The 114,165-nt window shown below is 65.0% G+C and carries 103 protein-coding genes and 1 pseudogene (2 of these 104 only partly in view); 69 read left to right on the forward strand and 35 right to left on the reverse strand.

Annotation, left to right across the window (positions count from 1 at the left end; translation table 11 throughout):
• Positions 1-1,879 carry the 3' portion of an EAL domain-containing protein gene (locus N0B28_RS20050; protein WP_275728298.1) on the forward strand. It extends 374 nt beyond the left edge of the window, so only the last 1,879 of its 2,253 coding nucleotides appear in the window; its start codon lies off the left edge, out of view; it ends in the stop codon at positions 1,877-1,879.
• Here N0B28_RS20050 and N0B28_RS20055 read toward each other — a convergent pair.
• Entirely contained in the window at positions 1,779-2,666 is an 888-nt protein-coding gene (locus N0B28_RS20055; RefSeq protein ID WP_043862605.1) for an NAD(P)-dependent oxidoreductase, read from the reverse strand. The genes N0B28_RS20050 and N0B28_RS20055 overlap by 101 nt on opposite strands.
• Positions 2,667-2,864: 198 nt before the next feature.
• Here N0B28_RS20055 and N0B28_RS20060 point away from each other — a divergent pair, with 198 nt between their 5' ends.
• Positions 2,865-5,051, forward strand: a complete 2,187-nt coding sequence (locus N0B28_RS20060; protein ID WP_054914724.1) for a hypothetical protein — start codon at positions 2,865-2,867, stop codon at positions 5,049-5,051.
• A gap of 204 nt (positions 5,052-5,255) precedes the next feature.
• On the opposite strand, the gene N0B28_RS20065 is transcribed toward N0B28_RS20060, so the two are convergent.
• Positions 5,256-5,561 (reverse strand): DUF2288 domain-containing protein, encoded by a 306-nt coding sequence (locus N0B28_RS20065; protein WP_275728301.1) that lies wholly within the window; start codon positions 5,559-5,561, stop codon positions 5,256-5,258.
• Positions 5,562-5,916: 355 nt separating this feature from the next.
• Here N0B28_RS20065 and N0B28_RS20070 point away from each other — a divergent pair, with 355 nt between their 5' ends.
• The 5 genes from N0B28_RS20070 (at position 5,917) to N0B28_RS20090 (ending at position 10,901) form a co-directional block, all read left to right on the forward strand.
• A complete protein-coding gene (locus tag N0B28_RS20070) occupies positions 5,917-7,035 on the forward strand; it encodes a branched-chain amino acid ABC transporter substrate-binding protein (RefSeq protein ID WP_043862608.1) in 1,119 nt (372 codons plus the stop codon).
• 223 nt (positions 7,036-7,258) lie between these two features.
• Positions 7,259-8,182 carry a high-affinity branched-chain amino acid ABC transporter permease LivH gene (gene livH / locus N0B28_RS20075; RefSeq protein WP_043862609.1) on the forward strand — a complete coding sequence of 308 codons (924 nt, stop codon included), beginning with the start codon at positions 7,259-7,261 and terminating at the stop codon, positions 8,180-8,182.
• Entirely contained in the window at positions 8,179-9,435 is a 1,257-nt protein-coding gene (locus tag N0B28_RS20080) for a high-affinity branched-chain amino acid ABC transporter permease LivM (RefSeq protein ID WP_043862610.1), read from the forward strand. Before livH ends, N0B28_RS20080 begins: the two co-directional genes overlap by 4 nt.
• Positions 9,432-10,199 (forward strand): high-affinity branched-chain amino acid ABC transporter ATP-binding protein LivG, encoded by a 768-nt coding sequence (livG, locus tag N0B28_RS20085; RefSeq protein ID WP_054914726.1) that lies wholly within the window; start codon positions 9,432-9,434, stop codon positions 10,197-10,199. Before N0B28_RS20080 ends, livG begins: the two co-directional genes overlap by 4 nt.
• The gene (locus N0B28_RS20090; RefSeq protein WP_043862612.1) at positions 10,200-10,901 is read left to right on the forward strand and encodes an ABC transporter ATP-binding protein; all 702 of its coding nucleotides are present in this window, start codon (positions 10,200-10,202) and stop codon (positions 10,899-10,901) included.
• A 33-nt stretch (positions 10,902-10,934) separates the two neighbouring features.
• Here N0B28_RS20090 and N0B28_RS20095 read toward each other — a convergent pair whose 3' ends face one another.
• The gene (locus N0B28_RS20095; RefSeq protein WP_275728307.1) at positions 10,935-11,885 is read right to left on the reverse strand and encodes a LysR family transcriptional regulator; all 951 of its coding nucleotides are present in this window, start codon (positions 11,883-11,885) and stop codon (positions 10,935-10,937) included.
• Positions 11,886-11,988: 103 nt separating this feature from the next.
• On the opposite strand from N0B28_RS20095, the gene N0B28_RS20100 reads away from it, so the two are divergent.
• From N0B28_RS20100 to nhaA, 4 genes are all read left to right on the forward strand, one after another.
• Positions 11,989-12,588, forward strand: coding sequence for a short chain dehydrogenase (locus N0B28_RS20100; RefSeq protein ID WP_275728310.1), 600 nt, complete (start codon positions 11,989-11,991; stop codon positions 12,586-12,588).
• Positions 12,589-12,658: 70 nt separating this feature from the next.
• On the forward strand, positions 12,659-13,333 hold the full coding sequence (locus tag N0B28_RS20105; RefSeq protein WP_043862615.1) for a membrane protein: 675 nt from the start codon (positions 12,659-12,661) through the stop codon (positions 13,331-13,333).
• A 105-nt stretch (positions 13,334-13,438) separates the two neighbouring features.
• Positions 13,439-15,058: an NAD(P)/FAD-dependent oxidoreductase gene (locus tag N0B28_RS20110; RefSeq protein WP_043862616.1), complete on the forward strand. Its 1,620-nt coding sequence runs from the start codon at positions 13,439-13,441 to the stop codon at positions 15,056-15,058.
• Positions 15,059-15,227: 169 nt separating this feature from the next.
• On the forward strand, positions 15,228-16,409 hold the full coding sequence (gene nhaA / locus N0B28_RS20115; protein WP_078480555.1) for a Na+/H+ antiporter NhaA: 1,182 nt from the start codon (positions 15,228-15,230) through the stop codon (positions 16,407-16,409).
• A 91-nt stretch (positions 16,410-16,500) separates the two neighbouring features.
• Here the strand turns inward: nhaA and N0B28_RS20120 are convergent, their stop codons facing one another.
• Positions 16,501-16,965 carry a glycine zipper 2TM domain-containing protein gene (locus tag N0B28_RS20120; protein ID WP_043862618.1) on the reverse strand — a complete coding sequence of 155 codons (465 nt, stop codon included), beginning with the start codon at positions 16,963-16,965 and terminating at the stop codon, positions 16,501-16,503.
• A gap of 147 nt (positions 16,966-17,112) precedes the next feature.
• Here N0B28_RS20120 and N0B28_RS20125 point away from each other — a divergent pair, with 147 nt between their 5' ends.
• On the forward strand, positions 17,113-17,349 hold the full coding sequence (locus tag N0B28_RS20125) for a hypothetical protein (protein ID WP_043862619.1): 237 nt from the start codon (positions 17,113-17,115) through the stop codon (positions 17,347-17,349).
• On the opposite strand, the gene pdxH is transcribed toward N0B28_RS20125, so the two are convergent.
• From pdxH to dinG, 5 genes are all read right to left on the reverse strand, one after another.
• Complete coding sequence (gene pdxH, locus N0B28_RS20130; protein WP_043862620.1) at positions 17,346-17,993, reverse strand: pyridoxamine 5'-phosphate oxidase; 648 nt, start codon at positions 17,991-17,993, stop codon at positions 17,346-17,348. The genes N0B28_RS20125 and pdxH overlap by 4 nt on opposite strands.
• 18 nt (positions 17,994-18,011) lie before the next feature.
• The gene (locus tag N0B28_RS20135; RefSeq protein ID WP_054914729.1) at positions 18,012-18,989 is read right to left on the reverse strand and encodes an OmpA family protein; all 978 of its coding nucleotides are present in this window, start codon (positions 18,987-18,989) and stop codon (positions 18,012-18,014) included.
• A gap of 98 nt (positions 18,990-19,087) precedes the next feature.
• A complete protein-coding gene (locus N0B28_RS20140) occupies positions 19,088-20,233 on the reverse strand; it encodes a serine hydrolase domain-containing protein (RefSeq protein WP_054914730.1) in 1,146 nt (381 codons plus the stop codon).
• 108 nt (positions 20,234-20,341) lie between these two features.
• Entirely contained in the window at positions 20,342-22,528 is a 2,187-nt protein-coding gene (locus N0B28_RS20145) for a beta-galactosidase (protein WP_213606164.1), read from the reverse strand.
• An 81-nt stretch (positions 22,529-22,609) separates the two neighbouring features.
• Positions 22,610-24,754 (reverse strand): ATP-dependent DNA helicase DinG, encoded by a 2,145-nt coding sequence (dinG, locus tag N0B28_RS20150; RefSeq protein WP_043862624.1) that lies wholly within the window; start codon positions 24,752-24,754, stop codon positions 22,610-22,612.
• Positions 24,755-24,851: 97 nt separating this feature from the next.
• Here dinG and N0B28_RS20155 point away from each other — a divergent pair, with 97 nt between their 5' ends.
• Entirely contained in the window at positions 24,852-25,316 is a 465-nt protein-coding gene (locus N0B28_RS20155) for a CopD family protein (protein WP_043862625.1), read from the forward strand.
• Between the two features lie 87 nt (positions 25,317-25,403).
• Here the strand turns inward: N0B28_RS20155 and N0B28_RS20160 are convergent, their stop codons facing one another.
• The 4 genes from N0B28_RS20160 to N0B28_RS20175 all read right to left on the reverse strand — a co-directional run bounded on the left by N0B28_RS20160 (position 25,404) and on the right by N0B28_RS20175 (position 28,038).
• The gene (locus N0B28_RS20160; RefSeq protein ID WP_043862626.1) at positions 25,404-26,162 is read right to left on the reverse strand and encodes a hypothetical protein; all 759 of its coding nucleotides are present in this window, start codon (positions 26,160-26,162) and stop codon (positions 25,404-25,406) included.
• On the reverse strand, positions 26,155-26,430 hold the full coding sequence (locus tag N0B28_RS20165; RefSeq protein ID WP_043862627.1) for a DUF1145 domain-containing protein: 276 nt from the start codon (positions 26,428-26,430) through the stop codon (positions 26,155-26,157). Before N0B28_RS20165 ends, N0B28_RS20160 begins: the two co-directional genes overlap by 8 nt.
• A gap of 111 nt (positions 26,431-26,541) precedes the next feature.
• A complete protein-coding gene (locus tag N0B28_RS20170) occupies positions 26,542-27,255 on the reverse strand; it encodes an OmpA family protein (RefSeq protein ID WP_054914734.1) in 714 nt (237 codons plus the stop codon).
• A 90-nt stretch (positions 27,256-27,345) separates the two neighbouring features.
• A complete protein-coding gene (locus N0B28_RS20175) occupies positions 27,346-28,038 on the reverse strand; it encodes an OmpA family protein (RefSeq protein WP_043862629.1) in 693 nt (230 codons plus the stop codon).
• Between the two features lie 159 nt (positions 28,039-28,197).
• Here N0B28_RS20175 and N0B28_RS20180 point away from each other — a divergent pair, with 159 nt between their 5' ends.
• The 16 genes from N0B28_RS20180 (at position 28,198) to pdeM (ending at position 45,661) form a co-directional block, all read left to right on the forward strand.
• A complete protein-coding gene (locus N0B28_RS20180; RefSeq protein WP_043862630.1) occupies positions 28,198-28,692 on the forward strand; it encodes a DUF6231 family protein in 495 nt (164 codons plus the stop codon).
• 4 nt (positions 28,693-28,696) lie between these two features.
• Positions 28,697-29,173, forward strand: coding sequence for a YchJ family protein (locus tag N0B28_RS20185; protein WP_043862631.1), 477 nt, complete (start codon positions 28,697-28,699; stop codon positions 29,171-29,173).
• Positions 29,174-29,175: 2 nt separating this feature from the next.
• Positions 29,176-29,655: an LEA type 2 family protein gene (locus N0B28_RS20190; protein WP_275728335.1), complete on the forward strand. Its 480-nt coding sequence runs from the start codon at positions 29,176-29,178 to the stop codon at positions 29,653-29,655.
• Positions 29,656-29,661: 6 nt separating this feature from the next.
• The gene (locus N0B28_RS20195; protein WP_078480560.1) at positions 29,662-29,868 is read left to right on the forward strand and encodes an SEC-C metal-binding domain-containing protein; all 207 of its coding nucleotides are present in this window, start codon (positions 29,662-29,664) and stop codon (positions 29,866-29,868) included.
• Between the two features lie 98 nt (positions 29,869-29,966).
• Positions 29,967-30,608 carry a glutathione binding-like protein gene (locus tag N0B28_RS20200; protein WP_043862633.1) on the forward strand — a complete coding sequence of 214 codons (642 nt, stop codon included), beginning with the start codon at positions 29,967-29,969 and terminating at the stop codon, positions 30,606-30,608.
• A 116-nt stretch (positions 30,609-30,724) separates the two neighbouring features.
• Complete coding sequence (locus tag N0B28_RS20205) at positions 30,725-33,163, forward strand: penicillin acylase family protein (RefSeq protein ID WP_275728341.1); 2,439 nt, start codon at positions 30,725-30,727, stop codon at positions 33,161-33,163.
• Between the two features lie 176 nt (positions 33,164-33,339).
• On the forward strand, positions 33,340-35,367 hold the full coding sequence (locus N0B28_RS20210) for a c-type cytochrome (protein WP_213606169.1): 2,028 nt from the start codon (positions 33,340-33,342) through the stop codon (positions 35,365-35,367).
• 108 nt (positions 35,368-35,475) lie between these two features.
• Complete coding sequence (locus N0B28_RS20215) at positions 35,476-36,492, forward strand: ligase-associated DNA damage response exonuclease (protein ID WP_275728345.1); 1,017 nt, start codon at positions 35,476-35,478, stop codon at positions 36,490-36,492.
• The gene (locus N0B28_RS20220; RefSeq protein WP_254996555.1) at positions 36,489-38,126 is read left to right on the forward strand and encodes an ATP-dependent DNA ligase; all 1,638 of its coding nucleotides are present in this window, start codon (positions 36,489-36,491) and stop codon (positions 38,124-38,126) included. The genes N0B28_RS20215 and N0B28_RS20220 overlap by 4 nt, the downstream gene beginning before the upstream one ends.
• A gap of 111 nt (positions 38,127-38,237) precedes the next feature.
• The gene (locus N0B28_RS20225; RefSeq protein WP_043861953.1) at positions 38,238-39,020 is read left to right on the forward strand and encodes a transporter substrate-binding domain-containing protein; all 783 of its coding nucleotides are present in this window, start codon (positions 38,238-38,240) and stop codon (positions 39,018-39,020) included.
• 103 nt (positions 39,021-39,123) lie between these two features.
• Complete coding sequence (locus tag N0B28_RS20230; protein ID WP_043861954.1) at positions 39,124-39,852, forward strand: ABC transporter permease; 729 nt, start codon at positions 39,124-39,126, stop codon at positions 39,850-39,852.
• Positions 39,849-40,559, forward strand: a complete 711-nt coding sequence (locus N0B28_RS20235; protein ID WP_043861955.1) for an ABC transporter permease — start codon at positions 39,849-39,851, stop codon at positions 40,557-40,559. The genes N0B28_RS20230 and N0B28_RS20235 overlap by 4 nt, the downstream gene beginning before the upstream one ends.
• An 8-nt stretch (positions 40,560-40,567) precedes the next feature.
• Positions 40,568-41,683, forward strand: a complete 1,116-nt coding sequence (locus N0B28_RS20240) for a succinylglutamate desuccinylase/aspartoacylase family protein (protein WP_054914742.1) — start codon at positions 40,568-40,570, stop codon at positions 41,681-41,683.
• A gap of 10 nt (positions 41,684-41,693) precedes the next feature.
• On the forward strand, positions 41,694-42,458 hold the full coding sequence (locus N0B28_RS20245) for an ATP-binding cassette domain-containing protein (RefSeq protein ID WP_275728355.1): 765 nt from the start codon (positions 41,694-41,696) through the stop codon (positions 42,456-42,458).
• Between the two features lie 83 nt (positions 42,459-42,541).
• Positions 42,542-45,001 carry a ligase-associated DNA damage response DEXH box helicase gene (locus N0B28_RS20250; protein ID WP_054914744.1) on the forward strand — a complete coding sequence of 820 codons (2,460 nt, stop codon included), beginning with the start codon at positions 42,542-42,544 and terminating at the stop codon, positions 44,999-45,001.
• On the forward strand, positions 45,002-45,661 hold the full coding sequence (gene pdeM, locus N0B28_RS20255) for a ligase-associated DNA damage response endonuclease PdeM (protein ID WP_123752796.1): 660 nt from the start codon (positions 45,002-45,004) through the stop codon (positions 45,659-45,661).
• A 2-nt stretch (positions 45,662-45,663) separates the two neighbouring features.
• Here the strand turns inward: pdeM and N0B28_RS20260 are convergent, their stop codons facing one another.
• Complete coding sequence (locus N0B28_RS20260; RefSeq protein ID WP_058540970.1) at positions 45,664-45,891, reverse strand: hypothetical protein; 228 nt, start codon at positions 45,889-45,891, stop codon at positions 45,664-45,666.
• Positions 45,892-45,991: 100 nt separating this feature from the next.
• Entirely contained in the window at positions 45,992-46,558 is a 567-nt protein-coding gene (dcd, locus tag N0B28_RS20265) for a dCTP deaminase (protein ID WP_028943496.1), read from the reverse strand.
• Between the two features lie 350 nt (positions 46,559-46,908).
• Here dcd and N0B28_RS20270 point away from each other — a divergent pair, with 350 nt between their 5' ends.
• Positions 46,909-47,118 carry a cold-shock protein gene (locus N0B28_RS20270; RefSeq protein WP_008365925.1) on the forward strand — a complete coding sequence of 70 codons (210 nt, stop codon included), beginning with the start codon at positions 46,909-46,911 and terminating at the stop codon, positions 47,116-47,118.
• Between the two features lie 180 nt (positions 47,119-47,298).
• Here N0B28_RS20270 and apbC read toward each other — a convergent pair whose 3' ends face one another.
• Positions 47,299-48,393 carry an iron-sulfur cluster carrier protein ApbC gene (gene apbC / locus N0B28_RS20275; RefSeq protein ID WP_058540969.1) on the reverse strand — a complete coding sequence of 365 codons (1,095 nt, stop codon included), beginning with the start codon at positions 48,391-48,393 and terminating at the stop codon, positions 47,299-47,301.
• Positions 48,394-48,544: 151 nt separating this feature from the next.
• On the opposite strand from apbC, the gene metG reads away from it, so the two are divergent.
• The 8 genes and pseudogenes from metG (at position 48,545) to N0B28_RS20315 (ending at position 55,115) form a co-directional block, all read left to right on the forward strand.
• Complete coding sequence (gene metG, locus N0B28_RS20280; RefSeq protein WP_078480568.1) at positions 48,545-50,584, forward strand: methionine--tRNA ligase; 2,040 nt, start codon at positions 48,545-48,547, stop codon at positions 50,582-50,584.
• A 91-nt stretch (positions 50,585-50,675) separates the two neighbouring features.
• Positions 50,676-51,251, forward strand: a complete 576-nt coding sequence (locus N0B28_RS20285; protein WP_043861962.1) for an Rnf-Nqr domain containing protein — start codon at positions 50,676-50,678, stop codon at positions 51,249-51,251.
• Positions 51,248-52,063 (forward strand): annotated as a pseudogene (locus N0B28_RS20290) (RnfABCDGE type electron transport complex subunit B); the annotation flags it as partial. The gene N0B28_RS20285 and the pseudogene N0B28_RS20290, both read left to right, overlap by 4 nt.
• 16 nt (positions 52,064-52,079) lie before the next feature.
• The gene (locus N0B28_RS20295; RefSeq protein WP_054914748.1) at positions 52,080-53,063 is read left to right on the forward strand and encodes an RnfABCDGE type electron transport complex subunit D; all 984 of its coding nucleotides are present in this window, start codon (positions 52,080-52,082) and stop codon (positions 53,061-53,063) included.
• Entirely contained in the window at positions 53,060-53,674 is a 615-nt protein-coding gene (locus tag N0B28_RS20300; protein ID WP_275728363.1) for an RnfABCDGE type electron transport complex subunit G, read from the forward strand. The genes N0B28_RS20295 and N0B28_RS20300 overlap by 4 nt, the downstream gene beginning before the upstream one ends.
• A complete protein-coding gene (locus N0B28_RS20305) occupies positions 53,667-54,188 on the forward strand; it encodes an Rnf-Nqr domain containing protein (RefSeq protein WP_088515473.1) in 522 nt (173 codons plus the stop codon). The genes N0B28_RS20300 and N0B28_RS20305 overlap by 8 nt, the downstream gene beginning before the upstream one ends.
• A 4-nt stretch (positions 54,189-54,192) precedes the next feature.
• A complete protein-coding gene (nth, locus tag N0B28_RS20310) occupies positions 54,193-54,831 on the forward strand; it encodes an endonuclease III (RefSeq protein WP_043861967.1) in 639 nt (212 codons plus the stop codon).
• Positions 54,832-54,935: 104 nt separating this feature from the next.
• A complete protein-coding gene (locus N0B28_RS20315; protein WP_043861968.1) occupies positions 54,936-55,115 on the forward strand; it encodes a hypothetical protein in 180 nt (59 codons plus the stop codon).
• Between the two features lie 75 nt (positions 55,116-55,190).
• Here the strand turns inward: N0B28_RS20315 and N0B28_RS20320 are convergent, their stop codons facing one another.
• On the reverse strand, positions 55,191-55,817 hold the full coding sequence (locus N0B28_RS20320) for a response regulator transcription factor (RefSeq protein WP_043861969.1): 627 nt from the start codon (positions 55,815-55,817) through the stop codon (positions 55,191-55,193).
• Positions 55,818-56,284: 467 nt separating this feature from the next.
• On the opposite strand from N0B28_RS20320, the gene N0B28_RS20325 reads away from it, so the two are divergent.
• A complete protein-coding gene (locus N0B28_RS20325) occupies positions 56,285-56,812 on the forward strand; it encodes a hypothetical protein (RefSeq protein WP_275728370.1) in 528 nt (175 codons plus the stop codon).
• A 51-nt stretch (positions 56,813-56,863) separates the two neighbouring features.
• Here the strand turns inward: N0B28_RS20325 and N0B28_RS20330 are convergent, their stop codons facing one another.
• A complete protein-coding gene (locus N0B28_RS20330; protein WP_043861971.1) occupies positions 56,864-58,081 on the reverse strand; it encodes an argininosuccinate synthase in 1,218 nt (405 codons plus the stop codon).
• 134 nt (positions 58,082-58,215) lie between these two features.
• Entirely contained in the window at positions 58,216-59,184 is a 969-nt protein-coding gene (locus N0B28_RS20335) for an OmpA family protein (RefSeq protein WP_043861972.1), read from the reverse strand.
• A gap of 131 nt (positions 59,185-59,315) precedes the next feature.
• Between N0B28_RS20335 and pyrC the strand changes: the two genes are divergently transcribed.
• Together pyrC and rnt are read left to right on the forward strand one after the other, a co-directional pair.
• Complete coding sequence (gene pyrC / locus N0B28_RS20340) at positions 59,316-60,362, forward strand: dihydroorotase (RefSeq protein ID WP_043861973.1); 1,047 nt, start codon at positions 59,316-59,318, stop codon at positions 60,360-60,362.
• 53 nt (positions 60,363-60,415) lie between these two features.
• A complete protein-coding gene (gene rnt, locus N0B28_RS20345; protein WP_173925077.1) occupies positions 60,416-61,027 on the forward strand; it encodes a ribonuclease T in 612 nt (203 codons plus the stop codon).
• A 110-nt stretch (positions 61,028-61,137) separates the two neighbouring features.
• Here rnt and N0B28_RS20350 read toward each other — a convergent pair whose 3' ends face one another.
• The gene (locus N0B28_RS20350) at positions 61,138-61,740 is read right to left on the reverse strand and encodes a peroxiredoxin C (RefSeq protein ID WP_043861975.1); all 603 of its coding nucleotides are present in this window, start codon (positions 61,738-61,740) and stop codon (positions 61,138-61,140) included.
• A 236-nt stretch (positions 61,741-61,976) separates the two neighbouring features.
• Between N0B28_RS20350 and N0B28_RS20355 the strand changes: the two genes are divergently transcribed.
• Positions 61,977-62,195 carry a bacterioferritin-associated ferredoxin gene (locus N0B28_RS20355; RefSeq protein WP_043861976.1) on the forward strand — a complete coding sequence of 73 codons (219 nt, stop codon included), beginning with the start codon at positions 61,977-61,979 and terminating at the stop codon, positions 62,193-62,195.
• 201 nt (positions 62,196-62,396) lie between these two features.
• Positions 62,397-62,867, forward strand: a complete 471-nt coding sequence (gene bfr, locus N0B28_RS20360; RefSeq protein WP_043861977.1) for a bacterioferritin — start codon at positions 62,397-62,399, stop codon at positions 62,865-62,867.
• Positions 62,868-63,007: 140 nt separating this feature from the next.
• Here the strand turns inward: bfr and grxD are convergent, their stop codons facing one another.
• Together grxD and N0B28_RS20370 are read right to left on the reverse strand one after the other, a co-directional pair.
• A complete protein-coding gene (grxD, locus tag N0B28_RS20365) occupies positions 63,008-63,343 on the reverse strand; it encodes a Grx4 family monothiol glutaredoxin (RefSeq protein ID WP_038999109.1) in 336 nt (111 codons plus the stop codon).
• Positions 63,344-63,435: 92 nt separating this feature from the next.
• Entirely contained in the window at positions 63,436-65,544 is a 2,109-nt protein-coding gene (locus N0B28_RS20370; RefSeq protein ID WP_275728375.1) for a molybdopterin oxidoreductase family protein, read from the reverse strand.
• Positions 65,545-65,933: 389 nt separating this feature from the next.
• On the opposite strand from N0B28_RS20370, the gene argF reads away from it, so the two are divergent.
• On the forward strand, positions 65,934-66,854 hold the full coding sequence (gene argF / locus N0B28_RS20375) for an ornithine carbamoyltransferase (RefSeq protein ID WP_043861979.1): 921 nt from the start codon (positions 65,934-65,936) through the stop codon (positions 66,852-66,854).
• Positions 66,851-67,960 (forward strand): ABC transporter ATP-binding protein, encoded by a 1,110-nt coding sequence (locus N0B28_RS20380; RefSeq protein ID WP_043861980.1) that lies wholly within the window; start codon positions 66,851-66,853, stop codon positions 67,958-67,960. The genes argF and N0B28_RS20380 overlap by 4 nt, the downstream gene beginning before the upstream one ends.
• 82 nt (positions 67,961-68,042) lie before the next feature.
• Here N0B28_RS20380 and N0B28_RS20385 read toward each other — a convergent pair whose 3' ends face one another.
• Both N0B28_RS20385 and ybaK read right to left on the reverse strand, forming a co-directional pair.
• On the reverse strand, positions 68,043-68,822 hold the full coding sequence (locus N0B28_RS20385; protein ID WP_058540964.1) for a PhzF family phenazine biosynthesis protein: 780 nt from the start codon (positions 68,820-68,822) through the stop codon (positions 68,043-68,045).
• Between the two features lie 92 nt (positions 68,823-68,914).
• Positions 68,915-69,385, reverse strand: a complete 471-nt coding sequence (ybaK, locus tag N0B28_RS20390) for a Cys-tRNA(Pro) deacylase (protein WP_043861982.1) — start codon at positions 69,383-69,385, stop codon at positions 68,915-68,917.
• A gap of 302 nt (positions 69,386-69,687) precedes the next feature.
• On the opposite strand from ybaK, the gene N0B28_RS20395 reads away from it, so the two are divergent.
• The 11 genes from N0B28_RS20395 (at position 69,688) to N0B28_RS20445 (ending at position 81,875) form a co-directional block, all read left to right on the forward strand.
• Complete coding sequence (locus N0B28_RS20395; RefSeq protein WP_275728379.1) at positions 69,688-70,539, forward strand: MIP/aquaporin family protein; 852 nt, start codon at positions 69,688-69,690, stop codon at positions 70,537-70,539.
• A gap of 66 nt (positions 70,540-70,605) precedes the next feature.
• Positions 70,606-72,105, forward strand: coding sequence for a glycerol kinase GlpK (glpK, locus tag N0B28_RS20400; RefSeq protein WP_043861984.1), 1,500 nt, complete (start codon positions 70,606-70,608; stop codon positions 72,103-72,105).
• Between the two features lie 162 nt (positions 72,106-72,267).
• Positions 72,268-73,023 carry a DeoR/GlpR family transcriptional regulator gene (locus N0B28_RS20405; RefSeq protein ID WP_043861985.1) on the forward strand — a complete coding sequence of 252 codons (756 nt, stop codon included), beginning with the start codon at positions 72,268-72,270 and terminating at the stop codon, positions 73,021-73,023.
• A 172-nt stretch (positions 73,024-73,195) separates the two neighbouring features.
• Positions 73,196-74,734 carry a glycerol-3-phosphate dehydrogenase gene (glpD, locus tag N0B28_RS20410; protein ID WP_043861986.1) on the forward strand — a complete coding sequence of 513 codons (1,539 nt, stop codon included), beginning with the start codon at positions 73,196-73,198 and terminating at the stop codon, positions 74,732-74,734.
• 334 nt (positions 74,735-75,068) lie between these two features.
• Positions 75,069-75,983 (forward strand): glutamate/aspartate ABC transporter substrate-binding protein, encoded by a 915-nt coding sequence (locus tag N0B28_RS20415; protein ID WP_043861987.1) that lies wholly within the window; start codon positions 75,069-75,071, stop codon positions 75,981-75,983.
• 99 nt (positions 75,984-76,082) lie between these two features.
• A complete protein-coding gene (locus N0B28_RS20420) occupies positions 76,083-76,829 on the forward strand; it encodes an amino acid ABC transporter permease (protein WP_043861988.1) in 747 nt (248 codons plus the stop codon).
• Positions 76,829-77,500 (forward strand): ABC transporter permease subunit, encoded by a 672-nt coding sequence (locus N0B28_RS20425; protein ID WP_043861989.1) that lies wholly within the window; start codon positions 76,829-76,831, stop codon positions 77,498-77,500. Before N0B28_RS20420 ends, N0B28_RS20425 begins: the two co-directional genes overlap by 1 nt.
• Positions 77,497-78,231: an amino acid ABC transporter ATP-binding protein gene (locus tag N0B28_RS20430; RefSeq protein WP_043861990.1), complete on the forward strand. Its 735-nt coding sequence runs from the start codon at positions 77,497-77,499 to the stop codon at positions 78,229-78,231. Before N0B28_RS20425 ends, N0B28_RS20430 begins: the two co-directional genes overlap by 4 nt.
• 66 nt (positions 78,232-78,297) lie before the next feature.
• The gene (locus N0B28_RS20435; RefSeq protein ID WP_254996563.1) at positions 78,298-80,205 is read left to right on the forward strand and encodes an ATP-binding protein; all 1,908 of its coding nucleotides are present in this window, start codon (positions 78,298-78,300) and stop codon (positions 80,203-80,205) included.
• Positions 80,202-81,527 carry a sigma-54 dependent transcriptional regulator gene (locus tag N0B28_RS20440; protein ID WP_043861992.1) on the forward strand — a complete coding sequence of 442 codons (1,326 nt, stop codon included), beginning with the start codon at positions 80,202-80,204 and terminating at the stop codon, positions 81,525-81,527. The genes N0B28_RS20435 and N0B28_RS20440 overlap by 4 nt, the downstream gene beginning before the upstream one ends.
• A gap of 21 nt (positions 81,528-81,548) precedes the next feature.
• Positions 81,549-81,875, forward strand: coding sequence for a GlpM family protein (locus N0B28_RS20445; protein WP_173925076.1), 327 nt, complete (start codon positions 81,549-81,551; stop codon positions 81,873-81,875).
• Here N0B28_RS20445 and N0B28_RS20450 read toward each other — a convergent pair.
• Positions 81,872-82,864: an alpha/beta hydrolase gene (locus N0B28_RS20450; protein WP_275728385.1), complete on the reverse strand. Its 993-nt coding sequence runs from the start codon at positions 82,862-82,864 to the stop codon at positions 81,872-81,874. The two genes, N0B28_RS20445 and N0B28_RS20450, sit on opposite strands and share 4 nt — an antisense overlap.
• Before the next feature lie 180 nt (positions 82,865-83,044).
• On the opposite strand from N0B28_RS20450, the gene metR reads away from it, so the two are divergent.
• Positions 83,045-83,962, forward strand: a complete 918-nt coding sequence (metR, locus tag N0B28_RS20455) for a transcriptional regulator MetR (RefSeq protein WP_043861995.1) — start codon at positions 83,045-83,047, stop codon at positions 83,960-83,962.
• Positions 83,963-83,980: 18 nt separating this feature from the next.
• Here the strand turns inward: metR and N0B28_RS20460 are convergent, their stop codons facing one another.
• Positions 83,981-84,619, reverse strand: a complete 639-nt coding sequence (locus N0B28_RS20460; RefSeq protein ID WP_043861996.1) for a LysE family translocator — start codon at positions 84,617-84,619, stop codon at positions 83,981-83,983.
• Positions 84,616-85,023, reverse strand: a complete 408-nt coding sequence (locus tag N0B28_RS20465) for an NUDIX domain-containing protein (protein ID WP_043861997.1) — start codon at positions 85,021-85,023, stop codon at positions 84,616-84,618. The genes N0B28_RS20460 and N0B28_RS20465 overlap by 4 nt, the downstream gene beginning before the upstream one ends.
• 202 nt (positions 85,024-85,225) lie before the next feature.
• Here N0B28_RS20465 and N0B28_RS20470 point away from each other — a divergent pair, with 202 nt between their 5' ends.
• Positions 85,226-89,494, forward strand: coding sequence for a DEAD/DEAH box helicase (locus N0B28_RS20470; RefSeq protein WP_275728390.1), 4,269 nt, complete (start codon positions 85,226-85,228; stop codon positions 89,492-89,494).
• 130 nt (positions 89,495-89,624) lie between these two features.
• On the forward strand, positions 89,625-91,241 hold the full coding sequence (locus tag N0B28_RS20475) for an FMN-binding glutamate synthase family protein (RefSeq protein WP_054914757.1): 1,617 nt from the start codon (positions 89,625-89,627) through the stop codon (positions 91,239-91,241).
• A gap of 96 nt (positions 91,242-91,337) precedes the next feature.
• Here the strand turns inward: N0B28_RS20475 and N0B28_RS20480 are convergent, their stop codons facing one another.
• A complete protein-coding gene (locus N0B28_RS20480; protein ID WP_043862000.1) occupies positions 91,338-92,762 on the reverse strand; it encodes an amino acid permease in 1,425 nt (474 codons plus the stop codon).
• 439 nt (positions 92,763-93,201) lie between these two features.
• Between N0B28_RS20480 and N0B28_RS20485 the strand changes: the two genes are divergently transcribed.
• The 3 genes from N0B28_RS20485 to N0B28_RS20495 all read left to right on the forward strand — a co-directional run bounded on the left by N0B28_RS20485 (position 93,202) and on the right by N0B28_RS20495 (position 97,848).
• The gene (locus N0B28_RS20485; RefSeq protein ID WP_275728395.1) at positions 93,202-96,348 is read left to right on the forward strand and encodes a transglycosylase domain-containing protein; all 3,147 of its coding nucleotides are present in this window, start codon (positions 93,202-93,204) and stop codon (positions 96,346-96,348) included.
• Between the two features lie 166 nt (positions 96,349-96,514).
• The gene (locus N0B28_RS20490) at positions 96,515-97,087 is read left to right on the forward strand and encodes a PadR family transcriptional regulator (RefSeq protein WP_054914759.1); all 573 of its coding nucleotides are present in this window, start codon (positions 96,515-96,517) and stop codon (positions 97,085-97,087) included.
• Entirely contained in the window at positions 97,084-97,848 is a 765-nt protein-coding gene (locus tag N0B28_RS20495) for a siderophore-interacting protein (protein ID WP_078480591.1), read from the forward strand. The genes N0B28_RS20490 and N0B28_RS20495 overlap by 4 nt, the downstream gene beginning before the upstream one ends.
• Before the next feature lie 10 nt (positions 97,849-97,858).
• Here N0B28_RS20495 and N0B28_RS20500 read toward each other — a convergent pair whose 3' ends face one another.
• The gene (locus N0B28_RS20500) at positions 97,859-98,518 is read right to left on the reverse strand and encodes a Pr6Pr family membrane protein (RefSeq protein WP_058540957.1); all 660 of its coding nucleotides are present in this window, start codon (positions 98,516-98,518) and stop codon (positions 97,859-97,861) included.
• Positions 98,519-98,522: 4 nt separating this feature from the next.
• Positions 98,523-98,744, reverse strand: a complete 222-nt coding sequence (locus N0B28_RS20505) for a VF530 family protein (protein ID WP_043862005.1) — start codon at positions 98,742-98,744, stop codon at positions 98,523-98,525.
• A 198-nt stretch (positions 98,745-98,942) separates the two neighbouring features.
• Here N0B28_RS20505 and N0B28_RS20510 point away from each other — a divergent pair, with 198 nt between their 5' ends.
• The 5 genes from N0B28_RS20510 to N0B28_RS20530 all read left to right on the forward strand — a co-directional run bounded on the left by N0B28_RS20510 (position 98,943) and on the right by N0B28_RS20530 (position 108,151).
• The gene (locus N0B28_RS20510; RefSeq protein WP_058540956.1) at positions 98,943-100,991 is read left to right on the forward strand and encodes a TonB-dependent receptor; all 2,049 of its coding nucleotides are present in this window, start codon (positions 98,943-98,945) and stop codon (positions 100,989-100,991) included.
• A gap of 200 nt (positions 100,992-101,191) precedes the next feature.
• Positions 101,192-102,544, forward strand: a complete 1,353-nt coding sequence (locus N0B28_RS20515; RefSeq protein WP_275728400.1) for a carbohydrate porin — start codon at positions 101,192-101,194, stop codon at positions 102,542-102,544.
• 46 nt (positions 102,545-102,590) lie between these two features.
• The gene (locus N0B28_RS20520) at positions 102,591-104,999 is read left to right on the forward strand and encodes a glucose/quinate/shikimate family membrane-bound PQQ-dependent dehydrogenase (protein ID WP_043862008.1); all 2,409 of its coding nucleotides are present in this window, start codon (positions 102,591-102,593) and stop codon (positions 104,997-104,999) included.
• Positions 105,000-105,196: 197 nt separating this feature from the next.
• Positions 105,197-107,617: an endopeptidase La gene (gene lon, locus N0B28_RS20525; RefSeq protein WP_043862009.1), complete on the forward strand. Its 2,421-nt coding sequence runs from the start codon at positions 105,197-105,199 to the stop codon at positions 107,615-107,617.
• Positions 107,618-107,752: 135 nt separating this feature from the next.
• Positions 107,753-108,151 carry a protease inhibitor I42 family protein gene (locus tag N0B28_RS20530; RefSeq protein WP_275728404.1) on the forward strand — a complete coding sequence of 133 codons (399 nt, stop codon included), beginning with the start codon at positions 107,753-107,755 and terminating at the stop codon, positions 108,149-108,151.
• 18 nt (positions 108,152-108,169) lie between these two features.
• Here N0B28_RS20530 and N0B28_RS20535 read toward each other — a convergent pair whose 3' ends face one another.
• The 3 genes from N0B28_RS20535 to N0B28_RS20545 all read right to left on the reverse strand — a co-directional run bounded on the left by N0B28_RS20535 (position 108,170) and on the right by N0B28_RS20545 (position 111,354).
• Complete coding sequence (locus tag N0B28_RS20535; RefSeq protein ID WP_275728407.1) at positions 108,170-109,084, reverse strand: hypothetical protein; 915 nt, start codon at positions 109,082-109,084, stop codon at positions 108,170-108,172.
• A 79-nt stretch (positions 109,085-109,163) separates the two neighbouring features.
• On the reverse strand, positions 109,164-110,168 hold the full coding sequence (locus N0B28_RS20540) for an alpha-xenorhabdolysin family binary toxin subunit B (RefSeq protein WP_104572015.1): 1,005 nt from the start codon (positions 110,166-110,168) through the stop codon (positions 109,164-109,166).
• 10 nt (positions 110,169-110,178) lie between these two features.
• Entirely contained in the window at positions 110,179-111,354 is a 1,176-nt protein-coding gene (locus N0B28_RS20545; protein ID WP_054914767.1) for an alpha-xenorhabdolysin family binary toxin subunit A, read from the reverse strand.
• 162 nt (positions 111,355-111,516) lie between these two features.
• Here N0B28_RS20545 and cmoA point away from each other — a divergent pair, with 162 nt between their 5' ends.
• Both cmoA and cmoB read left to right on the forward strand, forming a co-directional pair.
• Positions 111,517-112,296, forward strand: coding sequence for a carboxy-S-adenosyl-L-methionine synthase CmoA (gene cmoA / locus N0B28_RS20550; RefSeq protein ID WP_173925038.1), 780 nt, complete (start codon positions 111,517-111,519; stop codon positions 112,294-112,296).
• A complete protein-coding gene (gene cmoB, locus N0B28_RS20555) occupies positions 112,293-113,249 on the forward strand; it encodes a tRNA 5-methoxyuridine(34)/uridine 5-oxyacetic acid(34) synthase CmoB (protein WP_275728411.1) in 957 nt (318 codons plus the stop codon). Before cmoA ends, cmoB begins: the two co-directional genes overlap by 4 nt.
• A 71-nt stretch (positions 113,250-113,320) precedes the next feature.
• Here the strand turns inward: cmoB and N0B28_RS20560 are convergent, their stop codons facing one another.
• Together N0B28_RS20560 and N0B28_RS20565 are read right to left on the reverse strand one after the other, a co-directional pair.
• Positions 113,321-113,515 carry a co-regulatory protein PtrA N-terminal domain-containing protein gene (locus N0B28_RS20560; RefSeq protein WP_275728413.1) on the reverse strand — a complete coding sequence of 65 codons (195 nt, stop codon included), beginning with the start codon at positions 113,513-113,515 and terminating at the stop codon, positions 113,321-113,323.
• Between the two features lie 70 nt (positions 113,516-113,585).
• On the reverse strand, positions 113,586-114,165 hold the 3' end of the coding sequence (locus N0B28_RS20565; RefSeq protein WP_100633589.1) for a CusA/CzcA family heavy metal efflux RND transporter. 2,573 nt of this gene lie beyond the right edge of the window; only the last 580 of its 3,153 coding nucleotides appear in the window; the start codon falls outside the window, past its right edge; the stop codon is at positions 113,586-113,588.

The following is a 114,165-nucleotide window of genomic DNA, read 5'->3' on the forward strand; positions in this document are numbered from 1 at the left end:
GCATGTGCTGGCGGCCATCGCCATCGGCCTGGGCATCGGCGCCATGCATTACACCGGCATGGCAGCCATGCGCTCCAACGCCTCGCAGTTCTACCGCGCCGACCTGCTGGCAAGTTCGGTGGTGGTCGCCTTCGGCGTCAGCCTGCTGGCGTTGCTGCTGACCCGCTACCGCCCGGCCCAGAGCAACTGGCCCAGGTACGTCGCCAGCCTGGTGATGGCCACCGGCATCATTGCTACCCATTTCACCGGCATGTGGGCCTTGACCCTGGTACTGCCCGTGGACGCGCCGCTGCAGTTGCCGATCACCGACAACAGCCTGCACCTGAGCCTGGCCATCGCCTTCGTCGCCCTGCTGATCAGCGCCAGTTGCATCAGCGCCGCCCTGTCGGACAAGAAGCTGCAGAGCAAGGAGCACGACCTGCGCCGGGTCAACATGCTGCTCAGCCAGCTGGACCAGGCACGGGTCTCGCTGCAACAGGCGGCGCACTACGATGCACTGACCAACCTGGTCAACCGTCGCGGTTTCAACCAGCTGTTCGCCGAGCGCCTGGCCGAACAGGCGGCCAGCGGCGGCATGCTGGCGGTGATGTTCCTGGACATCGACCACTTCAAGCGCATCAACGACAGCCTGGGCCATGACGCGGGGGACCAGTTGCTGCAGGTGATCGCCGCGCAGATCAAGAGCGCCACCCGCACCCACGACGTGGTGGCCAGCTTCGGCGGCGACGAGTTCTGCATTCTGATCGGCCTGCACAACCGCGACGAGGCCCGCCACCTGGCGCAGCGCATCATGCACAAGGTCAAGGAACCGATCGACCTGAGCGGCCGGCGCATGGTGATGACCACCAGCATCGGCATCAGCGTGTTCCCCGACGACGGCGAAAGCTGCGACGAGCTGCTCAAGCACGCGGACCTGGCCCTGTACCAGTCCAAGGGCTGCGGGCGCAACAACCTTAACTTCTTCAGCAGCAACCTGAAAACCCGCGCCACCCTGGAGCTGCAACTGGAGGAGGAGCTGCGCGTGGCCCTGCTCGAAGAGCGCGGGCTGCGCATCCACTACCAGCCGATCTTCGACCTGGCCAGCGGCCAGGTGGCCAAGCTCGAAGCGCTGATCCGCTGGCAGCACCCGCAGCACGGCCTGCTCAGCCCCGACCGCTTCATCGGCATTGCCGAAGCCAACGGCCTGATCGGCGAGCTCGACCTGTGGGTGTTGCGCCGCGCCTGCCAGGACCTGGCGCAGTTGAGCCGCCATGGCTTCGACCAACTCAAGGTCACCGTCAACTGCTCGGCGCTGACCCTGGGCCGCGAAGAACTCGTCAGCGAAGTGGAAGATGCGCTGTTCAGCGCGGGGCTGCCGGCCTGGCGCCTGGAAATGGAGGTGACCGAAAACGCGCTGATGGGCAACATCCACAACACCATCGCCCTGCTCAAGCGTATCCGGGCCAAGGGCGTTTCACTCTCGATCGACGACTTCGGCACCGGCTACTCATCGCTGGCCTACCTCAAGCGCCTGCCGCTGGACACGCTGAAGATCGACCGCTCGTTCATCCAGGACATCCCCCACTCCGAGCAGGACATGGACATCGTGCAGGCCATCATCATCATGGCCCACACCCTGCACCTGAAGGTGGTGACCGAGGGAGTGGAAACCGTCGAGCAGTACCAGTTCCTGCGCCAGCAGGGCTGCGACTTTCTGCAGGGCTACCTGTTCAGCCGCCCGGTACCGATGGGCGAGCTGCACGCGGTGCTCGGCAGCCTCAACCAGTGCAGCGACCTGCCTATGGCTTGCGGCGAAACAGCTCGACCAGGGTTGCGGGATCCTTTTCCAGGTAACCCTGGCTGCCGTGCAAGCGCATCAGCTGCGCCGCCAGGCCGCTGATCGGGGTGGCCGAGCCCTGCTCGCGGGAAAACTTGACCGCCGTATCCAGGTCCTTGAGCAAGGTGCGCACGTGCCACTTCACCGGCTCGTAACGCTGCTCGGCCATTTGCGGGGCCAGGATCTGCAGCGGCCTGGAATCGGCGAAACCGCCCGCCAGGGCTTCGGCGATCAGGCTGGCATCCACCCCTGACTGTTCGGCCAGGGCCACCACCTCGGCAATCACCAGTGCGTTACAGGCCACGATCATCTGGTTGCAGGCCTTGGTCACCTGCCCTGCCCCCACCGCACCCATGTGTGTGACCCGCTGCCCCAGCACCTGGAGCACCGGGCGCACCCGCTCAAGATCGGCCGCCTCGCCGCCGACCATGATCGCCAGGCTGCCGGCCTCGGCGCCCGGGGTGCCGCCCGACACCGGTGCATCCAGCCAGTGCATGCCGCAGGCCTGCCTCAGCTGTGCGGCCATTTGCCGCGTGGCGCCGGGCTCCAGGCTGGAAAAATCCACCAGCAGCTGCCCGGCCGCGCCGCCTGCGGCGATACCGTCGTCACCGAATACCACCTCGTGCACCACCTGGGTGTCGGCCAGGCACAGCATCACCACGTCCGCCGCCGCGCAGAGCTCTGCCGGGCTGTTCGCCTGGCTCGCCCCGGCGGCCACCAGTGGTGCGCACTTGTCCGATGAACGGTTCCATACGGTCAACGGAAAACCGGCCGCCAGCAGGCGCCGACACATGGGCAATCCCATCAGACCGATACCGGCGAACCCCAGCGAAGGTAGTGCAATGCTCATGACAGCTCCTGGCAAATTAAAGAAGTTGGCGATGCGGACGATTCAGTTCTCAGACGTGACAGGAAAACCCTTAGAGGGTTATAGGGCAGGACCCTATCGCTCACGCCAAAGGCGCACTGATACAGTCGCGAAACTTATCCCGTGATGGCTCGATGATATCGACTTTTACCAGCCGTCCACCCAGGCAAATGGCGCAAAATGACCTCAAAGAATACTTCTGCCACCGCGGTTTCCGAGCTGATGTCATCCTCCACCGCGCTCACCGCCCCGGCGCCTCGAGAATACTACAGCCCGCGCGCGGCTACGCCGCAGCAGTACCTGTATTACACCGAGACCGATATCCAGCGCATCCTGGACAACCTCGACGGCCTGCGCGACCTGGTGTTCCCGCCCAGTGTGCATGTCGAAGATGACACCCAGTTGCGCCTGGACCAGCAGTTCCCTTCGGTGTGCCTGATCGGCCTGGGTCGTTGCGGTTCGAACATTGCCCTGGATGTGGCGGAGCTGGTGTACAACGCCCGCACCTTCTACCTCAACGAATTCAACAACGAAGACCGCCACGCCGGCGAGCAGCCCTACAGCCCGGGCCGCTGGATCCGCAACAACCTGCGCCTGGTGCAGAACAAGGGCGCCAAGCCGGTGTTCCTGGTGGAACCGCTGGTGATGCTGGGCGACCTGGACAAGGACATCGCCGGGCGCATCCGTTTTTCGCGCAAGGGCGAGAAGAGCGGCTTTCTGCGCGACTACAGCAAGATGAAGATCATGGACCTGTCCGAGGTGCATGCGGGCGGCGCCGGCAACGCGCCGATCCTGGGCCAGTACCTGGCCAAGATCATCCTCAACAAGGAAACCCAGCGCTTCTCCAGTGCCGACTGGAAGCTGATCCACTCGTACCTGATCGACTCGTGCGGCATCAAGGCCAACCAGTCGCGCCTGTACTTCTACATCTTCAGCGCCGGTGGCGGTACCGGCTCGGGCATGGCTTCGGAGTTCGGCCTGGCCCAGCAGTTCTCGTACATGAACAAGACGTTCGACACCAAGCCGGCCGACGAGAACGACACCAAGAGCGGGCACTCCTTCGTCTTCGAGCCGATCTTCACCAGCGGCATCTGCGTGCTGCCGAACATCTCCGACCACCGCAGCGAGATGTCCGAGGCACTGCACATCAACGCCGGCCGCCTGCTGTGCAAGTACCTGTCGGAGGAATGGGACTTCTCGTACAACTTCGACAACGAGGACAGCAGCGAAGCCAGCGTGATGGGGCGTATCCGTCCGTGGAACGCGATGATGCTGATCTCCAACGACATCATGCGCTATGCCGAGGAGAACGATGACGGCAACATCCAGGACATTGACGTCAATGCCATGGAGAAGCACGCCAACCAGTACATCTCGCAGCAGATCTTCAACATCCTCACCGCCCAGGCGGTGACCACCGACTACGACCAGAACTACTTCCGGCGCGCGGGCATCGACATCGGCGAGACCATCCGCCTGGATGCCAACGACCTGTTCATGAGCCTGGCCGGCCCGGTGGCCATCGCCTACGCCGAATCGGTAGTGCCCGAGCAGCCGACACCAGGCAACGACAAGTTCAAGGTGTTCGAGAAAGAGAAGCCGCAGCTCAACATCGACGACCTGTTCTTCCGCTCCATCGACCTGCCGCACTTCAACAAGGTGACCCAGGCGATCGAGGGCATCAGCCTGCTGCCGATCGAGTCCAAGCGCTATCGCGCGGCCCTGGAGCAGTACAAGACCTCCGGCTACGACGCCGCGGCGCTGCATGACCTGCACTTCTTCAAGAACTGCTCGTCGGTGGTGTCGATCGTGTCCCTGCCCAAGGACTACAAGCTCTCGTACATGGACCTGAACCGGCTCAAGACCCACCTCAACAGCCTGTTCCCCAACACCACGCTCAAGCGCTACGCGCTGGTGATCGGCGCCTCGGCCAACCTGTCGCTGACCACCCTGATCGCCAAGAGCCCGTGCCTTTCGGACGACTTCCTGACCCTGATCGTGGCGTTCATCAAGCGCTGTTTCGCGCGCACCCCGTACCGTTTCGACGACACGCTGGACAACGCCATCCTCGACTTCATCACCCGTGAGGAGTTCGACGAGGACCGTATCGACGACCTGCTCAACGAGTTCGAGAACCCGGCCAAGATCCTCGATACCAACTGGTACGCGATCAAGCCGATGTACGAGAAGAAGTACCGCGAGCTGATCAACGACAAGAGCAAGTTCGTGTCGATCAACGATATCCGCCTGTCACGCGAGTGCGTGAAGAAGGCGGTGAAGTACCTGCGCGAGATCTACCGTCACCGCATCGGCAAGACGCGGGTGATTTCGCTCAACAGCCATACGGGCAAGACAGACTACGAGTAATCTGCGCGGCGCCTTTGCGGCCATCGCGGGTCAAGCCCGCTCCCACCAAGGTCTCCACCAACCTGTGGGAGCGGGCTTGACCCGCGATGAGGCAAGAACTGTTACCGCGTTTTTTGAACCCCTGCCCCACTGTTACCAACAACCACCCCGCCTGAACGCCCTCGCGCACCAAAATCTTCCGGCTGTTCGTTTTTGCGCACCAGATCAGGGCGCGGACTTTTTCTGAATCACGATAAACGGCGAAACCACCACTGCCCAGATCGGCGCAATCGTGTGCGAAAGGTCTAGCGCCTGCTCGGCAGTCACCGGCACGACCGTGCCATCATTTCGCCATTTTTCCACGGTTTCACTGCGGTTTTTGGCCATTGCCGACGCCACCTCGATCAGGTCCAGCGACGGGTCGACCCAAATCAGGTCACCCTTGGCCCAAAAACGCTCCAGCGCTTTCCACTCGATGATTGCAGTCTCGCCGAGCAATTTGGCATAGAGGGTGCTTGGTTGATCTGTCATGGGTTCCTACCAGAAATAATTCGACCACTGAAAGGTCGCTATTTTTGCAGAAAAACCCAGTTTCAAATAAGTAATTGATCGACAAGGCCATGAAGATCACGCCCCGCCGCAGCATGCTGGCAAATTGGCGGCGCCTTTATGTAACTTTCTGTCGATTAGGCGACACCCCCGGATTTTGCCCCGAAAAGCCCGCTTTTCAATCGATCAAGCGGCGCTCTACACTGTACCGGTACAGTTGCCAGGGCATTTTGCGGGGGAACACGGGAGAGGCGGGACGGCGTGGCCGTCACGGTATCCCGGTCCGTAGCCCTGGGCACCAGGACTATAAAAATTACAACAGAATGAGTGGAGCACTATGAGTAAGCAGATTTCCAAGCTGTTCGCCGCAATGGTTCTGGCCGGGGTTGCCAGCCATGCAGTTGCCGCCGATACCATCAAGATCGGCATCGCCGGCCCGAAGACCGGTCCGGTTACTCAATACGGTGACATGCAGTTCATCGGTGCAAAACAGGCCATCAAGGACATCAACGCCAAGGGCGGCGTTGACGGCAAGATGCTCGAAGCCAAGGAATACGACGACGCCTGCGATCCTAAACAGGCCGTGGCAGTCGCCAACAAAGTGGTCAACGATGGCGTCAAGTTCGTGGTCGGCCACCTGTGCTCCAGCTCCACTCAACCAGCGTCCGACATCTATGAAGATGAAGGCGTGATCATGATCACCCCGGCTGCCACCAGCCCGGAAATCACCTCCCGCGGCTACAAGCTGATCTTCCGTACCATCGGCCTGGACAGCGCCCAGGGCCCGGCCGCCGGCAACTACATCGCCGACCACGTCAAGCCCAAGGTGGTTGCGGTACTGCACGACAAGCAGCAGTACGGTGAAGGCATCGCCACCGCGGTCAAGCAGACCCTGGAAGGCAAAGGCACCAAGGTTGCCGTGTTCGAAGGCCTGAACGCCGGCGACAAGGACTTCTCCTCGATCATCCAGAAGCTCAAGCAAGCCAACGTCGACTTCGTGTACTACGGCGGCTACCACCCAGAGCTGGGCCTGATCCTGCGCCAGGCTCAGGAAAAAGGCCTGAAGGCCAAGTTCATGGGCCCAGAGGGCGTGGGCAACGACTCGATCTCGCAGATCGCCCAGGGCGCTTCCGAAGGCCTGCTGGTAACCCTGCCCAAGTCGTTCGACGCCGACCCTGCGAACAAGGCCATCGTCGACGCCATCAAGGCTGACGGCAAGGACCCGAGCGGTCCGTTCGTGTTCCCGGCCTACTCGGCGGTGGAACTGATCGCCGAAGGCATCAAGGCGGCCAAGAGCGAAGACACCGACAAGGTCGCACAGGCCCTGCACACCGGCACCTTCAAGACCCCTACCGGCGACTTGTCCTATGACAAGAACGGCGACCTGAAGGACTTCAAGTTCGTCGTCTACGAATGGCATTTCGGCAAACCTAAAACCGAAGTTTCCCCTCAGTAATCCCGTCACTCCATGACTACAAGCCCACTGTGCGAGCAGTGGGCTTTGTTTTACGAGGTTCATGGGCCTGATTCCCGCGATCCGGGAGCAGGTTCACCTGAAAATCTTAAAACCGTCACCAGCGGTTCGCTGGCAGTGCCCGTGCGAAGTGGCCTCAGACCACAAGCCGGGACGGGCGCAAGCCCACCAGTGAAATGCGTATCGGGTTTTTAGGAGCGCTGTAATGCCTGAGATCTATCACTTCTTCCAACAGCTGGTTAATGGCCTGACCATTGGCAGCACCTATGCCTTGATAGCCATTGGCTACACAATGGTTTACGGCATCATTGGAATGATCAACTTCGCCCACGGCGAGGTGTACATGATCGGTTCCTACGTGGCCTTCATCGCCCTTGCCGGGCTGGCCATGATGGGCATCGACTCACTGCCGATACTGATGACCGCCGCGTTCATCGCGACCATCGTGGTCACCAGCGCCTATGGCTACAGCATCGAACGGGTCGCCTACCGCCCCTTGCGCAACAGCAACCGGCTGATCCCGCTGATCTCTGCCATCGGCATGTCGATTTTCCTGCAGAACACTGTCTTGCTTGCCCAGGATTCCAAGGACAAGTCGATCCCCAACCTGATTCCGGGGAGCATCTCCTTCGGGCCGGGCGGCGCCGAGGAAGTCCTGATTTCCTACATGCAGATCCTGGTCTTCGTCGTCACCCTGGTGGCCATGACCGGGCTGACCCTGTTCATCTCGCGTTCACGCCTGGGCCGCGCCTGTCGCGCCTGTGCCGAAGACATCAAGATGGCAAACCTGCTGGGTATCAACACCAACAACATCATCGCCCTGACCTTCGTGATCGGTGCGGCCCTGGCGGCCGTGGCAGCGGTACTGCTGAGCATGCAGTACGGCGTGATCAACCCCAACGCCGGCTTCCTGGTGGGCCTGAAGGCCTTTACCGCGGCGGTACTGGGCGGCATCGGCAGCATTCCGGGCGCCATGCTCGGCGGGCTGGTGCTGGGCGTGGCCGAGGCCTTTGGCGCCGATATCTTCGGTGACCAGTACAAGGACGTGGTGGCATTCGGTCTTCTGGTTCTGGTGTTGTTGTTCCGTCCGACCGGCATCCTGGGCCGTCCGGAGGTCGAGAAAGTATGAGCAGAAATCTCAAATCGGCGTTTTTCAGCGCCTTGCTGGTCTGGGCCGTGGCATTCCCGGTACTTGGCCTGAAACTCAGCATCGTCGGTATCAGCCTGCAGGTGCATGGCCAGGGGCCCCTGGCCCTTAGCGTGATTGTGGTGTGCTCGGTGCTGATGTTCCTGCGCGTGCTGTTCGACAAGCAATGGAGCGCAATGATGCGGTCCGCCCCCCGGGGTGCACTGATATCGCCCAAGGTCAGCAACTTCCTGACCCTGCCGCGTACCCAGCGCTACATCATCCTGGGCCTGATCGCGGTTGCCCTGGTGTGGCCGTTCTTCGGTTCGCGCGGTGCGGTCGACATCGCCACGCTCATCCTGATCTACGTGATGCTGGGCCTTGGCCTGAACATCGTGGTCGGCCTGGCGGGCCTGCTCGACCTGGGCTACGTGGGCTTCTACGCCGTGGGCGCCTACAGCTATGCGCTGCTGTCGCACTACTTCGGCCTGAGCTTCTGGGTGTGCCTGCCCATCGCGGGGATGATGGCGGCCACGTTCGGCTTCCTGCTGGGCTTCCCGGTGCTGCGCCTGCGCGGTGACTACCTGGCCATCGTGACCCTGGGTTTCGGCGAGATCATCCGGCTGTTCCTGCGTAACCTGACCGACCTCACCGGCGGCCCGAACGGCATCAGCAACATTCCCAAGCCGTCGTTCTTCGGCCTGAGCTTCGAGCGCAGGGCGGCTGAAGGCATGCAGACCTTCCACGAGTTCTTCGGGGTGGAATACAACTCGATCAACAAGGTGATCTTCCTGTACCTGGTGGCATTGCTGCTGGCCCTGCTCGCGTTGTTCGTGATCAACCGCCTGCTGCGCATGCCGATCGGGCGCGCCTGGGAAGCGCTGCGCGAAGACGAGATCGCCTGCCGTGCGCTGGGCCTGAACCCGACCATCATCAAGCTCTCGGCCTTCACCCTCGGTGCCTGCTTCGCCGGTTTTGCCGGCAGCTTCTTCGCCGCGCGCCAGGGCCTGGTGACGCCGGAGTCGTTCACCTTCATCGAGTCGGCGATCATCCTCGCCATTGTCGTGCTCGGCGGCATGGGCTCTCAGCTGGGCGTGATCCTCGCGGCCATCGTGATGATCCTGTTGCCCGAACTGATGCGCGACTTCAGTGAATACCGGATGCTGATGTTCGGTGCCCTGATGGTATTGATGATGATCTGGCGTCCGCAGGGCCTGCTGCCTATGCAACGTCCACACATGGAGCTGCGTCGATGAGCCGCGAAATTCTGCAAGTGAGCGGCCTGAGCATGCGCTTCGGCGGCCTGTTGGCGGTCAACGGCGTGGCCCTGTCCGTCAAGGAAAAACAAGTGGTGGCACTGATCGGCCCCAACGGCGCCGGCAAGACCACCGTGTTCAACTGCCTGACCGGCTTCTACAAGCCCAGTGGCGGCAGCATCCTGCTCGACGGCCAGCCCATCCAGGGCCTGGCCGGCCACGAGATCGCCCGCAAGGGCGTGGTGCGTACCTTCCAGAACGTGCGCCTGTTCAAGGAAATGACCGCGCTGGAAAACCTGCTGATCGCCCAGCACCGTCACCTGAACACCAACTTCTTCGCCGGCCTGTTCAAGACCCCGGGCTTTCGTCGCAGCGAGCACGAGGCGATGGAGTACGCGCAGTACTGGCTGGAAAAGGTCGACCTGGTCGAGTTCGCCAACCGTAACGCCGGCACCCTGGCCTATGGTCAGCAACGCCGGCTGGAAATCGCCCGCTGCATGATGACCCGCCCGCGGATCCTCATGCTCGACGAGCCGGCGGCAGGCCTGAACCCGAAAGAGACCGAAGACCTCAAGGCGCTGATCGGCACCTTGCGTGAGGAACACGGGGTGACCGTGCTGCTGATCGAGCACGACATGAAGCTGGTCATGAGCATTTCCGACCATATCGTGGTGATCAACCAGGGCACGCCGCTGGCCGATGGCACCCCGCAACAGATCCGGGACAACCCCGAAGTGATCAAAGCCTACCTGGGGGAAGCGTAAATGCTGCAGTTCGAAAACGTTTCCACCTTCTACGGCAAGATCCAGGCGCTGCACAGCGTCAACGTGGAGATTCGCCAGGGCGAGATCGTCACCCTGATCGGCGCCAACGGCGCGGGCAAGTCGACCCTGCTGATGACCCTGTGCGGGTCGCCCCAGGCCCACAGCGGCAGCATCCGCTACATGGGCGAGGAGCTGGTGGGGCAAAGTTCGGCGCAGATCATGCGCAAGAGCATTGCCGTGGTGCCCGAGGGTCGGCGCGTGTTCGCACGCCTGACCGTGGAGGAGAACCTGGCCATGGGCGGGTTCTTCACCGACAAGGGCGACTACCAAGAGCAGATGGACAAGGTGCTGCACCTGTTCCCGCGGCTCAAGGAGCGCTTCAGCCAGCGTGGCGGCACCATGTCCGGGGGCGAGCAGCAGATGCTCGCCATCGGCCGTGCGCTGATGAGCAAGCCCAAGCTGTTGCTGCTCGACGAACCGTCACTGGGGCTGGCGCCGATCATCATCCAGCAGATCTTCGACATCATCGAACAGCTGCGCAAGGATGGTGTAACGGTGTTCCTGGTGGAGCAGAACGCCAACCAGGCCCTGAAGATCGCCGACCGTGCCTATGTGCTGGAGAACGGCCGGGTGGTGATGCAGGGCACCGGTGAAGCGCTGCTGACCGACCCGAAAGTACGCGACGCGTACCTGGGGGGCTGAACCAGACGGCCCCTTCGGCGGCAACGCCGGCTCCTACAGTGCAGGAGCCGGCGTTGTCGGTGAAGGGGCCGGTACCGGCAACGCACCCAGCGCCTGGCTGCCACGCTTGAACCAGCGCACCAGGTAATCGGCCACCACCTGCACGCGTTTGGGCATCCCGCCCTGATACGGGTGCACCAGGAACAACGGCGTACTGCGTGTCTGGTAATCGCGCAGCAACCGGCACAAGCGCCCGTCCGCCAGCTCGGCATGCAACATGTAGGACGGCAGCCGCGCCACCCCCGCCCCCACCAGCACCGCCTTCTTCAACAGGCTGTAGTGATTGCTGGCAAAATTCCCCGCCACCTGCACCCGCAGCAATTCATGCTGCTGGTGGTACAGCCATTCCTCGCGTCCGCTGTAATGACTGTTGAGCAGGCAGCGATGCTCGGCCAGCGCCTGCGGCGTGGTCGGCGTGCCGTGGCGCTCCAGGTACGCCGGGCTGGCGCAGGTCAGCTCCTGCATGGCCAGCAGCGGCCGCGCCACCAGGCGCTCGTCATTGCCCGGGATCTGTCGGATGGCCAGGTCGAAGCCGTCGCGCAGCAGGTCGCGGTAGGCATTGTCCAGTTCCAGTTCGATCTGCAACTGCGGGTACTGGTTGCCCAGCTCCAGCAGCAGGCCTTCGAAGAAGGTTTCACCCAGCGACACCGGCACCGTCACCCGCACCGGGCCCGACAGGTCATCCTTGAGCCGCGACAGCGCCTGGCGCGCCTGGGTCACCTGGCGCACCAGCGCCTGGGCCTGGGGCAGCAGCGCTGCGCCCGCGGCAGTCAGGCTCAGGCGCCGCGTGGTGCGGTGCAGCAGCTTGACCGAATGGCTGCTCTCCAGCTGGCTGATGCGCTTGGACAACTGCCCCTTGCTCCAGCCCAGCTGCTCCGCGGCCAGGGTAAAACTGCCCGCATCCATCAACACCGCAAAGGCCGCCAGATCGTCCAGCTCGCTCATGGATTGTTTCCGCATGAAAACCAAAGGTTGCCTATTAGCAGGCTTATTCACGCAAAAATCCACCCTAGACTGAAACCTCACCCCACACGCGAGGAACAGCCCCATGAAAATCATTCTGATCGGCGCCGGCGGTACCATCGGTTCGGCCGTGGCCCGTGAACTGGAACAGCGCCACGAGGTGATCCGGGTCGGTCGCAACAGCGGCGACCTGCAGGCCGATATCAGCGACAGTGCCTCGATTCGCCGCCTGTTCGAGCAGACCGGGCGCTTCGATGCCCTGGTGTGCGCCGCCGGCAACGTGGTGTTCGCGCCCCTGGACGAACTGGACGAACAGGGGTTTGCCCTGGGCCTGAACGACAAGCTGATGGGCCAGGTCAACCTGCTGCTGATCGGTCGCGAGTTCATCAATGACGGCGGCTCGTTCACCTTCACCACCGGCGTCACCAGCCACGACCCGATCCGTACCGGCGCCTCGGCCAGCCTGGTCAACGGTGCCATCGACGCCTTCGTGCGCGCCGCCGCCATCGAGCTGCCACGCGGGCTGCGGGTCAACGCCATCAGTCCGACCGTGCTGCTCGAGGCCATGCCCGACTATGCCCCCTACTTTCGCGGCTTCAAGCCGGTACCGGCGGCCGACGTGGCGCTGGCCTACGCCAAGAGCGTGGAGGGGCTGCAGACCGGGCAAACCTATCACGTGGGCTAGGGCCTTGTGATTGCGCCCCAGGCTGCGTAACGTGACGGCACTTTTCTGGACCCGATGCTGGAGCCCCCCGATGCGTGCCGCCCCTTCGCTGCTGTTAGCCGCCCTGCTGCCCCTGTTCGCCGGTTGCCAGATGCTGGCAGACAAACCCGAGACGGTGTCCACCGTCGGCATGACTCGCCTGCAGGGCGAGCTGTCCGCCGCTGGCGGCCAGTTGCTGTTCAAGCCGTGCGAGGAGAGCCGCCGCTTCGTGGTCCGCGACACCGGCAACACCGGCCTGCTGCAGGAAGCTTCGGCACTGGCGGCAACCCCCGGCACCCTGTTCGCCGACGTGCGCGGCAAGCTGGCCGGCAGCCAGCAGGCCGGTAATGATGGCCAGCTCGACGTGCAACAGCTGTACCGCGTCGAGCACTCCTCCAGCGCCTGCAGCGACCCGAACTTCAAGCGCCTGATCCTGCGCGCCAGCGGCCATGAGCCGGACTGGAACATCAAGGCCAGCGGCCAGGGCATGGTGCTCGACCGCCCAGGCCAGCCCTCGTTGGCGGTGCCGTACCTGGAAGAACAGATGCCCGACGGGCGCCTGTCACTGAGCACCGAAGCCAACGGCCAGCGCATCGACCTGTGGGTCGCCCCGCAGCGCTGCGTGGACATCGCCACCGGCGCGGTCAGCCACCTGAGCGCCGAACTGCGCATCGACGGCCAGACCCTGCGTGGCTGCGGCTACTACGGCGGCTCGCGCAACGACTGACCGGCCGCACGCGTTTAAGCTGCCTTAAGCGCCTGCGAACAGCTTATACTTGGCGGTTTGTGCAAAGCCGCCGGCCCTTTGATGGCCGGGATACTGGACCCTGTCATGCTACGAATCACTGAACTGAAGTTGCCGCTGGATCACCCGGACGAAGCCCTGCGCGAAGCCATCGTGCAGCGCCTGGGGATCAGCGACGACCAGCTGCTGGACTTCACGCTGTTCAAGCGCAGCTACGATGCGCGCAAGAAGAACACCGAACTGCTGTTCATCTACACCATCGACCTGACAGCCAGCAACGAAGCTGAGCTGCTGCAGAAGTTCGCCGACGATCACAACATCACCCCGGCCCCGGACGTCAGCTACAAGCCGGTCGGCCAGGCACCGGCCGAGCTTGCCGAACGCCCGATCGTGGTCGGCTTCGGCCCGTGCGGGATCTTCGCCGGCCTGCTGCTGGCACAGATGGGCTTCAAGCCGATCATCCTCGAACGCGGCAAGGAGGTGCGCCAACGCACCAAGGACACCTGGGGCCTGTGGCGCAAGAGCGTACTCAACCCCGAGTCCAACGTGCAGTTTGGCGAAGGCGGTGCCGGCACCTTCTCCGACGGCAAGCTGTACAGCCAGATCAAGGACCCGAAGCATCACGGCCGCAAGGTGCTGCACGAGTTCGTCAAGGCCGGTGCGCCGGACGAGATCCTGTACGTCAACAAGCCGCACATCGGTACCTTCCGCCTGACCGGCATGGTCGAGAACATGCGCCAGCAGATCGAAGCCATGGGCGGCGAGGTGCGTTTCGAGCAGAAGGTCACCGACCTGATCAGCGAGGGCGAGCAACTGACCGGCGTGGTACTCGAAAGTGGCGAACAGCTGCATTCGCGCCACGTGATCCTGGCCCTGGGGCACAGCGCCCGCGACACCTTCCGCATGCTGCATGCGCGGGGCGTGTTCATGGAAGCCAAGCCGTTCTCCATCGGCTTTCGCATCGAGCACCCGCAGACCCTGATCGACAAGGCCCGCCTGGGCAAGTATGCCGGACACCCGAAACTCGGCGCGGCCGACTACAAGCTGGTGTACCACGCCAAGAACGGACGTTCGGTGTACAGCTTCTGCATGTGCCCGGGCGGCACGGTGGTAGCTGCCACCAGCGAACCGGGCCGCGTGGTGACCAACGGCATGAGCCAGTACTCGCGCAACGAGCGCAATGCCAACTCTGGCATCGTGGTCGGCATCACCCCCGAGCAGGACTACCCGGGCGGCCCGCTGGCCGGCATCGAACTGCAGGAACGCCTGGAGAGCCTGGCCTATGAGCTGGGTGGCAGCAACTACCAGGCACCGGCGCAACTGGTGGGCGACTTTGTCGCCGGCAAGCCATCCACCGCCCTGGGCAGCGTGGAACCCTCGTACAAGCCGGGCGTGAGCCTGGGCGACCTGGCGCTGAGCCTGCCGGCCTTCGCCATCGAGGCGATCCGTGAGGCACTGCCGGCGTTCGACCGCCAGATCAAGGGTTACAACCTGCCCGATGCGGTGTTGACCGGCATCGAGACGCGTACCTCCTCGCCGCTGCGCATCACCCGTGATGCCAGCCTGCAGAGCCTGAACCTGAAGGGGCTGTTCCCCGCCGGTGAGGGGGCTGGGTATGCAGGCGGGATTCTGTCGGCGGGCGTGGACGGAATTCGCGTGGCCGAGGCAGTGGCGCGCAGCATGCTGGGGCTGGACCTGGAAGCTTGAGGTAGGGCTTGCGGGCCGTTTCGCCGGCAAGATCGGCCCCTGCAGGGGTTGGCCTTGCTGGCGGAAAAGCCGCAATAGCATATAACAAAAAAGAATATAGTTTTTGTTCTAAAGCATATCCCCACAGGGTAGGGTGTTCCTCTTCGAATTTCAGGATGGAGGAGCACCCTTGCCTCTACGCAGCACATTCACGCGTTTCTTCCAGCTCGAATCAGCCAGCGGCCTGCTGCTGATTGCCGCGGCTGCCCTTGCGCTGATCATAAACAACTCCCCCCTCTCCTACCTCTACAACGGCCTGCTCGACGTGCCCGTGGTGGCCCAGGTGGGCGCGCTGCAAATCGCCAAGCCCCTGCTGCTGTGGATCAACGACGGCCTGATGGCACTGTTCTTTCTGCTCATCGGCCTGGAGGTCAAGCGCGAGATCATCGACGGCCACCTGTCCAGGCCCTCGCAGATCGTGCTGCCCGGCGCAGCCGCCATCGGCGGCATGGTGGTTCCGGCACTGATCTACTACTTCCTCAACAAGGACAACCCCGCCGCCGTGGCCGGCTGGGCGATCCCCACCGCCACCGACATCGCCTTCGCCCTCGGCGTGCTGGCCCTGCTCGGCAAGCGTGTACCGGTGTCGCTCAAGCTGTTCCTGATGACCCTGGCGATCATCGACGACCTGGGCGCGATCATCGTCATCGCCCTGTTCTACTCCGGCGCCCTGTCCAGCCTGTCGCTGATGCTGGCCGCCGCCTGCCTGGTAGCACTGGTGGCGATGAACCGGATGGGTGTGGTCAAGCTGGGGCCGTACATGGTGATCGGGTTGATCCTGTGGGTGTGCGTACTCAAGAGCGGCGTGCATGCCACGCTGGCCGGTGTCACCCTGGCGCTGACCATCCCGCTGCGCACTCGCAACGCCGAGCCGTCGCCCCTGCTGGCGCTGGAGCACGCCCTTCACCCCTGGGTGGCGTTCGGTATCCTGCCTCTGTTCGCCTTCGCCAATGCCGGCGTGTCGCTGGCCGGCGTCACCGCCGAGAGCTTTACCCACCATGTGCCGATGGGCATCGCGGTCGGCCTGCTGCTGGGCAAGACCGTCGGGGTGTTCGGCCTGACGTGGCTGGCGATCAAGCTGGGCCTGGCCGCCCTGCCCAGTGGCGCCAACTGGGGCCAGGTGCTGGGGGTGGCGATCCTGTGCGGCATCGGCTTCACCATGAGCCTGTTCGTCGGCTCGCTGGCCTTCGTGCCGGGCAGCAGCGAGTACGCCGGCATGGACCGCATGGGCATTCTCACCGGTTCCATCCTGGCAGCGGTGATCGGCTACGCGGTAACCGCCATGGCCAGCCGCAAGGCCGTCGGCAGTTGATGCCGAACCGGCAATGAAAAACCCCGACCGGCGGTGCCGAGTCGGGGTTTTGTTTGCACGCCCTCATAGCCAGAGGGCTGCAGGACAAGGTTCAGTGAGAAACCCGGCTGGTGCCATCCACGGTCATGATGCGAACGCGCTCGCCCACCCGGAAGATTTCGTTCTGCTGAACCTGCTGGACATAGGCGCGCATGCTGCCATCGTCTTCACGCACGGTGATTTCCACACCCTGGGTGCGGGTCAGGCCTTCCTCGGCTGCAGAACCTGCCAGGCCGCCGGCTACCGCACCGATGACTGCCGCGACGATACTGCCACGACCGCCGCCTACCGCGCTGCCGGCCACGCCACCCACGATGGCACCGGCGCCGCCGCCGATCGGGGTCTTGGTGCCTTCGATCTTGACCGGACGCAGCGACTCGATGGTACCCATGCGCACTTGTTGCACGCGACGGGCTTCATCGCGGGAATAGGAATCGCCGGTCAGGTTGGAGGTACAGCCGCCAAGCAGCAGCGACATCGTGGTGAACGACGCCACCAACAAAACTGATTTACGCATAGGATCATCTCCAGAAGACAGGTAGTCATTAGACTCCGCGCGTTGACCACTGTCACGACACACGGTGTATAAAATTGCTTCCATTCAGCGTCGGTACAGGCACTTGATCCCCGCCATGACCCCAACACTCAACAGGCAAGGATAGACATGGATTACTTCATCATCGCCGTAACCACCCTGGCGGGTCTGTATTTTCACGGGTGGCTGTATGTACGCATCAAGCGCTGGATGGACCGCGACCTGGCCCTGTCGCTGGCCGGGGACGACGAGCACAAACGCGTCTTCATGCTACAACGTCTGGACAGCGCCAGGGCGCAAAAGGTCAAACGCAAGGAATTGGCGGCCTGGCTGGAACGCGCGGCCGCCGAATACCGCGCCGGTTAAGGGGCCAGGCGCTCGCGCAGCCACAGACCCTGTTTGAGCCGGTAGTTGAGACGATCATGCAGGCGGCTCGGGCGGCCCTGCCAGAACTCGATGCGTTCCGGCAGCAGGCGGTAGCCACCCCAGTGCTCGGGGCAGTGCGGCTGGGTATCGCTGAAGCGCTGCTCGGTGGCCTTGACCAGATCCTGCAGCTCTTCACGGTTGGCGATCACCCGGCTCTGCGGCGATGCCCAAGCGCCCAGGCGGCTACCCAGCGGGCGTACCTGGTAATACGCATCGGATTCCTGCGCCGTGACCTTCACCACCTTGCCTTCGATGCGCACCTGGCGTTCCAGGGTGGGCCAGAAGAAGGTCATGGCGGCGAACGGGTTGGCGCGCAGGTGATGGCCCTTGGCACTTTCGTAGTTGGTGAAGAAGGTGAAGCCCTGCTCATCCAGCCCCTTGAGCAGCAGGATACGGCAATGCGGACGCCCCTCGCCGTCCACCGTTGCCAACGTCATGGCGTTGGCTTCGACGGGCGGCTGCTCGGTCTTGACGGCATCCTCGAACCATTGGTGAAACAACGCGAACGGCTCTGCCGGCGCCTGGGTTTCGGTCAGGCCGTCGCGAGTGTAGTCGCGGCGCATATCGGCCAGGGTCTGGGTCATGCTGCGTTTCCTTGACGATCAGTTGGTCTTCGCAGGGCTGGTGCTGCTGGCAACGACTTTCTTCGCGGCCGGGGCGGCTTTCTTGGCGGCCGGCTTGGCAGCGGCTGCAGCCGGCTTCTTCTTGGCCACCGGCTTGGCGGCCGGGGCTTTTTTCGCAGTGGCTTTCGCCGCTGGTTTGGTGGCGGGCTTGGCAGCGGCCTTGACCGGCGCCTTGACGTCCTGCACGGCAACCAGTTCGGCCGGGCTAGGGGTCGGCTGCTGGTACTTGGCCACCAGCGCCAGCATGGTGTTCTGTGGCGTCAACAGCAGCTCGACGCGGCGGTTCAGGGCGCGGCCCTGCACACTGTCGTTGGCGGCGCGCGGCGCCACCGACCCCATGCCACGCAGCATCAGGCGATCACGCTGCAGGCCGCTGAGGCGGAAAATCGCCGATACCGACTGGGCGCGCTCCTGGCTCAGCTTCTGGTTTGCAGCAGCTGCGCCGCTGCTGTCGGCATGGCCGAGTACCAGCACGGCGGTCTTGGAGTCGGTCTCGATCACCTTGGCCACGCGCGTGATCGGGCCGAGGGTGGCCGGCAACAGCATGGCGGGGCGGTCAGGGTTGTACGAAGAGTCGACCGGCACGGTCACCACCAGCACGTCTTCGCGGCGCTCGAGCTCGAACTTGCTGTCCTTGATCGCTTCGCGCAGCTTGGGCTCGTAGTCGTCGAGCCAGGCCTGGGTGGCCTTGACGTCGATCTTGGGTACCGCCTGGGCCTGGCTCTGGGCCTTGTCGCTGTTTCCGAACGGCCACCACCAGCGGCTGCTGCTTTCGGACTTGGCATCAGCCTGGGCGACCTTCTCGGTGACCACATCCTTCACGTCCTTTTCGGCCACCTTGTCGGAGCCGAAGGGCCACCAGCCATGGCCGCCATCGGCCGAGCCGTTCTGAGGGTGCTGTGCGCAACCGGTCACGGCCAGGCACAGGGCGAGAGCTAAGGTTTTATGTGAAGACATCAGCGATACACCATGAAAATGAAAGAAATTTGACCCGACAGCGCAGGCTGTTGGAATCCAGAATAGACAATGGGTTCCGGTTGCAGGGACTTACCCGATCAAAGGCAGCCGGCCAGCACCCGAACCAGTTTCTGTGCCCGCGGGTCCATCAGGACATACGGGCCCAGGGTATTGGTGACAAAGCCAAAGGCCACGTCGTGTTCCGGATCGGCAAAACCGACCGAGCCGCCGGCCCCCGGGTGTCCGAAAGCCTTGGCGCCCAGCCCGAACGTGGCGTTGGGCACCTGTGGCTGATCAAGCATGCAGCCCAGGCCGAAGCGGGTCTGGGTCAGCAGGGTCATGTCCTGGCCTAGGCTGTGTTCGCGGGTCAGTTCGTCGAGCAGTTCCGATTCCAGCAGGCTGCCGTCCAGCAGCCCGGCATAGAACCCGGCCAGGCTGCGTGCGTTGCCGTGGCCGTTGGCCGCCGGTTGCTGCATGCGTCGCCACTCAGGCTTGTTGGTACTGGTCAGGATGGCTGGCGGGTTGGTGAAGGCGCGGGTGGACAACGCCTCGGGCTCACGCATCGTCACCTGCAGCAGCCGCTTGGCTGCCTCGTCACCCGGGTTGCCTTTGCCCCGGGCGATGTGCGCGACACGGTAGAACTCTTCATCGTCCAGTCCCACATGGAAATCCAGCCCCAGGGGCCTGGCGGTGCGCGCCACGATCGACTCGCCCGGGCCGCGGCCGTCGGCGCGGCGAATCAGCTCGCCCAGCAGCCAGCCGTAGGTGATCGCGGCGTAGCCGTGGGCGGTGCCGGGGGTCCACCAGGGGGCTTCGGCGGCCAGGGTGTCGACCATGGTCTGCCAGTCGTACAGGGCTTCGGCGGGCAGCAACTGGCGGATCGCCGGCAGGCCGGCCTGGTGGCACAGCAGTTGGCGCAGGGTTACCGAGCTCTTGCCGGCCTGGGCAAATTCTGGCCAGTAGCGAGCGACCGGTGCATCCAGCGCCAGCTTGCCTTCGGCCACCAGTTGCAGGGCGGTGACGGCGGTGAAGGTTTTTGTGCAGGAGAACAGGTTGGCGATGGTATCGCTGTGCCAGGCTTGCTGGCCGTCCTTGTCGGCGGTGCCGGCCCAGAGGTCGAGGACCGTTTCGCCACCGACCTGGATGCACAGTGCGGCGCCGCGTTCCTGGGGATCATCGAAAAGTGCTGCGAAGGCTTCGCGTACCGCCTCGAACTGGAGTTCGTAATGACCTTGAATCTGCACCCGTAATTACCCCGCCGTACTGCGCCACAAAATGGCTGGCATTGTTCCAGCACTGGAGGTTTTTGGGAACACCGCAAAGCCAGGCGGTCCCCTTGCGCTCTCAGGCGCCTACCGTGCCGGCATTACCAGCGGCTTGTTCAGTTGCTCCACCACCCCAAGATTGCTCTTGCGCACACTCTCCACAAACCCCTGAAACGGCACGTCGGTAATCCCCACCAAGCCGAAATGCCCATTCTCGCCATCGAGCAAACGCCCGCTGGCCGGCTGATCCAGGTACTGGAACCAGTGCACTCCCACAATCGAAGGCTCCTTCAAGGCCGCCTTGACGAAGTTCGCATAGGCCGGCCCACGGTCCTCCTCACGCGCCACTTCCATCGGCCCCGGCCCGAACGGCCCACGATCACGCGAGCCAAACTGGAACTCCGACACCAGCACCGGCTTGTCCAGCGCATTGAGCTGGGCAAAGTCGTAGCCATCCTGCGGCGTGGGTGCATACACATTGAAGCTCACCACATCACAGTACTTGGCACACGCCGCCACCGCTTCAGGCGTACTCACCGCAAACCGCCCACCCAGCAGCAGGTGATTGGGCGCATGCCATTTCAGCGAGTCGGAGATGGTCTTGAAGTAGGTCTCGGCAAACACCCGCTGGAAATACTTGAAGTCGGCCTCGATTTCCGGGTGCGCGGGGTCGGGCAGCGGCGGCTCGAAACCCGGGTCCTCCATCAGTTCCCACGCCGTCAGTTCGATGCCCCACGCCTTGGACAGGCCTTCCTGGTTGCGGTACTTGTCGCGCAGCTGCTTGAGAAAGGCACGCTTGGCCGGCGAGTCGGTGGTCAGGCGCAAGGTGCCGTAGGCCAGCGCATAACGCTGCTTCGGTTCATTACCCGGCACCGCCCAGGCCAGCTCGTTGTCGGCGAAATAGCCAATCAGCCACGGATCGTCGCGATGGTCGCGCGCGGCAATCGCCACAGCACGTTCGGTGGCCATGGCAAAGCGCGGGTCGAACGGGTCGGGCATCGCACCCCACCAGTCCACCCCCGTGCTGATGCTGGTGTAGTCGCCGCCGATGGACAACGGCAGGGTGTAGGGCAGGCGTTCGCTCTGCAGGCCGTTGTCGCTCCAGTTGCCCAGGGTGTTGAAACCCCAGGCCTGCAGGCGATCCAGGCTCTGGCCCTGCCAGCGCGCCTGGTCGAACGTCGGCGTGGCGTGGCCACGGCCCAGGTTGGCGGCGTAGAAGTCGAACCAGCGCCCCTTGCCGAAACCGCGCCCCTGGGAAGAACCGTTGCCGTCCAGGTTGTCGCCCTGGCCGTAGTACTGCGCCAGCGGGGTCTGCGCCTCGGGCAAGGCGGTGAACATCGACTCGCGCCCTTCCACGTAGGTGCGACCGCCATCGGCCGCCACGGCATTGACCCCCAGCGAGTAGAACGGATGCCCCAGCGGCGTGACCAGAAACCAGCGACCCTCACGCTTTTCGGTGCGAAAGAACCCCTTGGCCTCGAATGCCTCAGCGCCAAGCAGGCCGCCGAACGTGTCCAGCTTGAGCTTGCTGCGCTCGTCCAGCCAGCCCTTGAGCTGCTGCTGCTCGCGCTGGGCAGCCGCCTTGAGCTGGTCGTCACTGCTGATCTTTTCGGGCCAGCGACCACGGGTGGACTGCCCATAACCGTCGATGAGGCCGGCATAGGCGGCCTTTTGCAGCACGTCGTCGTCCTGCACGCCAAAGCGCTCGATCAGCAGACTCTGCGCCACCTTGGGCCTGGGCATCGACAGCGTGACCGATACCACCTGCTTGAGGTCGGCCTTGCCCTCGCTGCTAGTCAGCAGCACCCGCTGGCCCTGATGACGGAACGGCATCGGCGGACCGACGCGCATGCCCTGGGTGAGCGGCGAGCTGGCGGTCAGCGGTACCATTACGGTCTGTGCCGGGCCGGCCGGCAGGTCGATGCGGCTGGTGAGGGTACTGCCGTCGCTGCTGAGCACCGTCACGTCGACGCTCAGCGCCCAGTCCATGGCGCTCTGCATGCGCAAGGTCAGCGCGGTAGCGCCCGTCCAGTCCCACACCCCGGTCTGCGGGCTAAGGCGCAGGCTCGGGCGCTCCACGGGGTTGAACACCACGCGCCGCAGTACCTCGCCCTCGGCTGTCTGCTCCGCATTGTACTGCGGCAGGCTGGCATCTTCGGTCACCACATTGACCACCGCGGCCGGGCGAACGAAGTTGAACAGCGTCTGTTGCCCGGCCAGCAGCGGCGAGCTGAACAACAGTGCAATCACGGCAGGCAGGGTACGGCGCAACATAGGGCTGGAGTTCTCCTTGATGGCCCTTGCGGGCCTTGATCTGTGCAATAGACAACGGGGCACTGCAAAGCGCTGTGCCGCTCAGGAAATTTCCCGGCGAAACGGCGGCAGCGCATTGAGGATAGCCTTGCCGTAGCGCTGGGTGACCACGCGCCGGTCAAGCAGGGTGATGGTGCCGCGGTCCTGTTCGGTACGCAGCAGGCGCCCGCAGGCCTGGATCAGGCGCAGCGAGGCATCCGGCACGGCGATCTCCATGAACGGGTTGCCGCCACGGGCCTCGATCCACTCGGCCAGGGCCGCCTCGACCGGGTCGTCCGGCACCGCGAAGGGAATCTTGGCGATGACCACGTGCTCGCAGTAAGCACCCGGCAGGTCGACCCCTTCGGCAAAGCTGGCCAGGCCGAACAGCACGCTGGAGTCACCGCCGTCGACGCGCGCCTTGTGCTTGTTGAGGGTTTCCTGCTTGGACAGGTTGCCCTGGATGAACACCTGCTTGCGCCAGTCGCGGTCCAGGCCGTCGAACACGTCCTGCATCTGCTTGCGCGACGAGAACAGCACCAGCGAGCCACGCGAGCCTTCCACCAGCTCGGGCAGGTCGCGGATGATCGCGGCGGTATGCGCCGGAGCATCGCGCGGGTCGGCACGCAGGTCCGGCACGCGCAGCACGCCCGCATCCACGTGGTGGAACGGGCTGGGCACCACCGCCGTGACGGCCAGCTTGGGCAGCCCGGCGCGCATGCGAAAGCGATCGAACTTGCCCAGCGCGGTCAGGGTGGCCGAGGTCACCAGGGCGCCATGGGCGACGTTCCACAGGTTGCGGCGCAGCATCTCGGCCGCCAGGATCGGGCTGGCGTTGACCTCGATATCGAACAGCGCACCGCTTTCGGCCAGGGTCAGCCAGCGCGCCATCGGCGGGCTGTCTTCCGGGTCTTCGGCGGTAAAGGCGGTCCACAGCTCCCAGTTGCCCTGGGCACGGGTCTGCAGGCTGCCGAACAACGGGTACCACTCCTCGGCCTGGTGGCTGGGGATGCCGATGCTGACTTCGGCGTCCATGCCTTCCTTGAGCAGGTCGGTGAGTCGGGTGAACAGGTCGGTCAGGCGCGAAAAGCCCTTTTTCAGTTCGATGCCCATCTCGCGCATGTGCTCGGGCACCACGCCGCCGACGAAGCGATAGCGCGGGCGTTCGCGACCTTCCATGTCTTCGCCCGGGCGAAACTCCGCCACCTGCTCGCAGGCGCTGAACATGAACTGCTGCTGGGCCTTGATCTCGCGGGCCAGTTCCGGCACCTGCTCGATGTACTTGCCCAGGTCGCCCGGCAACGGGTTCTGCGCCAGCAGCTTGGCCAGGTTCTTGGCGGTCTGCTCGAGCCAGTCGGCGGTCGAGCGCAGGCGGGTGTAATGGGCAAAATGGCCGATGGCCTTGTCGGGCAGGTGATGGCCTTCGTCGAACACATAGATGGTGTCGCGCGGGTCGGGCAGCACGGCGCCGCCGCCCAGGGCCAGGTCGGCCAGCACCATGTCGTGGTTGGTGACGATCACGTCGACCTTGCCCATGCCCTCGCGGGCCTTGTAGAAGGTGCACTGCCCGAAGTTGGGGCAGTGGCGGCCGGTGCACTGGCTGTGGTCGGTGGTCAGGCGCGACCAGTCCTGGTCTTCCAGGGCCTGTGGCCAGCTGTCGCGGTCGCCGTCCCATTTGTTGCCGGCCAGCTTCTCGATCATGCTGGTGAACAGCTTCTGACTGGCCTCGTCCACCTCGATGCGAAAGCCCTCCTCCTCGAACAGCTGCGCGGTGGCGGTCTGGGCGTGGCCTTCCTGCAGCAGCAGGTCGAGCTTGGACAGGCACAGGTAGCGACCACGCCCCTTGGCCAGGGCGAAGCTGAAGTTCAGGCCACTGTTGCGCATCAGGTCCGGCAGGTCCTTGAACACGATCTGTTCCTGCAGGGCCACGGTGGCGGTGGCGATCACCAGGCGCTTGCCAGCAGCCTTGGCCGCGGGAATCGAGGCGAGGCTGTAGGCCACCGTCTTGCCGGTACCGGTGCCGGCCTCGACCGCGACCACGGCGGGCTCGCCGCTGCGGCGGCCTTCGTCGTCCACGGCGATGTCGCCCAGCACCTTGGCCACTTCGGCGATCATCAGACGCTGGCCGTAGCGGGGCTTGAGGCTCTTGGCTTCGAGAAAACGCGAATAGGCGCCCTGAATCTGGGATTTGAGTTCGTTGCTGATCATGGTGTCGGGGCGCCCGGAGGGCTGGATAAATTTTCAGTGTTTCGAATGGGTCGCTATCATACCCCGCTATTGCCCCTTGCGCCGAATGGAGTTCCCGATGACCGCCTTTGCCATCCCCTACAGCCTGCATTTGCTGGCCGCCCTGATCTGGGTGGGCGGCATGTTCTTCGCCTGGCTGATCCTGCGCCCGGCCATGGTGGCCGCGCTTGACGGCCCTTCACGGCTGACGCTGTGGGTAGAAGTGTTTCAACGTTTTTTCGTGTGGGTCTGGGTTGCGGTCGCGGTGCTGGCGATCACCGGCGTTGGCATGATGCACATGCGCTTCTCGGGGTTCGAGACTGCGCCACGTTATGTGCAGGTGATGATTGGCGCAGGGATTGCGATGTTTGCGCTGTTTCTGAGAATCCAGGCGCTGCTGCTGCCAGAGTTGCGCAAGGCGGTGAAGGCGCAGGACTGGCCCGCCGGGGCCGCAGTGCTCGGGCGCATTCGGCGCCTGGTGGGGATCAATCTGCTGCTGGGTATTGCGGTGGTGCTGGTGGCGTCGAGCCGGCTGCTGGTGTGAGGTGATCGCTTCGCCAGCAAGGCGGGCTCCTGCAAAGGCCACGTTTGCCTGCAGGAGCCGACCTGGCCGGCGAAGCGGCCCTGAAGATCAGAGGCGCTGAAGAATCAGCTCCCCGTCAGCCCCGGCTGCCCCCGGTTGCCCGGGCTGCCCGGGTCTTCCCGTCGCCCCTGCATCGGTGCGGTACACCAGGCAACCCTTGCTGGCCCCGCCTGCGCCCGGCTTGCCCGGCGCACCTGCCAGCCCCGGCGCACCGCCGTCGAGCCTGACCTTGATCTGCTCGGCCGGGAAGCTGGCAGGCAGTGCCAGGCGCACCCGGCCTCCGGGCGCCCCGTCATGGCCATCGCCACCGTTGTCGCCATTGGCGCCACGGCTGGCCTGGCCCCAGGTGCAACCACCCGCCTTGCCGTTACCGCCATCGAGCCCCACATACCCCGGTGCCCCCGCGCCGCCACGGGCGTCGATGGCCAGTTCTGAAGCCTCCAGCGCCTGAATGCGCAAGCTCAGGTCACGTCCGGGCCTGGCGACCCGCTCATAGGTACCCGGCGCACCGTGGGCAGCAATCTCACTGCCCTGGCCCAACTGCGCCTGGGCCACTTCCATGCTCAGCGCATGCTCGGCCGGCACGATGGCAATGCGCGCCTGGTTGCCCAGGTGCAGCTCATCCACCTTCAATTCCACCAGGCTCGCCGGCAACACCAGGGTGGCCGAATCCGCCACCTCCAGGCGCTGCAGGTGCACCACGCTGGCCTTGTTCGGCAGGCGCAGCACCGAGTGCGCCGCCACGCTGATCGCATCGGCCAGGGCCAACGGGCTGAACAGTGCTGCCAACAACACGACCTTACGCATGACCAGCCTCCTGGCGCGGGGCCGGTATCGATTGGATATGAAAGATGCCGACCAGCAGAATCTGCAAACGGTCGAACCAGCGATGGCTGCGCTCACGCAACCGTCCGTTGAACATCAGCACCTCGAGCACGTGCAGCACCAGCAGCATGGCCCCCGCGAGGTTGATCAGCTGGTGGAACGGCTTGTCTGCCGGCATCAGCAGATTCACCAGTACCACCCACCAGAACACTACCGTCAGGGCCTTGCCCAGCCCCCACAACGCCTTCATACCCGCGCCCCTTGTTGTTGCGTTTTCTTGTTTGGCGGCCCGCTTACGCGACACAGGCACTGCACGCCACATTACCGGCTGGCACCCTCCGGATGCCAGCCCCGCTGTCGATCAATTGAGGTGCAATTCGACCCGGCGATTCTGCGCGCGGCCCGCATCGGTTTCGTTGTCGGCAATCGGCTCGCGCTCGCCACGCCCCTGGCTGGTGATTTTCTGCGGTGCCAGGCCTTGGCTGATCAGGTACTCGGCCACGCTGCTGGCACGCCGCTCGGACAACGCCTGGTTGTAGGCATCGCTGCCACGGCTGTCGGTGTGTCCGATCACCTTGATGCTGGCCACGCTCGGGTCATTGAGCTTGCCGGTCAGGGTACGCAACTGCTGCTGGGCGGCCGGGGTGAGTTCGGCCGAGTCGTAGGCGAACATCACGCTGCCCTGGTCGTTGAGGGTGATCACCTCGGGCTCAGGCGCCGGGGCCTTCTCGCTCGGCGGGTATTGGGGCAACGGGCAACCGTTGTGGCTCACCGGGGTGTTGGGCGGGGTATCGGGGCAGCGGTCGCGGCGGTCGAACACGCCATCGCCGTCTTCGTCACCGTCCTGGGCAAAGCAGATCAGGCCACCGGCGATGGCACCCAGCGCCGCGCCGCCACCGGCCCAGGCAGAGCTTTCGATGGCGCCCAGGCCGCCACCCACGGCGCCGCCCAGCAGGCTGCATAGGGGCCAGGTTCTTTGGTTCAACGGGGCGCTGCCATCGCTGTGGGTGGCGCAACCGGACAGCAGGCTGGCGACCACGAGCACGGGCAGCGCAGCCTTGGTGATTACATTCATGGGGAATGCTCCTGTGTCACCGGCCAGTACCGGTCACACAGGAGTAAAGACGCGCCCGCGACACTTCACAAGCCGCGGGGCGCAAGGGCTTCAGCGATCGATGCGAATTTCCACGCGGCGGTTCATCGCGCGTCCGTCGGCGGTGTTGTTGTCTGCCACCGGCTGGGTTTCACCGGCGCCCTGCACCGAAACGAAACTGCTGCGCGCAATGCCGCTCTCGACCAGGTAGTCGGTCACCGAATGGGCGCGGCGCTCCGAGAGTTTCTGGTTGTAGGCATCGCTGCCGCGGCTGTCGGTGTGCCCGGTGACGCTCAGGCGTGCGCTCGGGGCTTCGGCCTTGAGGCGCGTGGCGATCTTGTCCAGGCGCAGTTTGTCGGCCGTGGTGAGCCTGGCCGAGTCGAACTCGAACAGCACATCGCGGATCACGATGACCTCTTCCTTGACCACCACGACTTCCTCGACCACCGCGACCGGCTCCGGCGGGCAGCCGTTGGCATCGACCTGAACGCCACGCGGGGTGCCCGGGCACTTGTCACGGCTGTCCGGTACGCCATCACCGTCTTCGTCGCCGTCGCCATGGGCCCAGCAGTAACCGGCCGCCAGACCGCCGCCGAGCAGCGCGCCCCAGCCGGCCCAGCTGGAGCTTTCGATGGCGCCCAGGGCGGCACCGCCAACGCCCCCGACGGCGGCACACTTCGGCCAGTCGGTTTTTTGCAAACCTGCACAACCAGTCAATACGCTGGTTAGCAGAACCAGAGGCAATGCTGTGCGAACTATGCTCATTTTGTCGCGTCTCCTAGGGGGAATCGGTGCAAAACCGATGCTCTGGGAGTAAAGACCGGTGATTCCATCTGCGCCAGCAATAAGCCATGGCGCTTTGCGCGTGCCTCTATGCCTTGCGTCGCGGGCCGGCTAGTCTTGACGCATTAACGAGGAGCTTCGATGACTGACCGTTTTTCTTCGCGCACGCCCCAGCAGGCCCTCGCCGCCCTGCTGGAGCACCATGCCCCGCAACGCCTGTTGCTGGTGGGCACGTCGTTTCCGGCACTGGAGGCCTTCGCCGCCGCGCACCCGCAGGCGCAGATCGCCGTGGCCCGCCCCGGCGCGCTGCCGGCCGAGCTTGCCGCGCAGCGTTTCGACCTGGCGGTGCTGGTGGACTGCCTGGAACACCTGAGCAACCAGCAGGGCCTGCAACTGCTCGGCGGCATTCGTAACCTCAACGCCAGCCGCGTGGCGGTGCTGGTCGACCTTGCGGCCAGCGGCTGGCGCGACACCGACTTCTACGCACTGGCGCTGCAGGACAGCGAGCGTTTTCAACGTGACGAGCAGGTATTGAACCTGTTCACCTATGATCTACGTGACTACAAACAGGTACCCGACTGGCTCAACGCCAAGTTCTGGGCCAACCCGCAAAATTTTGGAAAGTACTGGTGGTGATGCAATGAGTGTCTCGGTTTGCCCGTGCGGCAGCGGTAACCTGCTCGATGCCTGCTGCGGGCATTATCATGCCGGCCACCCGGCGCCCGATGCACAGACGCTGATGCGCTCGCGCTACAGCGCCTATGTGCTGGGGCTGGTGGATTACCTGATCAAGACCACCCTGCCGGTGCAGCAGGCCGGGCTGGATCGCGCCGGCATTGCCGCCTGGAGCGCGCAAAGCACCTGGCTGGGCCTGGAGGTCGAGAGCGCCGAGGTGTTCGGCGGCCAGCCCGATCACGCGTTCGTCACCTTCACGGCGCGCTGGCACGACAACGACGGCGAGCACAGCCACCGCGAGCGCTCGGCCTTCGTGCACAACGGCGGGCACTGGTACTTCATCGACCCCACGGTGGGCCTCAAGGCCGGGCGCAACGACGCCTGCCCATGCGCCAGCGGGCAGAAGTTCAAGAAGTGCTGCGCCAGCTACATGAGCCATTAGTCATGACCACCTGCGCCCGTCGGCTGCTCATCGGCCTGCTGCTGATGAATCTGGCGGGCTGCGCCAGCTGGTGGGGCGACAGCTACCAGGACCCCGGCGTGCACCTGGTGCGGGTCGAGACAGTAAAGGCGCGGCTGATGCAGCAGGAGTTCATCCTGCACTTTCGCATCGACAATCCCAACGACAGCACCCTGCAGGTGCGCAACCTGCATTACGCGGTGTACCTGGCCGACCTGTTGCTGGTCGAAGGCGACCACGGCCAGTGGTTTCGGGTGGACGCGCACAGTCGGCGCACCATCCAGGTACCGGTGCGTACCAACCTGTGGCGCCAGCTCAAGCCCATCGCCAAGCTGCTCAAGCGCCCCGATCAGGCCATCCCCTATCGCCTGGAGGGTGAGCTGAGCACCGGATTATTCTTTGCCCACGACCTGCACTTGTTGCGCAAGGGTGAGATAATTCCCGCCGATCTCATTCCGGAGTAACCCTCGATGACCCAGCAACCCCACGTTCATGGCCCCGACTGCAATCACGATCATGACCATCACGCGCATGATCATGACCACGGCCATGTGCATGGCCCGCACTGCAACCATGCCCCTCAGGAACCTGCGCGCAATGCCCTGAAGGACGTTGGCCGCAACGACCCTTGCCCATGCGGCAACGGCAAGAAGTTCAAGAAGTGCCACGGGGCCTGATGCCTCCCCTGTGGGAGCGGGCCTGACCCGCTCCCACACACGTTGCGCCTCGACATCAAGCACAGTTCCAGCAGACGACCATCAAACGGAGCGTGACCATGATCGACCTGTATTACTGGACCACCCCCAACGGCCACAAGATCACCCTGTTTCTCGAAGAGACCGGCCTGCCCTACACCCTTCACCCGATCAACATCGGCAAGGGCGAGCAATTTGCCGAAGACTTTCTGAAAATCGCCCCCAACAACCGCATCCCGGCCATCGTCGACCACGACACCGCCGACGGCCAGCCGCTGTCGCTGTTCGAGTCCGGGGCCATCCTGCTCTACCTCGCCGAAAAAACCGGGCAGTTCATTCCCAAGGACCTGCGCGGCCGCCAGGAGGCCCTGCAATGGCTGTTCTGGCAAATGGGCGGCCTGGGCCCGATGGCCGGGCAGAACCACCACTTCAACCGCTTCGCCCCCGAGAAGATCCCCTACGCCATCAAGCGCTACGTGGACGAAACCGCGCGCCTGTACGGGGTACTGAACAAGCGCCTGGCCGACCGACCATTCGTCGCCGGCAACGACTACAGCATCGCCGACATGGCGATCTACCCGTGGATCGTTTCGCACACCTGGCAGCAGCAGAACCTGGACGACTTCCCGGCCCTCAAAGGCTGGTTCCAGCGCATCCAGGCACGCCCCGCCACACAGCGCGCCTACGCCCTGGTCGAGCAGATCAACCCGCCGCCAGCCTGAACCACGACAAGGCCGCGCGGTACTTTGAAAATAAAGCCCGCGCCCCCGCTTGCATGGCGTGATCGCGCTCACTAACGTAGCGCCTTTTAGCGCCATCCCCTGCAGGAGCCTTGCCCATGGCCTCGCCAGCCCTTTCCCCCGTTCTACCCCGGTTCGGCGTCGCCGCGACCCTGCTCGGGCTGCTCAGCCTGGGCGGTTGCCAACTGGGCAACCATCAGGACAGCGTCATCCCCACCAGCGGCGTGCAACCGCTCAAGGGGCTGGCACAGAACGTCTCGGTGCGGCGCAACGCCCTGGGCATGCCGCTGATCGAGAGCAGCAGCTTCCACGATGCGCTGTTCACCCTGGGCTATGTGCACGCCGGCGATCGCATCGGGCAGATGGTCGGCATGCGCCTGCTGGCCCAGGGGCGCCTGGCCGAGATGGCCGGCCCGGATGCGCTGGAGGTCGACCGCTTCATGCGCGCGGTCAACCTGAAAAAGAACGCCAGCGACCTCTACGCCGACGCCTCGCCGCGCCTCAAGCGCTTCTTCGAGGTGTACGCACGCGGGGTCAACGCCTACCTGTTCCGCTACCGCGACCGCCTGCCGGCCCCGTTGGCCCAGAGCGGCTACCGCCCCGAGTACTGGAAGCCTGAAGATTCGGCGCTGATCTTCAGCCTGTACAGCTTCAGCCAGTCGGTGAACCTGCAGGAAGAAATCGCCGCACTGACCCTGGCGCAGAAAGTCGGTGCCGACACACTGCCGTGGCTGCTGCCCAGCTACCCGGACGAACCGCTGGCCATGGCCGAAGCCGACAAGCTCAAGGGTTTGAACCCGGGCAGCCAGCTGCCGGGCCTGGCCACACTGAACAAGGTCAGCGAGCAACTGGCCGCGCTCAACCTGCTGGGCACCCCGGCGTCGAGCAACTGGGCCATCGCCCCGCAGCGCAGCCGCAGCGGCCGCAGCCTGCTGGCCAGCGACAGCCAGGGCGCCTGGGTCTTGAGCCCGGTGCAGGTACGTACCACCAAATACCAGGCCGCCGGCTTCAGCCTGGCCGGCCTGCCGTTCGTGCTGTCCGGCTTCAACGGCAAGCTGGCCTGGAGCAGCAGCGCGGCAATGGGCGACAACCAGGACCTGTACCTGGAAAAACTCAAGCGCGAAGGCAACCGCGTGCTCTATGAAGTCGACGGCCGCTGGCAGCCGGTGCAGGCGCGCAACGAGACCTACTTCGTCAAGGGCCAGCGCCCGCAACGCGAAACCCTTTACGAAACCCGCCACGGCGCCCTGCTGACCGGCACCCAGGGCAGCCTCGGCCTGGCCCTGAAGATGCCCGAACTCAAGGGCGACAAGAGCCTTGATGCGTTCTTCGACCTGTCGCGGGCACAGAGCGTCGAACGTGCCTTCGACGCCAGCCGCGAAATCGGCGCCGCCGCGCTGAACCTGGTGTTCGCCGACGCCGCCAACGTGGGCTGGCAGGTTACCGGCCGCTACCCCAACCGCCGCGAAGGCCAGGGCCTGCTGCCCTCCCCAGGTGCCGACGGGCGCTATGACTGGGATGGCTACGCCGACGCCATGCTCCACCCCTACGACCAGGACCCGCCGCAAGGCTGGCTGGGCAATGCCAACCAGCGCAGCATTCCCAAGGGCTATGGCCTGCAACTGTCCAACAGCTGGTACTACCCCGAGCGTGCCGAACGCCTGGCGCAGCTGGCCGGCAACGGCAAGCACGACAGCCGCAGCCTGATCGCCATGCAGTACGACCAGACCACCCTGTTCGCCGCCAAGCTCAAGGCCATGTTCGAAGCACCCGGCATGGCCCAGCCGCTCAAGCAGGCCATCGACGCCCTGCCCGCCGAGCAGAAGGCCCGCGCCCGCGAGGCCTACACCCGGCTGATGGCGTTCGACGGGCGCCTGAGCCCGCAATCGGCGGATGCCGCGGTGTACGAACTGTTCCTGCAGCAAAGCGCCCGGCAGATCTTCCTCGATGAACTGGGGCCTGAAACCAGCCCGAGCTGGCAAGCCTTCGTCGCCAATGCGCGGCTGTCGTACTCGGCCCAGGCCGATCACCTGCTGGGCCGCGACGACAGCCCGTTCTGGGACGACCGCAACAGCCCGGGCAAGCAGGACAAGCCGACGATCCTGGCCCGCAGCCTGGCCGCGGCCATCAGCGCCGGCGAAGCGCAGATGGGCACCGACCGCCGGGCCTGGCAATGGGGCAAGCTGCACCAGTACCACTGGCCCGTCAGCGCACCCTATGGCCTGGGCGACACGCTCAAGCGCGGCCCGCTGGCCACCGGCGGCGACCACACCACACTCAACGCCTCGGCCTATGCCTGGGGCCAGGACTTCGATGCCCGCCTGGTGCCGTCGATGCGCATGGTAGTCGACTTCGGCCTGGCCGAGCCGTTGCAGGGGGTGAGCAGCAGCGGGCAGTCGGGCAACCCGGCCAGCGCGCATTTCGCCGACGGCCTGGATGCCTGGTTCAAGGGCAGCTACGTGACCTTCCCGATGCAGCCGCAGAACTTCGAACGCGCCTACGGCAGCAAGCGCCTGACCCTGGTGCCCGGCAAGTAACCCCTTCGGCTCGCCGTCGCCCTGGCGGCGAGCCCCCTTCTCACCCCGCGCTGATCCATATCAAAGTGCCACCCTCGTCCATCGGCTATAACCGGGTTTGTCTGATGACCCTATAAAAACGATTGCGGATACGTGCCTACAGGACCCCCTGCGGCCGCATCCAAAGGACGATTGCGATGGCTTCTCTTGTATCGCGTCTGGCCATGCTTGGCTCGACGCTGCTGTTTGCGTACCCCGCGTCTGCCAGTGAGCCGCCCCCGGCAACGGCAGCCGAACGCGGCGCCTACATTGCCCGTCTGGGCGACTGCGTGGCCTGCCACACTGCCAAGGGCGGCGAGTTGATGGCCGGCGGCCTCGAACTGACCACGCCGATGGGCACCATCTACTCCAGCAACATCACCCCCGACAAGGTCACCGGCATCGGCCGCTATACCTTCGAGCAGTTCGACCGCGCCATGCGCGAAGGGGTGAACGCGGCCGGCACCAACCTGTACCCGGCCATGCCCTACCCCTCCTACGCGAAAATGACCGAAGGCGACATGCGCGACCTGTACGCCTACCTGATGGAGGACGTGAAGCCGGTCAACCAGCCCAACCTGGAAGCGGACATGAAGTTTCCGTTCAGCCAGCGCTGGGGCCTGTCGCTGTGGAACCTGGTGTTTCTCGACAAGCAACCCTTCGTGGCCGACCCGGCCCGCAGCGACGAGCTCAACCGCGGCGCCTACCTGGTACAGGGCCTGGGCCACTGCGGCGCCTGCCATACCCCGCGCGGCGTGGCCTTCCAGGAAAAGGCCATGGACGACGCCGGCAGCGGCGGCCAGCACTTCCTGGCCGGCGAGACCGTGGAGCACTGGCGCGCCCTGAGCCTGCGCAACCTGTGGACGGTGGACGACACCGTGCAGTTGCTCAAGACCGGGCAGAACCGCTTTGCCACGGTGTCGGGCAACATGGCCGAGGTGATCTCCCACAGTACCCAGCACTTCACCGACGCCGACCTCACCGCCATCGCGCGCTACCTCAAGTCGTTGCCACCGGGCAAGGACGACCTGCCGATGCCGATGGTGGAACGAACCCCTGCCCCAGCGCCGGACAACCTGTTCACCAGCCGCGGCGGGCTGGGCTACACGCAGTTCTGCAGCGACTGCCACCGCCCGGACGGCGCCGGCGTGGCGGGCATGTTCCCGCCACTGGCGCACAACCCCAGCGTGGCCTCGGCCAACCCGACCTCGCTGCTGCACATCACCCTGACCGGCTGGCAGACCGCCGAAACCGTCGCCCACCCACGGGTGTACACCATGCCCGGGTTCTCGCGCCTGACCGACACCGAGATCGCCGAGATCCTCACGTTCGTGCGCAGCAGCTGGGGCAACGACGGCTCGGCGATCAGCGCAGCGCAGGTGGCCAAGCTGCGCCAGCAGCTCAAGCCCCAGGACCGCGACGCCTCGACCTTCGAGACCCCGCGCCTGGCCGACCTGCTGGCGGCCAGCAATGCCGATGAGGTGGTGCGCGGCATGCGCCTGCACCTGCAGACCCGTGACCTGCTGCCCGACAACGTCGGCAACGCGCTCAACTGCACCAGTTGCCACCTGAACGCCGGCACCGTGGCCGACGGTTCGCCGTTCGTCGGGGTATCGGCCTTCTTCCCCGGCTATGCGCCACGGGCGGGCAAGGTGATCACCCTGGAGGAGCGCATCAACGGCTGCTTCCGGCGCTCGATGAGCGGCTCGCCGCTGCCACCGCAAGGGGCCGACATGCAGGCGATGGTGGCGTACTTCGAGTGGATGAAGAACAACACCAAGCCCGAGGACAAGGTGCCAGGGCGCGGCGTAGGCAAGGTCGACCCGTCGATCAAGCCCGACCTGGACAACGGCAAGCAGGTGTATGCCCAGCAGTGCGCGGTGTGCCATGGCAACGACGGCGAAGGCCTGACCCGCGCCGACGGCACCTGGATCTTCCCGCCGCTGTGGGGCGAGCAGTCGTTCAACATCGGTGCCGGCATGGCGCGCACCTACACTGCGGCCGCCTTCGTCAAACGCAACATGCCGATCGGCATGCACGAGAAGTTCCCGCTCGGCCAGGGCGGCCTGTCCGACCAGGACGCGGTGGACGTGGCGGCCTGGTTCTCCAGCCAGCCACGCCCGGACTTCCCCGACAAGGTCAAGGACTGGCCCAACGGCGGGCGCCCGGTAGACGCGCGCTACTGAAGCAGCCCCCCTGCAGCGTCGCCGGCAGTACGCCGGCGACGCTTTCGGATCGAACTTCACCGGCCCGGCCGCGCTCCTAGGTTAAACCCCCAGCGCAGCGGCCTTGGCATGGACCTGGTGATTGCACGACCCGAAGGATTGTATTGCCCACCCGGGGATTTCTACATCGACCCGTGGCGCCCCGTTGAACGTGCGGTGATCACCCACGGCCATGGCGACCACGCCCGCAACGGCAACCGCCACTACCTCACCGCCAGCCCCGGCGCGGGCATCCTGCGCAGCCGCCTGGGCGCCGACATCAACCTGCAGACCCTCGACTACGGCCAGCGCCTGGACCACGGCGGGGTGACCCTGAGCTTGCACCCGGCCGGCCATGTGCTGGGCTCGGCCCAGGTGCGCCTGGAGTATCGCGGCGAGGTGTGGGTGGCGTCCGGCGACTACAAGGTCGAACCCGATGGCACCTGCGCACCGTTCGAACCGGTGCGCTGCCACACCTTCATCACCGAGTCGACCTTCGGCCTGCCGATCTACCGCTGGGAGCCCCAGCAGCAGATCTTCGACCAGATCAATGCGTGGTGGCGCGAGAACATCGCACTGGGCAAGGCCAGCGTGCTGTTCTGCTATTCGTTCGGCAAGGCGCAGCGCATCCTGCATGGCCTGGACCCGAACCTGGGGCCGATCCTGGTGCATGGCGCGGTCGAGCCGCTGAACCGGGTATACCGCGAAGCGGGTGTCGCCCTGCCCGCCACGCTGCATGCCAGCGAGATGGACAAGTACGACCCACGCATGCGCCAGGCGCTGATCCTGGCCCCGCCCTCGGCGGCCGGCAGCAGCTGGATGCGCCGCTTCGGCGACTACAGCGACGCCTTCGCCAGCGGCTGGATGCGCCTGCGCGGCACCCGGCGCCGGCGCGGGGTGGACCGCGGCTTCGTGCTCTCCGACCACGCCGACTGGCCCGGCCTGCTATGGGCCATCGAACAGACCGGGGCGCAGCGGGTGATGGTGACCCACGGCTCGGTGGCCGTGCTGGTGCGCTACCTGTGCGAGCGCGGGCTGGATGCCCAGGCGTTCGTCACCGAATACGGTGACGAGGATGAAGGCGCCCCGACCGAGGCCAGCGCATGAAGGCCTTCGCCGAACTCTACGGCCAGCTCGACGCCACCACCTCGAGCAACGCCAAGCGCGATGCACTGGTGCGCTACTTCGCCAGCGCCAGCCCCGAGGACGCCGCCTGGGCGGTGTACTTCCTGGCCGGCGGGCGGCCGCGCCAGCTGGTACCCACACGGCTGCTGCGCGAGCTGGCAATCAGCCTGTCGGGTTTGCCCGACTGGTTGTTCGAGGAGAGCTACCAGGCCGTGGGCGACCTGGCCGAGACCTTTTCGCTGCTGCTGCCCGAAGCCGCCCACAGCAGCGACGCGGGCCTGGCCTACTGGGTCGAGGATTGCCTGCTGCCGCTGCGCGGACTGCCGCCCGAAACCCTGGCGCAGCGCCTGCCGCCCCTGTGGGCACAGCTCGACCGGCAGAGCCTGCTGGTGTGCCTGAAGCTGGTCACCGGCAGCTTTCGCGTCGGCGTGTCGAAGCTGCTGGTCACCCGCGCGCTGGCGCAACTGGCCGACATCGACAGCAAGCGCGTGGCTCAGCGCCTGGTGGGCTACACCGACCTGTCGCACCGCCCCACGGCCCAGGGCTACCTCAAGCTGATCGCGGCCGAGTCCGAAGACGAACATGCCCAGCGCGGCGGCCAGCCGTACCCGTTCTTTCTGGCCCATGCGCTGCAACAGCCGGTGGACCAGTTCGACGCCCTGCTCGGCCCGCCCCAGGCCTGGCAGGCGGAATGGAAGTGGGACGGCATCCGTGCGCAGGTGGTCAAACGCGAGGGCCAGTTGTGGGTGTGGTCACGCGGCGAGGAGCTGCTGACCGAGCGCTTCCCCGAACTGCAGGCGCTGGCCGCCGTGCTGCCCGATGGCTGCGTGGTGGACGGCGAGATCGTGGTGTGGCGCGACGGCGTGCAACCCTTCGCCCTGCTGCAGCAGCGCATCGGGCGCAAGACCCTGGGCAAGAAGATACTGGCCGATGCGCCAGTGGTGCTGTTGGGCTACGACCTGCTCGAATGGCAGGGCGCCGACTGGCGCAGCCGCCCGCAGGCCGAGCGCCGGGCGCAGCTGGAGGCGCTGGTTCAGACCACTGCGCACCCGGCGCTGCGCCTGTCGCCGGTGCTGCAGGGCGACACCTGGGCCGAGCTTGCCGCCCAGCGCGAGGCATCGCGCAGCCTGGGGGTCGAGGGCCTGATGCTCAAGGCCCGCGACGCCCTGTACGGGGTGGGCCGCACCAAGGACATGGGGGTGTGGTGGAAGTGGAAAATCGACCCGTTCAGCGTGGACGCGGTGCTGATCTATGCCCAGCGCGGACATGGCCGGCGCGCCAGCCTGTACAGCGACTACACCTTTGCGGTGTGGGACGCCCCCGCCGGCAGCCCGCAGCGCAGCCTTGTGCCCTTTGCCAAGGCGTATTCGGGGCTCAGCGACGAAGAGATGCGCAAGGTTGATGCAATCATCCGCAAGACCACCGTGGAAACCTTCGGGCCGGTACGCAGCGTGACCCCGACGCTGGTGTTCGAACTCGGCTTCGAGGGCATCGCACTGTCCAAGCGCCACAAGAGCGGGATTGCGGTGCGCTTCCCGCGGATGCTGCGCTGGCGCCTGGACAAACCGGTGGACGAAGCGGACGACCTGGCCACGTTGCAGTCGCTGCTGGGGTAAGCGAAACGCAGCAATTGGGACTATGGTGCGGAAATTGCTGTGAGCTTGATGTCGAGCGGCCAGCGGTAACGCTGCGCAGCCACCCATCATTTGCGCTTGAAGGACCACACCATGAAAAAAGCTCTGCTGACGCTGTCTGCTCTGGCGCTGTGCCTGGCTGCGGGCAACACCCTGGCCAAGGACTACAAGGAACTGCGCTTCGGCGTCGATCCCTCCTACGCCCCTTTCGAGTCCAAGGCCGCCGACGGCAGCCTGGTGGGCTTCGATATCGACCTGGGCAACGCGATCTGCGCCGAGCTCAAGGTCAAGTGCAGGTGGGTCGAGAGCGACTTCGACGGCATGGTTCCGGGCCTCAAGGCCAACAAGTTCGACGGCGTGATCTCGTCCATGACGGTGACCCCGGCGCGGGAGAAGGTCATCGACTTCTCTGACGAGCTGTTCTCCGGGCCTACCGCACTGGTGTTCAAAAAAGGTGCAGGCATGAGCGCCGACCCGGCCTCGCTCAAGGGCAAGACCGTCGGCTACGAGCAGGGCACCATCCAGGAAGCCTATGCCAAGGCCGTGCTGGACAAGGCCGGGGTCAAGACCCAGGCCTACCAGAACCAGGACCAGGTGTATGCCGACCTGATTTCGGGACGCCTGGACGCCTCGATCCAGGACATGCTGCAGGCCGAACTGGGCTTTCTGAAATCGCCACAGGGCGCGGGCTACGAAGTGAGCCAACCGGTGGACAGCGAATTGCTGCCGTCGAAGACGGCGGTGGGCATTAAGAAAGGTAACAGCGAGCTGAAGGCCCTGCTGAACAAAGGTATCAAAGCGTTACACGATGATGGCACCTATGCCGACATCCAGAAGAAGCACTTTGGTGATCTGAACCTGTACAGCGGCAAGTAGGGCCGGCCTCTTCGCCGGCAAGGCCGGCTCCTACACGGGTTCGCGGTGCGTGCAAGAGCTGACGCACCGCGTACCCAAGGTCCCACCCGCACAGGCTCGCCCCATGCTTGACGACCTCCTGCAACACCTGGGCCTTGGCGCCTTCAGCCTCAGGGGCTTCGGCCCGCTGCTGCTGCAAGGCACCTGGATGACCCTGCAACTGTCCTTCATGTCGCTGCTGGTCAGCGTCGGCCTGGGCCTGCTCGGCGCCAGCGCCAAGCTCTCCGCGCTGCCGCTGCTACGCATCCCCGCGCAGCTCTACACCACGCTGATCCGCGGGGTGCCCGACCTGGTGCTGATGCTGTTGATCTTCTACAGCCTGCAGACCGGGCTCACCAGCCTGACCGACGCCATGGAGTGGGACTACATCGAGATCAACCCCTTCGCTGCCGGGGTCATCACCCTGGGCTTCATCTACGGTGCCTATTTCACCGAGACCTTTCGCGGCGCGATCCTCGCGGTGCCGCGCGGCCAGGTCGAAGCGGCCACCGCCTATGGCCTCAAGCGCTTTCAGCGGTTTCGCTTCGTGGTGTTCCCGCAGATGATGCGCTTCGCCCTGCCGGGCATCGGCAACAACTGGATGGTGATGCTCAAGGCCACCGCGCTGGTGTCGATCATCGGCCTGGCCGACCTGGTCAAGGCCGCCCAGGATGCCGGCAAGAGCAGCTACCAGCTGTTCTACTTTCTGGTGGTGGCGGCCTTCATCTACCTGCTGATCACCAGCGCCTCGAACGTGGCCCTGCGCTGGCTCGAACGGCGCTACAACGTCGGCACCCGGGAGGCACTGAGATGATCGAGCTGCTGCAGGAATACTGGCGCGCGTTCCTCTATACCGACGGCACCCACATCACCGGGCTGGCGATGACGATGTGGCTGCTCAGCGCCTCGCTGCTGATCGGCTTCGTGGTATCGATCCCGCTGTCGATCGCACGGGTGTCACGGCGCCTGTGGGTGCGCTGGCCAGTGCAGTTCTACACCTACCTGTTTCGCGGCACGCCGCTGTATATCCAGTTGCTGATCTGCTACACCGGCATCTACAGCCTGGAGGTGGTGCGCGGGCAACCGCTGCTCGACAGCTTCTTTCGCGACGCCATGAACTGCACCATCCTGGCCTTTGCCCTGAACACCTGCGCCTACACCACCGAGATCTTCGCCGGCGCCATCCGCAGCATGCACCACGGTGAAGTCGAGGCAGCCAGGGCCTACGGCCTGCGCGGCTGGAAACTTTATGCTTATATCATCATGCCGTCCGCGTTGCGCCGCTCGCTGCCGTACTACAGCAATGAGGTGATCCTGATGCTGCACTCGACCACCGTGGCCTTCACCGCCACCGTGCCGGACATCCTCAAGGTCGCCCGCGACGCCAACTCGGCCACCTTTCTGACCTTTCAGTCGTTCGGTACGGCCGCCATCATCTACCTGTGCGTGACCTTCGCACTGGTGGGCCTGTTCCGCCTGGCCGAACGACGCTGGCTGGCCTTCCTCGGCCCCGCACACTAGGACCGTTCATGCACCACAAGACCCACGACATCCTGGCCCCGGTGCCGGGGATTTGCCGCCAGATCCACAGCTTCCACTTCGGCCCGCGCGGTGCCGGCAAGGTCTATATCCAGGCTTCGCTGCATGCCGACGAGCTGCCCGGCATGCTGGTGGCCTGGCACCTCAAGCAACGCCTGGGCGAATTGCAGAGCCAGGGCCGCCTGCGCCACGAGATCGTGCTGGTGCCCATCGCCAACCCGGTGGGTCTGGAGCAGGTGCTGATGGACGTGCCCCTGGGGCGTTTCGAGCTGCAGAGCGGCGAGAACTTCAACCGCCACTTCGTCGACCTGAGCGACACCATCGGTGACCAGATCGAGGCGCACCTGACCCAGGACCCGCGGCACAACGTCGAGCTGATTCGCGAGTGCATGCGCCGGGCGCTGGACGCGCAGCCCGCCGCCACCCCGCTGCAATCCCAGCGCCTGGTACTGCAACGCCTGGCCTGCGATGCCGACATGGTGCTGGACCTGCACTGCGACTTCGAGGCCGTCGCACACCTGTACACCACCCCGGAAGCCTGGCCCCGGGTCGAGGCGCTGTCGCGCTACCTCGGGGCCCAGGCCAGCCTGCTGGCCACCGATTCGGGCGGGCAGTCGTTCGATGAGTGTTTCACCCTGGTGTGGTGGCAGCTGCAGCAACGCTTTGCCAAGCAGTTCCCCATCCCCCAGGGCAGCTTTTCGGTGACGGTGGAGCTGCGCGGTCAGGGCGATGTGAGCCACCCGCTGGCCAGCACCGACTGCGAGGCGATCCTGAACTACCTGACCCGTTTCGGTGCCATCGAAGGCGAGGCCGCCCCCTTGCCGCCCCTGCCCTACCCGGCCACACCGCTGGCGGCGGTCGAACCGGTGGCCACGCCGCTGGGCGGCCTGCTGGTGTTTCATGTCACCCCGGGCCAGCCGGTGCAGGCCGGGCAACTGATCGCCGAGGTAATCGACCCGCTCAGCGACCGCGTGACCCCGGTATACAACCAGCAGGCCGGGCTGCTGTATGCCCGCTCGCTGCGACGCATGGCCACCGCTGGCATGGTGATTGCGCATGTGGCGGGCAACCAGCCGTACCGCAGCGGCTACCTGTTATCGCCATGAGGGGCCGTGCATGTACAAACTGACCATCGAAGGCCTGCACAAGCGCTACGGCGAGCACCATGTGCTCAAGGGCGTTTCACTGCAGGCCAGCACCGGCGACGTGATCAGCCTGATCGGCGCCAGTGGCTCGGGCAAGAGCACCTTTCTGCGCTGCATCAATTTTCTCGAACAGCCCGACGAGGGCAGCATGACCCTGGACGGCCAGCCGGTGCGCATGGTGCACGACCGCCACGGCCTGCGCGTGGCCGATGCCGACGAGCTGCAGCGTATCCGCACGCGCCTGGCCATGGTGTTCCAGCATTTCAACCTGTGGAGCCACCTGAGCGTGCTGGAGAACATCAGCATGGCGCCGCGCCGGGTGCTGGGGGTAAGCCGGCACGAGGCCGAGGAACGGGCACGTGCCTACCTGGACAAGGTAGGCCTGGCGCCCCGGGTGGCAGACCAGTACCCGGCGTTCCTGTCCGGTGGCCAGCAGCAGCGGGTGGCGATCGCGCGGGCGCTGGCAATGGAGCCGGAGGTGATGCTGTTCGACGAGCCGACTTCGGCGCTGGACCCGGAGCTGGCGGGGGAAGTGCTGCGGGTGATCCAGGGGCTGGCCGAGGAAGGCCGCACCATGATCATGGTGACCCACGAAATGAGCTTTGCACGGCAGGTATCGAGCCAGGTGCTGTTCCTGCATCAGGGGCTGGTGGAGGAACAGGGCGCACCGGCCGATGTGCTGGGCAACCCCAGGAGCGAGCGGCTGCGCCAGTTCCTGAGTGGCAACCTCAAATAACGCGACGATTGTCACCCGCTAAAACTAATGCCGGGCATTGATGGTCTGTGAAGACACACCCACTGCCCACAAGCGGCCCCGGCATGCGTAAACCGTCCGACCTTGCTGGCCCCTGGTTTGCCACCCGTGGCTGGAAGCCCTTCGCCTTTCAGAAGCGCGTGTGGGCCGCCGTCGCCCGCGGCGAATCCGGGTTGCTGCATGCCAGCACCGGCGCCGGCAAAACCTACGCCCTGTGGCTGGCCGCGCTGCAACACCTCCATGCCCAGGACACGCCACGCGCCAAGCACCCGGCACCGCTGCAAGTGCTGTGGATCACCCCCATGCGCGCCCTGGCCGCCGATACCGCGCGGGCCTTGCAGGCGCCACTGGACGCGTTGCAGATTCACTGGAGCCTGGGCGTGCGCAGCGGCGACACCTCCAGCGCCGAGCGTGCCCGCCAGAGCCGGCGCCTGCCCAGTGCCCTGATCACCACCCCCGAAAGCCTGACCCTGCTGCTGACCCGCGATGCGGCGCAGAGCGAGTTCGCCAGCCTGCGCCTGGTGGTGGTGGACGAATGGCACGAACTGCTCGGCAACAAGCGCGGTGTACAGCTGCAGTTGGCCCTGGCGCGCCTGCGCCGCTGGCACCCGGGCCTGATCGTATGGGGCATCTCGGCCACCCTGGGCAACCTGGAGCATGCCCGCGACGTGCTGCTGCCCGAGGGCGGTTGCCTGGTGCAAGGCCGCCAGGACAAGCGCATCGAGGTCGATACCCTGCTGCCAGAAGCCATCGAGCGCTTCCCCTGGGCCGGGCACATGGGGCTCAAGATGCTCGCGCAGGTGCGCGATGAGGTGGCGCGCAGCAGCAGTTGCCTGGTGTTCACCAACACCCGCGCCCAGGCCGAGCTGTGGTATCAGGCGCTGCTGGAGGCGCGCCCCGACTGGGCCGGCATCATTGCCCTGCATCACGCCTCGCTGGCCCGCGAAACCCGCAACTGGGTCGAGCAGAGCCTGAAACAGGGCCAGCTCAAGGCAGTGGTATGTACCTCAAGCCTCGACCTGGGGGTGGATTTTCTGCCCGTCGAACGGGTGTTGCAGATCGGCTCGGCCAAGGGCGTGGCGCGTCTGATGCAGCGCGCCGGACGCTCGGGGCACGCGCCGGGCCGCCCTTCGCGGGTGACCCTGGTACCGACCCACAGCCTGGAGCTGGTGGAGGCCGCCGCCGCCCGCGAGGCCGTGGCAGCACGCCAGATAGAGGCAAGGCGCTCTCCGGCGCTGTGCATGGATGTACTGGTGCAGCACCTGGTGAGCATGGCCCTGGGGGCCGGGTTTCGCCCCGCGCAACTGCTCGAGGAAGTGCGCAGCACCTGGGCCTATCGGCACCTGCGCGACGAACAGTGGCAATGGGCGCTGGAATTCGTGCGCAACGGCGGTGCCTCGCTGGGCGCCTACCCTGACTATCACCGGGTCATCGAAGCGCCGGACGGGGTATGGCGGGTGGCCAACGCGCGCCTGGCGCGCCGCCACCGCATGGGCATCGGCACCATCGTCAGCGATGCGAGCATCCAGCTGAAGTTCTGGAGCAAGGGAGGCGGCGGGCGCAACCTGGGCAGTGTCGAGGAAGCCTTCGTTGCCCGCCTGCGCCCGGGCGATGCCTTCCTGTTCGCCGGGCGCACGCTGGAGCTGGTGCGCATCGACAACATGACCGCCTATGTGCGTCGCAGCACCGCACGCAAACCTGCCGTACCACGCTGGAACGGCGGGCGCATGCCGCTTTCCAGCGAGCTGGCCAGGGCCGTGGTCGAGCAGCTCGACAGCGCCGCGCACGGTCGCTACCACGGGCCGGCCATGCAGGCGGTCAAGCCATTGCTGGAGCTGCAGCGGCGCTGGTCGGTGATCCCCACCCACGACATGCTGCTGGCCGAGACCTGGACCTCGCGTCAGGGCTGCCATCTGTTTCTCTATCCATTTGCCGGGCGCACCACCCACCTTGGGCTGGCCAGCCTGCTGGCGTGGCGCTACAGCCGCAGCCAGCCGGCGAGTTTCTCGATTGCGGTGAACGACTATGGCCTGGAACTGCTGTGCCCTGGCGAAGTGCCGTGGGCGGCCATGCTGCCGGACCTGCTGAGCCCCGATGAACTGCTCGAGGACGTGCTGGCCAGCCTGAATGCCGGCGAAATGGCCATGCGACGTTTTCGCGAAATTGCGCAGATCTCCGGGCTGGTGTTCGGCGGCTATCCCGGCTCGCACAAGAGCACCCGGCAGATCCAGGCGTCCAGCGGCCTGTTCTTCGAGGTGTTCCGCCAGCACGACGCGGGCAACCTGCTGCTGGGCCAGGCCCGTGACGAGGTACTGAACGCAGAGCTTGAGATCGACCGGCTGGCGCAGGTACTGAGCCGGCTGGGCGGTTTGCGCCTGCATCTGCAGCCGCTTGCGCGCCCGGGCCCGCTGGCCTTTCCGCTGCTGGTGGAAGGCATGCGCGAAACCCTGAGCACGGAAAAGCTCGCCGACCGCATCGCCCGCATGGTCGCCGACCTGGAAAAGGCCGCGAGCCGGGAGCGCTGAATGAGTCACTGCCTGAACATCGACGTACACGGCGAGCAGCTCTGGCTGCTGGGGGACAAGGCGCTGTACTGGCCGGCGCGCAGGGTGATGCTGGTGGCCGATGTGCATATCGGCAAGGCGGCGGCATTTCGCGCCCAGCACCTGCCCGTGCCCCGCGGCACCACGCAATCGACCCTGCAACGCCTGGACCGGCTGCTGACCAGCTACCCGTGCGAAGAGCTGATCGTGCTGGGCGACTTTCTGCACGCACGCACCGGCCGCGCCGCGGCCACGCTGGAACGCGTGCGGCAATGGCGGGAACGGCACGCCCGGCTGAAGATCACGCTGATACGCGGCAACCACGACCTGCATGCCGGCGACCCGCCCGAGGGGCTGCGCATCGACGTGCTGGACGGCCCGCTGCTGCTGGGGCCGTTCGCCTTGCAGCACGAGCCCGAGCCCCATGCCACGCACCTGGTGCTGGCCGGCCACGTACACCCGGTGTATGTGCTGCGGGGGCGCGCGCGGCAACGCCTGCGCCTGCCCTGCTTCGTGATCGGCGAACGGCTCGGCCTGCTGCCGGCCTTCGGGGACTTCACCGGCGGCTGGGCAGTGCAGCCTCAGCCGGGTGAGCGCGTGTACCTGACGGCAGACGCGCAGGTATGGCCGGTCAAGCCCTAGGCTCAGGCAACCGGTGCCGGTGGCGGTTCATCAGGGAGTGTGGGTTCACCCGGTTCCATCGGCGGGTTATCGCCTGGCTGCGGCGGCGACGGGGTGTCCGGGCCAGGCTGGCCGGGGACGCCACCGGCCTGCATCAGTGGCGGCTGCGCGAGCAATGACCAGGCCACCAGCCCGATCTGATTGGGCTGCAGCACGGCAAGTTTGGCGCTGATTGAGGGGTCGAGTTTCATAGGCGGCTCCTGAGCGAAGTCCGACACGCCTCCTGGCGTGCCGGGACGGTTCATCTGCTTGGAGTGCCTTGCCGGCGAGTAATTCCCTCGCTTCGTCGGCTCAGGTGCGCGGCAGGGTCACACCACGCTGGCCCTGGTACTTGCCGCCGCGGTCCTTATAGGACACTTCGCACTCTTCGTCGGACTCCAGGAACAGCATCTGCGCCACGCCTTCGTTGGCGTAGATCTTGGCCGGCAGGGTGGTGGTGTTGGAGAACTCCAGGGTCACGTGGCCTTCCCACTCCGGCTCGAGCGGGGTGACGTTGACGATGATGCCGCAACGGGCATAGGTGCTCTTGCCCAGGCAGATGGTCAGCACGTTGCGCGGGATGCGGAAGTACTCGACGGTGCGCGCCAGGGCGAAGGAGTTGGGCGGGATGATGCACACGTCGCTCTTGACGTCGACGAAGCTGCCGGCGTCGAAGTTTTTCGGATCGACGGTGGCCGAATTGATGTTGGTGAACACCTTGAACTCGTCGGCGCAGCGCACGTCGTAGCCGTAGCTGGAGACGCCGAAGGAGATCAGCCGGTTGTCGCTTTCGCCGCGTACCTGACGCTCGACGAAGGGCTCGATCATGCCGTGTTCCTGCGCCATGCGGCGAATCCACTTGTCCGATTTGATGCTCATGGCGGGTGTCCTGAAATAGCGTGGTGAAGAAATTCTGTGGGGCATCTTACCGGGCCCGGCGCCGGGTTCAAAGTTCCGTGCGGTGTTGGCGGCAAGATCCGCGTCATACGGGGCCTGCGCGGGGTATCGCGGCGCCGCCAGTCTTGAATTGCACGAAAGCTGAACAAGACCATTGGCACGTTCTGGAAAAAGGGTTATGGTGACGCCACTGTGCTGCACGTGTCACTGAGAATCTCTACCTGATGCAAGATCTCGATCAACCCATCTTCATGAATTTTCTGCCTCTTTGCACTCAGTCTCGGCCAGGGCGTTTCCTGAGCCGTAATTAACTTTGTCCAAGGAGACAGACCATGTCCAATCGCCAAACCGGTACCGTTAAGTGGTTCAACGATGAAAAAGGCTTCGGCTTCATCACCCCACAATCCGGTGACGACCTGTTCGTACACTTCAAAGCCATTCAAGCTGACGGCTTCAAAAGCCTGAAAGAAGGCCAGCAGGTCTCTTTCGTCGCTACCCGCGGTCAGAAAGGCATGCAAGCTGAAGAAGTACAAGTTATCTAACTTGCGCTTCACTGCTTGAAAAAAGCCCTGCCCTCACCGGCGGGGCTTTTTTTTGCCTTGCCGGTGGGCCTGCCCGTAGGAGCCGGCGTTGCCGGCGAAGGCAACACCGCAGTACCTGCCTGGTGATGCAGTGGGCCCTTCGCCGACAACGCCGGCTCCTACACAGGCGAGGGTATCGACTCAGTCTTCGCTGATGGTGATATTGGGCATCGCCGGCGCCGCCGCTTCCTGCAGCACGATGCGCGCCCCCACCTGCCGTGCCAGTTCCTGGTACACCATGGCAATCTGGCTTTCAGGCTCGGCAATCGCGGTCGGCTTGCCGCTGTCGGCCTGCTCGCGAATCAGCATCGACAGGGGCAGCGAAGCCAGCAGCTCCACACCGTACTGCGCCGCCAGCTTCTCGCCACCACCTTCACCGAACAGGTGCTCGGCATGCCCGCAGTTCGAGCAGATATGCACGGCCATGTTCTCGACCACGCCCAGCACCGGGATATTCACCTTGCGGAACATCTCCACACCCTTTTTCGCGTCCAGCAGCGCAAGGTCCTGCGGCGTGGTCACGATCACCGAACCAGCCACCGGCACCTTCTGCGCCAGGGTCAGCTGGATGTCGCCGGTGCCCGGCGGCATGTCGATCACCAAGTAGTCGAGGTTGTCCCAGGCGGTCTGGGTCACCAGTTGCAGCAACGCACCGGAGACCATCGGGCCACGCCATACCATCGGCGTGTTGTCGTCGGTAAGAAACGCCATCGACATGACTTCCACGCCATGCGCACGCAACGGCACGAACCACTTCTGGTCGCGGATCTGCGGCCGGGTCCCTTCGGCGATACCGAACATCACGCCCTGGCTGGGGCCATAGATGTCGGCATCCAGGATACCCACCCGCGCCCCTTCACGGGCCAGGGCCAGGGCCAGGTTGGCGGCGGTGGTGGACTTGCCCACACCGCCCTTGCCGGAGGCCACGGCCACGATGTTCTTGACGTTGGCCAGGCCCGGAATCTGCGCCTGGGCCTTGTGCGCGGCGATCACACAGGTGATCTCGACCTGTGCCGAGGCCACGCCCTCGATCCCCTCGACGGCAGTCTGCAGCACCTGGGCCCAGCCGTTCTTGAACAGGCCGGCGGCATAGCCCAGCTCCAGGGCCACGCTGACCCGGTCGCCCTGGATATCGATGCTGCGCACACACCCGGCGCTGACCGGGTCCTGGTTCAGGTAAGGGTCGGTGTATTGGCGAAGGACGGTTTCAACCGCTGCGCGAGTGACGGCGCTCATGGAGACTCCCGATAAAAGACTGAATGAAACAGGTCGCTATGCTAACCCGTGAAACAACGGCAGATACGTCCATGGGGTGAAATATATTTCCCATCGTTTTATAGTGGCCGATCACCGTTCATACCCTGTAGCCGAAAGTAGCCGAGCCCCCATGTCCGAGCCACGCCAGATTCTCGTCACCAGCGCCCTGCCCTATGCCAACGGGTCGATCCACCTTGGCCACATGCTCGAGTACGTTCAGACAGACATGTGGGTGCGCTTCCAGAAGTACCGCGGCAACCAGTGCACCTACGTGTGCGCCGACGACGCGCACGGTTCGGCGATCATGCTGCGCGCCGAGAAAGAAGGCATTACCCCCGAGCAACTGATCGCGAACGTGCAGGCCGAGCACTGCGGCGACTTTGCCGACTTTCTGGTGGAGTTCGACAACTACCATTCGACCCACGCCGACGAAAACCGCGAGCTGTCGAGCCAGATCTACCTGAAACTGCGTGACGCCGGGCATATCGCCACGCGCTCGGTCACCCAGTATTTCGACCCCGACAAGCAGATGTTCCTGGCCGACCGCTTCATCAAGGGCACCTGCCCCAAATGCGCGGCCGACGACCAGTATGGCGACAACTGCGAAAAATGCGGCGCCACCTACGCACCGACCGAACTGAAGAACCCCAAGTCGGCGATCTCCGGCGCCACCCCGGTGCTCAGGGACTCCCAGCACTTCTTCTTCAAGCTGCCCGACTTCCAGGCCATGCTGCAGCAGTGGACCCGCAGCGGCACACTGCAGGACGCCGTGGCCAACAAGTTGGCCGAATGGCTGGATTCCGGCCTGCAGGAATGGGACATCTCCCGTGATGCGCCGTACTTCGGCTTCGAGATCCCGGGCGAGCCGGGCAAGTACTTCTATGTGTGGCTGGACGCGCCGATCGGCTACATGGCCAGCTTCAAGAACCTGTGCGACCGCACGCCGGAACTGGACTTCGACGCCTACTGGAAAAAAGACTCCAGCGCCGAGCTGTACCACTTCATCGGCAAGGACATCGTCAACTTCCACGCGCTGTTCTGGCCTGCCATGCTCGAAGGCGCCGGCTACCGCAAGCCGACCGCAATCAACGTGCACGGCTACCTGACGGTCAACGGCCAGAAGATGTCCAAGTCCCGTGGCACCTTCATCAAGGCGCGCACCTACCTCGACCACCTGTCGCCGGAATACCTGCGCTACTACTACGCGGCCAAGCTGGGCCGTGGCGTGGATGACCTGGACCTGAACCTGGAAGACTTCGTGCAGAAGGTCAACTCGGACCTGATCGGCAAGGTGGTCAACATCGCCAGCCGCTGCGCAGGGTTCATCCACAAGGGCAACGGCGGCGTGATGGTGGCCGGCGACGCCGCACCGGAGCTGACCGAGGCCTTCCTGGCTGCGGCACCGGGTATCGCCGACGCCTACGAAGGCCGCGACTTCGCCCGTGCGATGCGCGAAATCATGGGCCTGGCCGACCGCGCCAACGCCTGGATCGCCGACAAGGCCCCGTGGTCGCTGGCCAAGCAGGAAGGCAAGCAGGACGAAGTGCAGGCCGTGTGCGCCCAGGGCATCAACCTGTTCCGCCAGCTGGTGATCTTCCTCAAGCCGGTGCTGCCGCAACTGGCCAGCGATGCCGAGGCGTTCCTGAACGTCGCGCCGCTGACCTGGAACGACCACCAGAGCCGTCTCGAGAACCACCAGCTGAACCCGTTCAAGGCATTGATGACCCGCATCGACCCGGTCAAGGTGCAAGCCATGGTCGACGCTTCCAAGCAGGACCTGGCCGCCAGCCAGACCAGCGTGGTCACCGGCAACGGCGAACTGACCAAGGACCCATTGGCGGCTGAGATCGACTTCGACACCTTTGCCGCCGTCGACCTGCGGGTAGCGCTGATTCTCAAGGCCGAAGCCGTGGAAGGGGCCGACAAGCTGCTGCGCCTGACCCTGGACATCGGTGACGAGCAGCGCAACGTGTTCTCCGGCATCAAGTCCGCCTACCCGGACCCGAGCAAGCTGGAAGGTCGTCTGACCATGATGATCGCCAACCTCAAGCCACGCAAAATGCGCTTTGGCGTGAGCGAGGGGATGGTCATGGCCGCAGGCCCTGGCGGCGAGGAGATCTACCTGCTCAGCCCTGACAGCGGCGCCAAGCCGGGTCAGCGCATCAAGTAAGTGCCACGCCCCGACCCTGACCGGCCGGGGCGTTCTCATTGCACCGTGATTGCCGGATAATGGCGCACAGCCTCTTGCCTGTGGCGCGCCCATGACCGAACTGCTCCTTACCCTTATCAGCGCTGCGCTGGTCAACAACCTCGTGTTGCACCAGGCCCTCGCGCTCGACCCGCTGCTGCAGCCCGTCGAGCCGGCGTCACGTCGCCGGGTGCACGCACTGGGGTTGGCGACGCTGGTGCTGATGGTGCTGGCGGTCGTACCGGGGCAGTTGCTTTACCGCTACGGGTTGCGCCCGCTGCAACTGGAGTACCTGCGCCTGTTCGTGTTCCTGCCGCTGTGCGTTCTGCTGGCAGCGCCGGTGCTGAACCGGTTGCAACGCCAACTGCCACACTGGCCGTTCACCGGCCTCAAACCCTTGCTGCTGGGCAATGCCGCCGTCCTGGGCCTTGCCCTGCAAGCCAGCGATGCCACGCTCGACCCGTTCGCCACCCTGGCCCTGAGCCTGGGCGGCGGCCTGGGCTTCTGGCTGGCGCTGTGCCTGTTCGACGACCTGCGCCAACGCAGCGACGCGGCCCCCGTGGCCTTGCGCGGCCTGCCCATCGAGCTGATCGGCGCAGGGATCATGGCCCTGGCCTTTCTCGGTTTCAACGGACTGTTCACCTCATGAGCCTGATTCAACGCATCGACGCCCTGCTGCCCCAGACCCAATGCGGCAAGTGCGGTCATGCCGGCTGCCAGCCTTACGCCCAGGGGCTGGCAGCGGGCGAGGCGATCAACAAGTGCCCACCCGGCGGCAGCGAGACCATTGCCGCACTGGCAGCACTGCTGCAGGTGCCGGTGATTGCCCTGGATACCGACCGCGGCAGTGCGCCCGCCCAGGTCGCCTTCATTCGCGAGGCCGAATGTATCGGTTGCACCAAATGCATCCAGGCCTGCCCGGTGGACGCCATCGTCGGCGCCGCCAAGCTGATGCACACGGTCATCAGCGCCGAATGTACCGGCTGCGACCTGTGCGTGGCGCCTTGCCCGGTCGACTGCATCGACCTGCTGCCACTGCCTGCCGACAGCCCCATCGTGCCGATCGTCGGCGGCCTGGCGCGCACCCGGCCACAGCAGCTCGCCCGCGCCGCCCGGCGCAGCCATGCACGCCATCGCTTCGAGCAGCGTGCCCAGCGCCTGCAACGCGAAGAGGCGCGCAAGCAGGCCGAACGCATCGCGCGCAGCCAGCGGCCCGCCCCGAACGCGGCGGCTGCGGTGCCGGCCGACGACCCGATCAAGGCCGCGATTGCGCGGGTGCAGGCGCAAAAGGCTGCAGCCGCCGATGCGGCGCTGAAAAAGGCCAAGATTGCCGCGGCCATGAGTCGCGCCCAGCTGACCAAGGCGCGCACAGCCTTTGGCGACTCGCCAAGCCCGGCGCAGCAAGCGCAACTGGCTGACCTGCAGCAAGCGCAACAACAGGCCCAGGCTCACCTGGAATCACTGCTGGCGGTAAGCGATGCTGCCCGCGCCTGATCCGGGCGAACGCCTGCGCGCCAGCCTGCGCCTGGTGCTGCTGGCGTGCCTGCCCGGCTTGCTGGCACTGACCTGGCTGCACGGTTGGGGCACCCTGCTCAACCTGCTGCTGACCACCACCGCGGCGCTGGCGACCGAAGCGGTGTTGCTGCGCGCCCAGCGCCGCCCGGTGCGTGCTGCACTGGGCGACGGCAGTGCCCTGGTCAGCGCCACGCTGCTGGCCATCGCCCTGCCCGCCTACCTCGCCTGGTGGGTGCCGGTGATTGCCAGCGCAAGCGCCCTGGCCCTGGGCAAGCATGTGTACGGCGGGCTTGGCAAGAATCCGTTCAACCCGGCCATGCTCGGCTATGCCGTGGCCCTGGTCAGCTTTCCGGCCCAGATGACCCAGTGGCCCGGACCGCAACCGCTGGACCTGGGCACCAGCCTCGAAGCGGTGTTCGGCTTGGCCGTCCGACCCGACGCCTGGGCCCAGGCGACGGTGCTGGATGTGGTGCGCCACAACCAGAGCCTGACCATCGAAGAACTGTTCGGCCAGCACCCGGCCTTCGGCCGGTTCGCCGGCGCGGGCAGCGAGTGGGTCGCCCTGGCCTTCCTGGCCGGTGGCCTGTTGTTGCTGCAGCGCAAGGTGTTCAGCTGGCATGCCCCGGTGGCCATGCTGGGCAGCCTGTTCATCATGAGCCTGCTGGGCTGGAACGGCTCGGGCTCCGACTCCAATGGCTCGCCGCTGTTTCACCTGCTGGCCGGCTCCAGCCTGTTCGTCGCGTTCTTCATCGTCACCGAACCGGTCAGCGGCCCCAGGGCGGCCAGCGCACGCCTGCTGTTCGGCGCCGGGGTGGGCGTGCTGGTCTATCTGATCCGTACCTGGGGTAGCTACCCCGACGGCAGCGCGTTCGCCGTGCTGCTGATGAACCTGTGCGTGCCGGCGCTCGAACGCTGGGCCGCGCGGCGCCAAGGGCAGCCGGCATGACCCCCCGGGCGCGTGCAGTGCTGCTGGTGGCGGCCGTGGCGTGCCTGGCCATCGGCTGCGCCATTGGCTGGGCGCAGTTGAACGCCGCGCGTATCAGCCAGGCTGAACAGCAGCTCAAGGCCAGGAGCCTGCTGAGCGTGCTGCCGGCAGAGCGCTACGACAACCAGCCGCTGCAACGCCCCCTCGCACTGCCCGCACCGACCCTGGCCCATAGCACCCTGCTGGCCGGCTACCGCGCGACCCTGCTCGGCCAGCCCAGCGCCGTGGTGCTGCACAGCCGGGTACAGGGCTATGCGGGGCCACTGGACCTGCTGATCGCCATCGACAGCCACGGCCGCCTGCTGGCCACCCGGGTGCTGCAGCACCAGGAAACGCCAGGGCTTGGCGGCAAGTTGAGTGAACCGGGCAACACCTGGCTACTCGGGTTCGAGGGCCGCACGCTGGCGGACACCCCCGATCCGGCCTGGGCCCTCAAGCGCGATGCCGGCCAGTTCGACCAGCTGGCCGGCGCCAGCGTGACCTCCCGCGCAGTGATCCAGGCGGTGCACGATGCCCTGCGCTACTTCGACGAACACTCCCACTATCTGCTGGGTACCGGTGAACATGAATAGCCGCAGCCTGCTCATCCTCAGCCTGGCCCCGATGCTGGGCGCCAGCCAGACCCTGGCCCAGGCCGCAGCGCTGGCGTTGTTCAGCCTGTTGAGCCTGTGCCTGCACCGGTTGTGCATGACGCCCTTGCGCCCGCTGCTGCAAGGGCTGCAGACCACGCTGGTCAGCGTGCTGCTGGCGGCGATGCTGGTGACCTGCCTGGAGCTGAGCCTGCGCGCCTGGGCCCTGGAGGTTCACGCGCAACTGGGCATCTACCCGGGGCTGATCGCACTGCAATGCGTGCTGCTGGAACAGTGCTTCGAGCGCCATCGCGGCGTCGCGCAAGGCCTGCTGGTGGTCATCGGCTTGTGTACAGTGCACCTGCTGCTGGGCCTGTGCCGCGAACTGCTGGGCTCTGCCGGGCTGCGCCTGGCCCAACTGACCCCGGGCGCACTGATCCTGCTGGGCCTGCTACTGGCCATTTTCAACCGGGTGCGGCGCAAGCCGGCCCCCTCTAGCCGTCAAGGAAGCCTCTGAGCCCATGAATGCTGCCAAACGCCTGGAAATCTTTCGCAGGCTGCACGAAGACAACCCGGACCCGAAGACCGAGCTGGCCTACACCACCCCCTTCGAACTGCTGATCGCGGTCATCCTCTCGGCGCAATCCACCGACGTGGGGGTCAACAAGGCCACCGCACGCCTGTACCCGGTGGCCAACACACCCCAGGCCATCTACGACCTGGGCGTTGAAGGGTTGTCCAGCTACATCAAGACCATCGGCCTGTACAACAGCAAGGCCAAGAACGTCATCGAAACCTGTCGCCTGCTGATCGAGCGCCACGGCGGCGAAGTGCCGCAAACCCGCGAAGCCCTCGAAGCGTTGCCCGGGGTGGGCAGAAAGACGGCCAACGTGGTGCTCAACACCGCATTTCGCCAGCCGACCATGGCGGTGGACACGCATATCTTCCGGGTCAGCAACCGCACCCGTATCGCCCCCGGCAAGACGGTGCTGGAGGTGGAAAAGGCATTGATGAAGTTTGTGCCCAAGGACTATCTGCTGGATGCGCACCACTGGCTGATACTGCATGGGCGCTATGTATGCCAGGCGCGCAAGCCACGCTGTGGAAGCTGCCGTATCGAGGACCTTTGCGAGTACCCGCAAAAAACCTCCGACGATTGAACAAATAGTTGAATCGGTTGCGCACGATTGAAAAAATCTTTTTTACCGGCTCTGAAAATATCGCTATAAGGTGCGCCAATAGCCCTCTTGGCATGGAGTGACTTATGAGCACCGATAACGAAGAGCTGGATATCGACGTCGAGCCTGACACGGCAGACGAACAGGAAACGGAAAGCCCGCCCGAAACGGCGAAGACCAACCTCAGCAAGCGTCGCACCATCGACAACATGCTGGAAGAACGCCGCCTGCAAAAGCAGTTGGCCGATTACGACTTCGATCTTTGACGGCCCACTTCAGGTCGCGGGCGGGCCGTCTCTAGCGCATGCAGGGGCCAGGCAGTCGCCCTGGCAAGGTCTGGTTCACACCAGGCCGTTACGCTGGGCCAGTTCGATAAGGTCCACCAGGGAGCGCGCATTGAGCTTGAGCAACAGGCGCGTCTTGTAGGTACTCACCGTCTTGTTGCTCAGAAACATGCCGTCGGCAATCTCCTTGTTGGTCTTGCCACGTGCCAGTTGCTGCAGCACCATCATCTCCCGCCCCGACAGACGTTCGACCATATCCGCTTCGCTGGAACCGCCAAGGTTCGAACGCACCGAGTGCAGGGCCTGGTTGGGGAAGTAGCTGTAACCGGAGAGGACCGCCTTGATGGCGCTGAGCAGCTCGGTAAGGTCCTGCTGCTTGCAGACATAACCCGCGGCGCCCGCCTGCATGCACCGCATCGAAAAATGCCCAGGTGCCTGTGAGGTCAGCACCAGTACCTTTATGTTCACGTCATTGGAGGTCAACCTTGCGATGACCTCCAGCCCATCGAGCTTGGGCATGCCGATATCCAGTATCACGATATCGGGCAGGTGTTTCTTGACCAGCTGCAGCGCGTCCACTCCGTTGTCGGTCTCTGCGACAACTTCATAGCCATGCCGCTCCATCAGCATGCGTACAGCCAGGCGAATGACCGGATGATCATCCACGATCAGCACTTTATTCATGGGCAAAATCCAATTTTCGCTGTTCGATTTTTTGAGCCCGCACAATAGCCTAGTCAACCGGCATAGTGCATTGCAGCTTCCTTGACAGTTGCACGACAAGACCAGACCTACCTAAATAGAAGATTATTCCTACAAAACTTCCTGATAGCAGGCGTTAAGCAGAAACAATCATTGGGTCGTTCGAGGCGTGCATGCAGTGCGAACAAACACTAACACCGCACTCTCGCCACGTTCCATATGACAACGCTCGCCCGCACGCAGGAAATATCCGTGATATTTGCCAAACCCGGGTATCAATCCCGTCACGGCGTTTTATCGCGTCGAAGTTGCACCGAAGTATTTCCTGAGGACGATCCATAACCCCCTGAACACCGAAGTACCCAGGCCGCATAGTGGTTCCAAAAACAATGCGAACCCTGACCCTTGCGCCCACGAAACAGCGCTCACGCCGAGCAGCAGGCACGTACATGAGCAACGTCGAACCGAAAAGCCCACTGACGATCATTGCTATTTTCGCGGGTATCATCGAAGCCTCTGCGTTGGCCTCACTGCCCTTTCTTGGCGAAGACAGCCAGGGTATCTACACGTGGTTTCTGGTGGGCTTTCCACCCTTTCTGACAATCCTGTTTTTCCTGACGCTCAACTTCAACAGCAAGACGCTGTATTGCCCGGAGTACAACGAGGACACGCCTGAAGTTCAGGATGAACCCAAAGACTGGTCAACTTCAGAACAACGTGAAAGTCACCTGCCGCCTGCCCGTTCTGCCTTTGCACAATTGACCACACAAGCCCCACCCCTGGGTTGCGACGCCATGGCACCCGCTATCTCGACCATCGTCATTTCCGGTGCACAAAGCAAATCGCTGATCGAATACCTTGTCACTCAGGCCATCACGCAACAGCCCAGGCTGGGCACGCTGGTCATCCACAACCTTGAAACCGGCACGCAGACCACACTGACCACCCATGCCCTGGGCGCCGAGCTACCGCAATGAAGGCATAAAAAAACCCGGCCTCAGGCCGGGTTCCTTTCGTTCAAGCGCCCCTCACACCAGTGAGCGGCCCTTGTTCGCGGCAATGCGCAGGCGCAGTGCGTTGAGCTTGATGAAGCCCGCCGCGTCGGCCTGGTTGTAGGCGCCGCCGTCTTCTTCGAAGGTGGCGATGTTGGCATCGAACAGCGAATCGTCAGACTTGCGACCGGTGACGATCACGTTGCCCTTGTACAGCTTCAGGCGAACCACACCGTTCACGTTCAACTGCGAAGCATCGATCATCTGTTGCAGCATCAGACGCTCAGGGCTCCACCAGTAGCCGGTGTAGATCAGGCTGGCGTACTTGGCCATCAGCTCATCCTTGAGGTGAGCCACTTCGCGGTCCAGGGTGATGGACTCGATCGCACGGTGCGCGCGCAGCATGATGGTGCCGCCCGGGGTTTCGTAGCAGCCACGGGACTTCATGCCCACATAGCGGTTCTCGACGATGTCCAGGCGACCGATGCCGTTCTCGCCGCCGATGCGGTTCAGGGTGGCCAGGACGGTGGCCGGAGTCATCTCGACGCCGTCCAGCGCCACGACGTCGCCGTTGCGGTAGGTCAGTTCCAGGTAGGTCGGAACGTCAGGGGCGTTTTCTGGCGACTTGGTCCAGCGCCACATGTCTTCTTCGTGCTCCGTCCAGGTATCCTCCAGCACGCCGCCCTCGTAGGAGATGTGCAGCAGGTTGGCGTCCATCGAGTACGGCGACTTCTTCTTGCCGTGACGCTCGATCGGGATACCGTGCTTTTCGGCGTAGTCCATCAGCTTCTCGCGCGAGAGCAGGTCCCACTCGCGCCATGGGGCGATGACCTTGACGCCTGGCTTGAGCGCGTAGGCACCCAGCTCGAAACGCACCTGGTCGTTGCCCTTGCCGGTGGCGCCATGGGAAATGGCGTCGGCGCCGGTTTCGTTGGCGATCTCGATCAGACGCTTGGCGATCAGCGGACGTGCGATGGAAGTACCCAGCAGGTACTCGCCTTCGTAGACGGTGTTGGCGCGGAACATCGGGAACACGAAATCGCGGACGAATTCTTCTCGCAGGTCATCGATGTAGATCTCTTTGACACCCATGGCCTGAGCCTTGGCGCGGGCCGGTTCGACCTCCTCGCCCTGCCCCAGATCGGCGGTGAACGTCACCACTTCACAGTTGTAGGTATCTTGCAGCCACTTGAGAATCACCGAAGTATCAAGGCCGCCGGAATACGCCAGTACGACCTTTTTTACGTCCGCCATGCCATCACTCCACGGGTTGTACGGAAAGCCGGTGATTCTACCGGCCTTACCGCAGAATTTACAGTGGGGCGACAGCTTGTGACGACAAAGCGACAGAAATTGTCGTCGGCGCGACCGGCGGTCGCACCGTCGAATCAGGCGGCGGGTTTGCCTGCCTGGGCGGCCGGCGTCTGCGTGGGTGCCGGCGCAGGCGGGGTCGCTGCCGGTTCGGCAGGCTTGTGCGGGGCAACCTCTGCGGGCTTCTCGACCGGGGTGACGCGGTCGAGCTGGATGTTCACCCGGCGGTTGCGTGCCCGATTGGCGGCATTGGTATTGGCCGCCAGCGGATAGCGCTCGCCATGAAAGCGCACGGTGATCTGCTCTTCGGGGATGCCATGGGCCTTGAGGTAGTCCTGCACCGCCAGGGCGCGGCGACGCGAGAGGTCACGGTTGGTCAGGCGGTTGCCGCTGTTGTCGGAGTGGCCATCGAGCTCGATGTGGTTGACCGTGGGGTCGGCCTTGAGGAAGTCGATGATCACGTCCAGGCGGGCACGTGCATCGGCATCCAGATCGATACCGCCGCCCGGAAAGCCCACGCGTGCCTGGCGCACCTGGTCATAGTTCATCGGCAGCAGCTTGGCCGCACAGGCCTGGTAGTCACCGTAGGCACGGTTGAACTTCACCGGCAGCACGCGCACTTCCATGCTGCGCCCGGCTTCGCCGGTGTAGTTGCGCACCACGGTGCTGCGCCCGTCCAGCAGGCCATTGATGAGCCGGCTGGCCTGGCCCTGGGAGCTGTTGAACAGCACGCCGCTGCGCGCCATGCGCACCGCGCCCAGGTTGATGTCGCCACGCCCGGGCTGCCACGGTGCGGCGGCGGCCAGCAGGGTCGCGGAGCCGGCGCCCAGCACATTGCTGGTGGAGCGCAGCTGGAAGGTGGCCTGCTCGCCCGCGCGGCGCACGAACTCGCCGCTGCCGAAATCGGCGATCGGCTGGATCAGCCGGCATTCGAACTGATCGCCCTCGACCTTCCACTCGACGTTCTCCACGCGAGTCTGGAAGGTGAGTGCCACGGCCGGCAGGCTGGCAAACATACTGAGCAGGGCTAGGTAACGCTGGCGCACGGGCGGCTCCACAAATTTCTTACGGCATACCTGCAAGCTATCGGACGCCCTGCGCAAAACTTGATAGCGAGTGCTCGGATCGGGCTTTTCCGGTAGCATTCACCGGGAGTTCGAACCGCCTGGAATCCCCAATGTCCGACCGCCTGACCCTCCTGCGTCCCGACGACTGGCACATCCATCTTCGCGATGGCGCTGTATTGCCCCATACCGTCGGCGACGTGGCGCGCACCTTTGCCCGCGCCATCATCATGCCCAACCTGGTACCGCCGGTACGCAACACTGCCGAAGCCGACGCCTATCGCCAGCGCATCCTGGCCGCCCGCCCTGCCGGCAGCCGCTTCGAACCGCTGATGGTGCTGTACCTCACCGACCGCACCCAGCCCGAGGACATTCGCGCGGCCAAGGCCAGCGGATTCGTGCATGCCGCCAAGATGTACCCGGCCGGCGCGACCACCAACTCGGACTCCGGCGTGACCAGCGTCGACAAGATTTTCCCGGTGCTCGAAGCCATGGCCGAGGTGGGCATGCCGCTTCTGGTGCACGGCGAAGTGACCCGCCCCGAGATCGACGTGTTCGATCGCGAGAAGCTGTTCATCGACGAGCATCTGCGCCGTGTGGTCGAACGCTTCCCCACGCTCAAAGTGGTGTTCGAGCACATCACCACTGCCGAAGCCGTGCAGTTCGTCAACGAGGCCCCGGCCAACGTCGGCGCGACCATCACCGCCCAGCACCTGCTGTACAACCGCAACCACATGCTGGTGGGCGGTATTCGCCCGCACTTCTACTGCCTGCCGATCCTCAAGCGCAACACCCACCAGGTGGCTCTGCTCGACGCAGCCACCAGCGGCAGCAGCAAGTTCTTCCTCGGCACCGATTCGGCGCCCCACGCCCAGCATGCCAAGGAAGCCGCCTGCGGCTGTGCCGGCTGCTACACCGCGTTCGCCGCCATCGAGCTGTACGCCGAGGCGTTCGAACAGCGCAACGCGCTGGACAAGCTGGAAGGTTTCGCCAGCCTTCATGGCCCGGCGTTCTACGGCCTGCCGGCGAACACCGACCACATTACCCTGGTCCGCGAAAGCTGGACCGCCCCAGGCAGCCTGCCGTTCGGCGAGCAGACTGTCATCCCGCTGCGCGCCGGTGAGCAACTGCGCTGGCGCCTGCTGGAGGAGACTGTGTGAGCGACGATTACGAAGACGACCAGGAAGGTCAAGGCGGCGGTTCGCGCCATCCGATGGCAGAGCGCTTTCGCGGCTACCTGCCGGTGGTGGTGGATGTTGAAACCGGTGGTTTCAACTGCGCCACCGATGCACTGCTGGAAATAGCCGCAGTCACCATCGGCATGGACGAAAAGGGCTTCCTGTTCCCGGAGCACACCTATTTCTTCCGCGTCGAACCCTTCGAGGGCGCCAATATCGAACAGGCGGCCCTGGACTTCACCGGCATCAAGCTCGATCACCCGCTGCGCATGGCGGTCAGCGAAGAGTCGGCGCTGACCGACATCTTCCGCGGCGTGCGCAAGGCCCTCAAGGCCAATGGCTGCAAGCGCGCGATCCTGGTGGGGCACAACAGCAGTTTCGACCTGGGCTTCCTCAACGCGGCCGTGGCGCGCCACGACATGAAGCGCAACCCCTTCCACCCGTTCTCCAGCTTCGACACCGCCACTTTGGCTGGCCTGGCCTATGGTCAGACCGTGCTGGCGCGGGCCTGCCAGAGTGCCGACATCGACTTTGACGGGCGGGAGGCACACTCGGCGCGCTACGACACCGAGAAGACGGCCGAGCTGTTCTGCGGCATCGTCAATCGCTGGAAGGAAATGGGCGGCTGGCAGGACTTTCGCGACTGACCGCTTCGCCGGCCGGCGCCTGCAGACGCTACGCGACGCAGGAGCCAGCCTTTCTGGCGAACAGGCATAAAAAAACCGGCCACCAGGGCCGGTTTTTTCATGCGTGGCGCTTACAGCTTGCCAGCATTCTCGCTCAGGTAGGCAGCAACGCCTTCTGGCGAAGCGGTCATGCCCTTGTCGCCTTTTTTCCAGTTGGCAGGGCAGACTTCGCCGTGCTCTTCGTGGAATTGCAGCGCGTCGACCAGACGGATCAGCTCTTCCATGTTGCGGCCCAGCGGCAGGTCGTTGACGATCTGCGAACGGACAACACCCTTGTCGTCGATCAGGAACGCGCCACGGAAGGCCACGCCGCCTTCGGACTCGACGTCGTAGGCCTGGGCGATTTCGTGCTTGAGGTCGGCAGCCATGATGTATTTGACCGGGCCGATACCGCCGGCGTTGATCGGGGTGTTGCGCCAGGCGTTGTGGGTGAAGTGCGAGTCGATCGAAACGGCGATCACTTCAACGTTGCGCGCCTTGAAGTCGTCCATGCGGTGATCCAGGGCGATCAGCTCGGACGGGCAGACGAAGGTGAAGTCCAGTGGGTAGAAGAACACCAGGCCGTACTTGCCCTTGATAGCCGAAGCCAGGTTGAAGCTGTCGACGATCTCGCCGTTGCCCAGTACTGCAGGTACGGTGAAGTCCGGGGCGTTTTTGCCTACGAGCACGCTCATTCGATATCTCCTGATGGTATTGAATGGTTTGCGCAGCCGACCCGCAGGTCCGCTGGCATGACACAAGAACTGCCCATCATACACCGACCGACGCCGTGCGCCGAGCGAATGCCAGCCCACTGCCAGACTGACCGCCGGTCGCTCTGGAACGGGCCTCTGCACAAGGTACTTTGACAAGCATTCTCATTAGCATTAAGCTCCCCGACATCAAGCCTTTACCAGCGATGGTCTCCCTTATGTATGTGTGTCTTTGTGTTGGTGTTACCGACGGACAGATCCGCGATGCGATTTACGAAGGATGCTGCAGCTACAAGGAAGTCCGTGCCGCCACCAACGTGGGCACCCAGTGCGGCAAATGTGCCTGCCTGGCCAAGGAAGTGGTACGTGAAACCCTGACCAAACTGCAGGTCAGCCAGGCCGCCCTGCCTTATCCGGTAGAATTTACCGCAGCCTGAAAACAGCGAATTTGAAGAACCGGACCTCGTGTCCGGTTTTTTTATGCCTGCAATTCAAGTAGTTAGGCTTAAAACGCGGAACACAAACATTCTTATTCCGATTAATTTTCATTTATTATTCAATAACTTAGGTTTGACACTGGAAGTTGTCGGGCTCAGACTCGTGCTTATCGACACACTTACGCAGGGCAGGACCCCATCATGAAAGGCGACGTTAGCGTCATCCAGCATCTCAACAAGATCCTCGGAAACGAGCTGGTCGCAATCAACCAATACTTCCTGCATGCGCGCATGTACGAAGACTGGGGTCTGGAAAAGCTCGGCAAGCACGAATACAAAGAATCCATCGACGAGATGAAACACGCTGACAAACTGATCAAGCGCATCCTGTTTCTCGAAGGTATTCCCAACGTCCAGGACCTGGGCAAGCTGCTGATTGGCGAACACACCAAGGAAATGCTCGAGTGCGACCTGCGCCTGGAGCAGAAAGGCCTGATCGACCTGAAGGCGGCGATTGCGCATTGCGAGACCGTGGGCGACTTCGGCAGCCGCGAACTGCTCGAAGACATCCTCGAGGCCGAGGAAGAGCATATCGACTGGCTGGAAACCCAGTTGAGCCTGATCGACAAGGTCAGCCTGGAAAACTACCTGCAGTCGCAGATGGGCGAGTAATCACGCCTAACCGGCTGCAACCAAAGCCCCGCCTGCGCGGGGCTTTTTTTCGCCTGGGGTAACCGGCCTTGCCGGCCACCGGGCCCAGGCAGGCACAAAAAAGCCCCGCAGATGCGGGGCTCTTCAGTGCAAAACCGGATTCAGGCCTTGGCCGCCTCGGCCTTGGCAGCGGCGTCCTTGATCAGGGTCTGCAGCTCGCCGTTGGCAAACATCTCGGCCATGATATCGCTGCCGCCGACCAGCTCACCGCCCACCCACAGTTGCGGGAAGGTCGGCCAGTTGGCGTACTTGGGCAGGTTGGCGCGGATTTCCGGGTTCTGCAGGATATCCACGTAAGCGAACTTCTCGCCACAACCCATCACGGCTTGCGCCGCCTTGGCCGAAAAGCCGCACTGCGGGGCATTCGGCGAGCCTTTCATGTAAAGCAGAATGGTGTTGTTGGCAATCTGCTCTTTGATTGTTTCGATAATATCCATGAAGCACCTCGCGGCTGAACTTTCCGACCTGGTTGTCGGCACGGTGACGCATTGTATCGGAAAGCCGAGCGTGACGCTCGGCCTTGCCGATATCAGGCCGCAACCACCTCTACCACCACCCCGTTGAGCGCCGCATTGCCCGATACCGCGTCGCGCTGACGCTCGTCGGTCAGATCGTTGGCACTGGCCCCTGCTTGCGCCTGAGCGATGCCCAGGCGCATGCCTGGCCGCCCATGGCCGAAGCCGTGTGGCAGGCTGACCACGCCGGGCATCATATCGGTGCTGGCGAACACCTCCACCTCGATGCTGCCCACGCGCGAGCTGACACGCACCCGCTGGCCGTCCTGCAACTGCCGGCCGGCCAGGTCGTCGGGATGCATCAGCAGCTGGTGGCGCGGCTTGCCCTTCACCAGGCGATGGTAGTTGTGCATCCAGGAGTTGTTGCTGCGCACATGCCGACGCCCGATCAGCACCAGTTGCGTGGCGTGGGGCAAAGCTTGCGCGGCGAAGCGCTGAAGGTCGGCCAGGATCACCGCGGGCGCGGCCTCGACACACTGGCTGGCAGTTTTCAGCCGTGCACCAAGGTTGGGCTGCAACGGCCCCAGGTCGATACCGTGGGGATAGCGCTCGAGGGTGTGCAGCGACAGGTCGAACGCGCTGCCCTGGCCATGGGGCCCGCCGCGCAAGCCCAGGTCGATCATCTGCGCGGGTGTCAGGGTCGGTTTGAGCGGCTTGTCGGCCAGTGCCGCGAAGGCCTTGGCCAGGCCGACGAAGATCTCCCAGTCGTGCAGCGCGCCTTCGGGCTTGGGCAGGATCGCCCGGTTGAAGCGGCTGACGTTGCGCACCGCCAGCAGGTTGAAGGTGGTGTCGTAGTGATCGTTCTCCAGCGCCGAGGTGGACGGCAGGATCAGGTCGGCATGGCGCGTGGTCTCGTTGATGTACAGGTCGATGCTGAGCATGAACTCCAGCCCTTGCAGCGCCTGCTCCAGCTGCCGCCCATTGGGCGTGGAGAGCACCGGGTTGCCGGCCACGGTGACGAGTGCGCGCACCTGCCCTTCGCCCTCGCACAGCATCTCTTCGGCCAGTGCCGCCACCGGCAGCTCGCCTGCGTACTCGGGCAGGCCCGACACACGGCTCTGCCAGGCGTTGAAATGCCCGCCGCTGGTACTGGCCACCAGGTCCACTGCCGGCTGGGTGCACAAGGCGCCGCCGACCCGATCCAGATTGCCACTGACCAGGTTGATCATCTGCACCAGCCAATGGCACAGGGTGCCGAAAGCCTGGGTCGAGATACCCATGCGCCCATAGCATACGGCCTTGTCGGCGGCGGCGAAGTCGCGGGCCAACTGGCGGATCTGCGCGGCCTCGATACCACAGCGCGGGCCCATGGCTTCGGCTGTGAACGGCGCGATTGCCTCGCGCACCGCGTCCAGCCCGGCCACCGGCAGGTGCGTGGTACGGCTCAGGCCTTCCTCGAACAGGGTGTTGAGCAGCCCGCACAGCAGCGCCGCATCAGCGCCTGGGCGCACGAACAGGTGTTGGTCGGCCATGGCCGCGGTCTCGCTGCGCCGCGGGTCGACCACCACCAGCTTGCCGCCCCGTGCCTGCAGGGCCTTGAGGCGCTTTTCGACATCGGGCACGGTCATGATGCTGCCGTTGGAAGCCAAGGGGTTGCCGCCCAGAATCAGCATGAAGTCGGTATGGTCGATGTCCGCAATCGGTAACAGCAGGCCATGGCCGTACATCAGGTAGCTGGTCAGGTGCTGCGGCAACTGGTCGACCGAGGTCGCGGAAAAGCGGTTGCGCGTCTTGAGCAGGCCCAGGAAATAGTTGCTGTGGGTCATCAGGCCGTAGTTGTGCACGCTGGGGTTGCCCTGGTACACCGCCACCGCATTCTGACCATGGCGCTGCTGCAGGGCCCAGAGCTTCCGGGCGGCCAGCGCGAACGCCTCGTCCCAGCCGATGGCCTGCCATTGCTCGCCGATGCGGCGCATGGGAGTACGCAGGCGGTCCGGATCGTTCTGGATGTCCTGCAACGCAACGGCCTTGGGACAGATATGGCCACGGCTGAAGGTGTCCAGCGCATCGCCCTTGATCGACGTGATGCGCGGCGCCTGCCCAGGCTCATGGGCCACTTCCAGGGTCAGGCCGCAGATGGCTTCGCACAGATGACAGGCACGGTGATGCACGCTTTTGCTCATGGCCGCCTCTTGTTGTAGGTCTGATTAGCGACCTCGACTATGGCCCTGCCCCGCCCCCCTCGCCAGTGACGTTCGTGGCGTGAATCGCCCGGCATCAGGCAAGGCGATGGTCGCGGCGCGCTGGCACCTGTACCGCGCATGCGTTGCAAAGGCCTCGGCGGGCAGTGTACAAAGCCTGTCCGGCCCAATAAAAAGCGTCACCCAACGGCTTGAACACATTCGGCAACGTCGAGTTCGCAGCCGCCACTTGGTAAGACGCGACATTTAATTATAGTATTGCGCCTTTCCCTATTTCGTCGCCCCGTGCGGCTTTCGCCGCAGGTCACTTCCGTTGTTTTCGAAAACCGGCTTTTGATGATCTGCGGTCTGTTGCAAAAAGGTAGTCAATGATGAGCGCTAGGCACTTTCTCTCCCTGATGGATTTCACCGCCGAAGAACTGGTCAGTGTGATCCGCCGAGGGATCGAGCTGAAGGACCTGCGTAACCGCGGCGTACTCTTCGAACCTCTGAAAAACCGCGTGCTGGGCATGATTTTCGAAAAATCGTCCACGCGTACCCGGCTGTCGTTCGAAGCCGGCATGATCCAGCTCGGTGGCCAGGCCATCTTCCTGTCGCCACGCGACACCCAGCTGGGCCGTGGCGAGCCGATCGGTGACTGCGCCATCGTCATGTCGCGCATGCTCGACGCGGTGATGATCCGTACATTTGCCCACAGCACGCTCACCGAGTTCGCCGCCAATTCGCGGGTACCGGTGATCAACGGCCTGTCCGACGACCTGCACCCGTGCCAGCTGCTGGCCGACATGCAGACCTTCCTCGAACACCGCGGCTCGATCCAGGGCAAGACCGTGGCCTGGGTGGGCGATGGCAACAACATGTGCAACAGCTATATAGAAGCGGCCATCCAGTTCGACTTCCAGCTGCGCATCGCCTGCCCCGAGGGCTATGAGCCCAACCCGGCGTTCGTGGCCCAGGCCGGCGAGCGCGTGCAGATCGTGCGCGACCCCAAGGACGCCGTGCGCGGTGCACACCTGGTGAGCACCGATGTCTGGACTTCCATGGGCCAGGAGGAGGAAACTGCACGGCGCCTGGCGCTGTTTGCGCCTTACCAGGTCAACCGCGAACTGCTCGACCTGGCGGCTGCGGATGCCCTGTTCATGCACTGCCTGCCCGCCCACCGTGGCGAGGAAATCAGCCTGGACCTGCTCGACGACCCCCGTTCGGTCGCCTGGGACCAGGCCGAAAACCGCTTGCATGCACAGAAGGCGCTTCTCGAATATCTTGTCGAACCGGCCTATCACCACGCATGAGTCAACCTCTACTGCTTAACCTGCGCGACCTCGCCTGCGGCTATGGCGAGCAGCGCATCGTCCAGAACCTCAACCTGCACCTCAACGCCGGCGACATCGGTTGCCTGCTGGGTTCCTCGGGGTGCGGCAAGACCACCACGCTGCGCGCCATCGCCGGTTTCGAGCCGGTGCACGAGGGCGAGATCAGCCTGGCGGGCGAAGTCATCTCCAAGGCCGGCTTCACCCTGGCCCCGGAGAAGCGCCGCATCGGCATGGTGTTTCAGGACTACGCGCTGTTCCCGCACCTGACCGTGGCCGAGAACATCGCGTTCGGCATCGGCAAGCACCCGCGCCAGCGCCAGGTGGTCGATGAAATGCTCGAGCTGGTGAAGCTGGACAAGCTTGGCGGGCGCTACCCGCACGAGCTGTCCGGCGGCCAGCAACAGCGTGTGGCCCTGGCCCGTGCCCTGGCACCCGAGCCGCAACTGCTGCTGCTGGACGAGCCGTTCTCCAACCTCGACGTGGAACTGCGCCGACGCCTCAGTCATGAGGTGCGTGACATCCTCAAGAGTCGCGGCACCAGCGCGATCCTGGTCACCCATGACCAGGAAGAGGCCTTTGCCGTCAGCGACCATGTGGGCGTGTTCAAGGAAGGCCGCCTGGAGCAGTGGGACACCCCGTACAACCTCTACCACGAACCGTTCACGCCGTTCGTGGCCAGCTTTATCGGCCAGGGCTATTTCATCCGTGGCCAGCTGACCAGCCCCGAATCGGTGCAGACCGAACTGGGCGAGCTGCGCGGCAATCGGGCCTACACCCTGCCCCAGGGCAGCGCGGTGGATGTGCTGCTGCGCCCGGACGACATCGTGCATGCGCCCCACAGTGCCTTGAAGGCAAGCATCGTCGGCAAGAGCTTCCTCGGTGCGTCCACCCTGTACCGCCTGCAACTGGGTACCGGCAGCCAGCTCGAAGCGATCTTCCCGAGCCATATCGACCATCAGGTCGGCGGCGAGGTGGGCATTGAAGTGGCGGCGGACCACCTGGTGCTGTTCCCGGTGGCCGGCACGGTGCCGGCACAACTGCCGGTGGCGGAGAACGGCGTGCGACGCTACAGCGCGGCGCTCTGATAAGGCTTCGCCAGCAAGGCTGGCTCCTACAGGAAATTGCCTGGCCTACTGTAGGAACCAGCCTTGCTGGCGAAAAGGGCCGCTAGAGGAACAACGTCCCGCTCGCCACCCGCGTCGCATACCCGCCAATCTTCACCCGCGCCCCTTCCAGGCGGCAGAACAGCTCCCCACCCCGCGCGGAACACTGCACCGCGTGCAGCTCATCCTTGCCCAGGCGCTGCGCCCAGTAAGGGATCAGCGAGCAGTGCGTGGAGCCGGTCACCGGGTCTTCAGGGATACCGATCCCCGGCGCAAAATAGCGCGACACAAAATCATGCTCGCGCCCTGGCGCCGTGACAATCACGCCCAGCCCCGGCAACGGCACCAGCGCCGCCATGTCAGGGCGACAATCCCGCACCGCCTGTTCGCTTTCGAGCACCACGAACAGTTCATTGGTCTGCCACACCTCGACCACCGGGCACCCCAGCGCCTGCGCCACCGGCGGCAGCTCGGCCAGCGGCTGCGGGTCGTAGCGCGGGAAGTCCAGCACCAGGCGCCCCGCCTCGCGGCTCACGGTCAGCGGCCCCGAACGGCTGTCGAACGCCAGGCACTCGGCATCTTCCCCATACACCTCGAACAGCACATGCGCGCTGGCCAGGGTCGCATGCCCGCACAGCGGCACTTCGGTGGAGGGCGTGAACCAGCGGATGCGCCAGCGCTGCGCCTCGCGCACGACAAATGCGGTTTCGGCCAGGTTGTGCTCGGCCGCAATCTTTTGCATCAGTTCATCGGGCAGCCATTGCTCCAGGCGATACACCATCGCCGGGTTGCCGCTGAAGGGTTGGGAACTGAAGGCATCGACCTGGTGAAATTCAAGCTGCATGGGTTGGCTCCTGCATGGGAAGGCAGTGAGCATGCCTGCCCGGGCGCTCGCGCTTCCATATACAGAGTGGCCGGATTTGAAGGATACAGATGCTACTCGCGGCCGATCGCCGCAAAGCTGCCCCGGGTGTGCTCGGCCAGCACCGCCGCCGCCAGTTCCACCTCCAGCCCGCGCCGCCCGGCGCTGACATGAATGGTTTCGAACTGCTGCGCCGAAGCATCGATGAAGGTGCGCAGGCGCTTCTTCTGCCCCAGTGGGCTGATCCCGCCCACCAGGTACCCGGTGGAACGCTGTGCGGCCATCGGGTCGGCCATTTCGCACTTCTTTGCGCCCGCCGCATGGGCCAGGGCCTTGAGGTCCAGGCTGCCCACCACCGGCACCACCGCCACCAGCAACTCGCCCTTCTCGGTGCTGGCCAGCAGCGTCTTGAACACCCGCGCTGGCTCCAGGTTGAGCTTCTCGGCGGCTTCCAGGCCGTAGGAAGCCGCCTTGGGGTCGTGTTCATAACTGTGGATGCGGTGTTCGGCGCGGGCTTTCTTGAGCAAATCCAGGGCGGGGGTCATGCAGGGCTCCAGGCAGGGTGATCGGTCTCCAGTCGCTGGCTACTTTAGGGCAAAACGCCGGAGCCAACCATTACCCGCCCGGTTGCCACCGACACCACCTGAGCCACCGGCAGTCAGAATATGAATGGCAGTTCACTTTCGACCTTTGACATCAGCGTTTCTTGTCTATATTTTTTCGATTCTGAATATCGAACTGCCCCAATACCGTGCAGTTCTGCCGTCAACCCGACCAGAATGGGGATTCTGCTCGGGTTTTTGTCGAGCGCACACGCGCCTCACAACAACAAGAACCGAGGTCACGAATGACGACTGCTCTACGACAACCAACGCTGTCTGCCCAATGCATGGCCGAATTCCTCGGCACCGCATTGCTCATCTTTTTCGGTACCGGCTGCGTCGCGGCACTCAAGGTCGCGGGCGCCAGCTTCGGCCTGTGGGAAATCAGCATCATCTGGGGCGTGGGGGTCAGCATGGCGATCTACTTCACCGCCGGGGTGTCGGGTGCACACCTGAACCCGGCCGTGAGCATCGCCCTGAGCCTGTTCAGCGGCTTCGAAAAGCGCAAGCTGCCGTTCTACATCGTCGCCCAGGTGGCCGGTGCCTTCTGCGGCGCGGCGCTGGTATACACCCTGTACAGCAACCTGTTCTTCGATTACGAACAGACCCACGCCATGGTGCGCGGCAGCACCGCCAGCCTGGAGCTGGCCTCGGTGTTCTCCACCTATCCGCACCCGTTGCTGTCCACCGGCCAGGCATTTCTGGTGGAGGCCGTGATCACGGCCATCCTGATGGCGGTGATCATGGCCCTTGCCGACGACAGCAACGGCCTGCCCCGCGGCGCACTGGCACCACTGCTGATCGGCCTGCTGATCGCGGTGATCGGCAGTGCCATGGGCCCGCTGACCGGCTTTGCGATGAACCCGGCGCGCGACTTCGGCCCCAAGCTCATGACCTTCCTGGCCGGCTGGGGCAACGTGGCCTTTACTGGCGCACGTGACATTCCCTATTTCCTGGTTCCCATCATTGCGCCGATCATAGGTGCAAGCGTGGGTGCCTCCCTGTATCGCGGCGTGATCGCGCGCAACCTGCCCACGGCAGACGGCGCGAACGCCCAGACCGACGACAACGCTCGGGGCAAGACCCAGGCCTCCTGATGCCGAACCGGCGAGCCAGGCTCGCCCTGCCCCGACTTCCACCTTTTCGAGTGCAAGGCCCACACCATGACCGACACCCCGAACAAGCACTACATCATTGCCCTGGACCAGGGCACGACCAGTTCACGCGCGATCATCTTCGACCGTGACGCCAACGTGGTCGGCACCTCGCAGCGCGAGTTCGCCCAGCATTACCCCCAGGCCGGCTGGGTCGAGCACGACCCGATGGAGATCTTCGCCACCCAGAGCGCGACCATGGTCGAAGCACTGGCCCAGGCGGGCCTGAGCCACGACCAGGTGGCGGCCATCGGCATCACCAACCAGCGCGAGACCACCGTGGTGTGGGACCGCGAAACCGGTCGCCCGGTGTACAACGCCATCGTCTGGCAGTGCCGACGCAGCACCGAGATCTGCGAGCAGCTCAAGCGTGACGGCCACGCGGACTACATTCGCGAAACCACCGGCCTGGTCACCGACCCGTACTTCTCGGGCACCAAGCTCAAGTGGATCCTGGACAACGTCGACGGCGTGCGTGAACGCGCCGAACGCGGCGAGCTGCTGTTCGGCACCGTGGATACCTGGCTGATCTGGAAGTTCTCCGGCGGCAAGGTGCATGTCACCGACTACACCAACGCCTCGCGCACCCTGATGTTCAACATCCACACCCTGGAATGGGACGAGAAGATGCTGCAGGTGCTGGGCATCCCGAAGCAGATGCTGCCCCAGGTACGCTCGTCGTCAGAGGTGTACGGCCACACCAAGAGCGGCATCGCCATTGCCGGCATCGCCGGCGACCAGCAGGCTGCGCTGTTCGGCCAGATGTGCGTGGAGCCGGGCCAGGCCAAGAACACCTATGGCACCGGCTGCTTCCTGCTGATGAACACCGGCGACAAGGCCGTGCAGTCGTCCCATGGCCTGCTCACCACCATTGCCTGCGGCCCGCGCGGCGAAGTGGCCTATGCCCTGGAAGGCGCGGTGTTCAACGGCGGTTCAACCGTGCAGTGGCTGCGTGACGAGCTGAAGATCGTCAACGACGCCCACGACACCGAGTACTTCGCCAGCAAGGTCAAGGACAGCAACGGCGTGTACCTGGTGCCGGCATTCACCGGCCTGGGTGCGCCGTACTGGGACCCGTACGCGCGCGGCGCCCTGTTCGGCCTGACCCGCGGGGTCAAGGTCGACCACATCATCCGCGCCGCGCTGGAGTCGATCGCCTATCAGACCCGCGACGTGCTCGACGCCATGCAGCAGGATTGCGGCGAGCGCCTGAGCGCACTGCGCGTGGACGGTGGCGCGGTGGCCAACAACTTCCTGATGCAGTTCCAGGCCGACATTCTCGGCACCTGCGTGGAACGCCCGCAGATGCGCGAAACCACTGCGCTCGGCGCCGCCTACCTGGCCGGCCTGGCATGTGGCTTCTGGAGCGGGCTGGACGAGCTGCGCGGCAAGGCCATCATCGAGCGCGAGTTCACCCCGCAGTTGGAGGAGGCGCAGAAAGAGAAGCTGTACGCCGGCTGGCTGAAGGCGGTGGACCGTACCCGCGACTGGGAACCGCACGAGGAATAAAACCTGCGCAGGCTTCTTCGCCAGCAAGGCTGACTCCTACACTGTAGGCGCCAGCCTTGCTGGCGAGGCGCCCACAGGATCGTTTCAGCCAGCCCCGCGCTGGCCCCCGCCCCCATCCTGCGGCATCATGCAGATTTGCCCGGCAGCCCAAAAGGACCGCCCATGAATCTGCCCCCTCGCCAACAACAAATTCTCGAGCTGGTCCGCGAACGCGGCTATGTCAGTATCGAGGAAATGGCGCAGCTGTTCGTTGTAACCCCGCAAACCATCCGCCGTGACATCAACCAGCTGGCCGAAGTGAACCTGCTGCGCCGCTATCACGGTGGCGCGGCCTATGACTCGAGCATCGAGAACACCGCCTACGCCATGCGTGCCGACCAGATGCGCGACGAAAAGCAGCGTATCGCCGAAGCCATCGCCGCGCAGATCCCCGATCACGCCTCGCTGTTCATCAACATCGGCACCACCACCGAGTCCATCGCCCGCGCCCTGCTCAACCACAACCACCTGAAGATCATCACCAACAACCTGCATGTGGCCTCCATCCTCAGCGCCAAGGACGATTTCGAAGTACTGCTGGCCGGCGGCAACGTGCGCCGCGACGGCGGTGTGGTCGGCCAGGCCAGCGTCGACTTCATCAACCAGTTCAAGGTCGATTTCGCCCTGGTCGGCATCAGCGGCATCGATGAAGACGGCAGCCTGCTCGACTTCGATTACCAGGAAGTACGCGTGTCCCAGGCCATCATCGCCAATGCGCGCCAGGTGATCCTCGCCGCCGACTCCAGCAAGTTCGGGCGCAACGCCATGGTGCGCCTGGGCTCGATCAGCCTGATCGACTGCCTGGTGACCGACCAGCCCCCCGTCGCCGCCCTCGCCCAGTTGCTCAACCAGCACAAGATCCGCCTGGACGTGGTGTAGCGCCATCGCGGCCCTCGCAACGGGGGCTGCTCGAATGTTCATAATTTTTCATTTATTTGTCATCCGATCAGTATTTTCTATTGAAAGCGACTGGCGGGCGCCATTTTGTTGCGCTACCATTTTCGCAAACGAACATTAATGTTCATATTCGATAGAAACCAGAGGCCGCCTCGTGTCCCAGTCCAGCTCGCCATCGCCCGCCCTTGCCGAAATCTACGACGTTGCCGTGATCGGTGGCGGCATCAACGGCGTCGGTATCGCCACCGATGCGGCCGGGCGCGGCCTGTCGGTACTGCTCTGCGAAAAGGATGACCTGGCCAGCCATACGTCCTCGGCCAGCAGCAAGCTGATCCACGGTGGCCTGCGCTATCTGGAGCACTACGAGTTCCGCCTGGTGCGCGAAGCGCTGGCAGAACGCGAAGTACTGCTGGCCAAGGCGCCGCATATCGTCAAGCCGATGCGCTTCGTGCTGCCGCACCAGCCGCACCTGCGTCCGGCCTGGATGATCCGCGCCGGCCTGTTCCTGTATGACCATCTGGGCAAGCGCAAGCAGCTGGGCGCCTCGCGCAGCCTGCGCTTCGGCCCGGGCAACCCGCTCAAGCCGGCCATCACCCGCGGTTTCGAATACGCCGACTGCGCAGTGGACGACGCCCGCCTGGTGGTGCTCAACGCCATGGCCGCGCGTGAGCTGGGTGCGCACATCCTCACCCGTACCCGCTGCGTCAGCGCACGGCGCGTGGGCAAGCTGTGGAACGTGCAGCTCGAACGCGCCGACGGCAGCCAGCAGACCATCCAGGCCCGCGCCCTGGTGAACGCGGCCGGCCCGTGGGTGGCCAGGTTCATCAAGGACGACCTCAAGCTGGAGGCGCCCTACGGCATTCGCCTGATTCAGGGCAGCCACCTGATCGTGCCCCGGCTGTACGAGGGCGAGCATGCCTACATCCTGCAGAACGAAGACCAGCGCATCGTGTTCGCCATCCCGTACCTGGAGCGCTTCACCCTGATCGGCACCACCGACCGCGAGTACAGCGGCGACCCGGCCCAGGTGAGCATCACCGAGGCCGAGACCGACTACCTGCTCAAGGTTGTGAACGCGCACTTCAACCACCAGCTGGGCCGCGCCGACATCCTCAGCACCTACTCCGGTGTGCGCCCGTTGTGCAACGACGAGTCGGACAACCCCTCGGCGGTCACCCGCGACTACACCCTGGCCCTGTCGGCGTCTGCCGGCGAGGCGCCGCTGCTGTCGGTGTTCGGCGGCAAGCTGACCACCTACCGCAAGCTGGCCGAGTCGGCCATGGCCGAGCTGGCGCCGTACTTCACCCAGATGACCGGTAGCTGGACCGCCACCTCCAGCCTGCCGGGCGGTGAACAGATGACCACGCCGCAGGCGCTGTGCGACGAGATTCTCGCGCGCTTCGGCTGGCTGCCAGCGGATATCGCCAAGCGCTGGGCGCTGACCTACGGCAGCCGCGTATGGCGCCTGCTCGAGGGCGTCCAGGGCCCGGACGACCTGGGTGATGCGATTGGTGGCGGGTTGTTCACCCGCGAGGTGGATTACCTGTGCAGCGAGGAATGGGCGGTCAGCGCCGACGATATCCTGCTGCGGCGCACCAAGCTGGGGCTTTTCACCAGCCCGGCCGAACAACAGGCTCTGCGGGTTTACCTGCAACGGGTAGAACTGAGCCGCGGGCGTATTCAGGCGGCCTGACACCGCCAAATCGCATCGAGGGTCAAACCCGCTCCCACAAGCTCACCAGTGGGAGCGGGCTTGACCCGCGATGAGGCCAACAAAGGACTATCTGTTCGGTTTCCCGAACGAGCCATTGGCCCTTAATCGGAAACCCGGACATCCCTCCCCCGCCATACCCCGGCAAAAAATGCCCGCCGCCGCTATTTGCATGGGGTTATGATCAAAATCAGAGTTTGGCATGAGTCATGCTCTACACTCAGTACCCGAATGCGCAACCGCTTCATTGCTGTGTTCGCTGAACGAAAGAGCCCGCCAACGGCTCAATAAGAAAAACAACGTCGAGGAAAATTTGATGCGTATCGTTCCCCATCTGTTGGGCGCCGCCATGGCGACCGCTTTGATCAGCACGCCGGCCCTTGCCGCCGAACTGACCGGCACCCTGAAGAAAATCAACGACTCGGGCACCATTACCCTGGGGCACCGCGACGCTTCCATCCCGTTCTCCTACATCGCCGACGCTTCGGGCAAACCCGTCGGTTACTCCCACGACATCCAGCTGGCTATCGTCGAGGCCCTGAAAAAGGACCTGAACAAGCCGGACCTGAAGGTCAAATACAACCTGGTCACCTCGCAGACCCGCATCCCGCTGGTGCAGAACGGCACCGTTGACGTCGAGTGCGGTTCCACCACCAACAACCTCGAGCGCCAGCAACAGGTCGACTTCTCGGTCGGCATCTTCGAGATCGGTACCCGCCTGCTGTCCAAAAAGGACTCCTCCTACAAGGACTTCCCGGACCTGGCCGGCAAGAACGTGGTGACCACCGCCGGTACCACATCCGAGCGCATCCTCAAGTCGATGAACGCCGACAAGCAGATGAAGATGAACGTCATCTCCGCCAAGGACCACGGCGAGTCGTTCCAGATGCTCGAGTCCGGCCGCGCCGTGGCCTTCATGATGGACGACGCCCTGCTCGCCGGCGAAATGGCCAAGGCCAAGAAGCCGACCGACTGGGCCGTGACCGGTACCCCGCAGTCCTATGAAATCTACGGCTGCATGGTGCGCAAGGGCGATGCCCCGTTCAAGAAAGCGGTCGATGACGCCATCGTCGCCCTGTACAAGTCGGGTGAGATCAACAAGATCTACGACAAGTGGTTCAACCAGCCAATCCCGCCTAAAGGCCTGAACCTGATGTTCCCCATGAGCGACGAGCTCAAGGCGCTGATCGCCAATCCTACCGACAAAGCTGCAGACGAAAAGAAGTCCTGACCCCCAGCTAGTTAGTGTCTAACCTTTCATCCGAGGGCGCCCAGCGCCCCCGGATGCTCGAAGGTGCCCGTGAAACAACCGATCTGAGGGGAGACCCCGATGAATTACAACTGGGACTGGGGCGTTTTTTTCAAGTCCACCGGCGTTGGCAGCGAGACCTACCTGGACTGGTATATCACCGGCCTGGGCTGGACCATCCTGATCGCCGTTGCCGCCTGGATCATTGCGCTGCTGCTGGGCTCGGTGCTCGGCGTCATGCGTACCGTACCGAACCGTCTGGTGTCGGGTATCGCCACGTGCTACGTGGAACTGTTTCGCAATGTGCCGCTGCTGGTGCAGCTGTTCATCTGGTACTTCCTGGTACCCGACCTGCTGCCCGAAGGCCTGCAGGAGTGGTACAAGCAGGACCTCAACCCGACCACCTCGGCGCTGATCAGCGTGGTCATCTGCCTGGGGCTGTTCACCGCTGCACGGGTGTGCGAGCAGGTGCGCACCGGCATCCAGGCGCTGCCCCGTGGCCAGGAAGCCGCTGCCCGCGCCATGGGCTTCAGCCTGCCGCAGATCTACAACAACGTGCTGCTGCCGCAAGCCTACCGGATCATCATTCCGCCGCTTACCTCCGAATTCCTGAACGTGTTCAAGAACTCCTCGGTGGCGTCGCTGATCGGCCTGATGGAGCTGCTGGCACAGACCAAGCAGACCGCCGAGTTCTCGGCCAACCTGTTCGAGGCCTTCACCCTGGCCACGCTGATCTACTTCACCCTGAACATGGGGCTGATGCTGCTGATGCGCCTGGTCGAGAAGAAAGTCGCGGTGCCGGGCCTGATCTCCGTGGGGGGTAAATAATGGACATGGATTTCAGTGGAATCGTGCCAGCCCTGCCGGGCCTGTGGAACGGCATGAAGATGACCCTGCAACTGATGCTCATGGGCATCATTGGCGGCATCGCGCTGGGTACCGTGCTGGCACTGATGCGGTTGTCGTCGAGCAAGCTGCTTTCACGCCTGGCCGGCGCCTACGTGAACTACTTTCGCTCCATCCCGCTGCTGCTGGTGATCACCTGGTTCTACCTGGCGGTACCGTTCGTGCTGCGCTGGATCACCGGCGAAGACACCCCGGTGGGTGCGTTCACCTCCTGCGTCGTGGCATTCATGATGTTCGAGGCGGCGTACTTCTGCGAAATCGTGCGGGCCGGCGTGCAGTCGATCTCCAAGGGCCAGATGGCGGCTGCCCAGGCACTGGGCATGAACTACGCGCAGACCATGCGCCTGATCATCCTGCCCCAGGCATTTCGCAAGATGACCCCGCTGCTGCTGCAGCAGAGCATCATCCTGTTCCAGGACACCTCGCTGGTCTACACCGTGGGCCTGGTGGACTTCCTCAACTCGGCACGGGCCAGTGGCGACATCATCGGGCGCTCCAACGAGTTCCTGCTGTTTGCCGGCGCCGTGTACTTTGTCATCAGCTTCTCCGCTTCCTTCCTGGTCAAGCGTCTGCAGAAAAGGATAACCGTATGATTTCCATCAAGAACGTCAACAAGTGGTACGGCGATTTCCAGGTTCTGACCGACTGCAGCACCGAGGTCAAGAAAGGCGAAGTGGTGGTGGTGTGCGGGCCGTCTGGCTCGGGCAAGTCCACCCTGATCAAGTGCGTCAACGCGCTGGAACCGTTCCAGAAGGGCGACATCGTGGTCGACGGCACCTCGATCGCCGACCCCAAGACCAACCTGCCCAAGCTGCGCTCGCGGGTCGGCATGGTGTTCCAGCACTTCGAACTGTTCCCGCACCTGACCATCACCGAGAACCTGACCATCGCGCAGATCAAGGTGCTGGGCCGCAGCAAGGAAGAAGCCACCAAGAAGGGCCTGCAACTGCTTGAGCGCGTCGGCCTGTCGGCCCATGCGCACAAGCACCCCGGCCAGCTCTCCGGCGGCCAGCAGCAGCGCGTGGCCATCGCCCGCGCCCTGGCCATGGACCCGATCGTGATGCTGTTCGACGAACCCACCTCGGCCCTGGACCCGGAAATGGTCAGCGAGGTACTCGACGTGATGGTGCAACTGGCCCACGAAGGCATGACCATGATGTGCGTGACCCACGAAATGGGCTTTGCGCGCAAAGTGGCCAACCGGGTGATCTTCATGGACAAGGGCAACATCATCGAAGACTGCACCAAGGAAGAGTTCTTCGGTGACCAGAGCGTGCGCGACGAGCGTACCCAGCACTTCCTCAGCAAGATCCTGCAGCACTGATGCCGCCCGGTGCCCCTGCCCGGCCCACGCCGGGCAGAGGGCGCTGGTCGTGACAAGGCCACTGTGATGAAATGCGATCCCACGCTCTTTCGCCCAGCCAAGCCTGACCTTGCCGTGAAACCTCGCCTGATCCGCCACCTGTTCCTGCCCCCACTGGTCCTGCTGCTGATGATCGGCCTGGGTGTGGTCGGCTACCTGATCAGCGAGCACAACGGCATCCGCACCCTCAGCGAGACCGGCGAGCGTCAGCTTGAACTGCATGCCCGCGCGGTCGAGAGCGAGATCAGCAAGTACACCTACCTGCCCAGCCTGCTGGAACTCGAAGACAGCGTCTCCAGCCTGCTGAACTCCACCGATGGCGACCAGCGCCAGGCGGTCAACGAATACCTCGAAGGGCTCAACCGGCGCAGCCGCAGCCGCGCCATCTATGTGCTCGACACCACCGGCCGGGTGCAGGCCACCAGCAACTGGCGCGACGTCGACAGCTACCTGGGCGAAGACCTCTCGTTCCGTGCCTATTTCCAGAATGCCGTGCGCGGCCAGCCCGGGCGCTTCTACGGCATCGGCAGCACCACCGGCGAACCTGGCTACTACCTGGCCCATGGCCTGGAAGAACACGGCAAGATCATCGGCGTGGCGGTGATCAAGGTGCGCCTGGAAGCGCTCGAAGAGCGCTGGCAGCGAGCCCGCCTGGAAGCCTTCGTCAGCGACGAGAACGGCATCATCATCCTCTCCAGCGACCCCGCGCGGCGCCTGAAGTCGGTGCGCCCGCTGACCCCGGAAATCAAGGAGCGCCTGGCGCGCAGCCTGCAGTACTACTGGTTCCCGCTCAACGAACTGCAGCCGCTGGCGCGCGAGAAGCTCGCCGACGGGGTCGAGAAGCTGACCTTTCCTGCCAATGCCGAACTGGGCGACAGCAACCGCAAGGTCACCTACCTGGCCCAGACCCGGCGCCTGAGCGACACGCCCTGGCACTTCACCCTGCTGACCCCGCTGCAGGACCTGCGCCACGAATCGATGATCCAGGGCGTGCTGGTGGCCGTGGCCTTCGCCCTGCTGGCGATCCTGCTGATAGCCTGGAACGAGCGGCGCAAGGTGATCGCCACCCGCCTGGCCGCCCGCGAGGCGCTGGAAGAAGCCAACAACCAGCTCGAACGCAAGATTGCCGAGCGCACCGCCGACCTGCGTGCCAGCAACGAACGCCTCAAGGGCCAGATCCGCGAACGCCGGCACGCCGAGCAGACCCTGCGCCATGCCCAGGACGAACTGGTGCAGGCCGGCAAGCTGGCGGCCATCGGGCAGATGTCGACCAGCATCGCCCATGAGCTGAACCAGCCGCTGGCGGCGCTGCGCACCCTGTCGGGCAACACCGTGCGCTTTCTGCAGCGCGGTGCGCTGGAAACCGCCAGCGCCAACCTGCTGACCATGAACGAACTGATCGACCGCATGGGCCGTATCACTGCCAGCCTGCGCTCGTTCGCCCGGCGCGGCGATGACCGTGGCCAGGCCTCGCTGGAAAAGGCCGTGACCGCCGCCCTGCAACTGCTCAATGCGCGCATCGAGGGCTGCCACCTGAAACTGCACCTCGAGTACGCCGACCAGCAACTGACCATCGACCAGACCCGCCTGGAGCAGATCCTGGTCAACCTGATCGGCAACGCCCTGGATGCCATGGCCGCGGTGCCGCTGCCGCAACTCTGGCTCGAAGGCGAGCTGGTGGGCGACAAGTATCGCCTGCGCGTGCGCGACAACGGTCATGGCATCGACGATGAAGCGCGCAAGCACCTGTTCGAACCGTTTTTCACCACCAAACCGGGCGAGCACGGCCTGGGCCTGGGCCTGACCCTGTCGGCCAGCCTCGCCGCTGCAGCCGGCGGTACCCTGAACGTCGAACACCCCGCCAGCGGCGGTACCGCGTTCGTGCTCAGCCTGCCGCTGGTCGATGCCCCCACTGAACCTGCCGAGTCCCTATGACCCCATCGCCCCTTACCGTCCTGATCGTCGAAGACGATCCGCATGTGTTGCTCGGGTGCCAGCAGGCGCTGGCCCTGGAAGATATCGCCTGCGAAGGCGTCGGCAGTGCCGAACAGGCACTGGAGCGCATCGGCGATGATTTCGCCGGCATCGTGGTCAGCGATATCCGCCTGCCGGGCATCGATGGCCTGGAACTGCTCAGCCGCCTCAAGGCCCGCGACAAGAGCCTGCCGGTGGTGCTGATCACCGGCCACGGCGACATCGACATGGCCGTGGGCGCCATGCGCAACGGCGCCTACGACTTCATGGAAAAGCCCTTCTCGCCGGAGCGCCTGGTGGATGTGGTGCGCCGGGCGCTGGAACAGCGCGGCCTGGCCCGCGAAGTGTTCTCGCTGCGCCGCCAGCTGGCCGAGCGCAGCACCCTGGAGGGGCGCATCATCGGCCGCTCGCCGGCCATGCAGAACCTGCGCGAGCTGATCGCCAACGTCGCCGATACCTCGGCCAACGTGCTGATCGAGGGCGAGACCGGCACCGGCAAGGAGCTGGTCGCGCGCTGCCTGCACGACTTCAGCCGGCGCCAGAGCCAGCCCTTCGTGGCGTTGAACTGCGGCGGCCTGCCGGAGAACCTGTTCGAGACCGAAATCTTCGGCCACGAGGCCAACGCCTTCACGGGTGCCGGCAAGCGCCGCATCGGCAAGATCGAGCACGCCAACGGCGGCACGCTGTTTCTCGACGAAGTCGAGAGCATGCCGCTCAACCTGCAGATCAAGCTGCTGCGCGTGTTGCAGGAGCGCACCCTGGAACGCCTGGGTTCGAACCAGAGCATTGCGGTGGATTGCCGGGTGATCGCCGCCACCAAATCGGACCTGGATGCCCTCGGCCAGACCGGCCAGTTTCGCAGCGACCTGTACTACCGCCTCAACGTGGTGACCCTGGAACTGCCGCCGCTGCGCGAGCGCCGCGAAGACATCCTGCAACTGTTCGAGCACTTCCTGCAGCAGTCGGCCCTGCGCTTCGACCGCGAGGCACCGCCGCTGGACAGCCAGACCCTGTCGCGCCTGATGGCCCATGACTGGCCGGGCAACGTGCGCGAGCTGCGCAACGTGGCCGAGCGCCACGCCCTGGGCCTGCCGGCGTTCAAGAAGGCCGGCGCCAATGTGGCGCAGAGCCTGGGCTTTGCCGAGGCGGTCGAGGCCTTCGAGCGCAACCTGCTCAGCGACGCCCTGCAGCGCACCGGCGGCAACCTCAGCCAGGCCAGCCAGGAGCTGGGCATGGCCAAGACCACCCTGTTCGACAAAGTCAAAAAATACGGCCTGGCCTGAGCGAGCGTTTCGATGGACATGATTCTCAAGGCCTGCCTGGGCGCCGTGGTGGTGCTGATCATCGCGGCCCTGGCCAAGACCCGCAATTACTACGTGGCCGGGCTGGTGCCGCTGTTTCCCACCTTTGCCCTGATTGCCCACTACATCATCGGCAAGGGCCGCTCGCTGGAGGACCTGAAGGCCACCATCGTGTTCGGCATGTGGTCGATCATCCCCTACTTCGTGTACCTGGCCGCGCTGTACGTGCTGGTCGACCGCCTGCGCCTGGAGCTGTCACTGGCGCTGGCGGCAGTGGCCTGGCTGATCGCCGCCACCGTGCTGGTCAGCGTATGGGTGCGCCTGCACTAGCGTTGGGCCAGATGGCCCAGCTCTTCGCGGTGCGCCTTCAGGTAAGGCAGTACCGCCGCCAGCAGCGGGGCCTTGAACGGCTCCTGGAAGCGGTGCGCCAGGCCCGGTATCAGGCGTAGCTGGCTGCCCTGGATGTGCGCGGCCAGGTGCACGCCGTGCATCACCGGCAACAGCGGGTCGGCCGTGCCGTGCACCACCAGGGCCGGGACTCGCAGGTTGTCGAGCAGCTCGACACGGCTGGGCTCGGCAAGTATGGCCATGACCTGGCGCTGCACGCCTTCGGGGTTGAAGGCCCGGTCGTAGGCAGTGGCGGCCTGCTGCAACAGGGCCTGGCGATCATCCTGCACCTGCGGGCTGCCCAGCGCGGCCAGCAGGTCGGCCTGCTGCTCCAGGGCCACCTGGCGATTCGGCGCACCGCGCCGGGCCAACTGCCGAACCAGCGCCGGCGCAGGCGCCGGCAGCCCCTGCGCCCCCGAACTGGACATGATCAGGGTCAGGCTCTCGACCCGCTCGGGCGCCATCGCCGCCAGGTGCTGGGCAATCATTCCACCCATGCTCACCCCCAGCACATGAAAGCGCTGCGCGTGCAGCGCATCCATCAGCGCCAGGCCATCAGCGGCCATGTCGCTCAGGCTGTAGGGCGCCGCCACCGGCAGGCCGAGCCGGTAGCGCAGCGCCTCGACCGTCAGATTGGCCTGGGCGGGGGACTGGTTCCAGCGCGACAGGCCGACGTCGCGGTTGTCGTAGCGGATCACCCTGAAGCCCTGCTGGCACAGCGCAAGTACCACCTCGTCGGGCCAGTGGATCAACTGGCCGCCCAGGCCCATGACCAGCAGCAGGGCCGGGTCGCTGTCACGCCCGATGCTCTGATAGGCCAGGCTGACCGGCCCCGCCTCGGCGTATCGGATAGCTGAAGTGATGTCGCAGCGAGGCGCCGCGAACGAAGAAAAGGCGCTGCACAGCGCCACCAGAAACAGGATTGCCCGCATGAAAGAAACACCAGAGTGCAGTTCGCCAGTAAAGCGCGAGTCTGATGAAGTTCATGCCGGCGCGCTGCCACAGATCGGTGACCGTTTGATGACAACTGCCGGGCGGTCGACAGCATCGTCAACATGAGACAAACTCAACGAATTGTCTCATCCATCAAATTCTGTTCATGGAGCACCCTGGTGCTGGAAATTCGCCACCTCAAGACCCTGCACGCCCTGCGCGAAGCCGACAGCCTGGTGGAGGCCGCCGAGCGCCTGCACCTGACCCAGTCGGCGTTGTCCCACCAGTTCAAGGAACTCGAAGAACGCCTGGGCATGCAACTGTTCACCCGCAAGACCAAGCCGATCCGCTTCACCAGCGCCGGCCTGCGCCTGCTGCAACTGGCCGATGCCACCCTGCCGCTGCTGCGCGGCGCCGAACGGGACATTGCGCGCCTGGCCGGCGGCACTGCCGGGCGCCTGCACATGGCCATCGAGTGCCACAGCTGCTTCCAGTGGCTGATGCCCACCATCGACCAGTTCCGCGATGCCTGGCCAGAGGTGGAGCTGGACCTGGCCTCGGGCTTCGCCTTCGCCCCGCTGCCGGCCCTGGCCCGTGGCGACCTGGACCTGGTGGTGACCTCCGACCCGCTGGAGCTGACCGGTATCACCTACGTGCCGCTGTTCACCTACGAGGCGATGCTGGCGGTGGCCAACCAGCACGTACTGGCCTCCAGGCCCTACGTGGTGCCGCAGGACCTGGCCACGGAAACCCTGATCACCTACCCGGTGGAACGCGACCGCCTGGACATCTTCACGCGCTTTCTGGAGCCTGCCGACATCGAGCCCGGGCAGGTGCGCACCGCCGAGCTGACGGTGATGATGATGCAGTTGGTGGCCAGCGGACGCGGGGTGTGCGGCATGCCGCACTGGGCCCTGCACGAGTACAGCTCGCGCGGCTACGTGAAGGGCAAGCGCCTGGGTGAAAAGGGCCTGTTCGCCACGCTGTACGCCGCAGTGCGCAGCGACATGCTCGATGCACCGTACATGCGCGACTTTCTGCTGACCGCCAAGGACACCTCGTTCTCGACCCTGGATGGGGTCAGTGCGGTGCGCTGAAGGTTCAAGCGGCAAGCATCAGGCCAGTTTGCGTTGTTCCTGCACCAGGCGCAGCGCAAGGGCCGCCAGCACAAAGCCCATCACGTAGCGCTGCAACATCAGCCACAGCGGGTAGCGCGCGAACCAGGCCGACAGGCCGGCGGCGAACAGTGCGATCAGCAGGTTCACGGTGAAGCTCACGCCGATCTGGGTCAGGCCCAGGGTCAGGCTCTGCGCCAGCACCGAGCCGTGCTCGGGCGAAATGAATTGCGGCAGCACCGACAGGTAGAACACCGCCACCTTGGGGTTCAGCACGCTGGTCAGAAACCCCATCGTCACCAGCCGCGCCGGTGAATCCGGGGCCACCTCACGGGGCTCGAACGGCGAGCGCGCACCCGGCTTGACCGCCTGCCAGGCCATCCACAGCAAGTAGCCGGCACCGGCCCAGCGCAGCAGGTCGTAACCCAGCGGCACGGCCATGAACAACGCGGTGAGGCCCACAGCTGCGGCCGTCATGTGCACCAGAAACCCGCCCACCACACCGATCAGCGACGTCACGCCGGCCATGCGGCCCTGGCAGATCGAGCGCGAGATCAGGTAGATCATGTTCGGCCCGGGGGTCAGTACCATCAGCAGCGCGGCGCCGCTGAACAGCAGCCATTCGTGCAGCGGGATCATTGCGCGGCCCGTTGCAGGTGCAGCGGCAGGATCAGGTCGCGGGTCAGCGGCGCCAGTTCGAGGTGATCCACCTGGTGGGCATCGACCCAGCAGGCTTCCTCGATTTCCGCTGCGGGTTCAAGCGTCAGGTCGGTGTGCAACTGAAACAGCTCGGCTTGCACTTCGAAACCCGGCTCGTTGGCCGCCGGTGCGCTGAACTGGCCCAGGTACTGCGCCTGCTGCGGGTCGATGCGCAGGCCCAGCTCTTCGAACAGCTCGCGGGCCAGGGCATCCACGGGTTGCTCGTGGGGTTCGATCTTGCCGCCAGGCTGCATGAAGGCCAGGGTGCCGCGCTTGCGTACCAACAGGGTTCGGCCCTGAGCGTCGAGCAACAGGGCAGCGGCGATACGGATGGTTTTGCTCATGGTGGGCGGCTCGTGGCGGGGAAGGCGCGCTAGGATCACATGCTGGCGCAGGGCTTTCAATCTTGCTGAGCGCTTCGCCGGCAAGGCCGGCTCCCACAGGTTCGGCGCATTCCTTGTAGGAGTCGGCCTTGCCGGCGAAGCGGCCGCAGCAGCCTGACGAAAGCCCCTTGCAACCAGGGCGCAACGGCCGCATAAACAGCTGATGAACCTGCCCGCCCGCAATCACCCGGTACTCGACGCCTTCCACCTCGCCGTCCGTGCCTGGTTCCAGCACCGTTTCGCCACGGTGACCGCCGCCCAGGCCCAGGCATGGCCGCTGATCCGCAGCGGGCAATCGCTGCTGGTGGCGGCCCCCACCGGCTCCGGCAAGACCCTCACCGCGTTCCTCGCGGTCCTCGACGAACTCTTCACCCAGGCCCTGCAAGCCGGCGGCGAGCTGCCCGAACAGACGCTGGTGGTGTACGTCTCGCCGCTCAAGGCGCTGTCCAACGACATCCAGCTCAACCTGCAGGCCCCCCTGGCCGGTATCAGCGCCGAACTGGCCGCCCTCGGGCTGCCCACCCCTACCCTGCGCACCGCAGTGCGCAGCGGCGATACCCCGCAGAAGGAACGCGCGGCCATGCGCCGCCAGCCCCCGCATATCCTGGTGACCACCCCCGAGTCGCTGTACGTGCTGCTCGGCTCGACGTCCGGGCGCCAGGGCCTGGCCTCGGTGCACACGGTAATCGTCGACGAGATCCACGCCGTGGCCGGCAACAAGCGCGGCAGCCACCTGGCGTTGAGCCTGGAACGCCTGCAGGCGCTGTGCCAGCGCCCGCTGCGGCGCATCGGCCTGTCGGCCACCCAGCGTCCGATCGAGCGGGTGGCGCAGTACCTGGTGGGCCACCAGCGCCCGTGCGCCCTGGTGGATATCGGCCATGCGCGCCAGCGCGACCTGGCCATCGAGGTACCGCGCGCGCCACTGGGCGCGGTGATGGCCAACGATGTGTGGGAACTGGTCTACGATCGCCTCGCGCAACTGGCCCGCGAGCATCGCACCACCCTGGTGTTCGTCAACACCCGGCGCCTGGCCGAGCGCCTGGCGCGCCACCTGAGCGAGCGCCTGGGGCGCGAGGCGGTGGCCGCGCACCATGGCAGCCTGGCCAAGGAATTTCGCCTCGACGCCGAGCAGCGTCTCAAGCGCGGCGAGCTGCAGGTGCTGGTGGCCACCGCCTCGCTGGAGCTGGGCATCGACATCGGCGAGGTCGACCTGGTGTGCCAGATCGGCTCGCCTGGCTCGATTGCCGCGCTGCTGCAGAGGGTTGGCCGCTCCGGACACCAGGTGGACGGCACCCCCAAGGGTCGTGTGTTCGCCACCACCCGCGACGAGCTGATCGAGTGCGTGGCCCTGCTCGACTGCGTGCGCCGTGGCGAGCTGGACGAGCTGCATATCCCCAACGCACCGCTGGACGTGCTGGCCCAGCAGATCGTCGCCGAGGTCAGTTGCCAGCCCTGGGACGAACAGGCGCTGTTTGCGTGCCTCACCCGCGCGATGCCCTACGCCAATCTCGACCAGGCACATTACCAGGCCCTGCTGCGCATGCTCGCCGAAGGCTACAGCGGGCGCCAGGGCGTGCGCGGCGCGTACCTGCACCGCGATGCGGTCAGTGCCCAGTTGCGTGGAAGGCGCGGCAGCCAGCTGGCTGCCCTGACCAGTGGCGGGGCGATACCGGACAACGCCGACTACCGCGTGCTGCTCGAACCCCAGGCCTTGAACATCGGCAGCGTGAACGAAGACTTCGCGGTGGAGAGCATCGCCGGCGACATCTTCCAGCTGGGCAACGCGTCGTACCGCATCCTGCGCGTGGAGGCCGGCAAGGTACGGGTAGAGGATGCCCACGGGCAACCGCCGACCATCCCCTTCTGGCTGGGCGAGGCGCCGGGGCGCAGCGACGAGCTGTCCTTCGCGGTGGCACGCCTGCAAGCCGAAATCGACCAGCGCCTGGATGCCAGCGGCGGCCAGCTGCAACCGCTGCTGACCTGGCTGCACGCCACGCTCGGGCTGAACGCGGACAGCGCCGAGCAACTGCTCGACTACCTGGCCCGCACCCGCCAGGCCCTCGGCGCCCTGCCCTCGCAGGACACGCTGATCATGGAGCGCTTTTTCGATGAGTCCGGCGGTACCCAGCTGATCATCCACTCGCCCTTCGGCAGCCGCATCAACCGCGCCTGGGGGCTGGCACTGCGCAAACGCTTCTGTCGCACCTTCAATTTCGAGTTGCAGGCGGCAGCCAGCGAGGATGCGCTGATCCTGTCGCTGTCGGCCGGCCACAGTTTTGCCCTGGAAGAGGTGTGGCGCTACATTTCCAGCGCCAGTGCCGAGCACCTGCTGACCCAGGCCGTGCTCGATGCGCCGCTGTTCGGCGTGCGCTGGCGCTGGAACGCCGGGGTGTCGCTGGCACTGCCGCGCTATGCCGGCGGGCGCAAGGTCGCCCCGCAGATCCAGCGCATGAAAAGCGAAGACCTCACCGCTGCCGTGTTCCCCGACCAGCTGGCGTGCCTGGAAAACATCGTCGGCGAGCGCGAGATTCCCGACCACCCGCTGGTGGAGCAGACCCTCGACGACTGCCTGCACGAGGCGATGGATTGCGAGGGCTGGGTGAACCTGCTGCGGCGCATCGAAGACAAGCGCATCCGCCTGATCTGCCGCGACCTGCCGGCGCCTTCGCCCCTGGCGGCGGCGATCCTGAATGCACGTCCATACGCCTTTCTCGATGACGCACCGCTGGAAGAGCGGCGCACCCAGGCCGTGCTCAACCGGCGCTGGAGCGACCCGCAAAGTGCCGACGACCTGGGCGCACTGGATCCGCAGGCGATTGCCGCAGTGCGTGCCGAGGCCTGGCCGTTGCCAGGCGGCGCTGACGAAATGCACGAGGCACTGATGAGCCTGGCGGCCGTGTGCGATGCCGAGGTGCAGGCCAACCCGGGCTGGCTGGCATGGCTGCAGCAACTGGCCGCCGGCGCACGCGCCTGCCACCTGAAGTTGCCGCAGGGTGGCGGCCTGTGGCTGGCCCGCGAACGCCTGCCGTGGCTGCTGGCGCTGTACCCGCAAGCGGCGCCCACCCCATTGCCCGGGTTCGATCAGCCCATCGATGCCGACAGTGCTGCCGTGGAACTGCTGCGCGCGCGCCTGAGCGGCTTCGGCCCGCTGACCAGCAGCGAGATCGGCGCGCCGCTGTGCCTGAGCCCCTCACAGGTCGAGCAGGCCATGCTGCGCCTGGAAGCGGAGGGCTATGTGATGCGCGGGCACTTCAGCCCGGGCCACACCCCTGAACAATGGTGCGAACGCCACCTGCTGGCGCGCATCCACCGCTACACGCTCAAGCGCCTGCGCCGCGAAATCGAGCCGGTCAGCCTGCAGGACTTCATGCGCTTTCTGTTCGACTGGCAGCACCTTTCGCCCGGCACCCGGCTGGAGGGCCCGGCGGCGCTGGGCGAGGCGCTGACCCAACTGGAAGGCTTCGCCGCAGCGGCCTCGGCCTGGGAAAGCGACCTGCTGCCGAGCCGGCTGCGCGACTACAGCGGGCAGTGGCTGGACGATGCCTGCCGGGCCGGCAAGTTCGTGTGGGCTCGCCTGGCCCCTTCGGGCAAGGCTGCGGCCAGTACCCTGCGCAGCACCCCTGTCGTGCTGCTGCCACGGGCGCGGCTGGGGTTGTGGCGAGCACTGGCCGCCACCGACGACGCCCCGGCACCGTCGCCCCGCGCGCAACGTGTACTGGCCGCGCTCAGCGAGCACGGCGCACTGTTTTTCGATGAGCTGCGCGACGAGGCACGCCTGTTGCCCAGCGAGCTGGAGACAGTCCTGCAGGAGCTGGTGGCGGCCGGGCAGATCAGTGCCGACAGCTTTGCCGGCCTGCGTGCACTGATCACCCCGGCCAGCAAGCGCCAGGCACGCAGCCATCGGCGCGGTCGCGGGGCATTCAGTGGCGGCATGGAGGACGCCGGGCGCTGGGCATTGCTGCGCCGCGCCGGCACGCCGGCCGAGGACGCCCTGGAACAGGTGGCCCTGACCCTGCTGCGCCGCTATGGCGTGGTGTGCTGGCGGCTGCTCGAACGCGAGGCCGACTGGCTGCCGAGCTGGCGGGACCTGCTGCGCACGTTGCACCGCCTGGAGGCGCGTGGCGAGATCCGTGGCGGTCGCTTCATCAGCGGGCTGGCCGGCGAACAGTTCGCCTTGCCCGAGGCCATCGGCGTATTGCGCGAAGTACGCAGGCGCCCGCTGGATGGCAGCCTGGTGGCGGTGAGTGCCAGCGACCCGCTGAACCTGGTGGGCACCTTGCTGCCCGGCACCAAGGTGGCAGCGGTGAGCGGCAACCGGGTGGTGTACCGCGACGGCGTGGCGGTGGCGGCGCGGGTGGCGGGCAAGGCGCAGTACTGGGTGCAGGAGGATGCGGCGCTGCGTGAGCGGGTGGTGCGCGGTGTCCATCACTGATCCCGAAGCTTTGCGGTGTGTGCAGGAGCCGGCATTGCCGGCGAAGGCCGCAACGCTGTCTTGATGGGTTCACTGGCATCCAATCCCCCATTCGATATAAGGTCTTGGATTGCCTGCAAAAGGAACCCGCATGAGCCTCTCCCTCCTCAGCCGTTATGCCTTCTTCGCCGCGTGTGTCGTGTTCACCCTCGCCAGCCTGCCGTTCCTGCACCACGACTGGCTGTGGCCCTTCACCCTGGTCACCGGCCTGCTCAGCCTGCTGGGCCTGTTCGACCTGCTGCAGAGCCGCCATGCGGTGCGGCGCAACTACCCGATTTTGGGCAACATCCGCTACCTGGTGGAGGGCATCCGCCCGGAAATCCGCCAGTACCTGCTCGAATCCGACAGCGATGCGCTGCCCTTCTCCCGCGCCCAGCGCTCGCTGGTGTACTCGCGGGCCAAGAACGAAACCGCCGACAAGCCGTTCGGCACCCTGATCGACGTCTACCAGTCGGGCTTCGAGTTCATCGGCCACTCCATGCGCCCGGCACCGCTCAGCGACCCCGAGAGCTTTCGGGTGATCGTCGGCGGCCCGCAGTGCACCCAGCCCTATTCGGCCTCGGTGTTCAACATCTCGGCCATGAGTTTCGGCTCGCTCAGCGCCAACGCCATTCGCGCCCTCAACCAGGGTGCCAAGCTCGGCAACTTCGCACATGACACCGGCGAGGGCAGCATCAGCCCCTACCACCGCGAACATGGCGGCGACCTGACCTGGGAACTGGGCAGCGGCTACTTCGGCTGCCGCACCTCGGACGGTCGCTTCGACCCCGAGCGCTTCGCGCAGCAGGCCAGCAGCCCGCAGGTGCGCATGATCGAAATCAAGATGAGCCAGGGCGCCAAGCCCGGCCACGGCGGCATCCTGCCCAAGCACAAGGTGACCCAGGAAATCGCCGACACCCGCGGCATCATGATGGGCGAAGACTGCATCTCGCCGTCGCGCCACAGCGCATTCTCCACCCCCATCGAGCTGATGCAGTTCATTGCCCAGCTGCGCGAGCTGTCCGGCGGCAAGCCGGTCGGCTTCAAGTTCTGCCTGGGCCACCCGTGGGAGTTCATGGGCATTGCCAAGGCCATGCTCGAGACCGGCATCCTGCCCGACTTCATCGTGGTCGACGGCAAGGAAGGCGGCACCGGCGCCGCGCCGGTGGAGTTCACCGACCACATCGGCGTGCCGCTGCGCGAAGGGCTGCTGTTCGTGCACAACACCCTGGTGGGGCTGAACCTGCGCGACAAGATCAAGCTGGGCGCCAGCGGCAAGATCGTCAGTGCGTTCGATATCGCCAGCGTGCTGGCCATCGGTGCCGACTGGGCCAACTCGGCGCGCGGCTTCATGTTCGCCATCGGCTGCATCCAGTCGCAAAGCTGCCATACCAACAAGTGCCCGACCGGCGTGGCCACCCAGGACGGCCTGCGCCAGCGGGCGCTGGTGGTACCGGACAAGGCGCAGCGGGTGTTCAGCTTCCACCGCAACACGCTCAAGGCGCTGGCCGAGATGCTCGCCGCCGCCGGGCTGGATCACCCCTCGCAGCTGGAGGCCAAGCACCTGGTGCGGCGCATGTCGGCCACCGAGATCAAGCTGTTCTCGCAGCTGCACGTGTTCCTCAAGCCGGGTGAACTGCTTACCGGCGAGGTGAACGGCGAGTTCTACTCGCGGATGTGGCAGATGGCGCGGGCAGACAGTTTCGAGCCCAACGCCGAAGCGGCGTAACGACGTCGCCGACTCCTCACCTGCAGGAGCCGGCATTGCCGGCAAAGGGGCGGTACAGCCACACAAAAACCCCGGCCTGGGCCGGGGTTATGTACATCAGGATGCGCTGGATGCCGCCACTGCTTCACTGTCGCCCTTGGGCGCCAGCTTGAACACGTGGTACAGCACCGTCAGCATTACCAGGAACGCCGGGCCGATGAACAGCGCCACGCGGGTTTCCTCGAAGTAGGCCATCAGGCCGACCACTAGGATCAGGAACGCCAGGGCCAGGTAGGAACTCAGCGGCCACAGCCACATGCGGTACTTGAGCGCGGCCCGTTCGGCCTGGCTCAGCCCGGCGCGAAAGCGCAGTTGCGCCAGCAGGATCATCACCCAGGTCCAGATCGCGCCGAAGGTGGCGATCGAGGTCACCCACACGAAGACCTTTTCAGGTACCAGGTAGTTGGCCAGCACGCCCAACAGCAGCGCGCCGATCGACAGCAGCAGTGCATTGCGCGGCACGCCGTTGCGCGAGGTGCGCGCAAAGCTGGCCGGCGCCTGGCCGTTCTGCGCCAGGCTGTAGAGCATGCGCCCGGTACTGAAGATACCGCCGTTGCACGACGACAGCGCCGCGGTGATCACCACGAAGTTGATGATGCCGGCTGCGGTCTTGATGCCCAGGCGCTCGAAGGTCATCACGAACGGGCTGCCCTGGCTGCCGATCTCGTTCCACGGGTACAGCGACAGGATCACGAACAGCGCGCCGACGTAGAACAGCAGGATGCGCCAGAACACCGAGCCGATGGCCTGCGGGATGGTCTTTTGCGGGTTGCGCGCTTCACCGGCGGTAAGGCCGATCATCTCCACGCCCAGGTAGGCGAACATCACCATCTGCAGCGACATCAGCACGCCGGTCACGCCGTTGGGCATGAAGCCGCCGTGACTCCACAGGTTGGAGATGCCCAGCGCCACACCGTCGTTGCCGAAGCCGAAGGCGATCACGCCGATGCCGCCCAGCACCATGGCGATGATGGTCACGATCTTGATCAGGGCGAACCAGAACTCGAACTCGCCGAAGGCCTTCACCGCCACCAGGTTGATCGCGCCCATGCTGCCCAGCGCCGCCAGGGCCCAGATCCAGCGCGGTACGTCCGGAAACCAGATGCCCATGTAGATGGCCACCGCGGTGATCTCGGCGACACAGGTCACCAGCCACAGGAACCAGTAGTTCCAGCCGGTCAGAAAGCCCGCCAGCGGGCCCAGGTAGTCTTGTGCGTAGCGGCTGAAGGACCCGGCCACCGGGTTGTGCACGGCCATCTCGCCCAGCGCGCGCATGATCACCAGGATCGCCAGGCCGCCGATGATGTAGGACAGCATGATCGCCGGCCCGGCCATTTCGATGGCCTTGGCCGAACCGAGGAACAGCCCGACACCGATACAGGCGCCCAGCGCCATCAGGCGAATGTGACGTTCGCCGAGTTCCCGCTTGAGTGGGCCGCCCTGGGCGGTCTCACCATGAGAAGGGTGGTTGCCGACTGGCATAGGAATACAACCTCATTTTGTTATTGGATATAACCCTTCGTGCAGGCTGTACAGCGCCGATAGGCTGCTGTTTCGCCGCGCCGGGCTCACCTTGTGGGCAAGCACGTCGACCGGTGCGCGGAGCACCGGCCGAGCGAAAGGGGCGAGCAGTATAGGAAGGCCGCTACAGGGCTTTTCACTATATAAACCCCGATATTTGGCGAGAACTCTCGGCAATTACCGCTTATTCGGAGTGGCATTACCCGCGCTTGGCCGTGCGGGTGTCAACCGGGCGGCTAACATAGCACCAAAACGGGGCAACACAACCTTGCACCAAAGGCGCATGTTCGCGCCGTGATTGGCGAACCTGCCGCTGGCAACCCACAAATTTTTCATCAATTGCGACCAGCGTCTAAGCTTCAGGCAAGCGAGACGAACATACGCAGCCGGGCTGAACACTATGGGCGCACAGTGGCAAACGGAACCAGACAAGACGCAGGCTGCCGCAGAACAACCGGATACTCCCGCATTGCCCAAACGTCCCCGCCGGCGCTATGGCTGGTGGCTGTTCGGCCTGCTGGTGCTGGGGGCCCTGGTACTGCTGGGCCTGGCGATCGCCCGTGAAATGCACACCTCGCGCCTGCAGGCGCGCGAGTTCAGCCAGTTCGCCGCCACCCTGAGCTATTCGATGCACAAGGGCCCCAGCGATGCCGTCATCTACCCGGGCGAAGGCCCGTTCGACAAACGCCTGGGCTACAGCGCGCTGGGCGAGTTTCTGCCGCGGCTGTTCAAGCGCGATTACGTGATCGTCGAGCAGGCGCGTTTTTCGCCGGCGCTGATGAACTATGTGCAGCACGGGTTCTTCGTGCCCTATGCCGAGAAGATCCAGGCCGGCCTGTCGATCACCGACTGCAAGGGCGACGCGCTGTACCAGTTCCATTACCCGCAGCACCTTTACCCGGATTTCGCCTCGATCCCGCCGGTGATCGTGCACAGCCTGCTGTTCATCGAGAACCGCGACCTGCTCGACCCCGCCGATCCGCGCAGCAACCCGGCGGTGGACTGGCCGCGCTTCGCCATGGCCGCCTACAGTCAGGTCGCCAAGCACCTGGCCCTGCCCGGCCAGTCGGCCGGCGGCAGCACGCTGGCCACGCAGCTGGAAAAATACCGCCACTCCCCCGATGGCCTCACGGTGTCGGGCAGCGAGAAACTGCGCCAGATGATTTCGGCCAGCGTGCGCGCCTACCAGGACGGGCCGCAGACCCTGGGCGCACGCCAGCGCATCGTGCGCGACTACCTCAACAGCGTGCCGCTGTCGGCGGTGCCCGGCCACGGCGAAGTGCACGGCATGGCCGAGGGCCTGCGGGTGTGGTACGGCGCCGACTTTGCCGAGGTCAACAAGACCCTGGCCAGTACCGACAGCGACCCGGCCAGCCTGGCCGCGCGTGGCCTGGCACTGCGCCAGGTGCTGTCGCTGATGATCGCCCAGCGTCGCCCGTCGCACTTTCTGTCCAAGGGTCGCAACGAACTGGCCACCCTCACCGACAGCCACGTGCGCCTGCTGGCCGCCAACAACATCATCGACCGCCCGCTGGCCGATGCCGCGCTGGCAAGCAAGGTGGTGTTTCGCGACTGGGTGGCGCAGCCGACCATCGTGCCCATCGTCACCAACAAGGGCATCAGCGTGGCCCGCAGCCGCTTGTCGTCGGCGCTGGGGCGCCCGCTGTACGACCTGGACCGCCTCGACCTGTCGGCCACCAGCACGCTGCAGGCCGACCTGCAGGGGCAGGTCAGCGAGTACCTCAAGAGCCTCGCCGACCCGGCCTTTGCGGCGCAGATGGGGCTGATTGGCGAACGCCTGCTGACCCCCACCAGCACCACCCAGGTGCGCTACAGCTTCACCCTGCTGGAACGCACCGCCGACGGCTCGCGGGTACGGGTACAGACCGACAGCACCGACCAGCCGTTCGACATCAACGAGGGCAGCAAGCTTGAGCTGGGCTCCACCGCCAAGTTGCGGGTGCTGACCCAGTACCTGGAAATCATCGCCGAGCTGCACGACAAGTACGTCGACATGACCCCGGCCCAGTTGAGCAAGGTGGAGGTGGCCGACACCGACTTCATCAGCCGCTGGGCCCTGGATTACCTGGCCCGCAACAAGGACCGCAACATCACCGCGATGCTCGACGCGGCGCTGGAGCGCAAGTATTCGGCCAGCCCCGGCGAAGCCTTTTTCACCGGCGGCGGCATGCATGTGTTCAACAACTTTCGCCGCGAGGACAACGGCCGCATGCCGACCCTCAAGGATGCCCTGCGCGAGTCGATCAACCTGCCCTTCATTCGCCTGATGCGCGACCTGGTGCGCTACAGCACCTATTCGGCACCGGGCAACAGCGGCAAGTTGCTCAAGGACGATGCCGAGCCGCGGCGCCAGGAATACCTTGCCCGCTTCGCCGACCGCGAGGGCACCGACTTCATGCGCCGGTTCTGGAAGAAGTACCAGCGCAAGACCTCCCAGGAACGCCTGGACACCTTTCTCGACAGCCTGCGGGTCACGCCGATCCGCCTGGCCGCCGTGCACCGCTACCTGTTCCCCGAGGCCGACCAGGCCACCTTCAACGCCTTCGTGCGCGCGCACATGAAGGCCGAGCCAGGGACGGCCAAGCGGCCACCGCTGAAAAAGGACCAACTGACCGACCAGCGTCTGGAAGGCCTGTATGCCGCCTACGGCCCGGGCACCTACGACCTGCCCGACCAGGGCTACATCGCCCGGGTGCACCCGCTGGACCTGTGGCTGCTGGGCTACCTGCTGAAGAACCCCACCGCAAGCTTTCAGGACGCGGTGCTGGCCAGCCATTTCGAACGCCAGGAAGTCTACAGCTGGCTGTTCAAGAGCCGGCACAAGGGCGCCCGTGACAGCCGTATCCGTACCATGGTCGAGATCGAGGCGTTCCTCGACATTCACCAGCGCTGGAAGCGCGTGGGCTACCCGTTCGATCACCTGGTGCCATCGCTGGCCACCGCCATTGGCAGCTCGGGCGACCGCCCGGCGGCGCTGGCCGAGCTGGTGGGCATCATCCAGAACGACGGCGTGCGCCTGCCGGTGCTGCGTATCGACACCCTGCACTTCGCCGCCGACACGCCCTATGAACTGCGCCTGGCCGGTGACCCGGACCGGGGCCAGCGGGTGCTGTCGGTGGAAGTGGCGCGGGCCCTGCGCGGGGCCATGTCGCAGGTGGTGGACGCCGGTACGGCACGACGGGTGTCGGGGAGCTTCAAGCTGCCCGATGGCACCCTGCTGACCATGGGCGGCAAGACCGGCACCGGGGACAACCGCATCGAGAGCTTCGGTGCTGGCGGGCGGCTGATCGGTTCGCGTTCGTTGAACCGCACCGCGACGTTCGTGTTCTTTCTGGGCGACAACCATTTCGGCACCTTGACGGCGTTCGTGCCGGGGCGCGCGGCCGAGGCATTCAAGTTCACCTCGGCGTTGCCGGTGCAGGTGCTCAAGGGCATGGCGCCGATATTGCTGCCATACCTGCAACCGGGGGGCAACACGTTGTGCACGCCGCCGCTGGTGGCAACGCAAGACCTTTCGAAGCCCTGACGCCATTCGCCCGCCTGCAGCGACCACACGCTTGCGTGCAGGATCCGGCCTTGCCGGCGAAACAGATCAGCGCCAAATGCGAAAAATAATCATCTCCACGTCTTGCGTTAAGATATATCTTGAGTAATATCTTTAGATACATCGCAACGCAGACAGGAGACAGTCCATGCGTGACCATCACCCACCCCACCGCGACAGCGGCGAGCGCCATGACGGCTTCGAGCGCCGGCACGGCCGTGAACGCGGCGACCGTGGCCCCCGCGTGTTCGCCCCCGGCGATCTCAAGTTGCTGCTGCTGGCAATGCTTTCGGAAAAGCCCGGCCACGGCTACGACCTGATCCGCCAGATCGAGGCCGAGTTCGACGGCGGCTACAGCCCCAGCCCCGGCGTGATCTACCCGACCCTGACCTTTCTCGAAGAGAGCGAGCTGATCAGCGGCGAAGTCCACGGCAGCAAGAAGCTCTACAGCGTCACCGACGCCGGGCGCCAGTCGCTGGTCGACCAGGCCATCGCCCTGGACGGCGTGCGCACGCGCATCGAGGTGAGCAAGCGCTCGATGCGCGTGCACGACCGTCCGCCGGAAATCCACGAAGCCGTACACAACCTGCGCCATGCCTTGCAGATCCACGCCGGGCGCTGGAACCCCGCAGAGATCGAGCGGGTACGCACCCTGCTCAACGACACCGCAAAAGCCATCGTTGCCGGCCCGGCAACCCCCACCCAGGAGACTTCCGAATGACGGACAGCCCCAACCTTTCGATCCATCGCGTCAACCACGAGATCAAGCGCCGCCGCCTCGAGGTACTGCGCGTGACCGAGCTGACCCCGCGCATGCGCCGCATCACCCTCGGCGGCGCCGAGCTGCAGGGCTTTCTCAGCGTCGGCAGCGACGACCACGTCAAACTCATGTTCGCCTGCTCCCCCGAAGAACAGGTGGCCCTGGACAACCCCGGCGCCACCGACGTGCGACCGACCATGCGCGAGTACACCCCGCGGCGCATCGACCTGGCCGCCGGCGAGCTGGACCTGGACTTCGTGCTGCACGGCGATGGCCCCGCCTCCACCTGGGCGGCCCAGGCCGAACCCGGCCATTACCTGCATATCGCCGGGCCACGCGCCTCGCTGGTGGTGCCGGACATCTTCGACAGCTACCTGCTGGTGGGCGATGAAACCGCCATCCCGGCCATCGGCCGCCGGCTCGAAGAGTTGCCAGCCGGACGCCAGGTGCTGGCGGTGATCGAAATCGAGGACGACCAGGAACGCCAGCCGCTGCCCAGCGCGGCGCAGGTCGAGGTGATCTGGGTACGGCGCCACCAGCAGGACGTGCTGCAGGTGTTGCGCGACCTGAGCCTGCCGTCGGGCACGCTGTACGCCTGGGTTGCCCTGGAAAAGGCGCTGACGCGCAAGGCCAAGAGCCTGCTGCTGGAAGAGAAAGGCGTGAACGAGGCGTACCTCAAGGCGGCCGCCTACTGGCGACTGGACCCCAACGACGAGGAATAAGCGTCGACCTTCAGGGTTGCGCCTGGGCCCGTGCCAGGCGCCTGCCCTGCCAGCGGTCGAGGACGATCAGCAGCACGCCGACCAGAATGAAGCCCCCCAGCATGGCCAGCGCATTGAGCAGCACCTGCGCATAGCCCAGGCTCGCCACATCGACGAACGGGTACGGATAGAAACCGATACCGTGACCGCGCGCCAGCACATACCCAAAGTACCCCAGCGGGTATACCAGCCAGCCCAGCAGGTGCGTGAAACGCAACTGCCCCTTGGGCACGCACCACCACCAGTACAGCGCATAGGCCGCCGGCATCACGTCGTGCAGCAGCTCATCGGCCAGCCATTGCCAGCCCTGCGGTTGCCACAGGTGACGCAGCAACAGGCTGTAGGCCAGCGCCACGAACACGATGCTCACCGCCACCCCGGAACTCACCCAGGGCGACAGCCACCAGCGCCGCGCCGCCGATTCACGGCCAAAGGCCGCCTGGGTCAGCACCGTGGCCACCAGGGTATTGCTCAACACCGTGAAATAACCGAACAGATTCACCAGCCCGCCCAGCAGGCTGGCCTGATCCTGCCAGCGCGCCAGCAGCACCAGATACAGCTGGATGGTCAACGCCGCCCAGCCAAGGCCCGCCAGCAGGCCGATGCCCATGCGACGGTCAGCCACCGGCATCGGCTCAGCGACCGCGTTGCAGCTTCAGGTACAGGCGCTCGACCTTCTCCCGCGCCCAGGGCGTCTTGCGCAGGAAGGTCAGGCTCGACTTGATGCTCGGGTCACTCTTGAAGCAGCGGATATCGATGCGCTGCGCCAGCCCTTCCCATTGGTAGTGCGCCACCAGCGCGGTGAGGATCTGTTCCAGTGTCACGCCATGCAGCGGGTTGTTGTCAGCGGCAGTCATGCCTGTGCTCCAGCCAAACGAAGGTGCGCACCTTAGCCCAGGTGCGGCGGCGCGTCAGCACCTGGTGCGGCCTTTCTCGATCAAGGGCACCTGAGGTGATTCTAGTGACCACGAAGGCTCTGGACAGCACCTTGGCATTTATTGTTTTACGGTAATGTTATATTGTAACCAAAACGATAACTGCCAAAGGACCCCACCATGCGTCACCTGCCGCTCCACCTCTCCCCCCTTGCCGCCGCACTGTGGCTGGCCTCGCTGCCCAGCCACGCGGTTGAACTGCAACCCCAGGTCATCACCGCCAACCCGTTGGGCACCCCGCTGGCAGCCCCCAGCAGCGTGCTCGAAGGCGACACATTGACCCTGCAGCAAAAGGGCAGCCTGGGCGAAACCCTGAACACCCAGCCCGGCGTCGCCTCCACCTGGTTCGGCCCGGGCGCCAGCCGCCCGGTGATCCGCGGCCTGGACGGCGACCGGATCCGTATCCTGCGCAACGGCGTGGGTGCACTGGATGCCTCTTCGCTGTCGTACGACCACGCCGTGCCACTGGACCCGGTGAACGTCGAGCGCGTCGAGATCGTGCGCGGCCCGGCCGCCCTGCTCTACGGTGGCAATGCCATCGGCGGGGTGGTCAACACCTTCGACAACCGCATCCCCGACGCGCCGGTGCAAGGCATTCATGGTGCCGGCGAGCTGCGCTACGGGGGCGCCGACACCACCCGCAGCAGTGCGGGCAAGCTGGAAGCCGGCGATGGCCGCTTCGCCCTGCACCTGGACGCCAACAGCCGCCAGTTCAACGACTTGCGCATCCCCGGCTACGCCCGCAGTTCGAAGGTGCGCGATGCCGACGAACCCGGCGGCAAGCATCGCCTGGAAAACAGCGACGGGCGCCAGGACGGTGGTGCCGTCGGCGGTTCGTACAACTGGGAACACGGTTACGCGGGCCTGTCCTACAGCCGCTACGATGCCAACTACGGTTCGGTGGCCGAGCCCGGCGTGCGTCTGGCCATGGAACAGGACCACTACGCCTTTGCCTCCGAACTGCGCGACCTCGACGGCCCGTTCAGCTCGCTCAAGTTCGACGCCGGCTACACCGACTACAAGCATCAGGAGCTGGAAGGCGGCGAGGTGCATACCACCTTCAAGAACAAGGGCTACGAGGCCCGCGTCGAGGCTCGGCACCAGCCGCTGGGGCCGGTGGAAGGCGTGATCGGCGCCCAGGTCACCCGCAACGAGTTCTCGGCGTTGGGCGAAGAAGCCTTCGTGCCGCAGACCGATACCGACAGCCTGGCGCTGTTCGTGCTCGAACAGTGGAAGGCCACCGACCGCCTCGACCTGAGCCTGGGCGCACGCCTGGAGCACACCCGGGTCGACCCCGACAGCCAGGGCAGCGAACGTTTCGCCCAGGCCGACAGCGCCAGCAGCTTCACCGCCGCCAGCCTGTCCTCGGGTGCGGTGTACCAGTTGACCCCGGTGTGGTCGCTGGCCGCCAGCCTTGGCTACACCGAACGTGCACCGACCTTCTACGAGCTGTATGCCAATGGCGCTCACGTCGCCACCGGCACCTACGAGGTGGGCGACCCGGGGCTTTCGAAGGAGAAGGCGATCTCCAGCGACCTGGCCCTGCGTTTCGACAACGGCACGCACAAGGGCAGCGTGGGCGTGTTCTACAGCCACTTCCGCAACTACATCGGCCTGCTGGCCAGCGGCAACCTGCGCGAAGGGCATGATCACGATCACGGGGATGACGATCACGATCACGACCATGATCACGAGCATGGCGACGTGCCCGAATACCTCTATCACGGCGTGCGCGCCCGCTTCTACGGCATCGAAGCCCAGGACCGCTGGCAACTGCTGGAAAACGCCTACGGCAGCTTCGCCCTGGAACTGTCTGGCGACTACACCCGCGCCAAGAACCTGGATACCGGCGAAGACCTGCCACGCATTGCCCCGCTGCGCCTGAACAGCGGCCTGACCTGGAACCTTGAACGCTGGCAGGCACGGGTCGACGTGCAGCATGCCAGCAGCCAGCATCGCAAGCCGGCCAATGAAACCAGCACCGACGGCTACACCACCCTGGGGGCCAGCGTGGGCTATCGCTTCGAGATCGGCCAGAGTGAATGGCTGGCCTTCGTGCGCGGCGAAAACCTCACCGACCAGACCGTACGCTATGCCAGTTCGATCCTGCGCGACATCGCCCCAGCGCCGGGTCGCAGCGTCCAGGTAGGCCTGCGAACCACCTTCTGAACCCACACCGTTGCCGGATTGTTACCCATCCGGCAACGGTCACTCTTGCTGATCCGGCTTTTTTTCCGGCACGTTCGCCTATATCCTCCCCGCCTCAAGCTGAACCGCTTCACCTATTCCTGATACTGCCTTGCCCTCGACGATGCCTGCATCTCGGGCAATTTGCCGTTCTTCCAACAATCAAAAGACAGCGCTATCTCATGCATCAGTTCCATCATCTGCCCCCCGCCGCCGCGACCTTGCTGGCAGGCCTGGCCGCCAGCACCCTGGCCTGCAGCCTGCAGGCCGCCCCCCTCTTGGACGGCGACTCGCCCTGGATGCTCGGCGACTGGGGCGGCACACGCTCGGCGCTGGCCGAGCGCGGCTACGACTTCACCCTGGGCTACACCGGGGAGATGGGCAGCAACCTGCACGGTGGCCACGACCACAGCAACACCGCCCGCTACAGCGACCAGTTCAGCCTGGGCAGCCACCTGGACCTGCAGAAGATCCTCGGCTGGCAGGGCGCCGAATTCCAGTTGACCGTGACCGAGCGCCACGGCAACAACATCAGCAACGATCGCATCAACGATCCGCGGGTGGGCGGCTTCACCTCGGCCCAGGAAGTCTGGGGCCGTGGCCAGACCTGGCGGCTGACCCAGATGTGGTTCAAGCAGACGTACCTGGACGGCGACCTCGACGTGAAGGTCGGGCGCTTCGGCCAGGGCGAGGACTTCAACAGCTTCCCCTGCGACTTCCAGAACCTGGCCTTCTGCGGCTCGCAGGTGGGCAACTGGGCCGGCAGCATCTGGTACAACTGGCCGGTGAGCCAGTGGGCCCTGCGCGTCAAGTACCACCTTACGCCGGAACTCTACGCCCAGGTCGGTGCCTACGAACAGAACCCCTCCAACCTCGAGCGCCAGAACGGCTTCAAGCTCAGCGGCAGCGGCACCCAGGGCGCAGTACTGCCGGTGGAACTGGTGTGGACGCCGGCCATCGACGGCCTCAAAGGGGAATATCGCGCCGGTTACTACTACAGTAGTCCCAAGGCACAAGATGTTTACAAGGACGGCAACGGCCAACCGGCAGCCCTCAGTGGCCAGGACTATCGCAGCAGCTCGAGCAAGCACGGGTTCTGGCTGGGGGCACAGCAGCAGGTGACGTCGTTGGCCAGCGATCACTCACGTGGCCTGAGCGTTTTTGCCAATGCCACGCTGCACGACAAGAAGACCAATGCCATCGACAACTATGTTCAGGCAGGTGTGGTTTACAAAGGGCTGTTCGATGCCCGCGCCAAGGACGACATCGGCTTCGCCCTCGCTCGCGTGCACGTCAACCCGGCCTATCGCAGGAACGCCGAGGCCCGCAACCGCGCCAATGCCCTCTTCGACTACGACAACCCCGCCTTCCTGCCCGTCCAGGACACCGAGTACAGCGCCGAGCTGTATTACGGCATCCACCTGGCCCAGTGGCTGACCGTGCGCCCGAACCTGCAGTACATCCGCCACCCGGGCGGGGTCGGGCACGTGGACGACGCGCTGATCGGCGGCCTCAAGATCCAGAGCAGCTTCTGAACGGGCCCTGCGGCTCGAACCTTTTCACCTTGATGGAGAACACACGATGAGCACTGATGGTGCCTTGAGTAGAACCCGCTGGCTGCCGAGACTGCTCGGCGTGCTGCTGTTGCTGATGGGGCTGGCGCTGCTGGCCGGCGGTATCAAGCTGAGCCAGCTCGGCGGCTCGCTGTATTACCTGATCGCCGGTATCGGCTTTGCCCTGTCGGGCGTGCTGCTGCTGGCACTGCGCCGCACCGCGCTGGGCCTGTACGGCCTGGTGCTGCTGGGTAGCACCCTGTGGGCATTGTGGGAGGTCGGCCTGGACTGGTGGCAACTGGTACCGCGCCTGTCGCTGTGGTTCGCCCTGGGCGTGGTGTTGCTGCTGCCGTGGGCACGCCGCCCGCTGCTGGGCCAGCCCGGCAAGCTCAACACCGGGCTGCTGAGCCTGGCGGTGGTGCTGTCGGGCGCCACCGCAGTGGCGAGCCAGTTCACCTTCCCGGGTGAAATCAAGGGCGAGCTGGGCCGCGACAGCACCGAGCTGAGCAGCACCGCGCCGGCCATGCCCGATGGCGACTGGCAGGCCTACGGGCGCACCGAATTCGGTGACCGCTACTCGCCGCTGCGCCAGATCACCCCGAACAACGTGCACAAGCTCGAAGAGGCCTGGCGCATTCGCACCGGCGACCTGCCGACCAGCGATGACCCGGTCGAGCTGACCAACGAGAACACCCCGCTCAAGGTCAATGGCAAGCTGTATGCCTGCACCGCGCACAGCAAGGTGCTGGCCCTGGACCCGGATACCGGTGCCGAGATCTGGCGCTTCGATCCGCAGATCAAGAGCCCGGTGGGCTTCAAGGGCTTTGCCCACATGACCTGCCGTGGCGTGTCGTACTACGACGAAAACAACTACGTGAACATGGACGGCGCCCCTGCGCCGAAAATCTCCGAAGCCGGCCAGGCCGTGGTGCGCAGCTGCCCGCGTCGCCTGTACCTGCCCACCGCCGATGCGCGCCTGATCGCGATCAACGCCGACACCGGCAAGGTCTGCGAAGGCTTCGGCAACCAGGGCGTGGTCGACCTGACCCAGGGCATCGGCCCGTTCACCGCCGGTGGCTACTACTCCACCTCGCCTGCTGCGATCACTCGCGAGCTGGTGATCATCGGTGGCCACGTCACCGACAACGAGTCCACCAACGAGCCCTCGGGCGTGATCCGTGCCTACGACGTGCATGACGGTCGTCTGGTCTGGAACTGGGACAGCGACAACCCGGACGAGACCGCGCCGCTGGCACCGGGCAAGACCTACAGCCGCAACTCGGCCAACATGTGGTCGCTGGCCAGCGTCGACGAGAAGCTGGGCATGGTGTACCTGCCACTGGGCAACCAGACCCCTGACCAGTGGGGCGCCGACCGCACCCCAGGTGCCGAGAAGTTCAGTGCCGGCATCGTCGCCCTGGACCTGGCCACCGGCAAGGTACGCTGGAACTACCAGTTCACCCACCACGACCTGTGGGACATGGACGTCGGCAGCCAGCCGACCCTGCTCGACCTGAAGACCGCCGACGGCGTCAAACCTGCGCTGATCGCCCCGACCAAGCAGGGCAGCCTGTACGTGCTCGACCGTCGTGACGGCAGCGCCATCGTGCCGATCCGCGAGATCCCGGCGCCCCAGGGCGCGGTCAAGGGCGACCACACCGCACCGACCCAGGCCCGCTCGGACCTGAACCTGCTGGGCCCGGACCTGACCGAGGCGGCCATGTGGGGCGCCAGCCCGTTCGATCAGATGCTGTGCCGTATCCAGTTCCGCGAACTGCGCTACGAGGGCCAGTACACCCCGCCGTCGGAGCAGGGCAGCCTGATCTACCCGGGCAACGTGGGCGTGTTCAACTGGGGCGGCGTGTCGGTCGACCCCGTGCGTCAGCTGCTGTTCACCAGCCCCAACTACATGGCCTTCGTGTCGAAGATGGTGCCGCGTGCCGAAGTGGCCGAGGGCAGCAAGCGCGAAAGCGAGACCAGCGGCGTGCAGCCCAACACCGGCGCACCTTACGCGGTGATCATGCACCCGTTCATGTCGCCCCTGGGCGTACCGTGCCAGGCCCCGGCCTGGGGCTATGTGGCCGGTATCGACCTGACCACCAACAAGGTGGTGTGGAAGCACAAGAACGGCACCAGCCGCGACAGCTCGCCGATTCCGATCGGCCTGCCGGTGGGTGTACCGAGCATGGGCGGCTCGATGGTGACGGCCGGCGGCCTGGGCTTTTTGAGCGGCACCCTGGACCAGTACCTGCGTGCGTATGACGTGAACACCGGCAAGGAGCTGTGGAAATCGCGCCTGCCGGCTGGCGGCCAGGCCACGCCGATGACCTACACCGGCAAGGATGGCCAGCAGTACGTGCTGGTGATGGCTGGCGGGCACGGTTCGCTGGGCACCAAGATGGGCGATTACGTGATCGCCTACAAACTGGCGCAGTGATCGACCGCTGAACCTGGGCTGCCGTGCAGCCCTTCGCCGGCAAGGCCGGCGCCTGCAGGACCATGTGACAGCATGGCCCGGCAGGCGCCGGCCTTGTCGCTGAAGGGGCCGCCCGGTACTGCACATACCTGTCCGCCCATTGAAACCTCCCCCCTCCCGCCCCATCTAAGCACCATAGTCATTCACGCAGGTGCCCCATGAGCGACCAGCAGGATCTCCCCGAACATCCCGACCAAGACGCTGAAGTCGAGCATCTCGACGCCTCCGACCACACCGGTCGCACCCTCGCCATCCCCGGCCAGCAACTGCCGGACAAGGTCTACGTGATCCCGATCCACAACCGCCCGTTCTTCCCCGCGCAGGTACTGCCGGTGATCGTCAACGAAGAACCCTGGGCCGAGACCCTGGACCTGGTGGCCAAGACCCCGCATCACAACCTGGCGCTGTTCTTCATGGACACCCCGCCCGAAGACCATCGCCACTTCGATACCTCGGCCCTGCCGCTGTACGGCACCCTGGTCAAGGTGCACCACGCCAGCCGAGAGAACGGCAAGCTGCAGTTCGTCGCCCAGGGCCTGACCCGCGTGCGGATCCGCACCTGGCTCAAGCACCACCGCCCGCCCTACCTGGTGGAAGTCGAATACCCGCACCAGCCCAGCCAGCCGACCGACGAGGTCAAGGCCTACGGCATGGCCCTGATCAACGCGATCAAGGAGCTGCTGCCGCTCAATCCGCTGTACAGCGAGGAGCTGAAGAACTACCTCAACCGCTTCAGCCCCAACGACCCTTCGCCGCTCACCGACTTTGCCGCCGCCCTGACCTCCGCCACCGGCAACCAGCTGCAGGAAGTGCTCGACTGCGTGCCCATGCTCAAGCGCATGGAAAAGGTGCTGCCGATGCTGCGCAAGGAAGTCGAGGTGGCACGCCTGCAGAACGAGATCTCTGCCGAGGTGAACCGCCAGATCGGCGAGCACCAGCGCGAGTTCTTCCTCAAGGAACAGCTCAAGGTCATCCAGCAGGAGCTGGGCCTGACCAAGGACGACCGCAGCGCCGACCTGGAGCAGTTCCAGCAGCGCCTGGCAGGCAAGACCCTGCCCGCTGCGGCGCAAAAGCGCATCGACGAAGAAATGGGCAAGCTGTCGATCCTGGAGACCGGCTCGCCCGAGTACGCCGTCACCCGCAACTACCTGGAATGGGCCACCGCCCTGCCCTGGGGCGTGTACGGCAAGGACAAGCTCGACCTCAGGCATGCACGCAAGGTGCTCGACCAGCACCACGCCGGCCTGGATGACATCAAGGATCGCATCATCGAGTTCCTTGCCGTGGGCGCCTACAAGGGCGAGATCAGCGGTTCGATCGTGCTGCTGGTGGGCCCGCCGGGCGTGGGCAAGACCAGCATCGGCAAGTCCATCGCCGAGTCCCTGGGGCGGCCATTCTACCGCTTCAGCGTCGGCGGCATGCGCGATGAGGCCGAGATCAAGGGCCACCGGCGCACCTACATCGGTGCCCAGCCGGGCAAGCTGGTGCAGGCGCTCAAGGACGTCGAGGTGATGAACCCGGTGATCATGCTCGACGAGATCGACAAGATGGGCCAGAGCTACCAGGGCGACCCGGCCTCGGCCCTGCTCGAAACCCTGGACCCGGAACAGAACGTCGACTTCCTCGACCATTACCTGGACCTGCGCCTGGACCTGTCCAAGGTGCTGTTCGTGTGCACCGCCAACACCCTCGATGCCATCCCCGGGCCGCTGCTCGACCGCATGGAGGTGATCCGCCTGTCCGGTTACATCACCGAGGAAAAGGTCGCCATCGCCAAGCGTCACCTGTGGCCCAAGCAACTGGCCAAGGCCGGCGTGGCCAAGGCCAGCCTGGGTATCAGCGACAGCGCATTGCGCACGGTTATCGAAGGCTATGCCCGTGAAGCCGGGGTGCGCCAGCTGGAAAAACAACTGGGCAAGCTGGTGCGCAAGGCCGTGGTGCAGTTGATCGACACACCCGATGCAGTGATAAAGATCGGCCCCAAGGACCTCGAAGCTTCACTCGGCATGCCGGTGTTTCGCAGCGAGCAGGTGCTGTCGGGCAAGGGCGTGATCACCGGCCTGGCCTGGACCAGCATGGGCGGCGCCACGCTGCCGATCGAGGCGACCCGCATCCACACCCTCAACCGTGGCTTCAAGCTCACCGGCCAGCTGGGCGAGGTGATGAAGGAATCCGCCGAGATCGCCTACAGCTACGTCAGCGCCAACCTCAAGCAGTACGGTGGTGAGGTGGGCTACTTCAACGAGTCGTTCATTCACCTGCACGTGCCCGAAGGGGCCACGCCCAAGGACGGCCCGAGTGCCGGGGTGACCATGGCCAGCGCCCTGCTGTCCCTGGCACGCGACCAGGCACCGAAAAAAGGCGTGGCCATGACCGGCGAGCTGACCCTGACCGGGCAGGTATTGCCGATTGGCGGGGTACGCGAGAAGGTGATTGCGGCGCGCCGGCAGAAGATCCACGAGCTGATCCTGCCGGAGGCCAACCGCGGCGACTTCGAGGAACTGCCCGGCTACCTGAAGGCCGGCCTGCAGGTGCATTTCGCCAGGCGCTTCAGCGACGTGGCCAAGGTGCTGTTCTGAAACAGCGGTAACAGAAACAGCGCGGGCTGCAGGCAGCCCGCGCGGGCACCCGGCAGCGAAGCGTGAGAATCTTCCCAAGGCAGCACACTTTCCCTATTATCGGCTGCCCGGACCCTCCCCGAGCCAGGAGTCATGATGACCGCATCCCGTGTGTTACTGAGTTCGAGCCTGATACTCCTGGCCAGCTGTGCCAGCCAGCCCACACCTCCACAGCCGCTGCTGGTGGAAAAACAGAGCCAGTGCCCGGTCACGCTCGATGTCGGCCAGGCCATCACCCTGGCGTTGCCCAGCAACCCCAGTACCGGTTATCGCTGGCTGCTGCAGAATCCGGCCAACAGCGTACTTGCGGCGCTGGGCCCCGAGGTCTACAGCAACCCCGAAGACACCGGCCTGGTGGGCAGTGCCGGCCGATCGCTGTGGCGCTTCAAGGCCAGCGCCAGCGGCAGCGGCCACCTGCTGCTGGTGTATCAGCAACCCTGGGCACCGGAGGTCAAGCCGGCGATGAGCTTCGACTGCGACATCCAGGTACGCTGAGGCTGCGCCGCGGAGCATTTACTCGAGGCGTTTCTGAAGACGCCTGGCGCACTCTTCGATGAATGACCACTGCGCCAGGAAATTCTTGAAGTGAATGACGAATCTGGCCAGTTGCTGACTGTCCTGCATGCTGTGCAACTTGCCGATCGAGGCGTCCAGATAGGTCTCGATGAACTGCCAGGCGGTCTGCAGGTGCGACGCAGCAGTGGTGACGTCTTCCAGGCGTACCACCAGATTTCGCATGCGCTGCGCCAGTAGCCCCAGGTTCCCTTCCTTTGTGCCGGATGCCACCAGGCGCTCGATCTTGCGCCCCAGTGCCGGCCTCAATTCGAACCGGGCGTCATCACGAAACCTGTCGGTCTCCTTGCGTACTTCACCGACCTGGAACTGGAAGACGCCCGCCGAGTTCTTGAGGTTGGCCACCCACCGTGCCATCTCCTGCACAAGGGTTCGGTCTGGTGCATCCAGTTGCACGGGCACCTCGAACTGCACGCCTTGCCAAGCCTCCCTGCGCCCGCCCAACGCCTTGGTACGTTCACAGGCCAGCAGCGCACGCTCGCCTGACAGGCTGATGGAGCTGGCGCAGTTGATCAGCGCGATGGGCAACTGAATGCTTTTCTGCTTCAACCGCCCCCATGAGTCGGCGTGGAGGTTGATGCGATGGAACAACACCTGCATCGGGTAGAAGTCGAGCTCGGGGTCCGGGTGACGGTAGTATCCCAACCACTGCAGAAAGGCCTCCCGCCGGGTCGGTATCGCCATCACATGGTCCATGTAGGCATCCAGCACGGCAACGTGTTCGCGGGTGAACGTCAGGTCGATTCGCCCCTCCTCCTCCAGATCCTGCACCAATTGCAGCGGAATCAGGGCTATCTGGGTATCCAGCTCATCCTGAGGCAGTGGATGCCTCAGTCTTTGAATAATGTTGTTCATTGTGGGTCATCACCAGAGCAATCCAGAAGCCGCAAGGCGCTGCTGGCCAGCACAGCCTGCAGCGCCTTGCGCCCTTCACTCAAAGGCCGGCAACATACTCGGCCTTGATCTTTTTCTTGTAGGCTTTCAACGCCTCGACCAGCTCGCTGACCGCTCTCAACGCCTGCACATCGTCGATGCTGCAGGCGATGAGCCGATCCCACACCGGTTTCAGTTGCACGGCGATGCGCCTGATGCCGGCCAGCCATTGCTCGCGTGACGTGACCAGCTCGGCATAAGCCTCAAGGTGCTGGCACTGGGCCTGGAGGCGCGTCTTGTCCCGTGCCATCGCGGTCAGTTGCAGTTGCAGTTCATCGTGCTGCTTCTGCATCCCTCGGCGCTGCTCGAGCATCGTTGCATAGCGCATGCCTTCCATTGCCGCACCGATGATTTCGCCAATTTTCTTCAACGCGCCTTGCACTGCCTCGACCGACAGTCCGCCCGTGGCGATGACATCCGCCGCCGCCTTGAGCTGCTCGGTGGTCGGCAACAGGCCGCCGAAGGTGGATTCCACCTTGGCCGCCTCAAGTACCTTGATCGCCTCGTCAAGACTGGCCAGGGCCTCGCGCCGCACGGCCAGTTCGTCTTCGCAGGCCTTGCGATTGGCCGCCAGCCTGTCGAGCTCGCCCTGATAGCGAGCCTTGTCGGCACTGGAGTCATAGACCGGGATGGCCGTGATCTGAGCCGTGGCCGTGCGCAACTGCCCCAACTGATCGTTGAGCTTGACGGCAATCTCGCCGATGGCGTCCTGTGCCACCTCCAGATACTGCGCAATGTCCTCGGGATCATCGTTCGGGTCGATGTCCTTTTCGAGGCCGCCCAGGTCATTGCTCTTGATCGCGACGATGATGCGATCGGCATGGCGCATCAGTTGCTGGAGGTTGTCGTCAAGACAGCGTGCATTGCGCTCCACACGCTCGTGCAACAGGGGCAGGAAGGCATAGCGGCTGTCCTGGGCGGCCTTCAGGTAGGCGGCACCGGCACGCAGGACCCTGTCGAACTGCGGATCATCCCAGCCCAGCGGAAATTGAAGAATGTTGCTCATGGGTAGATCCTTATTGGGCCCACAGCGTGTCGTCGAAGACCCGGCTCATGGTGATGGAGCAGGCTTCGATAAACGCCCACTGCGAGAGAAAGTTTCTGAAATGGATGATGAAAATGCCCAGCTGCCGGCTGTCGTTCATCTTTTCGAGCTTTTCGATGGACGCTTCGATGTAGGTGCCGATGGTCTGCCAGGCCGTCTGCAGGTGCGAGGAAGCGGTCACCACCTCCTGCAGGCGGGTGGCCAGTTCATCCATATGGGTCGTGAGTACCTGCAGGCGTCCCTCCAGGTTGACCGCCGCCGTCAGGCGTGCCCCCACAGCCTTGCGTTCCTTCTGCACCCGGTTGCGGGTCTTGCGCACCTTTTCGGCCTTGGAGCCGTAGATCGAGCCTGAGATGACCGCCCCCAGCGGGCCGGCCGCCAGCCCGGACAGGGCCGCCTTGACGTATTCGTCGTACTGCTTGTTGAGGTTGTCGATTTCCTTGTCCAGCGCCGCCAGCTCATCGCGCAGGGCCTGGGTGGCACCGCTGGCCTGGTGACGCTCGATGGCGTCGGTCTTGAGGGCGACCTCGTTCATCAGCTCGAAACGCGCGGTGTCGCGAAAGGTTTCGGTGTGGCTGCGCACGCTGCTTACGCGCGCGTGAAAATGCTCGACTTCATCCTTGAGCACCTCCATGTAGTCCACCAGCGACGAGACGATCTCCCGGTCGCCGAAGCTCAACGCAACCGGCGCTGCGAACTGCACGGACTCCCACGTATCACGCCGCCCGCCAAGGGCCTTGGTCTTCTCGCATTCCTGCATCACCCCCTCGCCGGTGGTGTTGATGCCACGGGCACACACCCCCAGCTCGGCGGACAGCTTCTTGCACTCGTCGGACAGCGTGCCCCAGGCGCGGGCATGCTTGTGCAGGTTGAGAAAGGTCGTGCGCATGGCACTGACCGACAGTACCGGCTCCTTGATGTCGGTGTAGCCAAGCCAGGGCACCAGCGACGCGGTTTCGGTCGGCAGGCCGGTGACATACTTCACATACTGATTGAGCGTGACGATATGTTCGCGGGAAAGCGTCAGCCCTCCCTCGTTTTCGCCATCACGCTGGTTCATGCCTTCGATCAGGTTTCTGGGCAGCAGGGCCGCTTCCTTTTCCAGTTCACCGGTATCGTACGAGCGCGCGCCAGGTTCGAGTTTCATTTCACATTCCTTGTGAGTGAGCCAATAGGGTCAAGCCACTTCACTCTAAGGACCCGCCGGCAAGACAAATAGCCGGCAGGCTTTCCTCGAAGCCGGCATTGGAATGCAGCGGCCAGCCGCGCCGGTCAGTCGGCCATGCATCCTGTTGCAACATTGGCTAAAATGCCGGCCCTTTACCGCCGAACGCCTGGATTGCCCGTGAGCAAAGAGCCCGATCGCCTGTTCGCCACCCCGCTGGCGCAGGTCCCCGATTTCACCTTCAACGAAGATGTCGTGCGGGTTTTCCCCGACATGATCAAGCGCTCGGTGCCCGGCTACCCGACGATCGTCGAGAACATCGGCGTGCTGGCTGCCCAGTTCGCCCAGCCCGATACCCTGCTGTACGACCTGGGCAGCTCGCTCGGTGCGGTGACCCAGGCGATGCGCCGACATGTACGCAGCGAGGGCTGCAAGGTGCTGGCAGTAGACAACTCCCCGGCCATGGTCGAGCGCTGCCGCGAATACCTCAGCCACCAGGACGCGATGCACCAGGAGTTGCTGCCGGTGCAGGTGATCGAGGCCGACATCACCGCGCTGGACCTGCAGCCGGCGTCGGTGGTGGCGCTGAACTTCACCCTGCAGTTCATCGAGCCGCAGGCACGCCTGGCCCTGCTTGGCCGCATTCGCCAGTGCCTGGTGCCTGGCGGCGCACTGATCCTGTCGGAGAAGCTGCGCTTTGCCGACCCGCAGCAACAGGCCCTGCTCACCGATCTGCACGTGGCCTTCAAACGCGCCAACGGCTACAGCGAACTGGAAATTGCCCAGAAGCGCAGTGCCATCGAAAACGTGATGAAACCCGACAGCCTCGAGGAACACCGTCAGCGCCTGCTGGCAGCCGGTTTCTCGCAGGTGGTGCCGTGGTTCCAGTGCCTGAACTTCGCCTCGCTGATTGCCCTGCCATGATCGATCTGACTCCCCTGGTCCGCCGCATGGCGGGCACCCCATTGGCGCACTGGGCCCAAGGCCTGCAAGCGCAACTCGATGCCAAGCTGGAAAAGGGCCATGGCGACCTGGAGCGCTGGCAAAGCGCACTGGATGCGCTGCCGGCCCTGAAGCCCAGCCAGGTCGACCTGCTGCACGGCCTGCGCCTGGACAGCGACTGCGACGACGCCACCCGCGCACAGGTGCGCACCGCGCTGATGGGCCTGTCGCCCTGGCGCAAGGGCCCGTTCGACCTGTTCGGCGTGCACGTGGACACCGAATGGCGTTCGGACTGGAAGTGGTCACGGGTCGCGCCGCACCTGGACCTGCGCGGCAAACGCGTGCTGGATGTGGGTTGTGGCAACGGCTACTACCAATGGCGCATGCTCGGCGCCGGCGCCGACAGCGTGATCGGCGTGGACCCCAACTGGTTGTTCTTCTGCCAGTTCCAGGCCGTGCAGCGTTACCTGCCGGACCTTCCCGCCTGGCACTTGCCGTTCGCCCTGGAAGACCTGCCGGCCAACCTGGAAGGTTTCGACACGGTGTTCTCGATGGGGGTGTTCTACCACCGCCGCTCGCCGATCGAGCATTTGCTGGCGCTCAAGGACTGCCTGGTCAAGGGGGGCGAACTGGTGTTGGAAACCCTGGTGGTCGAGGGTGACGAGCATCAGGTGCTGGTGCCTGAAGACCGCTATGCGCAGATGCGCAATGTATGGTTTCTGCCCTCGGTGCCGGCACTGGAGCGCTGGTTGCGTCGCGCCGGCTTCAGCGATGTGCGCTGCGTGGATGTGAGCGTGACCAGCGTCGAGGAACAACGCAGCACCGACTGGATGCGCTACCAGTCGCTGAGCGACTTCCTCGACCCTACCGACCCGACCCGAACCGTCGAAGGCCTGCCGGCACCCAGGCGGGCGGTGCTGGTGGCGCGCAAGTAATCAGAAGGGGGCCTCTTCGCCTGCAGGAGCCGGCCTTGCCGGCGCAGAGGCCCTTGCGAACGCGGCGTGCGTCAGTCCTTCACCACCTGCTGCTGTACCTGCTCCTTATCCTGCGCTACCTCCTTCCTGCCCTCCCCATGCACCCGCTCCTGGCTCTTGCGAAACTCGGCCCAGAACGCCTTGGTGCGCTCGGCGCCGCCTTCGGCCATTGCCGCGCTGCTGCCCAGCAGCAACGCGGCGATCAGTGCGTACTTGCTCAGGTTCATCGACCTTCCCTCATGATTGGATTCGAACCGATCATAAGCAGCCCAAGCTAACGCCAAGGTGAGCCGCACATTACAGTGCTGCAAGATTGTGCTCCTCCTCCTTGCGGTGCGCCCAGTGGTACAGCGCCGGCAGCACCAGCAGGGTCAACGCGGTGGACGAGAGGATGCCGCCGATCACCACGGTGGCCAGTGGGCGCTGCACCTCGGCACCGGTGCCAGTGGCCAGGGCCATCGGAATGAACCCCAGCGACGCCACCAACGCGGTCATCAGCACCGGCCGCAGACGCGTCAGCGCACCTTCGTCGATGGCCACGCGCAGCGGCCGACCCTGCTCGCGCAAGCTGCGGATGAAGGCGATCATCACCAGCCCGTTGAGCACCGCCACCCCCGACAGGGCGATGAAGCCCACCCCCGCCGAAATCGACAATGGAATGTCGCGCAGCCACAGCGCCACCACCCCGCCGGTCAGCGCGAACGGGATGCCGGTGAACACCAGCAGGCCGTCCCTGACGCTGTTGAACATCATGAACAGCAACCCGAACACCAGCAGCAATGCCACCGGCACCACCACCTGCAGGCGCTTGGCCGCCGATTGCAGCTGCTCGAACTGACCGCCCCAACGCGTCCAGTAGCCAGGCGGCACTTCCACC

This window comes from Pseudomonas sp. SD17-1, assembly GCF_029201585.1.
Lineage (GTDB): Bacteria > Pseudomonadota > Gammaproteobacteria > Pseudomonadales > Pseudomonadaceae > Aquipseudomonas > Aquipseudomonas palmensis.

Bases quoted from the DNA above. Each gene is read 5' to 3' on its own strand.
- N0B28_RS20055 (WP_043862605.1), bottom strand. From the start codon at position 2,666: ATGAGCATTGCACTACCTTCGCTGGGGTTCGCCGGTATCGGTCTGATG.
- N0B28_RS20060 (WP_054914724.1), top strand. From the start codon at position 2,865: ATGACCTCAAAGAATACTTCTGCCACCGCGGTTTCCGAGCTGATGTCA.
- N0B28_RS20065 (WP_275728301.1), bottom strand. From the start codon at position 5,561: ATGACAGATCAACCAAGCACCCTCTATGCCAAATTGCTCGGCGAGACT.
- N0B28_RS20070 (WP_043862608.1), top strand. From the start codon at position 5,917: ATGAGTAAGCAGATTTCCAAGCTGTTCGCCGCAATGGTTCTGGCCGGG.
- livH (WP_043862609.1), top strand. From the start codon at position 7,259: ATGCCTGAGATCTATCACTTCTTCCAACAGCTGGTTAATGGCCTGACC.
- N0B28_RS20080 (WP_043862610.1), top strand. From the start codon at position 8,179: ATGAGCAGAAATCTCAAATCGGCGTTTTTCAGCGCCTTGCTGGTCTGG.
- livG (WP_054914726.1), top strand. From the start codon at position 9,432: ATGAGCCGCGAAATTCTGCAAGTGAGCGGCCTGAGCATGCGCTTCGGC.
- N0B28_RS20090 (WP_043862612.1), top strand. From the start codon at position 10,200: ATGCTGCAGTTCGAAAACGTTTCCACCTTCTACGGCAAGATCCAGGCG.
- N0B28_RS20095 (WP_275728307.1), bottom strand. From the start codon at position 11,885: ATGAGCGAGCTGGACGATCTGGCGGCCTTTGCGGTGTTGATGGATGCG.
- N0B28_RS20100 (WP_275728310.1), top strand. From the start codon at position 11,989: ATGAAAATCATTCTGATCGGCGCCGGCGGTACCATCGGTTCGGCCGTG.
- N0B28_RS20105 (WP_043862615.1), top strand. From the start codon at position 12,659: ATGCGTGCCGCCCCTTCGCTGCTGTTAGCCGCCCTGCTGCCCCTGTTC.
- N0B28_RS20110 (WP_043862616.1), top strand. From the start codon at position 13,439: ATGCTACGAATCACTGAACTGAAGTTGCCGCTGGATCACCCGGACGAA.
- N0B28_RS20120 (WP_043862618.1), bottom strand. From the start codon at position 16,965: ATGCGTAAATCAGTTTTGTTGGTGGCGTCGTTCACCACGATGTCGCTG.
- N0B28_RS20125 (WP_043862619.1), top strand. From the start codon at position 17,113: ATGGATTACTTCATCATCGCCGTAACCACCCTGGCGGGTCTGTATTTT.
- pdxH (WP_043862620.1), bottom strand. From the start codon at position 17,993: ATGACCCAGACCCTGGCCGATATGCGCCGCGACTACACTCGCGACGGC.
- N0B28_RS20135 (WP_054914729.1), bottom strand. From the start codon at position 18,989: ATGTCTTCACATAAAACCTTAGCTCTCGCCCTGTGCCTGGCCGTGACC.
- N0B28_RS20145 (WP_213606164.1), bottom strand. From the start codon at position 22,528: ATGTTGCGCCGTACCCTGCCTGCCGTGATTGCACTGTTGTTCAGCTCG.
- dinG (WP_043862624.1), bottom strand. From the start codon at position 24,754: ATGATCAGCAACGAACTCAAATCCCAGATTCAGGGCGCCTATTCGCGT.
- N0B28_RS20155 (WP_043862625.1), top strand. From the start codon at position 24,852: ATGACCGCCTTTGCCATCCCCTACAGCCTGCATTTGCTGGCCGCCCTG.
- N0B28_RS20160 (WP_043862626.1), bottom strand. From the start codon at position 26,162: ATGCGTAAGGTCGTGTTGTTGGCAGCACTGTTCAGCCCGTTGGCCCTG.
- N0B28_RS20165 (WP_043862627.1), bottom strand. From the start codon at position 26,430: ATGAAGGCGTTGTGGGGGCTGGGCAAGGCCCTGACGGTAGTGTTCTGG.
- N0B28_RS20170 (WP_054914734.1), bottom strand. From the start codon at position 27,255: ATGAATGTAATCACCAAGGCTGCGCTGCCCGTGCTCGTGGTCGCCAGC.
- N0B28_RS20175 (WP_043862629.1), bottom strand. From the start codon at position 28,038: ATGAGCATAGTTCGCACAGCATTGCCTCTGGTTCTGCTAACCAGCGTA.
- N0B28_RS20180 (WP_043862630.1), top strand. From the start codon at position 28,198: ATGACTGACCGTTTTTCTTCGCGCACGCCCCAGCAGGCCCTCGCCGCC.
- N0B28_RS20185 (WP_043862631.1), top strand. From the start codon at position 28,697: ATGAGTGTCTCGGTTTGCCCGTGCGGCAGCGGTAACCTGCTCGATGCC.
- N0B28_RS20190 (WP_275728335.1), top strand. From the start codon at position 29,176: ATGACCACCTGCGCCCGTCGGCTGCTCATCGGCCTGCTGCTGATGAAT.
- N0B28_RS20195 (WP_078480560.1), top strand. From the start codon at position 29,662: ATGACCCAGCAACCCCACGTTCATGGCCCCGACTGCAATCACGATCAT.
- N0B28_RS20200 (WP_043862633.1), top strand. From the start codon at position 29,967: ATGATCGACCTGTATTACTGGACCACCCCCAACGGCCACAAGATCACC.
- N0B28_RS20205 (WP_275728341.1), top strand. From the start codon at position 30,725: ATGGCCTCGCCAGCCCTTTCCCCCGTTCTACCCCGGTTCGGCGTCGCC.
- N0B28_RS20210 (WP_213606169.1), top strand. From the start codon at position 33,340: ATGGCTTCTCTTGTATCGCGTCTGGCCATGCTTGGCTCGACGCTGCTG.
- N0B28_RS20215 (WP_275728345.1), top strand. From the start codon at position 35,476: ATGGACCTGGTGATTGCACGACCCGAAGGATTGTATTGCCCACCCGGG.
- N0B28_RS20220 (WP_254996555.1), top strand. From the start codon at position 36,489: ATGAAGGCCTTCGCCGAACTCTACGGCCAGCTCGACGCCACCACCTCG.
- N0B28_RS20225 (WP_043861953.1), top strand. From the start codon at position 38,238: ATGAAAAAAGCTCTGCTGACGCTGTCTGCTCTGGCGCTGTGCCTGGCT.
- N0B28_RS20230 (WP_043861954.1), top strand. From the start codon at position 39,124: ATGCTTGACGACCTCCTGCAACACCTGGGCCTTGGCGCCTTCAGCCTC.
- N0B28_RS20235 (WP_043861955.1), top strand. From the start codon at position 39,849: ATGATCGAGCTGCTGCAGGAATACTGGCGCGCGTTCCTCTATACCGAC.
- N0B28_RS20240 (WP_054914742.1), top strand. From the start codon at position 40,568: ATGCACCACAAGACCCACGACATCCTGGCCCCGGTGCCGGGGATTTGC.
- N0B28_RS20245 (WP_275728355.1), top strand. From the start codon at position 41,694: ATGTACAAACTGACCATCGAAGGCCTGCACAAGCGCTACGGCGAGCAC.
- N0B28_RS20250 (WP_054914744.1), top strand. From the start codon at position 42,542: ATGCGTAAACCGTCCGACCTTGCTGGCCCCTGGTTTGCCACCCGTGGC.
- pdeM (WP_123752796.1), top strand. From the start codon at position 45,002: ATGAGTCACTGCCTGAACATCGACGTACACGGCGAGCAGCTCTGGCTG.
- N0B28_RS20260 (WP_058540970.1), bottom strand. From the start codon at position 45,891: ATGAAACTCGACCCCTCAATCAGCGCCAAACTTGCCGTGCTGCAGCCC.
- dcd (WP_028943496.1), bottom strand. From the start codon at position 46,558: ATGAGCATCAAATCGGACAAGTGGATTCGCCGCATGGCGCAGGAACAC.
- N0B28_RS20270 (WP_008365925.1), top strand. From the start codon at position 46,909: ATGTCCAATCGCCAAACCGGTACCGTTAAGTGGTTCAACGATGAAAAA.
- apbC (WP_058540969.1), bottom strand. From the start codon at position 48,393: ATGAGCGCCGTCACTCGCGCAGCGGTTGAAACCGTCCTTCGCCAATAC.
- metG (WP_078480568.1), top strand. From the start codon at position 48,545: ATGTCCGAGCCACGCCAGATTCTCGTCACCAGCGCCCTGCCCTATGCC.
- N0B28_RS20285 (WP_043861962.1), top strand. From the start codon at position 50,676: ATGACCGAACTGCTCCTTACCCTTATCAGCGCTGCGCTGGTCAACAAC.
- N0B28_RS20295 (WP_054914748.1), top strand. From the start codon at position 52,080: ATGCTGCCCGCGCCTGATCCGGGCGAACGCCTGCGCGCCAGCCTGCGC.
- N0B28_RS20300 (WP_275728363.1), top strand. From the start codon at position 53,060: ATGACCCCCCGGGCGCGTGCAGTGCTGCTGGTGGCGGCCGTGGCGTGC.
- N0B28_RS20305 (WP_088515473.1), top strand. From the start codon at position 53,667: ATGAATAGCCGCAGCCTGCTCATCCTCAGCCTGGCCCCGATGCTGGGC.
- nth (WP_043861967.1), top strand. From the start codon at position 54,193: ATGAATGCTGCCAAACGCCTGGAAATCTTTCGCAGGCTGCACGAAGAC.
- N0B28_RS20315 (WP_043861968.1), top strand. From the start codon at position 54,936: ATGAGCACCGATAACGAAGAGCTGGATATCGACGTCGAGCCTGACACG.
- N0B28_RS20320 (WP_043861969.1), bottom strand. From the start codon at position 55,817: ATGAATAAAGTGCTGATCGTGGATGATCATCCGGTCATTCGCCTGGCT.
- N0B28_RS20325 (WP_275728370.1), top strand. From the start codon at position 56,285: ATGAGCAACGTCGAACCGAAAAGCCCACTGACGATCATTGCTATTTTC.
- N0B28_RS20330 (WP_043861971.1), bottom strand. From the start codon at position 58,081: ATGGCGGACGTAAAAAAGGTCGTACTGGCGTATTCCGGCGGCCTTGAT.
- pyrC (WP_043861973.1), top strand. From the start codon at position 59,316: ATGTCCGACCGCCTGACCCTCCTGCGTCCCGACGACTGGCACATCCAT.
- rnt (WP_173925077.1), top strand. From the start codon at position 60,416: ATGGCAGAGCGCTTTCGCGGCTACCTGCCGGTGGTGGTGGATGTTGAA.
- N0B28_RS20350 (WP_043861975.1), bottom strand. From the start codon at position 61,740: ATGAGCGTGCTCGTAGGCAAAAACGCCCCGGACTTCACCGTACCTGCA.
- N0B28_RS20355 (WP_043861976.1), top strand. From the start codon at position 61,977: ATGTATGTGTGTCTTTGTGTTGGTGTTACCGACGGACAGATCCGCGAT.
- bfr (WP_043861977.1), top strand. From the start codon at position 62,397: ATGAAAGGCGACGTTAGCGTCATCCAGCATCTCAACAAGATCCTCGGA.
- grxD (WP_038999109.1), bottom strand. From the start codon at position 63,343: ATGGATATTATCGAAACAATCAAAGAGCAGATTGCCAACAACACCATT.
- N0B28_RS20370 (WP_275728375.1), bottom strand. From the start codon at position 65,544: ATGAGCAAAAGCGTGCATCACCGTGCCTGTCATCTGTGCGAAGCCATC.
- argF (WP_043861979.1), top strand. From the start codon at position 65,934: ATGAGCGCTAGGCACTTTCTCTCCCTGATGGATTTCACCGCCGAAGAA.
- N0B28_RS20380 (WP_043861980.1), top strand. From the start codon at position 66,851: ATGAGTCAACCTCTACTGCTTAACCTGCGCGACCTCGCCTGCGGCTAT.
- N0B28_RS20385 (WP_058540964.1), bottom strand. From the start codon at position 68,822: ATGCAGCTTGAATTTCACCAGGTCGATGCCTTCAGTTCCCAACCCTTC.
- ybaK (WP_043861982.1), bottom strand. From the start codon at position 69,385: ATGACCCCCGCCCTGGATTTGCTCAAGAAAGCCCGCGCCGAACACCGC.
- N0B28_RS20395 (WP_275728379.1), top strand. From the start codon at position 69,688: ATGACGACTGCTCTACGACAACCAACGCTGTCTGCCCAATGCATGGCC.
- glpK (WP_043861984.1), top strand. From the start codon at position 70,606: ATGACCGACACCCCGAACAAGCACTACATCATTGCCCTGGACCAGGGC.
- N0B28_RS20405 (WP_043861985.1), top strand. From the start codon at position 72,268: ATGAATCTGCCCCCTCGCCAACAACAAATTCTCGAGCTGGTCCGCGAA.
- N0B28_RS20415 (WP_043861987.1), top strand. From the start codon at position 75,069: ATGCGTATCGTTCCCCATCTGTTGGGCGCCGCCATGGCGACCGCTTTG.
- N0B28_RS20420 (WP_043861988.1), top strand. From the start codon at position 76,083: ATGAATTACAACTGGGACTGGGGCGTTTTTTTCAAGTCCACCGGCGTT.
- N0B28_RS20425 (WP_043861989.1), top strand. From the start codon at position 76,829: ATGGACATGGATTTCAGTGGAATCGTGCCAGCCCTGCCGGGCCTGTGG.
- N0B28_RS20430 (WP_043861990.1), top strand. From the start codon at position 77,497: ATGATTTCCATCAAGAACGTCAACAAGTGGTACGGCGATTTCCAGGTT.
- N0B28_RS20435 (WP_254996563.1), top strand. From the start codon at position 78,298: ATGAAATGCGATCCCACGCTCTTTCGCCCAGCCAAGCCTGACCTTGCC.
- N0B28_RS20440 (WP_043861992.1), top strand. From the start codon at position 80,202: ATGACCCCATCGCCCCTTACCGTCCTGATCGTCGAAGACGATCCGCAT.
- N0B28_RS20450 (WP_275728385.1), bottom strand. From the start codon at position 82,864: ATGCGGGCAATCCTGTTTCTGGTGGCGCTGTGCAGCGCCTTTTCTTCG.
- N0B28_RS20460 (WP_043861996.1), bottom strand. From the start codon at position 84,619: ATGATCCCGCTGCACGAATGGCTGCTGTTCAGCGGCGCCGCGCTGCTG.
- N0B28_RS20465 (WP_043861997.1), bottom strand. From the start codon at position 85,023: ATGAGCAAAACCATCCGTATCGCCGCTGCCCTGTTGCTCGACGCTCAG.
- N0B28_RS20470 (WP_275728390.1), top strand. From the start codon at position 85,226: ATGAACCTGCCCGCCCGCAATCACCCGGTACTCGACGCCTTCCACCTC.
- N0B28_RS20475 (WP_054914757.1), top strand. From the start codon at position 89,625: ATGAGCCTCTCCCTCCTCAGCCGTTATGCCTTCTTCGCCGCGTGTGTC.
- N0B28_RS20480 (WP_043862000.1), bottom strand. From the start codon at position 92,762: ATGCCAGTCGGCAACCACCCTTCTCATGGTGAGACCGCCCAGGGCGGC.
- N0B28_RS20485 (WP_275728395.1), top strand. From the start codon at position 93,202: ATGGGCGCACAGTGGCAAACGGAACCAGACAAGACGCAGGCTGCCGCA.
- N0B28_RS20490 (WP_054914759.1), top strand. From the start codon at position 96,515: ATGCGTGACCATCACCCACCCCACCGCGACAGCGGCGAGCGCCATGAC.
- N0B28_RS20495 (WP_078480591.1), top strand. From the start codon at position 97,084: ATGACGGACAGCCCCAACCTTTCGATCCATCGCGTCAACCACGAGATC.
- N0B28_RS20500 (WP_058540957.1), bottom strand. From the start codon at position 98,518: ATGCCGGTGGCTGACCGTCGCATGGGCATCGGCCTGCTGGCGGGCCTT.
- N0B28_RS20505 (WP_043862005.1), bottom strand. From the start codon at position 98,744: ATGACTGCCGCTGACAACAACCCGCTGCATGGCGTGACACTGGAACAG.
- N0B28_RS20510 (WP_058540956.1), top strand. From the start codon at position 98,943: ATGCGTCACCTGCCGCTCCACCTCTCCCCCCTTGCCGCCGCACTGTGG.
- N0B28_RS20515 (WP_275728400.1), top strand. From the start codon at position 101,192: ATGCATCAGTTCCATCATCTGCCCCCCGCCGCCGCGACCTTGCTGGCA.
- N0B28_RS20520 (WP_043862008.1), top strand. From the start codon at position 102,591: ATGAGCACTGATGGTGCCTTGAGTAGAACCCGCTGGCTGCCGAGACTG.
- lon (WP_043862009.1), top strand. From the start codon at position 105,197: ATGAGCGACCAGCAGGATCTCCCCGAACATCCCGACCAAGACGCTGAA.
- N0B28_RS20530 (WP_275728404.1), top strand. From the start codon at position 107,753: ATGACCGCATCCCGTGTGTTACTGAGTTCGAGCCTGATACTCCTGGCC.
- N0B28_RS20535 (WP_275728407.1), bottom strand. From the start codon at position 109,084: ATGAACAACATTATTCAAAGACTGAGGCATCCACTGCCTCAGGATGAG.
- N0B28_RS20540 (WP_104572015.1), bottom strand. From the start codon at position 110,168: ATGAGCAACATTCTTCAATTTCCGCTGGGCTGGGATGATCCGCAGTTC.
- N0B28_RS20545 (WP_054914767.1), bottom strand. From the start codon at position 111,354: ATGAAACTCGAACCTGGCGCGCGCTCGTACGATACCGGTGAACTGGAA.
- cmoA (WP_173925038.1), top strand. From the start codon at position 111,517: ATGCCGGCCCTTTACCGCCGAACGCCTGGATTGCCCGTGAGCAAAGAG.
- cmoB (WP_275728411.1), top strand. From the start codon at position 112,293: ATGATCGATCTGACTCCCCTGGTCCGCCGCATGGCGGGCACCCCATTG.
- N0B28_RS20560 (WP_275728413.1), bottom strand. From the start codon at position 113,515: ATGAACCTGAGCAAGTACGCACTGATCGCCGCGTTGCTGCTGGGCAGC.